The organism is Paenibacillus alba (assembly GCF_013204855.1).
Lineage (GTDB): Bacteria > Bacillota > Bacilli > Paenibacillales > NBRC-103111 > Paenibacillus_E > Paenibacillus_E alba.
In genome coordinates this window covers 1-115,343 of record NZ_JABMKZ010000020.1, presented here as the reverse complement: position 1 = coordinate 115,343, position 115,343 = coordinate 1, and the positions used below count along the sequence as shown (strand labels likewise).

At 45.9% G+C, this 115,343-nt stretch carries 90 protein-coding genes and 1 rRNA gene (1 of these 91 running past the window's edge); 70 read left to right on the top strand and 21 right to left on the bottom strand.

What is annotated here, in order from left to right; genetic code table 11:
* The 4 genes from HQN90_RS23000 to HQN90_RS22985 all read right to left on the bottom strand — a co-directional run.
* Positions 1-421, bottom strand: the start of a protein-coding gene (locus tag HQN90_RS23000; protein ID WP_173223024.1) for a cation diffusion facilitator family transporter. It extends 530 nt beyond the left edge of the window; 421 of the gene's 951 nt are visible here — the first part of the coding sequence; it begins with the start codon at positions 419-421; the stop codon falls past the left edge of the window.
* A 373-nt stretch (positions 422-794) separates the two neighbouring features.
* Positions 795-2,555, bottom strand: a complete 1,761-nt coding sequence (locus HQN90_RS22995; RefSeq protein WP_173223022.1) for an alpha-glycosidase — start codon at positions 2,553-2,555, stop codon at positions 795-797.
* A gap of 40 nt (positions 2,556-2,595) precedes the next feature.
* Positions 2,596-3,411 carry an SDR family oxidoreductase gene (locus HQN90_RS22990; protein ID WP_173223020.1) on the bottom strand — a complete coding sequence of 272 codons (816 nt, stop codon included), beginning with the start codon at positions 3,409-3,411 and terminating at the stop codon, positions 2,596-2,598.
* Between the two features lie 35 nt (positions 3,412-3,446).
* Complete coding sequence (locus tag HQN90_RS22985) at positions 3,447-4,229, bottom strand: NAD-dependent epimerase/dehydratase family protein (protein ID WP_173223018.1); 783 nt, start codon at positions 4,227-4,229, stop codon at positions 3,447-3,449.
* A 447-nt stretch (positions 4,230-4,676) separates the two neighbouring features.
* On the opposite strand from HQN90_RS22985, the gene HQN90_RS22980 reads away from it, so the two are divergent.
* The gene (locus tag HQN90_RS22980) at positions 4,677-4,913 is read left to right on the top strand and encodes a LytR/AlgR family response regulator transcription factor (protein WP_173223016.1); all 237 of its coding nucleotides are present in this window, start codon (positions 4,677-4,679) and stop codon (positions 4,911-4,913) included.
* Positions 4,914-5,010: 97 nt separating this feature from the next.
* Here HQN90_RS22980 and HQN90_RS22975 read toward each other — a convergent pair whose 3' ends face one another.
* From HQN90_RS22975 to deoB, 4 genes are read right to left on the bottom strand one after another with little or no spacing between them, the layout of a single operon-like run.
* Positions 5,011-6,312, bottom strand: coding sequence for a pyrimidine-nucleoside phosphorylase (locus HQN90_RS22975; RefSeq protein ID WP_173223014.1), 1,302 nt, complete (start codon positions 6,310-6,312; stop codon positions 5,011-5,013).
* Position 6,313: 1 nt separating this feature from the next.
* Positions 6,314-7,138: a purine-nucleoside phosphorylase gene (locus tag HQN90_RS22970; protein WP_173223012.1), complete on the bottom strand. Its 825-nt coding sequence runs from the start codon at positions 7,136-7,138 to the stop codon at positions 6,314-6,316.
* Between the two features lie 25 nt (positions 7,139-7,163).
* A complete protein-coding gene (locus HQN90_RS22965; RefSeq protein WP_173223011.1) occupies positions 7,164-7,982 on the bottom strand; it encodes a purine-nucleoside phosphorylase in 819 nt (272 codons plus the stop codon).
* 10 nt (positions 7,983-7,992) lie between these two features.
* Positions 7,993-9,171: a phosphopentomutase gene (gene deoB / locus HQN90_RS22960; protein ID WP_173223009.1), complete on the bottom strand. Its 1,179-nt coding sequence runs from the start codon at positions 9,169-9,171 to the stop codon at positions 7,993-7,995.
* 552 nt (positions 9,172-9,723) lie between these two features.
* Between deoB and HQN90_RS22955 the strand changes: the two genes are divergently transcribed.
* From HQN90_RS22955 to HQN90_RS22750, 42 genes are all read left to right on the top strand, one after another.
* Positions 9,724-16,077 carry a dockerin type I domain-containing protein gene (locus HQN90_RS22955; RefSeq protein WP_173223007.1) on the top strand — a complete coding sequence of 2,118 codons (6,354 nt, stop codon included), beginning with the start codon at positions 9,724-9,726 and terminating at the stop codon, positions 16,075-16,077.
* A 79-nt stretch (positions 16,078-16,156) separates the two neighbouring features.
* Positions 16,157-18,109: an S-layer homology domain-containing protein gene (locus tag HQN90_RS22950; protein WP_173223005.1), complete on the top strand. Its 1,953-nt coding sequence runs from the start codon at positions 16,157-16,159 to the stop codon at positions 18,107-18,109.
* Between the two features lie 480 nt (positions 18,110-18,589).
* Positions 18,590-26,107, top strand: a complete 7,518-nt coding sequence (locus HQN90_RS22945) for a DUF4073 domain-containing protein (RefSeq protein WP_173223003.1) — start codon at positions 18,590-18,592, stop codon at positions 26,105-26,107.
* A gap of 81 nt (positions 26,108-26,188) precedes the next feature.
* Complete coding sequence (locus HQN90_RS22940; protein WP_173223001.1) at positions 26,189-27,868, top strand: S-layer homology domain-containing protein; 1,680 nt, start codon at positions 26,189-26,191, stop codon at positions 27,866-27,868.
* Positions 27,869-27,958: 90 nt separating this feature from the next.
* On the top strand, positions 27,959-29,146 hold the full coding sequence (locus tag HQN90_RS22935) for a HupE/UreJ family protein (protein ID WP_173222999.1): 1,188 nt from the start codon (positions 27,959-27,961) through the stop codon (positions 29,144-29,146).
* A 45-nt stretch (positions 29,147-29,191) separates the two neighbouring features.
* Positions 29,192-30,265 (top strand): permease, encoded by a 1,074-nt coding sequence (locus HQN90_RS22930; RefSeq protein WP_246362781.1) that lies wholly within the window; start codon positions 29,192-29,194, stop codon positions 30,263-30,265.
* A 41-nt stretch (positions 30,266-30,306) separates the two neighbouring features.
* On the top strand, positions 30,307-31,215 hold the full coding sequence (locus HQN90_RS22925) for a TIGR03943 family putative permease subunit (RefSeq protein WP_173222997.1): 909 nt from the start codon (positions 30,307-30,309) through the stop codon (positions 31,213-31,215).
* A 30-nt stretch (positions 31,216-31,245) separates the two neighbouring features.
* Positions 31,246-32,124: a hypothetical protein gene (locus HQN90_RS22920; protein WP_173222995.1), complete on the top strand. Its 879-nt coding sequence runs from the start codon at positions 31,246-31,248 to the stop codon at positions 32,122-32,124.
* A gap of 396 nt (positions 32,125-32,520) precedes the next feature.
* The gene (locus HQN90_RS22915) at positions 32,521-33,585 is read left to right on the top strand and encodes a BMP family lipoprotein (protein WP_173223072.1); all 1,065 of its coding nucleotides are present in this window, start codon (positions 32,521-32,523) and stop codon (positions 33,583-33,585) included.
* Between the two features lie 92 nt (positions 33,586-33,677).
* Positions 33,678-35,216 carry an ABC transporter ATP-binding protein gene (locus HQN90_RS22910; RefSeq protein ID WP_173222993.1) on the top strand — a complete coding sequence of 513 codons (1,539 nt, stop codon included), beginning with the start codon at positions 33,678-33,680 and terminating at the stop codon, positions 35,214-35,216.
* Positions 35,213-36,310 (top strand): ABC transporter permease, encoded by a 1,098-nt coding sequence (locus HQN90_RS22905; protein ID WP_173222991.1) that lies wholly within the window; start codon positions 35,213-35,215, stop codon positions 36,308-36,310. Before HQN90_RS22910 ends, HQN90_RS22905 begins: the two co-directional genes overlap by 4 nt.
* Positions 36,285-37,250, top strand: coding sequence for an ABC transporter permease subunit (locus tag HQN90_RS22900; RefSeq protein WP_173222989.1), 966 nt, complete (start codon positions 36,285-36,287; stop codon positions 37,248-37,250). The genes HQN90_RS22905 and HQN90_RS22900 overlap by 26 nt, the downstream gene beginning before the upstream one ends.
* Before the next feature lie 8 nt (positions 37,251-37,258).
* A complete protein-coding gene (locus tag HQN90_RS22895) occupies positions 37,259-37,648 on the top strand; it encodes a cytidine deaminase (RefSeq protein ID WP_173222987.1) in 390 nt (129 codons plus the stop codon).
* 27 nt (positions 37,649-37,675) lie between these two features.
* Positions 37,676-37,843, top strand: coding sequence for a XapX domain-containing protein (locus HQN90_RS22890; RefSeq protein ID WP_173222985.1), 168 nt, complete (start codon positions 37,676-37,678; stop codon positions 37,841-37,843).
* 100 nt (positions 37,844-37,943) lie between these two features.
* Complete coding sequence (locus HQN90_RS22885) at positions 37,944-38,888, top strand: sugar-binding transcriptional regulator (protein ID WP_173222983.1); 945 nt, start codon at positions 37,944-37,946, stop codon at positions 38,886-38,888.
* A gap of 14 nt (positions 38,889-38,902) precedes the next feature.
* The gene (gene pduL / locus HQN90_RS22880) at positions 38,903-39,541 is read left to right on the top strand and encodes a phosphate propanoyltransferase (RefSeq protein ID WP_420851074.1); all 639 of its coding nucleotides are present in this window, start codon (positions 38,903-38,905) and stop codon (positions 39,539-39,541) included.
* Between the two features lie 19 nt (positions 39,542-39,560).
* Positions 39,561-40,316: a hypothetical protein gene (locus HQN90_RS22875; protein WP_173222979.1), complete on the top strand. Its 756-nt coding sequence runs from the start codon at positions 39,561-39,563 to the stop codon at positions 40,314-40,316.
* A complete protein-coding gene (locus HQN90_RS22870; RefSeq protein ID WP_173222977.1) occupies positions 40,313-40,615 on the top strand; it encodes a EutN/CcmL family microcompartment protein in 303 nt (100 codons plus the stop codon). The genes HQN90_RS22875 and HQN90_RS22870 overlap by 4 nt, the downstream gene beginning before the upstream one ends.
* Positions 40,616-40,620: 5 nt before the next feature.
* Entirely contained in the window at positions 40,621-42,042 is a 1,422-nt protein-coding gene (locus tag HQN90_RS22865; protein ID WP_173222975.1) for an aldehyde dehydrogenase family protein, read from the top strand.
* A 104-nt stretch (positions 42,043-42,146) separates the two neighbouring features.
* Complete coding sequence (locus tag HQN90_RS22860; protein WP_173222973.1) at positions 42,147-42,428, top strand: BMC domain-containing protein; 282 nt, start codon at positions 42,147-42,149, stop codon at positions 42,426-42,428.
* 9 nt (positions 42,429-42,437) lie between these two features.
* Entirely contained in the window at positions 42,438-43,277 is an 840-nt protein-coding gene (gene tpiA, locus HQN90_RS22855; RefSeq protein WP_173222971.1) for a triose-phosphate isomerase, read from the top strand.
* A 14-nt stretch (positions 43,278-43,291) separates the two neighbouring features.
* Positions 43,292-43,753 (top strand): ribose 5-phosphate isomerase B, encoded by a 462-nt coding sequence (rpiB, locus tag HQN90_RS22850; protein ID WP_173222969.1) that lies wholly within the window; start codon positions 43,292-43,294, stop codon positions 43,751-43,753.
* A gap of 9 nt (positions 43,754-43,762) precedes the next feature.
* Positions 43,763-44,053, top strand: coding sequence for a EutN/CcmL family microcompartment protein (locus HQN90_RS22845; protein WP_173222967.1), 291 nt, complete (start codon positions 43,763-43,765; stop codon positions 44,051-44,053).
* Positions 44,050-44,328, top strand: coding sequence for a BMC domain-containing protein (locus tag HQN90_RS22840; protein WP_171682692.1), 279 nt, complete (start codon positions 44,050-44,052; stop codon positions 44,326-44,328). The genes HQN90_RS22845 and HQN90_RS22840 overlap by 4 nt, the downstream gene beginning before the upstream one ends.
* A 3-nt stretch (positions 44,329-44,331) precedes the next feature.
* Positions 44,332-44,598: a EutN/CcmL family microcompartment protein gene (locus tag HQN90_RS22835; RefSeq protein WP_173222964.1), complete on the top strand. Its 267-nt coding sequence runs from the start codon at positions 44,332-44,334 to the stop codon at positions 44,596-44,598.
* Between the two features lie 171 nt (positions 44,599-44,769).
* Positions 44,770-45,441, top strand: coding sequence for a deoxyribose-phosphate aldolase (gene deoC, locus HQN90_RS22830; RefSeq protein ID WP_216855423.1), 672 nt, complete (start codon positions 44,770-44,772; stop codon positions 45,439-45,441).
* Between the two features lie 466 nt (positions 45,442-45,907).
* Positions 45,908-46,594: a response regulator transcription factor gene (locus HQN90_RS22825; RefSeq protein WP_173222960.1), complete on the top strand. Its 687-nt coding sequence runs from the start codon at positions 45,908-45,910 to the stop codon at positions 46,592-46,594.
* A 13-nt stretch (positions 46,595-46,607) separates the two neighbouring features.
* The gene (locus HQN90_RS22820) at positions 46,608-48,062 is read left to right on the top strand and encodes a sensor histidine kinase (protein ID WP_173222958.1); all 1,455 of its coding nucleotides are present in this window, start codon (positions 46,608-46,610) and stop codon (positions 48,060-48,062) included.
* On the top strand, positions 48,059-49,189 hold the full coding sequence (locus HQN90_RS22815; protein WP_173222956.1) for a WD40 repeat domain-containing protein: 1,131 nt from the start codon (positions 48,059-48,061) through the stop codon (positions 49,187-49,189). The genes HQN90_RS22820 and HQN90_RS22815 overlap by 4 nt, the downstream gene beginning before the upstream one ends.
* 187 nt (positions 49,190-49,376) lie before the next feature.
* On the top strand, positions 49,377-50,807 hold the full coding sequence (locus tag HQN90_RS22810) for an ABC transporter substrate-binding protein (protein WP_173222955.1): 1,431 nt from the start codon (positions 49,377-49,379) through the stop codon (positions 50,805-50,807).
* Entirely contained in the window at positions 50,800-51,681 is an 882-nt protein-coding gene (locus HQN90_RS22805; protein WP_173222953.1) for a carbohydrate ABC transporter permease, read from the top strand. Before HQN90_RS22810 ends, HQN90_RS22805 begins: the two co-directional genes overlap by 8 nt.
* 17 nt (positions 51,682-51,698) lie before the next feature.
* Positions 51,699-52,571, top strand: a complete 873-nt coding sequence (locus HQN90_RS22800) for a carbohydrate ABC transporter permease (RefSeq protein ID WP_246362779.1) — start codon at positions 51,699-51,701, stop codon at positions 52,569-52,571.
* Positions 52,572-52,589: 18 nt separating this feature from the next.
* Positions 52,590-53,708, top strand: a complete 1,119-nt coding sequence (locus HQN90_RS22795; protein WP_173222949.1) for an efflux RND transporter periplasmic adaptor subunit — start codon at positions 52,590-52,592, stop codon at positions 53,706-53,708.
* 505 nt (positions 53,709-54,213) lie between these two features.
* Positions 54,214-56,007: a sensor histidine kinase gene (locus HQN90_RS22790; protein WP_173222947.1), complete on the top strand. Its 1,794-nt coding sequence runs from the start codon at positions 54,214-54,216 to the stop codon at positions 56,005-56,007.
* A complete protein-coding gene (locus tag HQN90_RS22785) occupies positions 55,995-57,563 on the top strand; it encodes a response regulator transcription factor (protein WP_173222945.1) in 1,569 nt (522 codons plus the stop codon). The genes HQN90_RS22790 and HQN90_RS22785 overlap by 13 nt, the downstream gene beginning before the upstream one ends.
* A gap of 14 nt (positions 57,564-57,577) precedes the next feature.
* The gene (locus HQN90_RS22780) at positions 57,578-57,781 is read left to right on the top strand and encodes a hypothetical protein (RefSeq protein WP_173222943.1); all 204 of its coding nucleotides are present in this window, start codon (positions 57,578-57,580) and stop codon (positions 57,779-57,781) included.
* Entirely contained in the window at positions 57,693-59,015 is a 1,323-nt protein-coding gene (locus HQN90_RS22775; protein WP_173222941.1) for an ABC transporter substrate-binding protein, read from the top strand. The genes HQN90_RS22780 and HQN90_RS22775 overlap by 89 nt, the downstream gene beginning before the upstream one ends.
* Positions 59,016-59,141: 126 nt before the next feature.
* The gene (locus HQN90_RS22770; RefSeq protein ID WP_079409745.1) at positions 59,142-60,023 is read left to right on the top strand and encodes a carbohydrate ABC transporter permease; all 882 of its coding nucleotides are present in this window, start codon (positions 59,142-59,144) and stop codon (positions 60,021-60,023) included.
* On the top strand, positions 60,023-60,841 hold the full coding sequence (locus tag HQN90_RS22765) for a carbohydrate ABC transporter permease (protein WP_338042367.1): 819 nt from the start codon (positions 60,023-60,025) through the stop codon (positions 60,839-60,841). The genes HQN90_RS22770 and HQN90_RS22765 overlap by 1 nt, the downstream gene beginning before the upstream one ends.
* Before the next feature lie 50 nt (positions 60,842-60,891).
* Complete coding sequence (locus HQN90_RS22760) at positions 60,892-63,918, top strand: discoidin domain-containing protein (RefSeq protein ID WP_173222939.1); 3,027 nt, start codon at positions 60,892-60,894, stop codon at positions 63,916-63,918.
* Between the two features lie 19 nt (positions 63,919-63,937).
* Positions 63,938-66,052: an alpha-galactosidase gene (locus HQN90_RS22755; protein ID WP_338042369.1), complete on the top strand. Its 2,115-nt coding sequence runs from the start codon at positions 63,938-63,940 to the stop codon at positions 66,050-66,052.
* A 686-nt stretch (positions 66,053-66,738) separates the two neighbouring features.
* A complete protein-coding gene (locus HQN90_RS22750) occupies positions 66,739-67,236 on the top strand; it encodes a DUF1648 domain-containing protein (RefSeq protein WP_173222935.1) in 498 nt (165 codons plus the stop codon).
* A gap of 6 nt (positions 67,237-67,242) precedes the next feature.
* Here HQN90_RS22750 and corA read toward each other — a convergent pair whose 3' ends face one another.
* Entirely contained in the window at positions 67,243-68,193 is a 951-nt protein-coding gene (corA, locus tag HQN90_RS22745; protein WP_173222933.1) for a magnesium/cobalt transporter CorA, read from the bottom strand.
* Positions 68,194-68,270: 77 nt separating this feature from the next.
* On the opposite strand from corA, the gene HQN90_RS22740 reads away from it, so the two are divergent.
* Positions 68,271-68,492 (top strand): hypothetical protein, encoded by a 222-nt coding sequence (locus HQN90_RS22740; protein WP_173222931.1) that lies wholly within the window; start codon positions 68,271-68,273, stop codon positions 68,490-68,492.
* A gap of 196 nt (positions 68,493-68,688) precedes the next feature.
* Here HQN90_RS22740 and HQN90_RS22735 read toward each other — a convergent pair whose 3' ends face one another.
* Complete coding sequence (locus HQN90_RS22735) at positions 68,689-69,954, bottom strand: erythromycin esterase family protein (RefSeq protein WP_173222929.1); 1,266 nt, start codon at positions 69,952-69,954, stop codon at positions 68,689-68,691.
* A gap of 495 nt (positions 69,955-70,449) precedes the next feature.
* Between HQN90_RS22735 and HQN90_RS22730 the strand changes: the two genes are divergently transcribed.
* The 5 genes from HQN90_RS22730 to HQN90_RS22710 all read left to right on the top strand — a co-directional run bounded on the left by HQN90_RS22730 (position 70,450) and on the right by HQN90_RS22710 (position 76,303).
* The gene (locus HQN90_RS22730; protein ID WP_246362789.1) at positions 70,450-71,274 is read left to right on the top strand and encodes a response regulator transcription factor; all 825 of its coding nucleotides are present in this window, start codon (positions 70,450-70,452) and stop codon (positions 71,272-71,274) included.
* Between the two features lie 37 nt (positions 71,275-71,311).
* Positions 71,312-73,084 carry a sensor histidine kinase gene (locus HQN90_RS22725; RefSeq protein ID WP_173222925.1) on the top strand — a complete coding sequence of 591 codons (1,773 nt, stop codon included), beginning with the start codon at positions 71,312-71,314 and terminating at the stop codon, positions 73,082-73,084.
* 50 nt (positions 73,085-73,134) lie between these two features.
* Positions 73,135-74,481 (top strand): ABC transporter substrate-binding protein, encoded by a 1,347-nt coding sequence (locus HQN90_RS22720; RefSeq protein WP_173222923.1) that lies wholly within the window; start codon positions 73,135-73,137, stop codon positions 74,479-74,481.
* Positions 74,482-74,559: 78 nt separating this feature from the next.
* Positions 74,560-75,444 carry a carbohydrate ABC transporter permease gene (locus tag HQN90_RS22715; protein ID WP_173222921.1) on the top strand — a complete coding sequence of 295 codons (885 nt, stop codon included), beginning with the start codon at positions 74,560-74,562 and terminating at the stop codon, positions 75,442-75,444.
* Positions 75,445-75,460: 16 nt separating this feature from the next.
* Positions 75,461-76,303 carry a carbohydrate ABC transporter permease gene (locus HQN90_RS22710; protein ID WP_173222919.1) on the top strand — a complete coding sequence of 281 codons (843 nt, stop codon included), beginning with the start codon at positions 75,461-75,463 and terminating at the stop codon, positions 76,301-76,303.
* Positions 76,304-76,607: 304 nt separating this feature from the next.
* On the opposite strand, the gene HQN90_RS22705 is transcribed toward HQN90_RS22710, so the two are convergent.
* Positions 76,608-78,314: a glycoside hydrolase family 2 protein gene (locus HQN90_RS22705; RefSeq protein ID WP_173222917.1), complete on the bottom strand. Its 1,707-nt coding sequence runs from the start codon at positions 78,312-78,314 to the stop codon at positions 76,608-76,610.
* Positions 78,315-78,425: 111 nt separating this feature from the next.
* On the opposite strand from HQN90_RS22705, the gene HQN90_RS22700 reads away from it, so the two are divergent.
* The 9 genes from HQN90_RS22700 (at position 78,426) to HQN90_RS22660 (ending at position 91,470) form a co-directional block, all read left to right on the top strand.
* On the top strand, positions 78,426-79,250 hold the full coding sequence (locus tag HQN90_RS22700) for a helix-turn-helix transcriptional regulator (RefSeq protein ID WP_173222915.1): 825 nt from the start codon (positions 78,426-78,428) through the stop codon (positions 79,248-79,250).
* Between the two features lie 69 nt (positions 79,251-79,319).
* Positions 79,320-79,811, top strand: a complete 492-nt coding sequence (locus tag HQN90_RS22695; RefSeq protein ID WP_173222913.1) for a CYTH domain-containing protein — start codon at positions 79,320-79,322, stop codon at positions 79,809-79,811.
* A 512-nt stretch (positions 79,812-80,323) separates the two neighbouring features.
* The gene (locus HQN90_RS22690; RefSeq protein WP_173222906.1) at positions 80,324-80,728 is read left to right on the top strand and encodes a hypothetical protein; all 405 of its coding nucleotides are present in this window, start codon (positions 80,324-80,326) and stop codon (positions 80,726-80,728) included.
* A gap of 25 nt (positions 80,729-80,753) precedes the next feature.
* Positions 80,754-82,325: a methyl-accepting chemotaxis protein gene (locus HQN90_RS22685; protein ID WP_173222904.1), complete on the top strand. Its 1,572-nt coding sequence runs from the start codon at positions 80,754-80,756 to the stop codon at positions 82,323-82,325.
* Between the two features lie 16 nt (positions 82,326-82,341).
* Entirely contained in the window at positions 82,342-82,788 is a 447-nt protein-coding gene (locus HQN90_RS22680; RefSeq protein ID WP_173222902.1) for a chemotaxis protein CheW, read from the top strand.
* Entirely contained in the window at positions 82,781-85,282 is a 2,502-nt protein-coding gene (locus tag HQN90_RS22675) for a chemotaxis protein CheW (RefSeq protein WP_173222900.1), read from the top strand. Before HQN90_RS22680 ends, HQN90_RS22675 begins: the two co-directional genes overlap by 8 nt.
* A gap of 20 nt (positions 85,283-85,302) precedes the next feature.
* A complete protein-coding gene (locus HQN90_RS22670; RefSeq protein WP_173222898.1) occupies positions 85,303-87,462 on the top strand; it encodes an EAL domain-containing protein in 2,160 nt (719 codons plus the stop codon).
* 130 nt (positions 87,463-87,592) lie between these two features.
* Positions 87,593-90,853, top strand: coding sequence for a response regulator (locus tag HQN90_RS22665; protein ID WP_173222896.1), 3,261 nt, complete (start codon positions 87,593-87,595; stop codon positions 90,851-90,853).
* Between the two features lie 113 nt (positions 90,854-90,966).
* A complete protein-coding gene (locus HQN90_RS22660) occupies positions 90,967-91,470 on the top strand; it encodes a GNAT family N-acetyltransferase (protein WP_246362777.1) in 504 nt (167 codons plus the stop codon).
* A 7-nt stretch (positions 91,471-91,477) separates the two neighbouring features.
* Here the strand turns inward: HQN90_RS22660 and HQN90_RS22655 are convergent, their stop codons facing one another.
* Positions 91,478-92,518 carry a ParB/RepB/Spo0J family partition protein gene (locus HQN90_RS22655; protein WP_173222894.1) on the bottom strand — a complete coding sequence of 347 codons (1,041 nt, stop codon included), beginning with the start codon at positions 92,516-92,518 and terminating at the stop codon, positions 91,478-91,480.
* 195 nt (positions 92,519-92,713) lie between these two features.
* Between HQN90_RS22655 and HQN90_RS22650 the strand changes: the two genes are divergently transcribed.
* Entirely contained in the window at positions 92,714-95,026 is a 2,313-nt protein-coding gene (locus tag HQN90_RS22650) for a bifunctional diguanylate cyclase/phosphodiesterase (protein ID WP_173222892.1), read from the top strand.
* A 356-nt stretch (positions 95,027-95,382) separates the two neighbouring features.
* On the opposite strand, the gene HQN90_RS22645 is transcribed toward HQN90_RS22650, so the two are convergent.
* Both HQN90_RS22645 and HQN90_RS22640 read right to left on the bottom strand, forming a co-directional pair.
* The gene (locus HQN90_RS22645; protein ID WP_173222891.1) at positions 95,383-96,189 is read right to left on the bottom strand and encodes a histidinol-phosphatase; all 807 of its coding nucleotides are present in this window, start codon (positions 96,187-96,189) and stop codon (positions 95,383-95,385) included.
* Between the two features lie 45 nt (positions 96,190-96,234).
* Positions 96,235-97,137: a LysR family transcriptional regulator gene (locus tag HQN90_RS22640; protein WP_079409721.1), complete on the bottom strand. Its 903-nt coding sequence runs from the start codon at positions 97,135-97,137 to the stop codon at positions 96,235-96,237.
* 255 nt (positions 97,138-97,392) lie between these two features.
* Here HQN90_RS22640 and HQN90_RS22635 point away from each other — a divergent pair, with 255 nt between their 5' ends.
* Complete coding sequence (locus tag HQN90_RS22635) at positions 97,393-98,919, top strand: MDR family MFS transporter (protein ID WP_173222889.1); 1,527 nt, start codon at positions 97,393-97,395, stop codon at positions 98,917-98,919.
* Positions 98,920-98,931: 12 nt separating this feature from the next.
* Positions 98,932-99,510, top strand: coding sequence for a PadR family transcriptional regulator (locus tag HQN90_RS22630; protein WP_173222887.1), 579 nt, complete (start codon positions 98,932-98,934; stop codon positions 99,508-99,510).
* A 307-nt stretch (positions 99,511-99,817) separates the two neighbouring features.
* Here the strand turns inward: HQN90_RS22630 and HQN90_RS22625 are convergent, their stop codons facing one another.
* The gene (locus HQN90_RS22625) at positions 99,818-100,597 is read right to left on the bottom strand and encodes a TIGR01457 family HAD-type hydrolase (RefSeq protein WP_173222885.1); all 780 of its coding nucleotides are present in this window, start codon (positions 100,595-100,597) and stop codon (positions 99,818-99,820) included.
* Positions 100,597-102,288, bottom strand: coding sequence for a PAS domain-containing sensor histidine kinase (locus HQN90_RS22620; protein WP_173222883.1), 1,692 nt, complete (start codon positions 102,286-102,288; stop codon positions 100,597-100,599). The genes HQN90_RS22625 and HQN90_RS22620 overlap by 1 nt, the downstream gene beginning before the upstream one ends.
* A 288-nt stretch (positions 102,289-102,576) precedes the next feature.
* On the opposite strand from HQN90_RS22620, the gene HQN90_RS22615 reads away from it, so the two are divergent.
* Together HQN90_RS22615 and HQN90_RS22610 are read left to right on the top strand one after the other, a co-directional pair.
* Complete coding sequence (locus HQN90_RS22615; protein WP_079409716.1) at positions 102,577-103,035, top strand: chemotaxis protein CheX; 459 nt, start codon at positions 102,577-102,579, stop codon at positions 103,033-103,035.
* A gap of 91 nt (positions 103,036-103,126) precedes the next feature.
* Positions 103,127-103,903 carry an SDR family NAD(P)-dependent oxidoreductase gene (locus HQN90_RS22610; protein WP_173222881.1) on the top strand — a complete coding sequence of 259 codons (777 nt, stop codon included), beginning with the start codon at positions 103,127-103,129 and terminating at the stop codon, positions 103,901-103,903.
* Positions 103,904-104,055: 152 nt separating this feature from the next.
* On the opposite strand, the gene HQN90_RS22605 is transcribed toward HQN90_RS22610, so the two are convergent.
* Positions 104,056-104,313, bottom strand: a complete 258-nt coding sequence (locus tag HQN90_RS22605) for a DUF2573 family protein (protein WP_173222879.1) — start codon at positions 104,311-104,313, stop codon at positions 104,056-104,058.
* An 88-nt stretch (positions 104,314-104,401) separates the two neighbouring features.
* On the opposite strand from HQN90_RS22605, the gene HQN90_RS22600 reads away from it, so the two are divergent.
* The 4 genes from HQN90_RS22600 (at position 104,402) to HQN90_RS22585 (ending at position 108,389) form a co-directional block, all read left to right on the top strand.
* Positions 104,402-105,211 carry an alpha/beta hydrolase family protein gene (locus HQN90_RS22600; RefSeq protein ID WP_173222877.1) on the top strand — a complete coding sequence of 270 codons (810 nt, stop codon included), beginning with the start codon at positions 104,402-104,404 and terminating at the stop codon, positions 105,209-105,211.
* Between the two features lie 152 nt (positions 105,212-105,363).
* Entirely contained in the window at positions 105,364-105,897 is a 534-nt protein-coding gene (locus HQN90_RS22595) for an RNA polymerase sigma factor (protein WP_246362775.1), read from the top strand.
* A gap of 479 nt (positions 105,898-106,376) precedes the next feature.
* A complete protein-coding gene (locus HQN90_RS22590; protein ID WP_173222875.1) occupies positions 106,377-107,795 on the top strand; it encodes a DEAD/DEAH box helicase in 1,419 nt (472 codons plus the stop codon).
* A 48-nt stretch (positions 107,796-107,843) separates the two neighbouring features.
* On the top strand, positions 107,844-108,389 hold the full coding sequence (locus HQN90_RS22585) for a hypothetical protein (protein ID WP_173222873.1): 546 nt from the start codon (positions 107,844-107,846) through the stop codon (positions 108,387-108,389).
* Between the two features lie 92 nt (positions 108,390-108,481).
* Here the strand turns inward: HQN90_RS22585 and HQN90_RS22580 are convergent, their stop codons facing one another.
* The 4 genes from HQN90_RS22580 to HQN90_RS22565 all read right to left on the bottom strand — a co-directional run bounded on the left by HQN90_RS22580 (position 108,482) and on the right by HQN90_RS22565 (position 113,042).
* Positions 108,482-109,669 carry an MFS transporter gene (locus HQN90_RS22580; protein ID WP_173222871.1) on the bottom strand — a complete coding sequence of 396 codons (1,188 nt, stop codon included), beginning with the start codon at positions 109,667-109,669 and terminating at the stop codon, positions 108,482-108,484.
* On the bottom strand, positions 109,666-110,490 hold the full coding sequence (locus HQN90_RS22575; protein WP_173222869.1) for a Cof-type HAD-IIB family hydrolase: 825 nt from the start codon (positions 110,488-110,490) through the stop codon (positions 109,666-109,668). The genes HQN90_RS22580 and HQN90_RS22575 overlap by 4 nt, the downstream gene beginning before the upstream one ends.
* Positions 110,483-111,259 carry a DeoR/GlpR family DNA-binding transcription regulator gene (locus HQN90_RS22570; protein WP_173222867.1) on the bottom strand — a complete coding sequence of 259 codons (777 nt, stop codon included), beginning with the start codon at positions 111,257-111,259 and terminating at the stop codon, positions 110,483-110,485. The genes HQN90_RS22575 and HQN90_RS22570 overlap by 8 nt, the downstream gene beginning before the upstream one ends.
* Before the next feature lie 127 nt (positions 111,260-111,386).
* On the bottom strand, positions 111,387-113,042 hold the full coding sequence (locus tag HQN90_RS22565; RefSeq protein ID WP_173222865.1) for an FAD-dependent oxidoreductase: 1,656 nt from the start codon (positions 113,040-113,042) through the stop codon (positions 111,387-111,389).
* Between the two features lie 224 nt (positions 113,043-113,266).
* On the opposite strand from HQN90_RS22565, the gene HQN90_RS22560 reads away from it, so the two are divergent.
* The 3 genes from HQN90_RS22560 to HQN90_RS22550 all read left to right on the top strand — a co-directional run.
* Positions 113,267-114,475 (top strand): S-layer homology domain-containing protein, encoded by a 1,209-nt coding sequence (locus HQN90_RS22560; RefSeq protein WP_173222863.1) that lies wholly within the window; start codon positions 113,267-113,269, stop codon positions 114,473-114,475.
* Between the two features lie 161 nt (positions 114,476-114,636).
* A complete protein-coding gene (locus tag HQN90_RS22555; RefSeq protein WP_079409704.1) occupies positions 114,637-114,906 on the top strand; it encodes a hypothetical protein in 270 nt (89 codons plus the stop codon).
* A gap of 313 nt (positions 114,907-115,219) precedes the next feature.
* Positions 115,220-115,343 (top strand): 16S ribosomal RNA (locus HQN90_RS22550); the annotation flags it as partial.

Below are 115,343 nucleotides of genomic sequence, written 5' to 3'. Positions count from 1 at the left end.
TAAGTACCAGGTTAACGATGAAACCGATAGAAGCAATAACAAGCATAAGGCCAAGCTGAATAGGTTGAGGGTTAAGGATACGCTGAATACCTTCGATAAAGATCCCTAAAGCGATGACGCAAAGTGCCAAGCCATTCAAAAAAGAGGCAATAATTTCAAACCGCAAGAAACCAAAAGTAAACCGGGCATTAGGTTGACGCGTTGCCAGATGAATGGCGATCATGCTTAATCCCAAGGCAATAACGTCAGAGATCATATGAGCGGAATCAGATAGCAGTGCGAGTGAATTGGACAGCACCCCGCCTATAATTTCTACAATGGTAAAAAAAGCGGTCAGTATGAGCGTGATCCACAACGTATGCCTTGATTTGCTTTGTTCTTTCACATGATGAAGATGGTGGTAGTCGTATTCGATACTCATACAGATCCTCCTTATTTATAATAATTCTAATTAAGATATAATTATTATATGCTACACGCCTGTTAGGTGCAACTAAATTTCTTGTAAAAATATATTCTGCCAATATTTCTAGGGGGATCCTTCGTCTGGAAAATCAGCAAATGAGTGAAAGCCTGCGATTATGCAATTATGCATCTTTTAAAGCGCTTTTTTCAATGACAGGGTAGAAATGCTTGAAAAGCCTGCATAATCGCAGGCTTTCGCTGTTTTCACACGTTTTGATGGAAAAAGCCTGCATTTACGCAGGTTCTTCCAAATTTGATGAGCGGGGACATTGCCCAAAGGATGGCGCAGTCGCTTACCATGGCTTGGCATATTAATAAAGCAAAATCGTTTAAACCCCATTTAAGCTTCTGCGCAAAATTCGATAGCCAAACGGCTCCAGCTCTATACTGACAAAACCGTCAACAGACTTCACCGGATCGCCGCTGAATGCATCCTGCCAATGTTCCGTTTCCGTATCTGCGGGTTGGGCAAGAAGGGCTGTTTCCTCGGATTGATTCATCCAAATGGTGAACACTTCCTTTTTATTTCTGCGTTCATAAATGATTCTGCCATCCTCCGCATCCGCTCTCAGGAAGGAGAAGCGGCCGAAACGAAGCACTTCATGCTTTTTGCGCAGTTGGATCATCAGTTTGTAGAACTCGAATAATTCACGGTCCTGCTTGGCAGGGTCCCATTCCATGCATTTGCGGCAATCGGGGTCTTGCTCTCCCGTCAAACCAATTTCGTCGCCATAGAAAATGCACGGAGTTCCGATATAAGTGAGCAGGAAAGCAACCGCAAGCTTGAGCCTGTTCTTGTTCTCCTTAAACATCGTCAGCACGCGCGGCGTATCATGGCTTCCCAGCAAGTTAAACAGCACTTCATTCGTTTGCAGCGGGTAGCGCATCAGGATATTATTCATATTTTCAGCAAAAGAGAGGCCATTGGGCTGCTCGGACTGGAAAAATTGCAAAATCCGATCCGAGAATGGATAATTCATCACCGAATCGAACTGATCCCCCAGCAGCCAGCGCAGCGAATCGCTCCATGCTTCACCGATAATATAAGCGTCGGGATTTGCTTTTTTGACAACTTTGCGGAAATCCCTCCAAAAGGAATGGTCAATTTCATTCGCGACATCCAAACGCCAGCCATCAATCTGCACTTCCTTCAGCCAATGCTCCGCAACGTCCAGCAAATACTGTTTGACCTCGGGGTTCGTGGTATTCAGCTTAGGCATTGAAGCATAAAACCCGAAGGTTGCATAATTGACAGTGCCTTCCTTCACCTCAACCGGAAAATCATGAATGTGGAACCAATCCACATAGGCTGATTGCTCGCCTTTCTCGATAACATCCTTAAAGGGCGGGAAGTTAACGCTTGAATGGTTGAAAACCGCATCCAGCACGACCTTCATATTTCGATCATGGCAGGCTGCGACCAGTTTTTTTAACACAGCGGTATCTCCGAAGTGTGGATCTACCTTTTTATAATCAACCGTATCGTATTTATGATTGCTTGGCGCTTCAAAAATAGGAGTCAAATAAATCGCCGTTATGCCTAATTCGGTCAAATAATCGAGATGGTCGATGATTCCCTGCAAATCGCCGCCAAAATGGGAGTCATTAGTCGGTTGATCCCCCCATTCCAGGACGCCGTCTGGATCTATACGTGGATCGCCATTGGCAAATCGGTCTGGCATAATTTGATAAAAGATCGCAGATTTGGCCCAATCCGGCGCCTTGAATCCGTCGATTTCATGCATATACGGCATTTCATAATAACCGGAAGGGGGGCTGGGCTCTTCGTCATAAATACCCGATTCCGTCATCCAAATCGTTTCATCCTCCGCTTGCAGCCGGAACCCGTAAGAGAACCGTTTCTGCGCGGGCGATAGCTCTGTTTCCCAATAGTCGAAATAACGGTCGGTGGCGATTTTCTCCATTGGATAGTCATTGTTGTAATTGTCCCAGTCATATTTATCCCCTGTAATGGCGATAACTTGGTTCACATCATTCTTCTTGGTCCGAATGCGGAGATGGAATGTGCTGCTATCATAGGAATAAGCCCACTTGGTGTTGGGGGAATGGTATAAACTTTCAATTTGCATATGATATTCTCCTTTTCCAGCGAATGAGCGAAATGAAGGACTAGCCGTGAATTAAAGATTCAGCGCCATCAATATAAACGGACGTTCCGGTAATGTGGTCGGATTGATCGGAAGCCAAGAAAAGGACCAGATTCGCGACCTGACCTGCTGTTCCAGGCTTATGCTCAAGCGGCTGATCACCTTCGGGATATTCGATGGGAATCGTTATTTCCTCAAGCTCCGGTCGGCGATCCGTATTCTCGTCAATGTTCGTATGAATGGCACCTGGACAAATGGCGTTTACGCGGATTTTGTAGCGGGCTAACTCCAACGCAGCCATTTTCATAAAAGCGACCTGCCCCGCCTTGGACGTGCTGTAGGCACTCATCCCGAAATTAGAGAAAACACGATTGCCATTAATCGAGCTCGTAATGATAATACTTCCTCCCTGTTGCTTGAGGGGCTCGACCGCATATTTTACACATAGGAACGTGCCTGTCAGGTTAATATTGATTGTCGCGTTCCAATCGTCCAGCTCCAAATCGGCAATAGGCGACAGCACGCCATTAATTCCAGCGTTGGCTACCAGGACATCAAGTCGGCCCCAATGGTCCATCACCGTCTGAATGGCTTGTTTGACTTGCTCTTCGAAAGCAATATCTGCCGGCAGTGCGATCGCTTCGCCGCCGGAAGCCGTGATTTTCTCGACAGCCTCATCGAGTTCACGTCCCGGGCGGTTCAGCAGGCCGATTTTGAAGCCTTTTTCAGCCAAACGTATAGCGGAAGCTAAGCCTATTCCAGATGCGGCTCCCGTAACAATCGCAACTTTCCCCGAATCGGCGGATGGCTGAGTTTGGGAATGGTCAAAGTTAGTCATGATAATACCTCCTAGGGATTGAACGGATGATAAGGTCATTTACCCTTGTTGGGCGGGTTCGAATCGTGGGGGTTGTCGTGAAAATGAATATGATTTCTTTCAAAAGCATTTGCTTTGGGATCATAGTCCACTAGCGTTTTGGTCTCCGTTAAATCGAGGCGCTTGAAGCGATTATCCGAAATGGCATGAAGGATTGTGAAAGGTCCCAGCTTATCGGACACTATGGTTTTGAGGATCAGATCGCATAAATCCGCAGGATGGAGGTAGGCGCTCATGTCTCTAGCTGTCAAATCCTCTTCTTCGGCAGGAGAGTTATCGAATGCACCGATGCGGATCGCAACACTTTGCATATGTTCCGCGTATCCGAAATAGCAGGCCAGCGATTCAGCGAAACATTTGCTGACACCGTATAGATTGTGAGGACGAGTCGGCATATTCGCATAAAGCTGAGAATCGAGCGGATATCCCTCTATCGTCTGCACGCTGCTAGCTGTGAGAAACCGGCGCACGCCTTGATCTTTGGCCGCGCGAAACATATTAAACGTGCCTTTGATGTTGTTATCCAGCAGCGATTCATAGAAGCCTGCTTGTGGAGAAGGGTCCGCAGCCAAATGGATGACCACGTCAATGCCTTGGCAGGCCCGATGGCACGCCTCAATATCCGTAATGTTGAGCGCTATGTACTCGTGATCGCCTTGTGCGTATCGGGTGAGCATGGGTGTATCGAGGTCCGCGAGACGGAGTGTGAAGCGGTCTTTCAGAAAATTTGCGAGCACGCTGCCGATTCGCCCTGCGGCTCCAGTGATTAGAATTTTCATGGTGGGTTCCTCCTGAGTTATGATAGGTCATCCTTATTCATTAACCTTTATGAGGAAAATAAACACAGTTTGCTATAGCTGGGAAAATGATTAGAAAAATAAAGCGTTTTCTAAATTGTAATATAATTGAAACATTCCTGTTATGGTTTCATAATGTTTAGCGGGTATTATAATAACCAAGACCCCCTTTTTAATATAAACTTTTGAACCCAGCCCCGTTGGCTGGGTTCCTTTTTTTATTTAGGTGCTGAAACCCTCGAAACATGTCACTTACTAAACATCTTCAATACATCCTCCCTTTTTCACAACAACCATCTGCTTGTGTTTCAACCATCTAAGACATGAAGGCTGAAACTTCTGATGTTATTTTAGAGTCTTCCCTACTGCATCATCGTGGTTGCAAACCGGTACAATTCAAACAGGGGAGTGAACCAATAGATACGCGTCATGCTTATCGATGATGAAGAGAATACGCTGGAGGCTTTCGGTGCGCTGCAGGTGGACGTCGTATTTCTGGATATCCAAATGCCGAGCATACTGGGTATAGAGGTGGCAAGGTGGATCAGAGAGGAGATGCCGCATACCCAGTTTGTGTTTATTACCGCATATTCGGAATATGCATGGAAGCGTTCGAACTCAGTCCGTTGGTTGCAAAACACAGTTTCGCGTTTCGAGAGATTGTAAGATGATTTACTGCAACAGGAAGACATGACGAACAGGTAGAAAAAAAGAAAAGTCGTGGAGCACCGAATCGGTGACCCACGACTTTTTTGTATATAAGCTATTGAATGATGTCATAAATCAAGGCAGACTCTTCACAGGCATCGCTCTGGATGACGAAAGCTTGCTCGATTTTCTGAGCGATCGCCGCGACATCTTCTTGGTTCGCATGCAGAATGGCAATGGTCTCTCCTTGACGAACGGCATGCCCGACTTTCTTCGTGAGCACGACGCCAACGGCCAGATCGATAGATGACTCCTTGGTCGGTCTTCCAGCTCCAAGCTGCATAGCCGCCACGCCGATCTCTTCGGCTTGAATGGCATGGACATAACCGCCTGCAGGTGCGATTACATGCACTTGATACGGTGCTTGAGGCAGCTTTGTCGGATCGTCGATGACATCGGCCGTTCCGCCTTGGGCGACTACGAATTGCTTGAGTGTTTCGAGCGCTTTGCCGCTGCGGATCAGCTCTTCAAGCAACTGGTAAGCTTGCTCGAAGCTTTCGGCTTTACCGCCGAGAACGACCATATGTGCGCCTAAAGTCAGAACTAGGTGTGTTAAGTCTTCAGGACCTTCGCCGCGCAGTGTATCGATGGCTTCCTTAATTTCTAAGGAGTTGCCTACAGCGTAGCCAAGTGGCTGACTCATGTCGCTGATGATCGCGACCGTATGCCGACCAAGCTCGCGGCCGATGTCCACCATGGCAGAGGCAAGCGCCTTGGCTTCATCGAGCGACTTCATGAAGGCGCCGGCGCCTGTTTTGACGTCAAGGACAATGGCATCTGCGCCTGCGGCGATTTTTTTGCTCATGATCGAGCTGGCGATCAAAGGGATCGAGTCTACGGTGGCCGTCACATCGCGAAGACCGTATAATTTTTTGTCAGCAGGAGTTAAATTGCCGCTTTGGCCGATAACCGCTATTTTGAACTCGTTGACGTTGTGAATGAATTCCTCCGCCGACAACTCGACATGGAAGCCGGGAATTGCTTCCAGTTTATCAATGGTTCCGCCTGTGTGGCCGAGACCTCTGCCAGACATTTTGGCTACGGGAATGCCGGCTGCAGCAACCAAAGGAGCGAGGATGATGGTCGTGGTGTCGCCAACCCCGCCGGTACTGTGCTTGTCTACTTTAATTCCCTCGATTTGGGAGAGGTTGACGGTATCGCCTGATAGGGTCATCGCCATGGTCAGGTTCGCAACTTCCTCTGAGGTCATTCCTTTAAAATAGACAGCCATGGCCCAGGCGGACAACTGGTAGTCCGGTATTTGCCCTTTGGTATATCCCTCAATGATGAAATCAATCTCTGTTTTGCTTAAGACGCCGCCATCTCTTTTCTTGGCGATTAGATCGACCATCCGCATGTTAATTCACCCCGCCTGTGATTTCTTTAATAAGTGCAATGAACTTGGGTCTGGCTTCAGCCGCAACGCGCACGACTTGTTCATGTGTCAGAGGCTCAAGATGTTCTCCAACCGCCATATCGGTAATACAGGTAATACCTACGACTTGCATACCGCAATGATTGGCAGCAATAACTTCAGGGACCGTTGACATGCCGATGGCATCCCCGCCGATACCTGCGAGCATTTTCAATTCAGCCGGTGTGCAATAAGTAGGACCTGATATGCTGACATAAACGCCTTGCTGCAAAGGAATGTTCAATTCAGCGGCCTTAGCTTCAGCCATTTCTCTGAGCTTGCGGTTATAAGCTTCCGACATATCTGGGAAACGTGGGCCCAGTTCGGCGATATTAGGTCCAATCAGCGGATTGGCACCTGTAAAGTTGATATGATCCGTGATTAGCATAAGATCCCCTGCTGCGAAGTTAGGATTCATCCCTCCGGCAGCATTAGTGACAATCAGGGTCTCAATTCCCAAACGTTTCATGACATAAACCGGGAAAACAACTTCCTGCATAGGGTAGCCTTCATAGAAATGAAAGCGGCCTTTCATTACAAGTACGGTTTTGCCTTGAAGCTGAGCGACAACGAGCTCCCCGGAATGACCTTCAACGGTAGAGGTTGGGAAATGGGGGATTTTCTCGTAAGGAATGACAGTAGGGTTCAGGACCTCATCTGCAAGTACGCCTAATCCTGAGCCTAGGATCATTCCGATTTCTGGCTTTACAGGTATAGCTTCACGAATAAAGGAAGCTGCTTCATCTAATTTTTTTAACCAATTATCCATATGTAATGCCTCCCGAGCGTTGTTGTTATAGGTTAGCAATGATTGCCTTCATGTATCTTAAAAAAGAGTTTTTCACTAGGGCAGCGGTTTCCATGACCTCGTCATGAGATAAAGGTTGAGGGAGTATTCCGGCAGCCATATTTGTAATACAGGAAATACCTAGAACCTCGATCCCGGAATGTCTGGCCGCAATGACCTCGGGTACGGTTGACATGCCCACAGCATCGCCGCCAAGTTTGCGAAGCATTCTGATCTCCGCCGGAGTCTCATAGGTGGGACCGGACATCATGGCATAGACGCCTTCTGCGATAGCAAGCTCTTGCTTGAGCGCTACTTTTTTGGCTAATTCAATGAGCTTAGGCGCATAAGGCCTGGACATGTCGGGGAACCTCACACCAAGATGAGAGTCGTTTGGACCGATCAACGGATTGTCGAATGCAAAATTAAGATGATCGTTAATAAGCATCAGCTGCCCCTGGTGTAATCCGGTATGCAAAGCTCCAGCTGCATTGGTAACAATCATTTGCCTAACGCCTAGTGCTTTCATGACGCGTACCGGAAATGTGATTTTTTCCTGGGAATAGCCTTCATAGAAATGAAAACGCCCCTGCATGGCGACGACTTGCTTACCCATTAATTCGCCAATTACTAATCGCCCGGCATGACCTTCTACCGTTGAGACGGGGAAATGAGGGATGTCTTCATATGGAATCGAAACCCCGTTAACAATTTCATCGGCGAGTGCGCCAAGTCCCGAACCGAGAATCAAACCGACAGAGGGCCTGATGTTCGTAATTAAGGGGAGGATATGTACAGCTGCTTCAAGGATTTTCGTATTGTTCATGCCTAAAACCTCATTTCAAATTGGATAAGAAGCTAGTGCCGTACAAGGGCATCGGGACCTTGAAATTATCAGCAACCGTAGCTCCTACGTCTGCAAAGGAATTACGAATGCCCAATGAACGGCTTTCCCTTAAACCATGGTGAAAAACTAAGAGAGGCACGTACTCTCGAGTATGATCAGTTCCGTGGTGAATAGGATCATTCCCATGATCCGCTGTCAGGATTAAGAGATCAGTTTCGCGAAGCTTCTGATAGATTTCAGGAAGTTTGGCATCAAATTGCTCGAGTGCCTGCCCATACCCTTTGGGATCTCGGCGATGCCCATATAGAGCGTCGAAATCTACGAGGTTTGTGAAACAAAGCCCGCTGAACTCGGCATCCAACGTTTGAAGCAGTTTGTCTACGCCATCCATGTTGGATTTGGTTTTTATAGATTTGGTGATGCCTTCATCTGCGTAGATATCGGATATTTTGCCGATACCAATCACATCGAAATCGCTTTCATTTAAAGCGTTCAAGACAGTTGGACCGAGTGGTTTGACAGAATAGTCTCTACGGTTAGAAGTGCGTTCCCAAGCACCCGGCTGTCCGGTGAAGGGTCTGGCAATCACACGTCCGACGAAATATTCATCCACAAGTGTCAGTTCTCTAGCTGCCTCGCATATGCGGTAAAGTTCTTCAAGCGGCACAATGTCTTCGTGCGCAGCGATTTGAAGCACACTATCTGCAGATGTATACACAATGACACTCCCTGTTTCCAGGTGGAGCTTACCGTATTCATCCAGTATTTCGGTACCTGATGCGGGGATGTTGCCAATCACCTTGCGTCCGATGCGTTGCTCGAAAGTATGAATGAGCGGAGCGGGAAAACCTTGGGGGTACGTTTGGAACGGAACTTCAACTTTCAGGCCCATAAGCTCCCAGTGCCCTGTTGTCGTATCTTTTCCTATGGATATTTCATTCATTTTGCCATAGAGCCCTCTTGGTGAAGCGGCTGCTGGAATTCCTTTTAACTCTTCGATATTCCCTAGTCCGAGAGCTGCCATATGCGGTAGGTGCAAACCATGCAAAGTTTCAGCGATATGACCCAAGGTATGTGCGCCAATGTCGTTATATTGGCTGGCATCCGGAAGTTCTCCAATGCCTACACTATCCAATACGATTAGGAAAATTCTTTCAAAATTTGGCAATGATAAAACCTCCTTATTAACTTATTCTCATCATATCTGATTGAATGAACAAATGTAAATATTATTATGGTCTAAATTTCATTCACTTCTTATATCATACAAGCTTATTGGTATCTTGCATAGATTCGAAAGCTGAATTAGGCCGATTTCCAAAAGTTCTGCGATGAAGAATAAGACTCTTAACAGTACCTTAACATTAAGTTAATATATACAAAACAAATAAAGTTTAAAGTGGTAGTATGACCTTGAAAAATTGTTTACTTACAAACAGCAATGATTTATATTGGTAGTATCAATTGTAAAAAAATAGATTCGCAAATGTTCAGTATTTTTACAATTGTGAGAATATTTACCGAAAAAAGGGGAAAGCGCTATCATTTTATTGGGGGGTGGTGGTGTTTAAATGTTTAGGAGGTAGGTTGCAAACTAACACAGTGTAGGTTTAGACAGGTATCAATGGGCTTTTGGCGAGGCGCGATTGATAGTTGTATTGGCGGCGTTTATTGTGATGGTTTTTTTGTTGTGCGATTTGATAAGGGAGGTATTGCCTGAATGTTTGGAAAAATAGGGAAATACAAAAAGTGGTATAGCTTGACGATGGCGCTCGTGATGTTGATTACGATGATTTTGCCTAGTGGACTCGTTCAGAAGGCATATGCTGCTTCAGCTGTGGCTGGGTGGACATTTTCGTCGGCGAATATAGATACTGCAACTGCTGGCGATCCTATTACTAATAAAGGCATCGCAAAGCTGACATTAAGCAATGGTAGAACACCTACTTACTCAGCCACTGGCAACACAATATATAAGGATGGTTGGGCTTCCCCAGTAGAAGGATATTGGCAGGCGCAATTCAGCACAACAGGATACTCTGGCTTAACACTTTCCTCAAAGCAATATGGTACAGGTGGCGGTCCGAGGGATTTTCAACTTCAATACAGTCTAGATGGTACTAATTTCACTCCATTTTCGGATGTATATGCACTCTCGACAACGATTGCGACAAAAGATATCAATTTGCCTAGTGAAGTGGATAATCAAGCAAATGTTTATATTAGATGGGTTAATACGTCCAATGCATCGATTACCGCAACGAATAGCGGTACTAATGGGGTGGGGACGATATCTCAAACTAATGGGAACAGCAGAATCTCTGATATCCTTATCATGGGTACTCCGGTTGATACAGGTCCTAAAGTACCGGCTCCTACGTTAACAGGTCTTAATTGGACACAAGGAAGCGCAACCGGCACGACAACTGCTACGACTGTCCCAAGTGGAACGCTGAAATATACAGTAGGTGCGGCGGGATCTCAAACGCAGCCTAATGTTGGTGATACTGTAACAGCTAGCACGTATGGCCCCGCAGTAAATGTTGATATTCCGGTAACATCCGGTCAACACATCTTCATCACTAGAATTGACGCACAGAACAAAGTTACGGATTGGGTAGATGTACCGGTGCTTGGTGCTAATATCAAACCAGCAACGGCACCGCCAGCAGCTGCATTAACAGGCATTACATGGGCGAAAGGAACTGCGAACGGAACAACGCAAGCAACAGTTGTGCCGAGTGGAACCTTGAAATATGTCGTAGGTGCTGCAGGGGCGCAAACACGTCCTTATGTAGGTGATCCGGCAACAGCCTATACGCTTGGTTTAGTTGAAGCTACGGATATCTCGGTAACAAGCGGCCAGCATATCTTCATTGTGAAGCTGGATGCTCAAAGCAAAATTACCGATTGGGTTGACGTAGCAGTACTTGATGCTGATATTAAACCAATTCCGGCGAAAACGGCGAATCCGGTTATCAATAATATTACATTTAGTACATTAACAACAATTACAGGTTCTGCTGGTGCAGTAGTAGCGAACTCGACCGTTTCTCTTTACCTGGATGCCACTTCGCCAACTCCGGTAACGACTGCAACGGCTGCTGCAAATGGTTCATTCAGCATGACATTTACAAACACAGATTCAGTCAAAAAGGTTTATGTCACTGCTAAAGATGGCAGTAATAGCGAGAGTGGCAAAGTAGCTATCGATTTATTTACAATTACCAAAATCAAAGACCTTAGAGTGAATGATGCTGCTGGGGTGAATACATTAGCAAGTCCGGTCAATCAAAACATGCTTTATACGATTGAAGGCGTTGCTACAATTAAAAACAATGTCATCGGATCAACAAACAATAATTATTACATTCAAGATGATACAAGCGGTGTAAACATTTACTCTGGTACCGCATCAGGTTTCCAAATTGATCCAGGTGTAAATGTTCGTGTTACCGGTTATTTGCAATTTTATCAAGGTTTACTCGAATTCACGCCTACTGCAGCTGTTAATTTAGGTACTGCTCCTGTACCTGCTCCGCTGTTAACTGATATTGCAGATTTAACCAGCTATGCAACAGGAGAGCCATTAGAAGGAAAGTTGGTTACAGTTACAGGAAAAGTAGCAAGTTCTGTCGCATCTGGAGCAAACTTTAACGTGACTCTCGTAGATGCCAATAACAAATCAGTCATTGTGCGTGTTATTACCGCTGCAGCTCCAACGCTTGGCGCAGGAATCAATGTTGCTACAGATTTAGTTGTAGGCAGCACGTACACCGTTACGGGCGTTGTAGGACAAAACAAATCAGCAACTCCTTTTACTTCTGGGTATCAAATCTTTCCGAGAAGTAAATCCGACGTTGTTGGTGTGTTGAGCTTCGCTCACGAACCAATCACTCAAGTGTACAAAGATGTAGATCTCGCCTTTACTGCAACAGCGCAAAACGCTCAGTCAGTGGACTTCTATTATAGAGCGAAGGGAGATACAAACTATACGAAAGTACCAATGATTTCAACGGACAATGCAAACTTTACAGCTAATATAGTGAAAGAATCCGTTCCGGTAGTTGGCTTAGAATATTACATTGAAGCTAAAGCGGGAACACAGGTTCAATCGTCCGGAGATTTAGGGAACCCAAACAAAGTGACTGTCATCGTGGATACGGATGGTCCGGCATATTCCAAAATGATTCCAACTCAAGGGCAAAAAACGGAAAGCAAGCTGCCGGATATTTCCTTAACCTTGACTGATCCGAGCGGCGTTGATAAAAATTCGATTGTAGTAAAAGTCGATGGAACGACGATTTCTTCTCAGTATGTCACCGCTGTTGGCAATGATGTGTCGGTAGCACTTCAGACAGATCTGTCCGTTGGCATTCACGCAGTAGAAGTGAGCTCGAAAGACTTGAGAGGCAATCCGAGTTCTGTCTCATGGAGTTTTGAAGTCATTCTGCCATTCACGGGCGGCAATCATTATCGCGGAACCACGCACAATCACACGAATATTTCCCATGACGCTGCTGGCGATCCGGAAAAAGCGCTGCTAGAAGCTGAAAAGTATCACTATGATTGGTTTGCATTCTCCGACCACTCTCATGATATCGATTCAAGCCTTGCTTCTTCGGATAATGTAATCAACAAAGGCGGCATGACGGAAAGAACTGGCGGCAGCGATTGGCAGCTGACTCAAAAGCTAGCTAAGGATTATACGAAAAATGACAAGTTCGTCGTATTCCCGGCTTTTGAAATGACTTCCACAACATGGGGTCACTCCAACGTATTTGGAACGACTAATTTTATCGACCGCGTCGTTAATGGCGGAGCTTATCAAAACCTGAACAATTACTATGCATGGGTCATGACATACGACGATATCGTCGCACAGTTCAACCACCCGGCTATGTCTGCGAATGCGTTTGATAACTTTATCCCTTACGATAAAAATGTCGATAAACTTTTCACAATGCTTGAAGTAGGAAATGGCTCAGGCCATTACGGATATGCGAATGCACAGGATAAGTTCTTTAATGCCTTAGATCTTGGCTGGCATGTTGCTCCAACGTATGGTGAGGATAACCATGACGCTACATGGGGTCAAACAATGAAGCGTACCGTTATCGTAGCTAAAGATCTTTCTCAAGATTCATTACTAAGCTCGATGAAAAACATGCATGTTTATTTCACGGAAGATCCAAACATGACGTTAGATTTCTCGGCAAACGGCTATTATATGGGTTCGATTCTAGACAGACAATCTCTTGATTTCCATATTACTGGAAGCGATAATGTCGCTGAGTCGCCGACAAGTCCAGACTATAAGTTTTTACCGAAAGACTACAAGTCGAACGACAATATTGCAAAAGTAGAGCTTATCACGAACGGTGGCAGGGTAATAGATTCATTCGTACCTACCACAGATTCAACTTCCTTTACATGGGATCCTAAGGTCAATGTTATTGGAGCACAGCAATGGTTCGTCGTGAAAGTGACTCAAAAAGACGGCGAGCAAGCCTACTCCGCACCGATCTGGACCAAAGAAGTAAATCCAGACGTTCGTTTGAGCGGCATTGAAGTTGTTGGCGATGCGATCACAGGCGGAAGTCCTGCAACGATTAAAGCTCTTGTAAGTAATCTGGGTAAAACAGTTGCAAGCAATTTGAATGTTCACTTGTATTACAACCAAGCTGATGCTGCTCATAAAATTGGTGATTATACAATTGCTGATTTAGCGGCTAAAACGATGGGATATGCAACCTTTAACTGGGATAATCCAATTAGTGGGGATATTACCTTTATCGCAGCCGTGGATCCTCCTGCCGGAGATGATGCGAAAGATAATACGCTTGAGAAACCGTTTAAAATTAAGCCGCCGTTAGGCATTACCGTTATGCTGGATGGCGCGCACGGCAACGAGAATTCATCTGGAGACTCGGGAACCTATAAAGACAATTTCAAGACGATGATTAAAATTTTGCAAACAGAAGGTTACACTTTTGTGGAAAATAAAGTTCCGATTACGCCAGCGGTACTAGCTGGTGTGAAAGTACTCATGATTTCGCATCCGAAAACGGCTCTGACGGCAGCTGAACAAACGGCTGTTGCAGACTTTGTAAAAGCTGGTGGTTCATTGTTGTTAACAGAGAAGAGCAACAACAGTGCGGATCCTACAATCAATAACCCAATTCTTCAAGCGATTGGATCGGATATTCGAGTCAATAACGACGGCGTATTCGATGACAGTAAAGATGGTAACTTCTGGGGTGACCCTAAAGTTAGCCCGTTTGCTGTAAAGGCTTATCCTGAACCAGTTGCAAACTATATGACAGATATTGTGAGAACAATAGAATATTATAGTGGTTCAAGCCTATATAAAGCTGACGGAACCAAGCTGACGGACAGCAGCAAGGTTACACTCTTAGTTAAAGGGAATAAGACCACTTATCAAGTTAACCTTAAGGGTGGAGCTGTAACTTATAATACAGACACCAATAGTAATAACGGGGCACAAATACCTTTGATTGCATCTGAGCAAATAGGGCAAGGTCGCATTGTTGTTTCGGGGATGAATATCTTCAACGACAAGCAGCAAGATACGACCTTTAACTACAAAGGCAATCCAAGATTCACATTGAACGTTTATAATTGGTTGGCTGGCCGGGATACCGTCGTGTCCAAAATTGCAGATGTTCGTAATTTACCGGATGAGAAAGATGCTGTGATTGAAGGTACAGTTACATCAGCGGCGGGTGTATTCTATGACGCTGTGTACGTTCAAGATGATACAGGCGGAATTATGGCATTTAATCAGATTCCGGAAGGATCGCTTAAATTAGGTGACAAGGTCCGTGTTTACGGTCATAGCAAAACATTCGAGAACAATAAAGAATTAGAGTTTGGTGAATTCTTGGATAGCTTTATTAAGTTGAATAAAATGCCAGGAACACCAATTCCTCCGAAATTAGCGAGTACGAAAGATTCTACAAGTGAAACGAATCAAGGACTTTTGGTGAAAGTAGAAGGTAAAGTTCAATCCATCGAGGATGGCGGCCTATCCTTCATCATTGACGACGGCAGCGGACCGGTACTTGTCTTTACAGACGGTTATATTGCTACCCAGTCAGGTCCGGCTCCAAAAGTTAAAGTTGGTGATACGCTCCAGGCTTTGGGTCTTGCAGGTAAATACTCAGCTGGAACTCGGATTCGTGTTCGTGACACCAAAGAGTTGATTGTGACTGCAACAGACGACACCGTTACTTCGACGTTGAAAGGTACGGATAAGGTGGCTGTTGGCGGTTCGTTCGATACGACATTTGGATTAATGAATGTTACAAGCGATTTGTATGCGCAGGATATTACATTTACTTATGATCCTGACAAAGTCGAATTTGTCTCAGCAAATTCGGTTAGAAGTGGGTTCGAGCTTGTTGACAAGACGGAAAAATTGGGTGAAGTCCGATTCATTGCTGCAAGTTTAGGTGAGAGCAATGCGGTTAACTCAAGTGGCGATTTACTAGTGCTTCATTGGAAAGCCAAAAATATCGTCACACCACAGACGTCGATTGGCATCTCAAATATAGTTATCTCTAATGAAGCTGGCGTGGAATTGCACATCATTGGCACTTCCTATAATGTTCAGATCGAAGCTGCAGTAGATAAGTCGGCATTGAACGCTTTGATTACTGATGCTCAAAATCTGCATAATGCAGCAGTTGAAGGTACCCAAGTCGGCAAATACCCTGTTGGAACAAAAGCGGTCCTGCTCGCTGCCATAACAAGTGCTCAATCCGTTTCTGGCAATGGATCTGCTAAGCAAGAGGATGTCGATCTGGCTTTAGCTGCACTGAATACGGCTCTGCAAACATTTAAGGATTCTGTTATTAAGGGGATTCTTGGAGATTTGAATGGAGACGGAAAAATTTCAATTGCAGATTTGGGGATTGTGGCCAGGTATTATGGGAAAACATCCGCAGATTTGAACTGGAATAGTTACAAAATGGCAGACATCAACAATGATGGTAAAGTTGACATTCAAGATATTGCGATTGTATCCAGAAAAATTCTTGATTCTAATTAATAACGTATCTTTTTAACGAATAGGAGGAAGGCAGCAATGCCCTCCTCTTATTGTTTTGAAAGAGAGGGGAAATCATACAATGATACGAATCCATAAATTAATCTCATTCCTCCTCGTAGCTGCTATGCTTATTTTTTCGCTACTTCCTCAGTTTGCTTCAGCAGCAAGTCCAGTCTCTTTCTCGCTTACGATCTTAAACGACAAACCAATATCCGTTGGTGATGAGATTCAAGTCGCCGTGATGGGGATTAACCTTGTCGATACTTATGCCTATGAAGTCAATCTTGATTTCGACCCCAGTCGGTTGGAGTTTAAACCTAAGAGCGATAACACCAAAATTCCAGGATTTCGAGTTCCTGCAATCGTTGATACAACAGAAGGTCATCTTCAATTTGCCCATTCCAGAATTGGGGCAGTGCCAGGGGACAATGGGGATATAGGTTTGCTCAATTTAACGTTTATAGCGAAAGAGTCAGGGACGGCTTCAATTGAAATTAAAAGTGTAAAACTCGTGGATAGCCAAACGGACGCTATTGAACCACTAGTGGCAGGAGTAAAGAAATCTCTTGATATCTACTTGTCGGCTGCAACTGTTGCATCTTCACTAACGTCAATCGCCGTACCTGCGAAAGACGGTACAGAAGTAGCGCTGCCAAGTGTACCGGAAGGATTTACCTTAGCGATCAAGAGTTCCAGTAACACAGATGTTATTGTAACAAACGGAACCATTGTTCCACCGGTTGTAGAAACAACGGTGAATCTCGTGTTGGAAGTAACGAGAATATCGGATGGTACGAAAGCGAGTACAGTGAGCATTCCGGTGAAAGTACCAGCGAAAAGTACGCAAGTCAGTCCTGGTGGGGGCGGAGGAGGCGGAGGTGGAGCACCTATAAGCACCCCAGATCCAAAGACTGAACAGGATGGCATACATGTGGTAACACTCGGAGAAATAAGCAAGCCGGCGGAAAATGGGAAGGTAGTCATCCGGCTGTCGGGAGACGTGAAGCAAATTACGCTTCCTTCTAATTCGGCCCAACTGCTCGGTCAAAATCAGCTTGAAATTAAAACGGATAAATTAACTTTAGACGTCCCGGCTGATTTGATTAGACAACTAACGAGTGGGTTATCCACAGAAACATTGAAAGATAGTACGATTTCGTTACTATTTGAGCCGCTCTCAGTGTCTACGGCGAAGGATGTAATAGCCAAAGGGCAAACTGAATCTCAAGCAGCTATTAAGCTTATAGGTGATGTTTACGAATTCAAGCTGTCCGTCACTAAAGCGGATGGTTCAACAGCCGCGGTTCTGTCAAAATTTGACCAATCGATTACGATTCGCATAAAAGTGGACGCATCGGTGAATCCGAAATTAGCTGGAATCTACTATATTGCTGACGACGGTAAGCTTGAATACATTGGCGGACAATACAGCAACGGTGAAATGGTTGCACAAATCAGCCACTTTAGTAAGTATGCCGTACTGGAAGTCACGAAGACCTTCAGCGATGTGTCTAAGGATCATTGGGCTGGGGATGTCATCAAAGAATTGGCGGCCAAACAACTTGTGAACGGAACGAGCGCAACAACGTTTGAGCCGGAGCGTAGTGTAACTCGCGCAGAATTTACTACGCTGCTAGTTAGAGCGTTGAAGCTTACCGGAACTGGACAGCCTTCATTTGCGGATGTTAAATCAAGTGATTGGTATGCAGAAGCGATTGCCATTGCCGTAAAAGCGGGAGTTGTAAACGGGGAAAGCGAAGCTGTTTTCGATCCGAATGCGCAAATTACTCGTGAGGAAATGGTTACAATGATGATGCGGGCCTATGCGGTGACTCATGGTAGCCAACCAACGGGTCATGCAAACACGGTATTTACAGACGAATCTCAGTTTTCTTCATGGGCTGCGGCATTTGTGAATCAGGCAGCGGAACTTCATCTGGTGCAAGGGCGTCAGGATGGTATATTCGAACCGCAAGGCATTACTTCACGTGCAGAAGCAGCTCAAGTTATATACAATTTATTGAATAAATAACAAAATTTTATTACAAAATTCATGGTCAAAGTTAAGGTGTCAATCGTAAGATTGACACCTTGGCTGTTGTGTGTTCTGCATAAAAAAAGGATGAACATATGCGAATTTGTAATCATTCAAATTTTCAAAATATTAATGAATTGTAAAGGAAATAGCGGGAAAAATCGATTTACATTCAAACAAATATGTCATATAGTTTAAATATAATCAAATGTAAAATTGATAATTATCAAAAGTTTGAAATTTTTCCAATCATGAGATTTTTTAACAAGTAAACGTTCTCGAAAAGGAGGGGTGATTCCAAAAAAAAAAGCCGCTATCAATAGGCTTTTGGCGAGGCGCTTTGATAGACGGCTATGGCGGCATCTTTTGTCAGGGCTTTTTTGCCATGCCAAAGAGGGCCTTCCTTAACTTACCAAATTTCGGTCAGTATTGCAATTGTTTGAATTTTATAAAGGGAATTTGTGAGGGGGAAAATCGGTGTTACATATAATAGGAAAGAATAAGAAGTGGTTTAGCCTTGCGCTAACGATACTTTTGTTAGTTACGATGATTCTGCCGACGAGTTTCATTGTGAATGTACCGCAAGCGCAAGCGGCTGCGCCAAGTAAGGCAAACCATGTCGTGATAAGTCAAATATTCGGTGGATCCTCGACTGCACCAGGTGCAAGTGCACCTTATTTCTACAAGTTCGTTGAGCTTTACAATCCAACAGACGCTCCTGTTAATTTAAGCGGATGGTCGCTTCAATATGCATCTGCGACCGGGAAATTCACTGCGGCACAAACCGTTAATTTGGTGAATGCCATTCCTGCGCACGGATATTATTTGATTCGTGCGAATCCAGCAGCGGCTACTCCGCTACCAGATAATTTTCCAGCTTACGATGTTGACGGCGGCTCGAGAATAAATTTCTCGGGATCGGCTGGGAACGGTGGGAAAGTTGCATTAGTATCGAGCACCGCTTTTATTGATGACGGCACAGGCGCCACGATTAAAGCGCCAGGTCAAATTCCGAATGTCGTTGATTTTATTGGTTTCGGTACGGCAAATAACTCATTTGGCACGAAAGCTGCAGATCTTGGCGGCAGCAAAACAAATGCTTTAATCCGTAAAACCAATTCGGGATATCTTCCAGATGTATCTGGCGACGGTAACGGTTTGGATTCTCAAAACAATGTGAATGACTTTATTTCTGCAACAGCGAATCCTAGGGGTTCAACATATCCCACTGGCTTCTCAGGAACCACAGATTTGGGCGATACGACAATTAGTGCCCTTCATGTAAATGATACGAATGGGATTCCTACCAACTTAGGAAAAGCGGCTACCATTACTGGCGTAGTGACGAGTGCTAATAAAGTTTTAGGCTCGGAAAACACGAATTTTTACATTCAAGATGCGACAAGCGGGATTAATGTGATCGCTCTTACTGCGCCGAATCCTTCTATCGTGCCTGGACATAATGTGAAAATTTCCGGACATGTGGCATTCACGAAGGGGTTACTCCGATTTTTAGCTGATAGTATAACAGATTTGGGAGCAGCAACCTCTCCGGCTCCTCAAGTGATTAATATTACGGATTTATCGAAGGCTTCTTCCGCAGAGGTGCTGGAAGGCAAAGTTGTTAAGTTTTATGGGAAAGTCACGAATATCAATACTTCGGGTGCTGATTACAATGTAACGGTTATTGACGAATCGTCTAATCCGTCTATTGTCAAGGTTCTAGGAAGTACTGGAATTGATGTTAGTAAAGAGTTACTTGCAAACGAATCGTATACATTTACAGGGGTTGTCGGACAATCCCAAGACTATGCGCCATATACGAGCGGTTACTACTTACAGGTAAGAAGCCTTCTTGATATTAGAGGAGAACTCACTGTAACGCATACTCCTTTGACCAAAGGAATTCCGGATGTCGATCTTCCTTTTTCGGCGATTGTCAAAAATGCGGATACCGTTACCTTGTATTACCAAGCTGTTGGGGATACGACATTTAAATCGATTGCTATGAATTCAGCAGACGCTTTGAATTACAATGGATCGATTCCGGCAGCCAATGTTCCTATGCCAACATTCGTTTATTATATTGAGGCAAAAGGGGACAAAACCGTATCTGTCGGTCCCTACACAGTCGATGTAGGCGCAGATACGGAAGGACCGACATTCTCCAATGCACTTCCAGCTATGGGAGATACAATAGAAACCAAACATCCTGAAATCTCTGTTTCTATGTTTGATTTGAGCGGTGTAAATGCAGCAACGGCCAAAATTACAATTGGCAATAAAGATTTCACAAACCAAGCTATTATCAAAGAAGATCAAATCAGGCTTAATTTGACGACAGCGGATGATTTGCCTGAAGGTCCGAATACAATTACAGTTGAAGCTAAAGATAAGGTTGGCAATAGATCAACCTATTCTTGGACATTCTCGATTGCCCAAAGATTTACAGGCGGGAATCATTATCGCGGGACAACTCACAATCATACTAATATTTCACATGATGCTTCCGGTAGTCCGGAAGATGCGTTGAAAGCTTCGCAAAATTATAACTATGACTTTTTTGCTTTCTCTGACCATTCTCATGATATCGATTCTTCTTTAGTCAATAAAGATACTGTTGATCACAAAGGTATGCCAGAACGTTCAGGTGGATCGGATTGGCAATTAACCAAAGATTTGGCGAAGCAATATACGAAAGACGGAAGTTTTGTCGTGTTTCCTGCTTTTGAAATGACTTCAACAACTTGGGGACATTCCAACGTTTTCGGTACAACTGACTTTATCGATCGGATGCAAGACGGGGGCAAGTATCAGAATCTGCAAAATTACTATGCATGGGTTCTGACTTACGATAATATCGTTGCCCAGTTTAACCATCCGGCGATGTCAGCCAATGCTTTCGATAATTTTATTCCTTACGATAAAAAAGTCGATAAACTCTTTACCATGCTTGAAGTAGGAAATGGCTCGGGTCACTACGGATATGCCAACGCGGAAGATAAGCTTTTCAACGCGCTTGACTTGGGATGGCATGTGGCGCCGACTTATGGCGAAGACAATCATGACGCCACTTGGGGACAGACGAAAAAACGTACAGTGATCGTGTCCAAAGATCTAACACAAGAGTCTCTACTTGACTCTATGCGTAAAATGCGTGTTTATTTCAGTGAAGACCCAAATGCTCAATTGGATGTTTCGGCAAGCGGTTGGTATATGGGTTCGACAACCGACACGAAGACACTTCAATTTGATATCAATGTTAGTGATTCTGTCTTGGAAAACAGCAGTGATCCTAAGTATAGTTACTTGAAGACACCATCTAACGATAACATTGACAAAATTGAAATTGTTAGTAATGGCGGAAGAGTGATCGATACTATTACACCTTCTGGTTCTAAAACGGCTTATAATTGGAAACCAACGGTTAACGTCGTTGGCGGCCAACAATGGTTTGTTGTGCGTATTACGCAAAAAGACGGAGATCGCATTTATTCTGCTCCAATTTGGTCTCCAACGGATGATTTGTACGTTAAGGTTAGCAGCGTGACTGCGTCCGAAGGATCGATTACCGGAGCGGTTCCGACTACTTTAACGGCCAGCATCAGCAATCTTGGTGTTATCAATGTCAGCAATCTAAACGCAAGTTTTTACTATGATGCTGTAGATATGGGAAATAAAATCGGTGAAGCCGTTATTAGTGAACTTCAGACGAATAAGTCCGCTACGGCACGAGTGACTTGGGACAACCCGATTGCAGGGAATCACAAGATCATTGTGGTGCTTACAGCAGGGGACGGAAATAATATTGGAGAAAATAAATTTGAACAAGCCTTTACGATCAAGCCTTCTCTGGGAATCAAGGTATTGATTGATTCCACGCATCAAAACGAAAATACAACGACGGATACGGGGAAATATGCGAATAATTTGACGACATTTACCTCGATGATGCGCAAAGAAGGTTATACAATAGCTGAAAATACGGGAGCAGCCATTACTCCGGCAGCATTAGCAGGTACTAAGATTCTTATGCTAACCCATCCAGCTACTACCTATTCAACTGCGGAGATTAACGCTGTCAAAGACTTTATAACTGGCGGCGGATCGGTTTTTGTAGCAGAAAGAAGCAATGGTACGGCACTCAATAATTTATTGTCAGGTGTAGGATCTACCGTATTATTCAATGGGGATACGATTTATGATGACTCCAAAGCAGGGAACTTCTGGAGTACAATTACCGGAAATGAGTTTGCCGTAAGAACACATCCGGTTCCGTTAACCAATTACTTAACTGACTTTGTTTCTATCATGGACTTTTACAGCGGTACGAGTCTTGCTCGTAATAACGCTGGAGCAAAAGCTGCACTTGTGGATAACAGCAATGTTTCCATCCTGGTTCGTGGGAATGAAACTACGTTCCAGCAGAGTGCGCCATCTGGAGGCTTTTCCTATAAGGTGGGGTCAGGAAGCGCTGGAGGCTCGCAAATTCCTCTAGTTGCGACTGAACAGATCGGCAGCGGCAGACTTTTCATTGCGGGGATGAATATCTTTAATGATAATCAGTTGAAGGTAAGTACGGACCCTAATGATAACGGAGATTTTGCCCTTAACGCGATGAAATGGCTGGGTCATTTTGATACTAAAGTCACTGCGATCGGCGAAGCGCGCAAACTTGCTCCCGACACAGAAGTCGTTGTTCAAGGTAAAGTAACTTCTGGGGCTGGGGTATTCTACGATGCCGTTTATGTACAGGATGATACTGGTGGAATCATGGCTTTCAGTGAAATTCCGGAAGGATCTCTGAAAGTTGGGGATACGATAAGGGCTTATGGTCATATCAAAATTTTTGAGAACAATTTTGAGCTTGAGTTTGACAAATTTGCTAACAGTATCGTCAAAGTGAGCTCGGGCTCGCCGATTCAACCCAAATCTTTATCTACGAAAAATGCGACTTTAGATGAAAATATGGGACAATTGGTCAAAGTATTTGGGGAAGTTACAGCGATCCCAGATGATAGCTCCTACGTCTTAAATGATGGTTCAGGCGATGTACTCGTTTTCGTTGACGGTTATATTTCAAGTCAAAGCGGGGTTCCAATACCGAAACTTAAGATTGGTGACAAGCTTTCAGCAATTGGTCTATCCGGAGCATTTTCCGAAGGCAGTCGGATTCGGGTTCGCGATACCAGAGAATTAATAAAAACGGATGCTTTAGTGCCTGTAACCGGCGTACAGCTGGATAAAAATTCAGTTATAGTATCGCCAGGTGATCCGGATATTACTCTTACAGCTAGTGTATTGCCGGCAAATGCTACAATTACAGCGGTTATTTGGAGTTCGAGCAATGAGGCCGTTGCAAAGGTAAATAACGGCGTCGTATCTATTGTGGGTCTCGGAACTGCAATGATTAATGCGGAGTCGCTTGATGGAGGCTTCAAGGCATCTGCTTTTATCAATGTTATACCATTGAAACCGAACGTAAGAGCCGATATTGGCGCTAAAGTTATTGTTGGTATCGATTCGACTATGGAATACAACATAGATGGAGCAGGATGGAATCCTTATGTTGCAGCCACACCTCCTAATCTGAGCGGTGAGCATAATGTTCAAGTTCGTGTTAAGGCGACTGGAAGTGTGCTTGCAGGTCAAATCAAGGACTTGTATTTCAGTACAGCTGCGCCTGCATTAACTGGCTTCACTTGGGCAGTAGGAAGTGTACTGGGAACTAAGGCTACAACAATTCCAGCGGGTACGTTGAAATATGCGGTGGGTGCAGCTAGTACATTGTACCAACCTGCATTAGGGGAACTGGCTTCTGACTATACGAAACTGTTAGTCGCTAATGTGGATATTTTCGCTAGTCCGAATCAACATATCTACATTGTATCTGTCGACGGAACAAATAAAATTACTGGATGGGCCGATATTACAGTAGCGAATAGTAGCCTAATAACTCCACCGACCTTGGTGAAATGGGATTTTGAGGACAGTACCACTAATGCATCAAGTGGTCTGAAAAAAGCTACGGCTAAGCCTATATCTGTTGTAGGGCCAACAGGAGCGTTTAGTTATCCGACTACTAGTGGAAGTAAAGCAGTAAGTACTTCTGGATGGGATGCTTCTGGAGATAAGTACTGGTTGGCATCATTCGACGCTTCGGGATATTCCTATCTCCAAGTGACTTCGAAGCAAACCAGTTCAGGAACAGGACCTAAAGAATTTAAGCTACAATATAGTTTGGATGGTACGACATGGTCCAATGTTCCCAATGCTGCGATTACAATAACAACAGCGAGCACTTTTGTCAGCTTGGATAACGCGACGCTACCAGCCGCAGCTAATAACCAATCTACTGTGTATATAAGGTGGCTTCTAGCTTCGAGTAATGCGATTAACGCCGGTGCGACTATTGCAACTGGCGGAACAAGCAGACTAGATGACGTTGTCGTTACTGGTATTCTGCTGCGGCCAGCGCCTAATGTGAACGCAGATGATACGAATAAGGCCATAACTGGTATTGATTCAACCATGGAGTACAATATCAACAACGCAGGCTGGGTTGTTTATAACTCGGCAACACCACCGGTGCTAGATGGTAATTTCACTGTTCAGGTTCGTGTGAGTGCAGTCGGAGATGTCATGCCAGGTCTTAGCAAAACGTTGACCTTTACAGGGAATGCGCAATCACCAGGAGCTCCAAACGTAACGGCTGACGATGTAAACAATATTATCTTAGGCATTGATACGACAATGGAGTACAGCATTGATGGTGGAGCGTGGACAACGTATAACCCAGCAGCGGCTCCAAACTTAAGCGGCAATCACAGCGTGCAAGTACGTGTGAAAGCCAACGGAGCAGTACCTGCGGGTCAATCTACAATTCTTACGTTTACGGAGAATACGATTGCTGTAACAGGAGTAACCCTCACACCAAGTGCAATTGCTCTTATTGTTGGAGGTACTCAAACAATAACTGCAACAGTTGCTCCAGGGAATGCAACGAATCAAGCCGTAACATGGAAGTCAAATAACACGAACGTAGTACAAGTAGATGGCAATGGTAAAGTAACAGCAGTCGGCGCTGGAACAGCAACCATTACGGTGACGACAGTAGACGGCGGCAAAACAGCAACATGTGATGTAACGGTGTCCGGTGCTTTGGATGCCATCAATCCGACATTAACCGGATCTAACCATGTTCTAGTTGGCGGTACATTCGATCTCGCTTATGGCTTATCGAATGTAACAAGCAATGTTTATGCCCAGGATATAACATTCACTTTTGATCCGAACCAAGTTGAATTTGTATCTGCCGAGGCCATAAACAGTGAATTCCAGATTGTAGATCAACAAGAGAAGCCGGGGCAAATTCGTTTCATTGCTGCCATACAAGGAGCGGCCAATGTAAGAAGTGGTGATTTGATGATGCTGCACTGGAAAGTGAATTCGTCAATCACGCAAGAGACGACGGCAATCATAACCCTCTCTAATTTGCTGCTTACTGAAGGGGATGGCGGAGAAACAAAGGTAGCGGGAACTTCCCACAGCGTACAAATAACTGCCCTTGTTGATAAGGCTGCATTAAATGCATTAATCGCAGATGCTCAGGCAAAGCTTGCTGCTGCAGAGGAAGGAACCAGGGCCGGTCAATACCCGGTAGGTACGAAGGCAATCCTGCTGGCAGCTATTAACAGCGCTCAAGACGTTTCGGGCAATCAATCCTCTGTGCAATCAGAGGTAGATCAGGCTGTTACTGCACTGAATACGGCGCTGCTCACATTTACGGCTTCTGTTATTATCGTTCTACCAGGAGATTTGAACGGAGACGGTAAAATTAGCATAGGAGACTTGTCGATCGCGTCGAGGTACTATGGTAAAACTTCTGCCGATCCAAACTGGAATACTTACAAAAAAGCAGATATTAACAATGACGGAAAAGTAGATATTCAGGATCTCGCGATAATTTCCAGGAAAATCATTTCTTCTAACTAATCATTCTAAGTTTAATTCTAGACTTTGGGGGATGGCGGATAGGCCTTCCCCCAGAGCCTCAAAAGAAAGGACCGGCCTTCTATGATGTATATACGTAAACTGCTTTCATGCAGTACAGTACTATCGCTTCTAGTATTTTTACTGCTTCCGCAATTCACTTTCGCAACAAATAATTTCTCGTATAACCTTGAAGTCTCAAAAGTCAACCCTACTGTAGGGGATCAAATAACTGTTGTCGTTAATGGAAATAACCTTACTGATGTGCATGCTTATGAATTGGACCTTGCTTATGATCCCAGCCTTTTGCAATATGTTAGTGGCTCGAAAGTGAATGATTCAGGTTTCACGAATTCTGAAGCTAAAGCAAATGGTCATATTAAATTTTTGCATACCGAATTAGGGGACACTAACATCGAAGATGGAACTGTTTCTTTGGCTACTTTAACCTTTGATGTTATCAAAAAAGGTTCGGCATCGATTCAACTTATAAGTGTAGAGCCGACAAATAGTCAAGATGAGGCGACTTTACAAACGGTAAATGTTAATAAATCTATTGAGATCGCGGATAAATCAAATCCTGGTACTGGTAGTGGCGGAGGAGGTGGCGGTGGCGGTATCATAAGCCCCTCAAATCCAAACACGGATAAAGAAGGCAAACATGTCGTAACGCTTGAGGAATTGAGCAAACCAGCAGAGAACGGCAAAGTGATCGTTCCCGTATCGGCAGACATGAAGCAAGTTGCGCTGCCTTCCAATACGGCCGAATTGCTTGGTCTAAATCAGCTTGAGATTAAAATGGATCAATTAACTTTAGATGTACCTGTTGCTTTAATCAAGCAGTTAACGAGTGGAGTATCCGCGGATACCTTAAAAGACAGCATGATTTCCTTGAAATTCGAGCCGCTTTCAGCTTCTGCTGCAACGGATGCTCTCGCCAAAGGACAAGCGGAATCCCAAGCAGCTATTAAGCTTGGCAGTGATGTTTACGAATTCGAGCTATCTCTCATTAAGTCAGATGGATCAACAATCGCGGTTTTGTCGAAATTCGACCAACCCATTACTATCCGTTTGAAAGTGGACGCTTCAATTAATCCCAAATTAGCAGGAATTTACTATATTGCTGATGATGGCAAGCTTGAATTCATTGGCGGACAATACAGCAACGGAGAAATGACGGCGCAGATCAGTCACTTCAGTAAGTACGCCGTACTGGAAGTGACGAAAGCATTCGCGGATGTTCCGAACGGACATTGGGCTGCTGACGTCATCAAGGAACTCGTGGCTAAACAAATTGTGAACGGAACAAGCGCGACGACGTTTGAACCTGGACGCAGCGTAACGCGTGCAGAGTTTACTTCGCTGCTAGTCAGAGCATTAAAGCTTACCGGAACTGGGCAGCTTTCATTTACGGATGTGCACGCAACTGATTGGTATGAGGAAACAATTGCTATCGCGGTAAAGGCAGGTGTAGTGAATGGCAAGAGCGAAACTATCTTTGATCCAAACGCACAAATTACGCGTGAGGAAATGGTTACGATGATGATGCGCGCATATGCGATCGTCCATGGCAGCCAATCAACGGGTAATGTGGGTACATCATTTACAGATGAAGCTGAAGTTTCGACTTGGGCAGTACAGTTTGTGAATCAAGCGGCTGAGCTTCATTTGGTTCAAGGGCGTTCCGCGGGTGTATTCGATCCGAAAGGCATTACAACACGTGCCGAAGCAGCACAAGTTATTTACAACGTATTAATGAAATAATAGTTTATTTCAAGAATAAAACTGACAGAATGCCATTCGCAAGAGTGGCATTCTCATTCTTACAAATCAATCATTTACTGGAGGAATATCATGTTCCGGTTTAAACCTTCACTTCGTCTAACCTTGTCGCTGCTGCTTGCATTATTTCTGTTCACTTTACCCTTCAAGCAGATGGTTGAAGCCCATGCGTATAGCGCTGCTTATACGACACTTACGCTGACGAAAACGCAAACAGAGATGACTTATGCGCTAGATGAGTTATCCGTTATCGAGTTGGTCGGAGGCGATCTCAACAATAACCATATGATTGAGCAGGAAGAATTCGATGCGATGAAAGACAAGATTGAAGCGATGGTCAAGGAAAGTGTTACCTTGAAAATTAACGATCAACCGAAAGCTTGGACGAAAGTGGAGAGCTTTGTTCTTGATCGCAAAGGTGACGCAACAAAAGTGATACTCAAGGTGCTGTATCCGCCCGTGTCTGAAACGGATTCCATTTCATTGACGGACGTGCAGTATGTGAATGACATCAAAACTAATTATGTGAACTTGTTGGCCATCGTATACGGACCTCAAAAGAGTACTGCTGCATTATCCGGTAAAGACCGCAGTTGGCTTATGCTGATGACAGCTGACGAATACGCAACCTTGTATCAGGATATTGGGCACGCAGATAGTTCCGTAGAGAATCATACGCAATCGCAAGACAATGCAACTGCGAATTCGCAAGTGAACTCAGGATGGTTTTCGTTTTTCAAGTTGGGGATGCACCATATTTTATCTGGATACGATCATTTGCTTTTCTTGTTTTCGCTGCTGATTGCAAGACAGACGTTCAAACAATATGCAACGATGATTACGGCTTTTACGGTTGCTCACAGCTTAACGTTAACTTTAACCGTATTGGGAATTATTAATGTACCTGCTTACATTGTAGAGCCTGCCATTGCGCTTAGTATTTGCTATGTTGCCCTGGATAACATGATTCGCAAAAATGTCAGTCACCGCTGGGTGTTGACTTTCTTATTTGGTTTGATTCACGGAATGGGATTCGCCGACATTATGAAGGAAATGGTCATTCCTAAAAACGAATTGGCAGTTGATTTAATCAGCTTTAATTTGGGGATCGAAGCTGTGCAAATTTCGATTGTCGCTATATTATTACCGCTTCTTTATTTCTTCCATCGTTGGAAATTATCGAGACGGGCCGTTATTGCGGCGTCCGGCGTCGTGCTTGTGTTAGGCGGGATTTGGCTGGTAGAAAGGCTTGTCGCGTAATTATAAATAAGATTTATACCAAGAATAAGAGTAGGGGGAAGTTCCTTGCAAAATACGATCGTGCAGAAAAAAACGATGTGGAATAGCAATATGCTCGCTGGCCTTTGTCTGGCTTTTATTGCGCTATTATACTTCTTCTCTACCACTGCGCCGGGATCTCTCTTAAACAATCCGAAGTTGCAAATATTTAAGACGATGTTTATCAGCATCATTTTGGAAGCCATGCCGTTTATTTTGATTGGCGTGATCATTTCAGCTGTGCTTCAAGTGTTTGTATCTGATCAAACGATCCAAAGAATGATTCCCAAAAATCCGTTTTTGGGGATTATTACCGCCAGTATATTAGGGATTATTTTCCCGATTTGTGAATGCGGAATGGTTCCGGCTATTCGAAAGCTGATTGAAAAAGGCATGCCGTTGTATGTAGCAACAACGTTCATCCTGGTTGGACCGATTTTAAACCCAATCGTGTTCTGGTCTACTTTTGTTGCCTTCCGCTCCCATCCCGAAATTACGTATTCGCGTATGGGATTAGCATTTGTCGTAGCGCTGATCGTTGGATTAATCGTGTATAAATTCGTGAACCCGGATCAGCTAAAAGTGAAAGAGTCCGCAGAGCCGAAGCCGGTTAAGAAAACGCTAAAAACGGTACACAATCATGCGGCTGATCACCATCATAGCCATGACCATGACCATCATCAACCGCGAACGAATAAAATGGTGGAAATGATGGGCCACACAGTCATGGAATTTTTCGATATGGGCAAATTTTTGCTGTTTGGTGCGCTGCTTGTGGGTCTGCTTCAGACGTTTGTATCCAGAGATAATCTAGTTGCGCTCGGACATGGGCAGGGGAGCGCCAATTTATTAATGATGGGCCTTGGGTTTATTTTATCCCTTTGCTCGACTTCTGACGCTTTCGTCGCTCAATCTTTTCTGACTACCTTTTCGAAGGGTTCCCTTGTCGCTTTTATGGTTTTCGGGCCGATGCTGAATTTAAAAGGGCTTCTGATGATGTCGGCTGTTTTCAAGAAAAGATTTATCGTTTTACTTAGCGTTCTTGTCATTATTTTTGTATATGGGGGCACACTGCTCCTGGAAGGATTTATTCTAAAATAATTCATATCTACACGATCTTGGCCTGGAGGATGAGCTTTCTTATGATAAAAATAAATGCCGCCGTCATACACAACTTTTTAAGAGCGTTTATTTTGTTAGGTTTCGCGGCTTTAATTGTGTACTTAAAGATATCGGGAGAGATCCTTCTATATGTAACGCCGAAACTCACGATCTATCTAGAGATTGCCGCAGGAGGGCTTCTTATTGTTGGTGGCTTTCAGCTGTATATTTCGATCGTTTCACTGAAGAGACCAGTCATCGTATGCGATTGTAATCACGATCACGGACATAGTCACGAACTTCCGAGCTCATTAGGTAAAAATATCATTGTTTACAGTTTATTTCTCCTTCCTCTGGTGTTTGGGGCAGTCCTGCCGAATACCGCGCTTGCCGGTTCCTTGGCTCAAAAGAAAGGGATGAATCTAGGAGGCGTTTCACTTAATCAAAGTACGGCGCCGGCCGATTTGGTCGAACTAGATGGAAATGAAGATCCTGCTTTGAAAGAAAAGTTTAAAACTTCAATATATAATCGCGACTATGCTAAATTGGGTATGCTGCTTTATCAGCAGGATCAGGTTGAGATGAAAGACCAATGGTATATCGAAAAATTGCAGGCGCTGAATACGTTTGTAGACAATTTTCAAAGCAAGCCAATAAAAATTACGGGTTTTGTTTATCGTGAAGAGGGCATGCCTGATTCGCAGTTCATTATCGGAAGATTAGGCATGACGCATTGCATTGCAGATATTTCGCCGTATGGCATTATCGCGGAAACGGCTAATGCAGGTCAATATCCTAATGATTCATGGATTACTGTGACGGGAACCATCGATCAAACCACGTATCACGGGCAAAAAGTCATGAAAATTATGATCGATAAAGTTGATCTTGCGGCAGCGCCGAGTGTGCCTTACGTTTACCCGGATTGGGATTTCGCTGCTAAGTTGTAAGTTTAATTTTTTGGCTGGAGGGGTGATGGGATGCTGCTGACTGTTGGAAGCTTAATGATTATTGTGCTGTATACAGGTTATAATATTTTCTATTTATTTCGAACGAGAGATAAGCTAAAGGGGACGATGGGGTCCTTATTCGCCATCGTGATTGCGTTTATAGCAAGTGCAGCTTTTGGTGTGGTATCAGCGCAAGCTTATCAAACTAATATGGTAATTTCGATCGCAATAGCCGTTCTGTTTGCCGGCGTATCGGGTTTCCTCTCAGGTAAATCCAATGGTTTGCGATCTGTAATCAACGGTGTTTTAATCGGATGCCTTGGCGCGATGGCAGGTGAGCTGTTAGGTGTTATGCTGATGGCTTCGAATAAAGTTATTGTTGCGGCCGATACGGTATTTCTCATCTTTATGTTTCTTACGCAGAAATGGATGGAATGGCAATCGAATCGTGTTGCGCCAAAGACCAAGCCAGCCAAAGGCGGTAAAATTAAAGCCAAGCCTGCAGTTACATCTTACAAAGGTACAATCATCCTTGCAGCGGTCGTCGTTGTCCTCGGGGGCGGTATTCTGATGCAAAAAGATCATATTCCAATCGGGGTAATTGGCCAGCCTCAAACACAGATTGCTGCAATCGATGAAAAAAATGATCTTCAAATTGCCAACATTCAAGTGAATCGTTCAGGTCTAAGTCCTAAAAATACGGAATTTAAGTCGAAGCAGATGATCAAAGCAGTCGTCAATGTGGATGCAAATGCGGGAACAGGCTTGAAGCTAAAGTCACCTGTGCTAGGGATTAATGCCGATTTAAATAAAGGCGAGAATGTGTTCCTGATGAATAATCCGCAACCTGGGACCTATGAGTACACCGTGGAACCAGGCGGGTTAAAGGGTACTTTCACTGTTAAGTAAGAACAATGCGCATGAAATATACGTGTATAGCATGAAGGGCATTCCTTAGCGAATAGCCTTTTTTTTATTTTCAAATGTAAAAAATATAGTTTAACTAAATTTCAGGATTGTGACAGATTAATTTTCGATTAAATCTTATAACCTTAGAAAATTGCGTGAGAATAAAATGAAAGCGATATCTTTCTATAAAATATTGTAATGTTTAGTATTTACATATGTTCATCTATATCATATAATGATGTTGTGAAACAATGTTAATTATGAATTTTTCTTTATTTCAATATTTTGATAAGGAGGAGCTAATAACTAGGAATTGTAAGCGCTGTAATATCTGAAAATTTCTAAATGTGTGACTGATTTCATTAACGAATAGAGAGGGGCATTTACGAAATGAGTATGAAGAGAAAAAGTTGGGTTACGTCCTTGATGAGTGTTGTTTTGATTTCTATGTTTGTGACAGCATGTGGAGGCAATACGACTAGCAATACGGCTTCGAGCGCGGCACCAGCAGTAGACAAATCAACAACAACCCCGGCAGCGGGCAAAAAAAGCAGTCTAACCGTCGGGATGGTAACCGATATCGGTGGCGTTAACGACAACTCTTTTAATCAAAGTGCTTGGGAAGGTCTAAAATCGTTTGAAAGTCAAACAGGCGGCAAGGTAGATTACCTGCAAAGTCAAGGCGATGCTGATTATGTAACTAACTTGAATCAGTTCGTTAAGAACAAACGTAGTTTGATCTGGGGTATCGGCTTCATGATGGGCGATGCGATGAAGCAAGTCGCTGATGCCAATAAAGATTCAAAGTTCGCTATTATTGATGCCGTGGTGGATGCGCCAAACGTTGAATCCGTCACTTTTAAAGAAAATGAAGGCTCTTACCTGGTAGGGGTAGTTGCCGGCTTAATGACCAAAACGAACAAAATCGGATTTGTCGGCGGCGCTGAAATTCCGGTTATCAAACGCTTTGAACTTGGTTTCGTTGCTGGTGTGAAAGCGGTTAATCCGAATGCGAAGGTTGTTATTAACTACACGGGCGCTTTCAATGCACCTGACCAAGGGAAAGCTGCTGCTGCAACGATCTACAACGATGGAGCGGACATCATTTTCCATGCTGCTGGGTCTACGGGTGATGGCGTGTTTAATGAAGCTATCGAACGTAAGAAAAAGAATAAAGACATTTGGGTTATCGGCGTAGACAAAGATCAATCCGCAACTTTCGGTAATGACGTGACACTGACATCCATGATGAAACGAGTTAATGAAGCTGTCATTCGCGTATCTACGGATCTAGATAAAAATGATTTCAAAGGCGGTAAAGTTCAAGATCTGGGACTTGCTGAGAATGCGGTGGGCTTACCTGAGAAAAACCCGAATATCCCTGCAGATATTTTGAAGAAAGTGCATGAATATGAAGTGAAAATCGTAAACAAAGAAATTACAGTTCCTACGGCTAAATAATCAGTTCTTAACTCCTGACAAGGCTAGTTGGCTTCTTATAACTAGCCTTGTCACTCACATTAAAGTAAGCAAATGAAATGGGTGATATTCATATGCGGAATGATCAAACAGTTGTTGAAATGCGAGGAATAACGAAACGATTTCCTGGCATTGTAGCCAACGACTCAATAAGCTTCCAAGTGAAAAAGGGGGAAATTCACGCACTGCTTGGTGAGAATGGTGCAGGAAAGTCTACCTTGATGAACATTCTTTTCGGGCTCTATGAGCCTGATGAAGGCGAGATATGGATTAATGAGCAGAAAGTGAATATCAAAGATCCGAAGATAGCGATTGAATTGGGAATAGGCATGATCCATCAGCATTTTATGCTCGTTGAACCATATAGCGTCGTTCAGAATATCATTCTCGGCATGGAGCCTACCAAAGGCGTTACGATCGACTATGCACAGGCTGTTCGCAAAGTGGAGGAATTATCAGCCAAGTACGGTTTGCAAGTAGAACCGCATCAACTGATCAAAGATATTTCAGTTGGGATGCAGCAGCGCGTGGAGATTTTGAAAACGCTTTACCGCGGCGCTGACATTTTAATTTTTGATGAACCGACTGCGGTATTAACACCTCAAGAAATTAAAGAATTGATGCAAATCATGCGCAGCTTGGTGAATGAGGGCAAGACGATCATTCTTATCACACATAAGTTGAAAGAAATTATGGCTGTCTGCAGCGGAGTTACGATTATTCGCCGAGGTAAAGTCATCGACAGTGTGACGGTGAAGGATACGACGCCGGATGAGTTGGCTGCAAAAATGGTCGGTCGAAAAGTAAGCTTCGCTGTTGAGAAGCAGGATGCGAATCCAAGTGATGCATTCTTGAAGCTGTCGGGTGTCGAAGCATTGGATAATCGGGGAATTCTGGCCTTGAAAAACTTATCCTTTGAGCTTAAAAGGGGAGAAATTCTGGGTATTGCCGGTGTTGAAGGCAATGGCCAGAGAGAATTGATTGAAGTTATTACCGGATTAAGACGTGTGGAATCCGGAGAAATTCGAATTAAAGATAGACCGATTCATAACTTAAAGCCGCGTCAAATTTCGGAATCCAAGGTTGGCTACATCCCAGAGGATCGTCACAAAACAGGTCTTGTGCTTGATTTTACGGTAAGTGAAAACATGGTGCTTAAAAATTATTTTTACCCTGAATACAATAAAAACCTGTTTCTTAACTATGACAAAATCAATCAACATGCAGTAGATCTGATCTCCGAATATGATGTGCGCACACCTAGTGAAACAACGCCAGCGAGAGCGCTTTCAGGAGGTAATCAGCAGAAAGTGATTATTGCTCGGGAAGTCGACAGTGATCCCGATTTATTAATAGCTACGCAACCAACTCGGGGGCTTGATGTGGGAGCTATCGAGTTCATTCATAAAAAGCTGATTGAGCAAAGGGATAAAGGGAAGGCTGTGCTGTTGTACTCGCTGGAGTTGGATGAAATTATGAATTTATCGGATCGAATCGCTGTTATGTACGAAGGGCGGATTGTTGGTATTGTGGATCCGAAAAAGACAAGCGAGCAGGAGATCGGTCTAATGATGTCAGGCAGCAAATCGGAACAAGGAGAGGAGAGCGCATGAACAGGGTCATCAAATGGTTATTTAAAGAATCCTCGTTAATTTCTCTTATCTCCATTATCCTAGGGTTGTTTTTCGGAGCTATCATTATGCTCATCGGAAACTACAATCCTATCCAAGCATATGGAGCCTTATTCAATAAGTCATTCGGAGATTTGAATAGTATCGGTGAAGTCATTCGTCAAATCACACCGCTGATCTTTACCGGATTATCCGTAGCATTTGCTTTCCGTACGGGCCTCTTCAATATCGGGGCTGAAGGACAATTCATTATGGGCGCACTTGCTGCAAGTTTTGTCGGCATTCAGATGCACCTGCCATGGTACTTGCATATTCCTTTAGCGGTCATTGCAGGGGGAGTGCTCGGAGGATTATGGGGATCTATCGCTGGCTATCTGAAAGCCGTACGCGGTGTGCATGAAGTCATAACGACGATCATGCTGAACTGGATTGCCCTCTATTTATCCAATTTCTTTGTGAAAACGTTCCTGCTTGAAAAAGGACAAATGAGATCGAAGTTTGTGGATAAAAGTGCTTGGCTCTCCTCGCAAGGCTTATCCGAATTGTTCGGAAATTCAAGAATTCATTATGGTATTGTCATAGCTCTTACATTGGCCGTTTTGTTTTACGTGATTCTATGGAAAACGAAACAAGGGTTCGAGTTGCGGGCTGTAGGCTTTAATCCCGAAGCATCACAATACGCCGGTATCAGTGTCAACAGAAATATCATAAACGCGATGTTTATCAGCGGTATTTTTGCGGGAGTTGGCGGTGTATGTGAAGTATTGGGCGTATTCCATTATCAATCGGTCAACACGGCATTCCCGGGATACGGCATGATGGGGATAGCTGTTGCATTAATCGGCAGAAATACACCGCTAGGCGCTATTCTGGGTGCAGTCCTCTTAGGGGTTCTAACCTTCGGAGCATCGGGCATGAAGTTCGGCGCAGGCGTGCCGGAAGAATTGGTGAACATTGTCATCGCGCTCATTATTTTCTTCGTTGCTGCCAGTGGAATCGTAAAGTGGCTGTTGAAGTTATTTGCAAAAAGAAATAAGGAAGTGAGTAACCGTGCAAATCCTACAATTAGCAAGTGAATTGACGCACACAACCATCGTCTTTGCGACTGCACTGATCTTCGCTTCCCTCGGAGGCTTGTTTTCCGAAAGAGCAGGCGTCGTGAATATCGCTTTGGAAGGTATGATGACTGTGGGGGCGTTCACCGCAGCTATCGTAACTTATTTTGCAGAAACGCAGTGGGGCGGAGGGGGATGGTCACCATGGATTGGCTTTCTGGCTGCCATTATTGTAGGAACGCTGTTTGCTCTGCCTCATGCGGTTGCTTCTGTGACCTTCAAAGCGGAGCAAGTCGTCAGCGGCGTAGCACTCAACTTCTTGGCTATAGGGCTCACGATCTATCTGTGTAAAGTGTTGCTGAACGGTTCTGCACAAACGCCTACACTAAAGCATGTTTTCTCTAAGTGGGATATTCCTTGGCTCTCTAAGATTCCATATCTGGGCCATGCGCTCTTTAGCGCTTATCCAACCAGCTATCTGGCTTTTATTCTCATAGCAGTCGCAGCCTTCATTCTCTATAAAACGCCATTCGGTTTGCGGCTTCGTGCTGTAGGCGAGCATCCCAAAGCAGCCGACTCACTTGCGATCAATGTGCCAAAGATGCGTTACATGGCCGTTATGGCGAGCGGAGCATTAGCCGCGATGGGCGGTGCGGTTGTTACACTAACAACGACGAGCAATTTCTCACACAATACAATATCCGGTCAAGGCTATATTGCGCTAGCAGCATTGATTTTTGGAAAGTGGAGGCCAATATCGGGATTGTTCGCCGCATTGTTCTTCGGGGTTGCTTCCGCACTCAAATCCGTCTTCCAAGTATATGGCATTACAGACTACATTCCTGTCGATTTCATTTATATTTTCCCTTATGCGTTAACGATTCTGATTCTTGCAGGATTCGTCGGTCGAGCGGTTGCTCCGGCAGCCCTTGGGAAACCATATGAAAAAGGACAGAGGTGAAAAAGCTCATGCATGATGAGTTAATAGAAGCAGCAAGGGAAGCAAGATTAAAAGCGTATACACCGTACTCAGGATTTAAAGTGGGAGCGGCGATTAGGACGAAGAGCGGTAAGATCATCTCGGGTTGCAATGTGGAAAATGCGTCCTATGGATTATGCAACTGTGCAGAGAGAACGACACTCTTCAAGGCTTATTCGGATGGTGAAACGGAATTCGCAGCCATGGCTGTTATTGCAGATTCTGAGGGTCCTGTCTCACCTTGCGGAGCGTGCCGTCAAGTCATGTTGGAGTTGTGTGAAGGTTCGATGCCTGTTGTTTTAACCAATTTAAAAGATGATAGGCATGAAACAACAGTGGATGGACTGCTTCCGTTCGGATTCAAATTGCAGCAAGAATAAATCTCATAAGAATAGCAGGGGATTATAATGAAAGAAGTTATTCTTGCGTTTGCAGCGGGAGCATTTGTAGGAGTTGTATTTAAGTATATTCGTCTTCCGCTACCTGCTCCACCCGTATTTTCAGCTGTTATGGGTGTAATGGGCGTATATTTCGGCGGTAAGTTGGTAGAATGGCTGCATAAGGTTATCTCGTAAAATGATTGTCTTTTTTACAGATTCTCCTTATAATTATATTGAAATTATGTCAACTAGTGATGAGCAATATTTCAATATAACGTGTAAGGGGCGGAGAATTATGGGTGGAGAAAAGCTTGATAAAATCATTGATGCAGCCAGAATGTACTATCAACTGGACTATAGCCAACAGGACATTGCTAAGCATCTAGGGGTATCTCGCCCCACTGTCTCGAGGTTTTTGCAGCAAGCAAAAGCGGATGGCATAGTCCAAATCAAGATTATGGACCCAACGGAAAACAATGAGAATTTAGCAGCTCAATTAGAAGAACAATTTAAGTTGCAGAAGGTGATTGTTGTTTCGGTTCCTCAGTACGAGGAGTCCATCGTCAAGAAATATTTGGGAGAGGCTGCGGCGGAATTTTTGTATAAAGTCGTTAAAGACGGAGATACCATTGCGACTTCTTGGGGAACAACACTTTATGAAGTAGCCGTTAGACTGCAGAACAAGCATGTGAAAGATGTCGCTGTTGTTCAGTTGAACGGCGGTGTCAGCTATTCGGAGTACAATACGTACGCTTCGGAGATTATTCATCTCTTCGGCGGGGCGTATAACACAAATCCTCATCTCTTGCCTCTGCCAGCTATTGTCGATCATACCGTTGTTAAGCAGGCTATAGAAGCTGATCGGCATATTCGTAAAATTCTTGATATGGGCAAGCGAGCTAATATTGCTGTGTTCACGGTGGGTGTTCCCACGGAAGACTCTGTCTTGATGAAAGCCAATTATTTCTCCACTTCGGATCTGGAAGTTATTCATGAGAAGGGTGTTGGAGATATATGTTCCAGATTCATTGATCTGGAAGGCGTTATTTGCAGCGAAGAGTTGGACCGCCGCACGATTGGCATCGATTTGGTTGAGCTGAGAAAGAAGGAAAAGTCTGTCCTCGTCGCCGGTGGCGTAAAGAAAGTCGACGCGATTTACGGCGCTATTCGTGGAAAATACACCAATACGCTGATTACCGATCAATTTACGGCTAAATACTTGCTTGAATATAAGGTCTGATTGGAGAAAGTATGATGACGGAAGAACAACTGGCCGAGATTATCGGTCTGATGGTGAAAGATACCTTAGAACAAATGAGTTCGCAACCCCGTATTCCTATCGGTGTATCCAATCGGCATATTCACTTATCACCGGAAGCAGTCGAGAGACTGTTCGGTTCTAAGGATGCATTGACGCAAATGAAGGAGTTGTCTCAACCGGGACAATTCGCATGTAACGAAACGGTCACATTAATAGGACCGAAAGGTACGATTGAACGCGTTCGGATCCTTGGGCCGGCACGGGGTGAAACCCAAGTCGAGATCTCGCTATTCGATGGATTCACCTTGGGAGTAAACCCGCCGATTCGCGATTCGGGGGATATAGAGGGTACGCCTGGCATTATCATTCAGGGACCGAGAGGGCAGCTGAGGATAAGTAAAGGAGTCATTGCCGCCGCTCGTCATATCCATATGCATACTTCCGATGCTCAGCTGTTTGGAGTGAACAATGGAGATCGCGTCAAGATACAGGTTGATGGTCCTCGCGGTATGATCTTGGACAATGTCCTGATCCGGGTATCCGAGAAATATCGTTTGGAAATGCATATCGATCTTGACGAGGCGAATGCGGGCCATGTAAGAAATGGCCAAACCGGTATACTACTCAAGTAAGAAGTGAAGGAGAGGAACCATGAGCTTAGAGGAAACGGTTTCCAGAATCGTTCGCCAAGTCGTGAATGAGCTTCTTCTAAAGAAAGAAAAGCCTGCTGCTGCGGCCGTTCGCAAATCCGTTTTGATCGTTGTCGCAGACGAGCGCCATGCCGTGGAAGTGAAGCAGTTGATCTCTGACATCTCGGCAAGCACCCGGGTTATCGTTGCTTTCTGCGGGGATGCGCCGCTGCCTGTATATGAACCGGAACCCGAATTTAGCTATGAGCAAATTGTACTTGCCGGAAGCGACAGGTCTCGTTGGTCCGAAGCTGCCCAGCAAGCGGACATGGTGGTGCTTCCCATTCTTTCGATCGGTACGCTCGTCAAAATTGCTGCATTAATCGATGATGAACCGTCGTCAGGCGTTATTGTGAATGCCTTGATCAGCGGCAAAGAAGTTGTTGTATCCAGCAGTTATGTGCTCCCAACAGGAGTCAATAAACTGTCTGTTCCGCCGGCTATCCTTGACGTTGTTTCCGGCCATTTGCAGCAGCTTAGCAAGTACGGGGTTCATGTTGTGTACATGAAGCATTTGGCCGCCAAGGTGACGAAGCTCAGTCTAACACCACGCAGCGCCAAAAGGCCGCTCATTCATGCGAAGCATGTAAGAGACTGGGTGAATGAAGGTGAAACGGAAATTTCCCTATCTACTAATGTGCTTATGACGCCGCTCGCGAAAGAAGAAGCGAAATTGCTCGGACTTACATGGCGGCAAAGTCAGGAGGGGAATAAATGAACATTTGCCGGGTCATTGGCACCGTTGTTTCTACAACCAAAGATGAAAAACTTGTTGGCAAGAAGCTGTTGATTGTTGAACCGGTTGATATGGTTACGCAAGAACCGGATGGCAAACCATTTGTCGCCATCGATACGGTTCATGCGGGCAAAGGTGAAATTGTCATGACAGTAAGCGGAAGTTCAGCCAGACAAACGAAAATTACACAAGGCGTGCCTGTAGATGCAACGATCATAGGCATTATTGATACGGTTGAGCTGCACGGCAAGATCACGTTCAGTAAAAGTGAAATGAGGTGAACGAGTTGAGTATTTCTGAAGCAGATATTAGGGCGATCGTCGCGCAAGTGATCGGTAAACTTCAGAATGAAACGGCCGCTCCGGCTCCAGAAGCCGCTCATGCAGCTTATGAGCACGGAGTGTTCGCAACAGTTGATGAAGCGGTCGACGCTGCAAGTCTTGCATTTGGAAAGTTCTCGTTGTTACCCCTTGCTCAAAGGGAAACCATTATCCGCAAGATGCGGGAAACCAGTCTTGCTCATGCAGCGGAATTGGCCGAGCTGGCTGTTAAGGAAACGGGGCTTGGAAGAGTTCAAGACAAACTTGCCAAAAACAAGCTTGCAGCGGAAAAAACACCTGGCATCGAAGATTTGTTTTCACAATCATTCAGCGGTGACAACGGGTTGACCTTGCTCGAATGCTCCCCATTCGGAGTGATTGGCTCAATCACACCGACGACGAATCCTGCAGCTACGATGATTAACAACAGTATTTCGATGGTATCAGCAGGCAATGCGGTCGTGTACAACCCGCATCCAAGTGCCAAAAAGGTTTCCATCAAGGCGATGCAGCTGCTCAACCAAGCTATTGTCGCCGCAGGCGGTCCGGAGAATATGCTGACCAGCGTTCTGATGCCTACTTTGGATACAAGCGAACAGTTGATGAAGCATCCGAACATTCAGGCGTTAGTCGTAACCGGCGGCGGGGCCGTCGTGAAAGCAGCGCTTACTTCAGGCAAGAAGGTGATCGCGGCGGGTCCGGGGAATCCCCCTGTTGTCGTCGATGAAACCGCAGATTTAAAGCAAGCTGGCAGAGATATCGTGCTGGGGGCCAGCTTCGACAATAACGTTCTATGTACAGCGGAGAAGGAAGTCTTCGTCGTTGAATCCGTAGCCAACGGGCTAAAAGCGGAGATGCTCAAGAACGGTGCCTATGAGTTAAAAGGATATCAGTTAACGAAGCTGTTGGACGTTATTTTAACGAAACATCCTGAGAAGGAAAAATATTTTCCTAACAAAGACTATGTAGGTAAAGACGCTAGCCATATCTTGCAAGCAATCGGTATTCAAACAGATGATTCTACTAAGCTCATTATCGCTGAGACACCTGAGAATCATCCGCTTGTGAATACGGAAATGCTCATGCCGGTTCTCCCGATTGTACGTGTTCCCAATGTGGATATGGCCATACAATACGCAGTCAAGGCAGAAAAGGGAAACCGTCATACGGCCATCATGCATTCGCAGAACATCACCCAGTTGTCGAAAATGGAGAAGGCGCTTCAGGCTACGATTTTTGTCAAAAATGGCCCGTCTTATAGCGGTCTCGGCTTCGGTGGCGAAGGGTTTACAACGTTGACCATCGCCGGTCCTACTGGGGAAGGGTTAACCTCCGCACGCACGTTCACTAGAAAACGTAGATCTGTGCTGGTGACTAAGGAGACATAAGTATGGCAAGAGCTGTAACATCTCGAAGAACTACTCATAGTACCATAAGTAATCCAGCACAACCCATAAACCAACTAAACCAACATACAGGAGGAATAACGAATATGAAAGAAGCATTAGGCATGATCGAAACTAAAGGACTTGTAGGGGCAATTGAAGCTGCGGACGCCATGGTGAAAGCTGCAAACGTAACACTAATCGGTAAAACTCTTACAGGTGGAGGTCTTGTTGCTGTTATGGTTCGCGGTGACGTAGGAGCTGTTAAAGCCGCTACGGAAGCAGGTTCCGAAGCAGCGCGAAGAGTAGGGGAAGTTGTATCCGTACACGTCATTCCTAGACCGCACAACGACGTAGAAATCATTTTACCGCAATCCAAATCGGAGTAGTCGTAATCCATGGATAGCGCTTTAGAGAAGCATATAAGACAAGTCGTGCAGCAGGTCCTATCCTCCATTGAGCTGACAGATATCACGGAGCAGCCGTCCATTGGACGCAGCAAGCCATTAATCGTTGCTAACTGGAAAATGAACATGACTTTGCAGGAAGCGAGGGAGTTTTTCAGCCAGCTGAATGATGCCCCTTACGAGCATTGCGAAGCTGTCTGCTGCCCGCCTTCCCCACTGCTTTATCCGCTTAAGGAGCTCATGCAGCAAGCTGGGATTTCCTTAGGTGCACAAAATATCCATGAGAAGCCAAAAGGGGCTCACACGGGAGAAGTGCATGGCGAATTGTTGTTCGAACTAGGCTGCAGCCATGTCATCATCGGCCATTCTGAGCGTAGAGCAGCGGGAGAAACGGATGAACAGGTCGCTGCCAAGGTGCATCAAGCCATCGAGAATTCCTTGATTCCCATCGTATGCGTTGGCGAGACGCAGCTGCAGCGTGAGCTGGGGCTGACGAAAGAGGTCATTCGCACGCAAGTTGAATCTGCGTTTGCCAAAGTGACGGAGGGGCGCAGTCATGTCATCATCGCTTATGAGCCGATATGGGCGATTGGGACCGGTAAAACGGCTCAACCGTCGGATGCTCAAGACATTCATCGAGAGATCAGACAGATGCTTGCCGAGAAAAAAGGTATTGATTTTGCAAACGAGGTTCCGATCTTGTATGGTGGTTCGGTAAGTGCGAGCAACATCAAGGAGCTTTGTGCCAGAGAAGATATTGACGGGGCTCTCGTCGGAGGGGCCAGTCTGCAAGCAAACTCTTTTGAAGCCATTCTAAAGGCGCTTAGGTAAGGAGTCGAACATAGATGAAAACAGTCGCTATTGGTTGTGACCATGGTGGTTTAGAATTAAAGGAAGATATTAAAGCGTACTTGACAGAGCTCGGGTACCCAATCATTGACTTTGGCTGCTACGATAAACAGGCGGTTGATTATCCGGACATTGCCTTTCTTGTTGCGGAAGCTACGGCAACCAATGACAATTACGTCGGTATTATGATTGACGGAGTCGGGATCGGCAGTACGATGACGGCGAACAAAGTACCAGGTATTCGCTGCGCTTTATGCTGGGATTTATCTACTGTTATCAACAGCCGTGATCATAACAATGCGAATATGCTTGCTATCGGTGGTCAACTTATCGGTAAAGGGTTGGCTAGACAGTTGGTTAAAACATGGCTCGATACTCCATTTTCAGGCGGAAGGCACGACAAACGGGTTACCAAAATCATGGAAGTCGAGAGTCGCTTCCTAAAAAGATTCAGGTAGGGGATTATCATGTTCTTGGGAAAAGTGATCGGTACCGTTGTTTGCACGCATAAAGATGAGAGTCTGACCGGACTCAAGCTGTTGATCGTCCAACCGATGAAGGATGAGCACACCAAGGCGGGAAAATCAATGGTTGTAATCGATACCCATGGAGCAGCCGGTTACGATGATCTGGTTTATTTGGCAAAAAGCAGAGACTCCTCCTTACCGCTAGGTTTGGATTTAGTCGCGACAGATGCAGGTATTATGGGAATTGTTGAAAACTATAACGTGATCAAACATGGAGGTGCTCATTCATGAGTAGTGCTTTGGGAATGATTGAAACAAAAGGTATCGTAGGTTCCATCGAAGCTTTGGATGCGATGGTTAAGGCGGCGAATGTGTCGGTAGTGGGCAAAGTACTGGTTGGCGGCGGCATTGTCACGGTATTGGTAAGGGGAGATGTTGGAGCTGTTAAAGCGGCCACCGATGCAGGGGCAGAAGCAGCTCAACGAGTAGGGGAACTGCTTTCCGTTCATGTGATTCCAAGACCTCATAGCGATGTGGAGAAACTTTTGCCGAAATCGGGCGAGTAATCCATGAAAATGTGCAAAGTGCTCGGCAACATCGTCGCTACGATCAAAACACAAAGTCATCACGGATTGAAACTTATGGTCGTCCAATCCGTAGATACTAAGGGTGAAACTTACTCTGATCCGTTTATCGCTGTTGATTGCGCGCAGGCCGGAGTTGGCGACATCGTTTTGGTCGTAGAGGAAGGCGGTTCCGCGCGCGAGGTCATGAAACGGCCTGAAGGAGCTGTGGATGCAGTTATAGTAGGGATTATCGACGATCTAAATAAATAGAGAAAAATGAAGCGGAGGAGAACGAAAGTGGAAGTGGAGAAACTCATAGAACAAATTACACAAAAAGTACTTGCACAAGTTAGCAATCAGCAAACAAATACGGGTTCTGCCAGTGTTAAAGCAAGTGAAGGAAATGGCTCCGGATCTTCTTTCGGACAGAAAGCGCCATTCATGACAGGGCCGGAAATTGCCCGTAAAATTGACCATACTTTGTTGAAGCCTGATGCGACAAAAGATGAAATTATTAAGGTATGCAGCGAAGCCAAACAGCATAATTTTGCAACAGTATGTATTAATCCTTATTGGGTACCTTTGGCAGCTGCGGAGCTGGCTGGTTCTAAAGTCGGCATTACGACAGTTGTCGGTTTCCCTTTGGGAGCGACAACGACTTTCTCCAAAATGGCCGAAACCCGCGATGCAATTGCAAACGGGGCAACGGAAATTGACATGGTTATGAATATCGGCGCACTCAAATCCGGTGATCTGAACACGGTGAAGAAGGATATTGAAGGTGTCGTTCTAGCTGCTAACGGTCAGGCTGTCGTTAAGGTTATTCTGGAAACAGGTCTCTTAACGGACGAAGAAAAGGTGAAGGCATGCTCGATTTGCAAAATGGCTGGAGCCGACTTCGTCAAAACCTCGACTGGTTTCGGTCACGGAGGAGCTACGGTTGAAGATATCGCTTTGATGAGAAAAACCGTGGGTCCAGAGATGGGTGTGAAAGCATCCGGTGGAGTCCGGGATATTGATACAGCTCGTAAAATTATTGCTGCCGGCGCTACCCGTATTGGTGCTAGCTCGAGTGTCGCCTTAGTTACAGGCGGTAAAGGCGAGGGTTACTAACAGTAAGATGCACAGATATCATGGAGGGGTTATCCATTAAGGATAATCCCTCTTTTTGCAATCCTGGGAATTAATCTCCGCTGAATTCGTTAGATGATTCAGGAAATGAACCGACCTTGTGCCATGGAGTGTGGAGTTGAAGTGATTGGGAACTGTGGTCCGCCGCGTGACTTGCTTTCAAGGTTGCTCGGGTTATAAACCTCTACGTAGTTTTTTGAAAGCCTAATCCATATATCGCGGCAGTTGTTCTTTAAATACGGTCTGCCGATTTTAGTACATACTAGAAATCCAAGGTCTTGATAATCCACTGATTGCAGCATCAACCCAAATTCAGACACAAAAAGTTTACAAGTCAGCAACGTACAGGATACAAGTAAGCCTTAAACTTAGTAGCGAAACGTATTGCCCCGTTATGACAACAAGCTACTGTTGGTTGTACATTTTGCAGTGTTTATGTGGAGGACGAATGGAGAAAACGAAAATTTTAATTATCGAGGATGAGGCAGCCATTGCGGATTTGCTCGAGTATGGGTTGAACAAGGAAGGATATTTGACCAAGAAGGCACAAACAGGAGCCGAGGGTTGGAACATACTGGAGACGTTTAAGCCGGACTTGCTGCTGCTGGATTGGATGCTGCCGGACGAGAGCGGCCTGGACATTTGCAAAAAAGTGACGGCAGCTTATAACATGCCGATTGTTATGATTACGGCGAAATCGGATATAACCGATAAAATACTAGGTCTGGAATTCGGAGCGGACGATTATATTACGAAGCCTTTTGATCTACGGGAAGTTGTAGCCCGAATTCGAACGATTTTACGGCGAATCGCCCAAGCGAATCGGACGAGCATGGAATCCAAAGAGGAGCTTATTCGAATCAAGGATATTGCGATTTCTACAGCGGAGCGAATGGTCCAAAAAAATGATGAATGGATTGATTTGACGCCCAAGGAATATGACCTCCTGATGATGCTGTACCAGTACAGGGGGAGAATCTTTACCCGGACGGAACTGCTGGATACGGTCTGGGGATACGATTATGCCGGGGATACGAGAACGGTCGATACGCATATTCAACGGCTGCGCAAAAAGCTGGGCTGCAGCGACTTGATCACTACGGTATTCAGTATCGGCTATAAATTCGAGAAGTAGGTGGGTTCTAAGCATGTTTCGCACCATTGGAGCCAAGCTGTTCATCGGGTTCTTTTTGATTTTCTTAGTTTTCTTTTTGATCTTGAATCAGATGGTGGCAAAAAATATTGAATCCGGCAATCGTAAGATCATAACCGATAGCTTGGTTGGACTGAAGAACAACAGTAATGCCTATGTACGGCAATCTTTCATGATCCACCATTTTGCCAACGACGAGCTTTATTTCGGACAAATGGCTGAAGAAATGGCGAAAGATTTGCAGCATGATGTCTCCTCTAGCATTGGCATGTATGATTTAACCGGGGAGCTGCTGTTTGCCTCTGATCCAAAGATTTTTTGGGCAGGCGGAGACGACTTGAATCAGGCGCTGCAAGGCAAGACGGCTTACAGCATTTCCTACGAAAATGGTACCGCATCCGTCCTCTTTTCCTACCCCGTCATCGTCGATGGAAGCAAGGTAGGGATTATCCGCTTCGCCAAGGACTTCACGCTGCTCTACGAGCAAAGCACTCAGATTCAGCGCACGATTTTTACGATTGCAATGGCGGTATTCGCAGCGGCTTTCCTGTTCTCCTATTTGTTATCCCGCCATATCACTGTTCCTTTAGTGAAATTGACCAAAGCGTCCACGGAAGTCATGAATGGCAATCTGGACACCCGTCTCACGTTTCGACGCAAAGATGAAATCGGCAAGCTTGCCGCTAATTTCAGCAGGATGATTGAAAAGCTTCGGGACCAGTTCGCCAAAATTGAGAAGGATCGAGATCGGCTAGAGGCGTTGAATCTAGTGCGCAAGCAGTTTTTCGATAATGTGACCCATGAGTTGAAAACCCCGCTGACTACGATTATGGGCTATGCGACTATTATCCGAGAGAACGAAGCGCAAGATCCTGTTTTATTCGATAAAGGGATGAAGCATATTATAGATGAGAGCAACCGGCTGCATGAGCTGGTGTTGAAGCTGCTTGAAATGTCGAAGGAATCCGCTGATCCGGACTCATTCGCGCTTGTCGACTCGGGGCTTGTTTTGCGAGACGTCTGCGAGACGATGATGATCAAAGCTCAGCGGTATAAGAAGACCATTCGCTGTGAAGGCGAGGAAGGCTTATTCGTTCATGGACATGCCGACAAACTGCGGCAGCTGTTTATTAATTTGCTCGATAACGCGATCAAATACGGGTATGCTCATACGGACATTGTAGCGAGCGCTAGACTTACGTCCGGCTACGTACGATTTACATTTTCCAATCAAGGACCGACGATAAGCCCCGAGCATCTCAGCCGTATTGTCGAGCCATTTTATCAGGCTGATCCTGTTAGTCATGGAGTGGGAAGCGTTGGTTTAGGGCTTAGCATTAGCAAAGGTATCGTAGAGGAGCATCAAGGGAGCATCCGCTTTACTAGCGAATTAGAGCAAACGAATGTTTATATTGACATCCCTTATAGAACAGAGAGGGTGCTGGAATGAGCAAACGAGGCGCGGAGTTGTTCGTTCTTCTCATGATTGTATCCGTCATGCTGACGGGTTGTTTACGAGAAACACGGTCTGAGACGATCATTATTCCGGATTCAGGGGATGAGGCAGCAACAAACGAGAAGAATGAACTGTTTGACGTCAAGACCATCTACCGCGTTTTGGACAAAAGCACGGAATCCGCGATGCCATTAGGGTGGATGGATCAAGATGCGTTGCTTAGCCTTTTTGGGGAGCAAACCAGCTCAGCTAGTCTGGATCGTGTCGATTATCCTTACGAGTCTCATCTGAAATTACGAAATGCGGATATGCAGGCAAACCATATTACCTTATCCCCTAACGGTCAAGTTGTTGCTTCCACCGTACGGAAGGACGACGGCACTTATGCCGTGATTTTGGTTTCACTTACTGATCAGCAGCAGACAAGTATAGGGCGCATATCGAATGAACAGATTGTATCCGTCAAATTCGGATGGTCAAATAATGGTCGGTACCTCATCTATATCACCCGCAGTGGAGTGAACGGAGAAGCCCAGATCAGCGTGTACGATACGACGGGGAATATGATGAAAGGCTATACGTTCACGGGATGGAACCCGAAGGATACAATCAGCTCGGTCCATATTGCCGACGATGCCCAAAGTATGGCGGTTGTCAAAACGACTGACAAGCTTTCCTACGTCCAATTCGGTACATGGAACGAAACCGAATTTGCAAGCAAATATGAACATCTCGTTGCACGCGACAGTGGGGTGGAATGGATTCATAACGACCAAATCGCGTTCATTGGTCCGGAAGGCACCTTATATGCGTATGACCGACGAAATACTGCGCTTTCCATTTTAATAGAGCAGATCGGCATGTTCCGCCTATCGCCGGATCGCAAATATATCGCGTACTCGCAGGATAAGGACACGCTGTATGTGGCTTCGCTGTACGGAAACAATGTGTTGAACAAAACTCAAATTTTTAAAGGAATTGTGCCTGCACAGATGAATTGGAGTCCTGACAACGGGAAGCTGCTGCTTAGCGGCTTGAAAGCTTACGAACAAGATCAGCCTCGTGTGGTTATAGCGCCTGGAGTCATAAGCAATCAAAATATGGTGATCGAGTTCAAATAAACTTGATCGTAATTAACCCCCTGCCTTTACTTAAAGGCGGGGGTTTCTTATTATCCTACGCGTACAGACACAGGTGGTCGTTTTCTGTACACATTAAGTTGACAAGTTGGAGAAGTGATGGTGACATCTATGGATTATATTGATTTTGTAGATACATAATCATATGACATGGATGGTGGAATCGAACATGAATAAACAACGATATTGGATAGGACTTAGCCTAAGTGTGGTTATGCTTGTGATGTCGGCTTGCACTTCAAGCACGATCGGCGGCAGAACGAATGGGACGACTGTTCCCAATACGGGGGAAGCGGGGAAGGCTATATCTCCGCAAGAGACGGGAACGACTCCAGAGAGTTTATCAAAAGGCGGGAAAAAGACAATCGTGTTTTCCACCTTTTATCTGGACAAGGGAGTGAAGGAAGCCAAGATCAAATATGAAGCTGCTCATCCGAATATTACCATTGATCTTCGACACGTGGAGACAGATGATGCACACGCGGAAGCTGAGCTCAAGAAATACGTCACGGCGACGAATACAGCAATGTTGTCGGGCAAAGGTCCTGACATGCTTACCTTGGATATGCTTCCGAGCGAGAAGTATGTGGGCCAGCATCTGCTTGCTGATCTTAACGGGATGCTGAAAAAGAACCCCTCATTTATCAAGGGCGATTATTACAACAATATCCTGGAGAACAGCCAAACGAATGGCGCCCTCTATGGCTTGCCGCTCGCTTTTTTTCTAAACGTGATGATCGGTGACGAAGGAGCCATTAAGCAAAGCGGCGTACAGATCGACGATAAAAACTGGACATGGGAAAAGTATGCCGAGACTCTAAAGCAAATGAGTCAAAAAGAACCGTTCAAATCGGGACGCGGCGGAGTTGGAAATATGATTGTTTTACCGCCAAAAACAAAACAAGAACCGATGCAAACGCTGCTGAAAGAAATGGTGAAAGAGAATTATGGACGTTTCGTTAATGAGGATCGCCGAACGGCCAACTTCGAATCTAAGGCATTTACGGATATGATGGCGCAGGTCAAAAAGTTGGTCGATGACGGACTCGACTTAAGCAGCCTCAGTTCTATGTTTAGGACAGATAATGTGAATTCAGCATCGGCTTATCTCGAAATGATCAAAGAAACCGGCAAGCAAGCGAGATTATACGCCAAGCCACGCGCAGAGGGAACGAAAGCCGGAGGTTACTTCTATCCGTATCAAATTATCGGAATCAACGAGAAATCGCCGGTGAAACAAGAGGCAATGGATTTTCTTCAGTTCCTGATGTCGGAGGAATTGCAGTCAACAGCTGAACGGGCAGGGTTTCCGATTCATAAAAAGGCATACGAGAAACAAGTGCAGCAGCTCTTGACGAAGGGAACGATCAAAGCCTATGAGGAAGGTCCACTGAAAGGACAGTCGTTTCCAGTCGATCCTGCGCAGATCAAGGTTTTGGAAAATTACTTGACGGAAGCGATTTATCCTGTTGCGTTCCAGCCTTCCAAGATAGAAGAAATCGTCTTCAAGGAGAGCCAAGCCTTCTTCAGCGGTCAGAAATCGGCGCCCGATGTAGCTAAGCTGATTCAGAATAAGGTTACGACTTATTTGAATGAATAAATTTCAGTTGTCGGCTTGGCTTGGCAAGGACGGAATAGCAGCATGGATTTTCTTGGCACCGAGCGCGGTTGGCTTTATTTTATTCTACTTGATCCCTTTTGGAGGGGGGATCTTTTATTCTTTTACAGACTCAACGCTCGGTGGATCTTTTGTTGGCATCGACAATTATGCCGATCTGCTAAGTAGCAAGTCGTTTCACAAAGCGGCGACGAATACTTTGATTTTCACGGGTGTGAGTGTCCCGCTGCTTATTATTTTGTCCTTATCCCTCGCGCTCCTGTTGAATCAGCGGCTGCCTATGCGGAATTGGTTGCAGACATCTTTTATTTTACCGCTCGTCGTGCCAGTCGCTTCTATTATTATGGTTTGGCAAATCTTCTTCGATTGGAACGGTACCTTGAATGCTTGGATGCACAGCCGTCAGTGGGGACGGATAGATTGGCTGCAATCGGAAGGTGCAATGGGGGTGCTGGTGTTCTTGTATATATGGAAAAACATCGGGTATAACATGATCTTGTTTCTGGCGGGACTTCAAGCGATTCCCACCTCTTATTATGAGACGGCACGGATTGAAGGGGCGAGCAAGCTGCGCCAGTTGATTCATATCACACTCGTATATTTGACGCCTACGATGGTTTTTGTCGTGCTGATCTCGATTATCAATTCGTTTAAAGTGTTTCGAGAAACTTACTTTCTTGCGGGCGATTATCCGTATGACCGGATCTATATGCTGCAGCACTATATGAACAATATGTTTTTTTCGCTGGATATTCAAAAGCTCACAGCTGCTGCCACGCTCATGGTCGGCTGCATCCTGATGCTGGTGTTCATTTTGCTGGCTGTAGAGCGGCGGTTCCAGTCGTTTATGGAGTGAGAGGAGGGATGGAGCAAATGAAGCGCCATTTGCTTGCGATAGGCTTGACCTTCCTATTAGGGATAGGGGCGCTGTTAACGCTAGTTCCAATCGTGCTGACGGTAACGAATTCACTGATGACCGAACATGAGATAGGACTGAATTATGATCTCCTCGGTGAGATGACGGATGAGGCAGCGGGTGAAAAGGATGTATTCGTGAATCTGAAATGGATTCCAGATTGGGTATCCTTTGAACAATATGCAGAAGTGCTAGTGCGAAATCCGAAGTTTCTTCAGATGTTCTGGAACTCGGTAGGCATGGTAGTTCCGATTATCGTCGGACAGATCGTTGTTGCGTCGCTAGCGGCATATGCGTTTGCCAAGCTACGCTTTCGAGGAAGGGACAAATGGTTTGTGTTCTATCTTATGACGATGCTTATGCCATTCCAAGTTACGCTGGTACCGAATTATATTATTCTCGATGAGCTGGGGCTCCTGAATACGCGGGCTGCAATCATCTTGCCAGGCATCTTCGGTGCATTCGGCGTATTCATGCTGCGTCAATTCATGATCCATCTTCCAAGCTCATTAATGGAAGCAGCCAAAATGGACGGAGCGGGGCACTTCACAATATTCAGCCGAATTATTTTGCCGCTCGTGAAACCAGGTTTAGCCGCGTTAACGGTGCTGTTGTTCGTTGATTACTGGAACATGGTCGAACAGCCGCTCATTTTTTTGCAGGATGTGACCAAACAGCCGCTATCGCTTTATTTGTCCCAGATCAGCAAAGAAGCTCGGGGTGTCATCTTCGCTGCGTCTGTGTTATTTATGAGTCCGATCGTTGTCCTGTTTTTGCATGCAAAAACGCATTTTATAGAAGGGATTCAACTTTCCGGGATAAAGGGATAAAGAGCAGGAGGAAGCAAATTGGAATTACAGACGAACGACGTAAGCTTCGTAAACCCCAAACGCTGGCTTCGTCTAATTACCGGCTTACTGATCGCCTTCCTAGTGATCTGCACCTTACTCAGCAACACGCTATACGCTTTGACGCTGCCGAAAGTAACAACGCAAGTGGTGAATCAGGGACCGCTCAATCAAACATTCAAAGGCAGTAATAGCATCAAGCCAGCGGAAGTCAGAGATGTAACGGGACAGGCCGGTTGGAACGTTAAGAAGGTGCTGGTGCGGGTAGGAGACGTTGTCCAGCAAGGACAGCCGCTTGTACAATACAGCAATGACGAAGCTGAGCAGCAACTTGTGCTGGAGCAGGCTGCGCTGGACAAACTCCAGTTGTCGGTAGAGAAATTGGAGTACGTTTATATCGAATCGGAGCGTAACGAGGATAAGGGGGCTATCCTTACCGCCAAGGCTGCTTTGGAAAGCAGCAAGATCGACATCAGCCTGCAGCAAAAAAACATACTCGACTTGCAGGCAAAGCTTAGCTCGCATAAGATCATGAAGGCTCCTTTTGATGGAATTGTTGCAGCGGTGAATGCCAAAGAAGGGCTATCCGCAGGCGTAGGCGTACCAGATATCCGACTTTCTAATATGCAGAGTGGGTTTCAGCTTGAATTGCAAATTCCTACAGAAATAGCCGAAAGTCTTACAATTGACGAAGTAATGGACGTTCATCTTCCTAGGCAAAACAATCGCGTCATCCAGGGGAAAGCTGCAAGTTTGGTACAAGCCGATTCCGCAGCTGAGCTAGGGACTTCTCGGTTGACGGTCCTGTTGCAGGACCCATCGCTTGTCAGTGGAGAGAGGGCAGAAGTCACTCTAACTAAAAAAGGAAAAGCCGACACATTGCTCATCTCAAGTGCCGCTATTCGGAAAGATCAAACAGGCACATTTGTTTACACGATTGAGGAAAGAAAAGGCCCGCTCGGCAACGCTTTCTATGCCACTCGCAGGACCGTTACCGTGGATAGCTCCAATGAGCATGTCGCCGCTCTCAGCGAAGGCTTGTTCAATCAGATGTCGGTGATCGTCGAGAGCAGTGAACCGCTATTGGAAGGGAGCCGAGTGCGGGTCTTAACCAAATAATCCAGTTGTCGGGGACAAGAGTTGGTATGCGCGTAATCGGGCAACCGCGTTGCAATGGAACAATGGGGAACGAACGTGGGATTGCCCATGTCATGGTTCTAGATTTCCGATAGAGTAACTGAGTTGAACAGGCAGTGCATCCACGAATGGGAACTATGTTCCCTTATTCATGATCCAAACAGCCATTTGGCTAGTCAGACGGAACTACGGTACGCTAATTTGTCTATTTTGCTGGAATTTCCTCCTAGAGAGGTGAAATAGAGGAACGTACTTCCCTTTCAGCCACAAATCGTGGATTATGGGTGAATTAGCGGATCGTAGTTCCTTTTCGTATCCAATTTATCATGCCTCCCCATATGGGGAGTTTTTTTGTTGGGGAGGCAAGCTGGCATGGTAAAATGAATTAAACCAAATAATGCACATCAATTCCACAAAATATTGGATTGTCAGGCTCATTCTCAAAGGTACAATGAATAGGATTAAATGGATTATAGGGGGCGGCAGCATGATTAAACTATTTTTGAATCGAAGCATCAAAACGAAAATCGTCTGGATTAACGTTGTGATTTCGCTGATTCCTTTGCTATTATTAGCCCTGATCTTTTATAAAACGAGTACCCAGCTATTGGAGAAAACGATGGTTCGCAACGCGGATCAGAATGCCGGTTATTTGTCCGAGTATTTGAATAAGTACTTCAACAGCTTCTCCTACTCTGCGCTGCAAGTATACGGGTTCAAAAGCATCATGAACTTAATGGAGAATGGCAGCGATTACAACAATGCGGACATCATTAATGTGAGAGATTCGCTGAGTAATTATTACCGTTTGCTGCAAAGTCAGAATGAAGATGTGATCAAAATCATGATCTACGGCAAGAAAAACAAACTCGAAGAAAGCTGGTCGAAGGCCGACACGTACGATGCCATTCAGTTGGGGAATGGCGTTCCGCATTCCGATGAACTGTTGGACTTGCCCTTTCAACATACGTTTATGACGACGTACCAAGATGCTAAGTTGGACCGGTCCTTTTTTGTTTATGGGGTCACGATTTACGATCCTTTTTATCGCAATAAGATCGGAACGGTGCTTTTTTTTGTGCAAAGCAGGGATCTTAAGAAAAGGCTGGAATCGTATAACCGCTCTCCGAATGTCATTGTTTTGCAGAACTCGCAGGCAGAGACCTTCTATCAAACGAGCAGTATTTATGAGGAGCAGGTCAAAAAGTACTCTGTACCTGAATTTCCTGTAAGCAAAGTCAAACATGAATTGAATTTTAATGACAAGCACGACCTCCTGATTGATACTTCCTATTTGGATCATGGGAACGTTCAACTTAATATTGTGTATCCCAATACGGAATTGGATAAAAATCGCAAATACATTTTGGATATCACGCTGCTGGCTTTATTTGTGGTCATCTCGTTTATCTATTTATTCTCTTTGATGTCGCAGCAATTTATTACGAAGCCGATCCACCGATTAGGCCATATGATGAAGGTCGTGCGGAATGGGGATTTCTCGGTTTCGCTCAAAGTGAATGATTGGCATGATGATATCTCGGAGCTGTCTAGGAATTTTAATTTCATGACGCGTAAAATCAGGGATTTGATCGAATCGGAATATGAGATGAAGCTCCGTAATAAGGAAGCGCAAATTATTGCTTTGCAGACACAGATTAATCCTCATTTTCTATACAATACGCTGCAAACGATTGGCGGCAAGGCGGTTCTTAACGGTGATTATGAGATTCATGAAATGTGCAGCGCTTTGGGAGATATGTTTAGATATAGTTTCTATGAAGGGAATAAGGAGTCAACGCTAAGCTTGGAGCTGCTTCATGTGAATAATTATTTATTTATCCAAAAAATTCGGTTCGAGGAGCTCCTGCAAGCGGAAATTGACGTAGCGGAGGAGTTGATGGGCTGCCAAACGATACGTTTTGTCCTTCAGCCGATTGTTGAAAATGCGATCGTTCATGCACTGGGCAAAACGTTGACGACGCAGCTGCATATTCGTTTGTCAGCCAGAAAGCAGGATGGCAGCATCTTGATTGCTGTCCAGGACGATGGACCCGGCATCGAGTCTCAAGAGCTTATCGCCTTGCAGCATATGCTGAAGATCAGATCACCGCTTGAGTATTCGGGTATTTCCATGGGGATGAAAAATGTGAATGAGCGCTTGAAGATGGTGTATGGCTCTGCATTTGGCATTGAGATCGAGAGTGCACGGGGTCAAGGAACAACGGTGTTTATAACGATTCCGTATGAAAAGCGAGGAACAAAGCCATGTATAGAGTGATGGTTGTGGATGACGAGCCGTGGGGAAGACGCTCGCTCCGTAAATTAATTGATGAGTTTTCCGCTGTTGTGGAAGTCGTGGCAGAAGCGAAGCACGGAGAAGAAGCTTTGCAGCTTATTCAGATCAGCAAGCCGCATATCGTGGTGACGGATATGAATATGCCTGTGATGGACGGCAAAGCGTTTCTGGAGCAGCTTTTTACGATCCATAAGGAGATCAAGGTGATTGTCAGCAGCGGGTATTCGGAATTTGAATATTTGAAAGCAGCTTTAACCTATCAGGTATGCGACTATGTGTTGAAGCCGGTATCGATCACGGATTTGCGAAGTGCGATCGATAAGGCGATCGAGGCGCTTCACAAAGACGGGGATCTGCTTCAGCAGCGGCACCATGCGATGGCGGTTTGGAAGCTGCAAAGAGAAGTGTTCCTTCAGCATGTCGCCAATGAGCGTATTGTCAATCAGTCCGATATGTGGCGGCAAGCGCATGAATTGAAAATAGCGCAAGCTTTCGAGGCTTATCGCGTCGTCATTCTGGCTTTTCGTCAGTTTCGGGAGGTTGCGGAAAGCAAATTTCATGGCAACGCCGATTTGCTGATGTTTAGTTTGGAAAATATGCTCGTCGAAATGATTCAAAGCGAAGCACCGCTCGTTTTTACGGCAGATGAAAGGATGAAATTATGCGTGATCATGCCAATAGGCGATGATGGTGTGGCCTATATGCGCAAGATTGTCAGCGAATTTCAGCAGGCGGCTTGCGAGATGTTGAAAATAGATACGATAATTGGCGTCAGCTCGGAGTTTAGCGGCATAGAAGCGCTGCCCAAAGCCTACGATGAAGCGCTTGCCGAGGTTTGGAACAATCCTTTCCACGGTTCAGGCTTGTCCGCTTCTATCGCCAATGCCAAAATGTCAGGCGCGGAAAGCGTGATTTTGAGCAATTTTGACATGAAGACCATCAAGCAGGCCATCGTGAGCAAAAATGACAAGGAAATGCGCAGCTTGCTGGAGCTTTTTGTACAAAAGATTGCTGCCAGCAAGCATATTCGCATTCAAGAGGTTCATTATGCGTTCACGCGGTTGTCAGAAACGATCGCCAGCGGGATGAAGGAACTAGCTGTTCCTAATCAGCCGCTGCACCAAATGATGGAGCTTCAGAGCTTAACTTACTACATGGCTAAAATGACGGCTCAGCTTGCAGAAACGTTTCAACATTGCGGCGCTCAAGACGCCGGCTTTCCCGTCAGGGAAATTACGGATTTTCTGCAAAAGCATTATTTTGAAGAGCTTAGCTTAGTGGATGTGGCGACGAGGTTTCATCTGGACCCCAGCTATTTGAGCAAGCTGTTTAAAGCGGTGACGAACGAGAATTTTATTGAATATTTGACGCGGCTTCGGATGGAAAAAGCGTGTGAGCTGCTGCGCGCCTCTGACCGCAAAGTCAATGACATTTCCGAATTGGTCGGCTATGAAAATCAACGGTATTTCAGCCATGTATTCAAAAAGTTCACGGGCCAGACGCCGTCTGAGTATCGGGAATCGTGCGGAACGAGCTGAGGAAGTACAAAAAAGTGAACATCGACATGACAAGATATTGGATTACCGCGCAGGGCGGAGAGAGCTACAATGTAGACACAGAAGAACAACAAGCTCTTCTGCATCTATCGGATGAAAAGGGGAAATTGCATGAACAAAAGGTTAAGCCTGGCGTTAACTCTGCTTCTGCTGACGACCATATTAGAGGCGTGCGGCAGCGGCGGCACGACAACTTCTGATCCTGCACCAAGTGCGGGGGCTGCAAGCACCAAAGCGCCTGCGAAAGCGGCGGAGCCGGTCACGATTACTTTTATGCATTTCAAGAGTGATGTTACGGATGGCATTCAGAAAATTGTCGATCAATTCGAGAAGCAGAATCCGACGATTAAGGTAGAGGTTCAGCCCGTCAAGTATGACGATTACTACACCCTGCTCAAAACCAAAATGGCGAGTGGCGATGTGATTGATATTTTCACGCTGAATGCGGGAAGCCAAACGAAATTGTTCGCGGACGGCGGCTATTTAATGGACATTTCAGATCAGCCTTTCATGAAAAATTTTGAGCCGAATGTGATTAAGGAGCAAGCGACGGATGGGAAGAACTATCTGATGCCGGTAAACTCCAGTCCGATTGCGGTTTTCTACAATAAGAAGATTTTCAAAGATTTGAATTTGGAAATTCCGAAAACGTACGATGCTTTGATGGCGGCAGCGAAGAAAATTAAGGATTCGGGCAAAACGCCTTTTGCGCTGGGCTGGAAAGATGCCTGGACGCTGAAGATGTGGGAAGAGCGCGATTTCCCTAGCAACACGGGACTTGTTGCCAATCAACCGGATTTCTTCAGCAAAATTGAAAAAGGTACAGCCAAATTTGCCGATAACCCGGCTGTAAAAACGACGATCGAGCATGTGAAGCAATTGTACGATTACGGCAATAAAGATCAATTGGGTGTGGATTACAACGGGGCTGTTGATCTGTTCGCCAAGGGCGATGCCGCTATGATGTATATGGGCACTTGGCCGCTGGCTGATCTGGAGAAGAAAAACCCGGATCTGTACAACAATAATCTAGGCTACTTCCCTTATCCGTTCAGCAATGATGAAGCCAAAAACAAATTGGAGTTTAACCCGGATGCGTCCTTGGCTATTGGCAGCAAATCCACGCACAAAGAAGCCGCTCTGAAATTCCTAGCTTATATGGGAAGCAAAGAAGGGGGAGACGCATGGGTAACCAATACGAAGCTGCTCAGCTATGTCAAAGGCACAAACACGAACATTGCTCCTGCGATCAACGATCTTAAACCTTATATTGACGCCGGCAAAATCTACAATTCGCAAATTTATGTGGCTAATACAAGTATTGATTGGTCCACGCAATTTTCACAAAACTTGCAGAAGTTTATTTTTAATAAAATGACGCCTGACGAAATTGTCAAGGATATGGATGCATGGGTTGAGAAGAACCATAAGTAAGTTGATGGAATATGAAAAGTAATGGAATAAGGGTCTGTTCGACGTTCATTCGGTTGATTCGTCGTGCAGACTCTCCTTATGCTGCAGTTTTTCTGCTATTTTCCATGTCAAGAAAGGACGGAATGTATGAAATCTTTGAAACGCACTTGGCAGCTTGAATCCTGGTACATCTTGTTTGTGCTTCCCGGACTGCTCCTCTTCCTATTCGCGGTGGTCGTTCCGCTAGCTATGGGGTTTAAATATTCGTTCACGAACTGGGACGGCTTGTCGGATAAGTTCCGCTATATCGGCTGGGATAACTATGTGCATGCCGTCACGGATAGCGACTTCTGGAGAGCGCTGATCAACACCTTTAAATATGCCATTATTTTGACTCTTCTGGTCAATGTTATAGCTCTGCTGCTTGCTCTTGTTCTGGATCAGTTTCTGAAATTCAGAAACATTTTTCGAACTATTTTCTTTTTGCCTAGCGTGATATCCATCGTGCTTTCCGGCTTTATTTGGAGCTATAACTACAGCAAAGGCTTGCCTAATTTATTTCATTTGTTCGGCAATGACAATGTCACAAGTCCACTGGGCAACCCCAGCTATGCCTTGTGGGGAATTATTGTTATTGCGGTGTGGCAGGGCATCGGCACTCCGATGATCATCTTCATCGCCGGCTTGCAGAATATCCCCGCCGAATTGGTGGAAAGCGCCAAAATGGACGGCGCCGGTGTGCTGCATACGTTCCGTCATGTGACGCTGCCGCTGATCGCTCCTTCTGTCACCATCAATATGGTGCTGGTGCTGACAGGCGCCTTGAAGGTATTTGATCTGGTCTATGTGACGACCAATGGCGGCCCTGCATTTTCGACAGATGTCTTATCGACCTTTATTTACCGTGCCTCCTTCACCTCGCTTAAGGGCGGGTATGCGACGGCTTTATCGATGATCTTTTTCCTCATTTTAGTGGTGGTCACCTTGATTCAATTGCAGATTTTCAGGAAAAAGGAAGTGGAAATTTAGTGAAACAGACGCATGCGATCGTATTTATCTGTATTCTGCTACTGTCACTGCTCTTTCTCTTCCCGTTCTACGTCGCTATTCTCATGTCGCTGAAGACGAGCCAGGAAACGTTCCTCTCGTTTTATGGGATTCCCTCAGCACTACATGTGGATAACTACGTTCACGCGTGGAATACCTCGCATTATCCGAGAGCAATCATGAATAGCCTGATCATTACGATTGGCTCCGTGCTGTTGATTGTAGCGGTGTCAGCGTTGGCTGGATACTCGATTGCGAGACGCAAAGGGTGGGCGTACCAGCTGATTTTTCTGCTATTTTTGGCGGGCATCATGGTTCCTTTTCAGATTACGGCGCTGCCGCTGTATAAGCTGGGCAAGCTGTTCCATATGATTAATACCCATTGGGGAATTATTTTGATTTATGGCGGTGCGGGCGTACAAACGGGCGTATTTTTCTATAACGGATTTATTAAGGCAATCTCCCGAGAGTTTGAAGAGGCGGCGAAGATTGACGGCTGCTCGGTGCCGGGCACCTTCTTTCGGATTATTTTTCCGCTGTTGAAACCAGTAACCTCGACGGTGATCGTTTTGAATGTTTTATATATCTGGAACGACTTTCTGCTTCCTCTGCTTTTCTTGCAAAAGGATAAGTTCCGCACAATTCCCTTGCAGCAATATTATTTCTTCGGGCAATACAGCAGCGATTTGAATCTTGCGTTTGCGTATGCCGTGATGGGCATGATCCCAATCGTTGTCTTTTTCCTCTTTATGCAAAAGTTTATTGTCAAAGGAATTACCGCAGGAGCGATCAAAGGGTAAGTCAAGCCTGCGAAACAAGCTTTCTGAAGAAAACTTGGAGGAGGATTTGGATGAAGAAATATGTTGGCCTGATGTTGATTGTGTTCATGTTATTAGGTGGTTTGCTGCCGGTACCAGTAAGCTATGCAGCCAGTGTATCCATCACCCAGACAGGTCAAGTCGTGACCGCAACGAACGGAGCTTTGACGATTACGTATGATTTGAGTACAGGGCGGGGCAATCTCAGTTCGGCAGGGGTAACGATTTTGGCGAATTTTTATTCCGATTATGCGGTGTCGGGAAGCGCAACGAGGATCAATTCCTACGATCCGGCTGCACGCACAGCAAGCTGGACATCGATTGGCAGCGATGAATATGGCACAGGGGGCTATAAGCTGACGCTTACGAGCAATTTGAACTCGGGCTCGACGATTGTTCTAAATATCTATCTGTATGCCGATATCCCTTACTTTCTAACAGATATGCAGGTACAGAAGGGAACGAGCCAGACGCTCGATTTCTTGGAGCCGATCGCTTCTCAGAATCTTGCGATTGCAGCGGGATCGAATAAGAAAGTATTCACGACGCCGTTCACCAACAATAACGATTTTGGCGTTGCGCCTGTAAATGCTTTTGGCAGCTTTACCGGCACAAGCTATTGGGTAACGTCGGTGTTCGATGACACGACCAAAAATGGTTTCGTTGCCGGCGCGGCAACGGTGAAGAATTGGGTCAGCGCGCAGTATCTCGCCCCTGCTTCGTCAGCGAACGGGAATTTAACGGGCTTCTCGGTCTACAACAATGGCGGCAAGCAAAGCGGAACGAGCGTATCCAGCGATAAGTTTTTTCTTGGCTATTATGCGGATTACCGTACAGGGCTTGAGGAATTTGGAGCCAAGTACAATGTAGGTGAACCTCATTTAACATGGAGCAGCGGAGTTCCGGTAGGCTATAACAGCTGGTATGCTCTGCGATTTGATGATTTGACGGCAGAAAATATGTATCCTCTGGTTGATTATGTAGCGAATAATATGCAAAGCAAAGGCTATCAATATGTCAATCTAGATGCAGGCTGGGAAATGGGTGATGGCGATTGGACGCCGAATGCCGCCAAATGGCCCGTGAAAGTCGCTGGTGAGAATCCGATGAAATCGTTCACCAATTATGTGCACAGCAAAGGATTGAAGGCGGGCACTTACATCAACCCATTCAGCGTAGAGTCCAGCTTCTTGGATACAACGATTCCGAATGCCAGCTATACGTTCAGGCAGGCTGTTCTGAGGGATACGTCAGGCGCGCTTAAAACAACCTACATCGGTACTTATGCGTTGGATACCACGCATCCAGGCACGCAGCAATATTTGCGGGATTCGATTCAGCGCTATATTGATTGGGGGTTCGATTATATCAAAGCCGATTTCCTTGATTTCGGTTTGTACGAAGGCAATCATTATGACAGCACCAAAAATGGCATGCAAGCCTATCGCTTAGGGATGGGAATCATAAAGGATAAAGTGTTGGCCGCTGGCCGTCCGATTTTTATCGATGAATCGATTTCACCGCTTCTGCCAGCAGCATTCGCTCATGGCCGCCGATTAGGCTGCGATACAGAGCTTGGCGTGACTGGCGGCGGTACGACGTATACAGGGTATGAACGGCAAGCTTTCAATGCCGCTGCCTCTTGGTTCTCCAACGGGACGATTTGGCAGTATAACGATGGCGATATGGAAATGGTCGATAATTTATCCGGCAATGGCAGCAATCGCTATGATAAAAATCAAGCCCGGCTGTTAACGAATGCCGTGGCATTAGCAGGCGGCCACTGGCTAGTCAGCGAGCAGCTGTCTGCCGTGCCGGATGATAAGATGGACATTTTGCGAAATAGCAAGTTGCTGCAAATATCCCAATTAGGGAAAGCGGCGAAGCCAGTCAGCATGACCAATTTCTATGCTGGCGGCGAGCATTCTCCTTCCCAGCTGTATCTAACGGATACGAATGGAGATCGGATCGTTGGCCTCTCCAATTGGGCGAGCACAGCCGCTTCGATGACAGTGACTTTTGCCGATCTTGGCTTGAGCGCCACTACGCCTTATTATGTCAGCGACTTGTATAAAGGGATTAGCTTGGGGACGTTTACAGGCAGCTACACGCAAAACTTCGCTGATGCGGATGCAACGATGATTGCCATCTCCGCAGCGAACCCATCACTACCCTCTGCGCCTGTGAATATATCGCTAGGCAAAACAGCGACGGCTTCCTCCCTGTGGTCAGCGGGGTATGAAGCCTCCAAAGCGAATGACGGCAGCATGGCAACCCGCTGGAACAGCGCTTCCGGCCAAGTGAGCAACCAATGGCTGGAAATTAATTTCGGAACAAGCACAACGGTGAACCGTGCAACACTTAAGGAATACGGCCAGCGAGCAACGCAGTACCAATTGCAGGCGTGGAATGGAAGCAGCTATGTCAACCTTGTGAATGGGAACAGGCTTGGTTTTGAGAAGGAAATTAATTTTGCGGCTGTAACGACGACCAAACTAAGGATCAATATCCAATACGCATCGGTAGAGCCGTCGATATTCGAATTCGAGGCGTTTCAAGTCAGCGGAAACTCAGGCGCTGTTGTGGATCAAGATGATAGCGGCGCATCTTTCAGCCCGTACCACGACCTGCGGGGCCAAATTCAGCGTATGCAAGTATTCAAGCCAAGCACATCGAATGTGCCAAGAATTGATATTTACAGCTACAAGAACGGATCGCCCAAAGGTCCGCTCACGATCGACATCGTAGCTTTGGATGCAAGCTTGAATCCGACGAGCCGACTGTTTACAACGACCATTTTGCCGGTTAATTTCCCGACAACAGTCAGCTTAATTCCGATTTATACGAGGCTGACCGGGTTGACAGCGAATGGCAATTACGGCATTATATTACGCTCGCCTTCGACGGTTGAATCCGCCGCCAACAACTATTTTGGTATGGCTTATAGTGATAGCAACCCCTATGCGAATGGGATGGAGAGGCTTTCTATCGATGGCGGAGTTACATGGACAACGGAAAACAGCGGAAATCGCGATTTGCAATTTACCGTCTATAAGTGAATGAAATAAACAGATGAGGGTGTTGGCCTTGCCGATAATTTATAACGAAGATTTGCGATTATTTGAAATTGAAACGCGCACGACCTCCTATGTGTTTGGCTTGAATGACAAAGGGGTCCTGCAGCAGATTTATTGGGGAGATGCCATTGATGCGCGCGAATGCGCACATCTTCTGCAAAGCCGTCATCACAGCTCCTTTGATGCTGAAGTGGATAGAGAAAAGGAAGAATACGGCGGTCATGGCGGAAGCAGCTATATGGAGCCGTGCTTGAAGGTTAGGTTCCAAGATGTCGTCAGAGATTTGAAACTGGTCTACACGGGATTTGCGATTGAGCAGGACAAACTCCGAGTAATTCTCAAAGACGTTCATTATGATCTAATAGTCAATCTAACTTACAAAGTCATTCACGAGCATGATTTGATTGAACGGACTGCTGAGGTTGTCAATCAGAGCGACACGGAAGTCGTCATCGAGCAAATGATGTCCGCAGCCTGGTCCTTGCCCATTCTTCCAAGCTATCGTCTGACTCATGTGTCGGGAAGATGGTCCGGAGAGTTTCAGCTCAGAGACACCATGCTGTCGGAGGGCAAAAAAACCTTGGAATCCAGAAGAGGCTTCACGGGGCCTCATGCGAATCCATGGTTTGCTGTGGATAATGGGAAGGCAGACGAAGTTTCCGGCAAGGTGTGGTTTGGCGTTCTGGGCTGGAGCGGCAACTGGAAAATCGTTGCGGAGAAAACGAATTTCAACCATGTGCGCGTTGTTGGCGGCATGAACGATTTTGATTGTCCGATTTTGCTGCAAGGAGGGGAGAGTCTGACGTCCCCTTCTTTCATCGGCGGCTATACTTCGCGGGGCTTCGGTGAAATGAGCAGGCAGCTTCACAGCTATCAGCGGGCATTCGTTTTTCCGTCGCAGGCTCATCGCAGGGTGCTGTATAATTCGTGGGAAGCGACGTACTTCCAAGTGGAAGCCCAAGGGCAAATGGAGCTGGCACGATCGGCCGCGAAGCTTGGCGTAGAGCTTTTCGTTGTGGATGACGGCTGGTTCGGCAGCAGAAACAGCGATCAGGCAGGTCTGGGGGATTGGCATGTGAATGCCGAGAAATTCCCGAATGGGCTTCAGGAGCTGATTGATGAAGTCACCAGCCTTGGCATGGACTTCGGCATCTGGGTTGAGCCTGAATCTGTCAATCCCGATAGCGATCTATACAGGAGGCATCCGGAATGGGTGTATCAATTCCCAACCAGAGAGGGCACCCTGCAAAGGAATCAATTGCTGCTTAATTTGGGCAAGCCGGAAGTAAAGCAGTATATTCTCGACTTCATGACGGAGTTATTGAGCAGCTACAGCATCACTTTTATCAAATGGGATATGAATCGCACCTTGACAGAAGCAGGGACAGCCGACGATATCCAGAATCCTTATCATGCCGTATGGGTGAAGCATGTACAGAGCTTGTACGAAATCTGGGCTGAGCTGAGGACAAAATTCCCCCATGTCGAATTCGAATCCTGTGCGGGCGGGGGCTCCAGAATCGACTTGGGCATTCTTCGATATGCCGATCAAGTATGGCCAAGCGACAACACGGATGCCTTTGATCGCCTGCGTATTCAGGAGGGCTTTGCTTACGTGTACAGTCCGCAAGTGATGATGTGCTGGGTTACCGAGTCGCCGCACAGCTTGAACGGAAGGAATCTTTCACTGGCTTTTCGCTTTCACAGCGCCATGATGGGAGGACTCGGGATTGGGGCCAACTTGAAACTGTGGTCGGAGGAGGAAATACAAGAAGCTAGCTCTTACATTGCCTTGTATAAAGAGATTAGGCACATCATAATGGCGGGTCATCAGTATCGCTTGCAGTCCCTGAGAGATTCGGGTGTGGCTGCCGTTCAATATGTAAGCAAGGATGGGGCCGAAGCGGTTGTGTTTCTATTTCTGCATGCACAGCAATTTGGCAATTCGTTGCCGAGATTAGGTCTACAGGGCTTGGAGCCAAATGCCGATTATTTGGTGCATGGCTTGGAGCAGGAGCCGGTCCGGTTCAAAGGTAAAAACTTGATGCATGTGGGCTTGAATCCTAAGTTAACGGGTGATTATGATAGTGCTCTCATTCGGTTGCAAAGAGTGTAGAGCGGCGGGAATTTCGAGTGAATAATGCTTAAAATTGCGAACCTATGCCCAAGGGGCTAGGTTTTTTACTTATTTTGACCGTTGTGCAGCGGCCTGCGAGTCTCTATATCGATAAGTGAACGCTGGAACGTTAATCAATTCACCGGCGAAGATATTCCGAAGGAAGTCACGTTAGCCAACTGGATGGAGCCAAGTTCCATTCAAACGGAACTACGTTCCTCTATTTTGCTGGAATCGGCGGAATTTCTGCTGAAGCGGAACTGGGTTCCTCTATTTGGGTGGTTTTCATGGTATTATCGTGTTTTTGGAGGAAATAAGGGAACGTAGTTCCGCGAAACCTTCATTTTCCCCACTTTTGTCACAAATAGCGGATCGTAGTTCCGTTTCATCGGAAATCTTGCCCGTGTTATACTGCTGATTTGAGCGATTCCCGTTCGCGTGGGTCAGATCGAGGTCCCCTTGAAAGCACGCGGGCCTTTGCTGGCGGACTCGGTGAGTTGAGAAGTGTAATAGCCGAAGACTATAATAAGAAGAAGACAAATCAGGACGATAGAGAAACGAAACATTCGGTTCATGCAGGTAAGGTGCAAAAGTAAGATCGGCAAACTAATGTTTATTGCAGCATACTATGTTGGCACTAGCATGAATCAAGACAAGCATGCAGTCCAAAGAGGAGGTTGATTCCAATGCTTCACACGAATAGGCCGATACTTCAAATTCCCAAGTCAAAATTAGAAATTGTCCACGACGTAATATCTGTCTGTTTCATCATTGTAACGTTTGCTTATGTGGTTTGGGCATGGTCTAACCTGCCGGAGCGGTTTCCCACGCATTTTGATTTGACGGGTAAGCCAAATGGTTGGGGTGGTAAAGGAAGCTTGATCTTTCTGCCTATTCTGAGCCTTGTTATTTATGCTGGACTTACATGGCTGCGCCGAATTCCTCATCAGTTTAATTATTTGAAAGAAATTACGCCGGCCAATGCGCAGGAACAGTACGTCATCGCCATTAGGATGATCAGCTGGTTGAAAGTGCTTATCTTGCTGCTATTTGGCTATATTGAATGGATGATAGTACATTCCGCTTCGGGTCACGAGCCCAGCTTGGGCTTATTGCCCGTGTTCTTGCTGGCGCTCTTCGGTATCATTGCTTTCTATATCGTGAAATCTATAAGGAAAGCATAGTGTCTTTTATTTGAACCACCCTTTTTTTCGAAACCAGAGAAACATTCCGAAACCAATGCCAAACATGATCAGAAGGATGAGGAAATATCCCCACTTCCATTCCAACTCAGGCATATGAGCGAAATTCATGCCATAAATACCGGCAATGAAGGTGAGCGGCATGAAAATCGTCGTGATGACGGTTAGGGTTTTCATAATGGTGTTCATGCGGTTGGAATTCAAGGAGATGTAGCTGTCCCGCATATCTGCGGTCATATCGCGATTGGACTCGATCATTTCCGAAAGCTTGAGCAGATGGTCGTGGATGTCGGTGAAAAAGACGAGATGTCCCCGCATGTGTTCAATTCGCTCCGTATTAATGACCCTATACAGCAAATCGCGCATCGGCACAATCGTACGGCGCAGCTTCAACAATTTCGCTCTGATTTCGAAAATATGATTCATCAGCACTTCCGTGGCTTCCGAATTCAAATTGTTCTCGATATCGTCGAGTTGATCCTCGATCTGGTAAACGCTGGGGAAATACTGATCGACAAGATTGTCCAGTACGAGATAGGCGGCATAAATGTGGCCTTCCTTGCGCAGAGCTTCCTGTTCAGATACCCGGCTCCACGCATCCTCAATTTCTCTGGATTCATGCAGATGAAAGGTAACAATATAGTTGCTCCCCAGAAACATATCCACCTCTTCGGCGGCCAGAGTCTTCGCATTAATGGCATGCATGACGAAGAAATGGACGTTCTCATAATGGTCCATTTTGGGCCGCTGCAATAAATAAAAGCAATCCTCAATGGCCAAAGGGTGGAAGCCAAAAGGATCTTTTAGATGCTTAGCTTCTTCTTCGCTGGGGTTATGAAAATCGACCCAATACCACTGAATGTTGGGGTCGGCAAGCTGATTGAGGGGAACATCATGAAGGACTCTGTAATCCTTGGTAATGGCGAGTGAACGAATCATATCTAAAACTCCTAGATGGATATTATTTTCATTACTTGTATCTGCTTTATTTTACCATACAAGTTGGAGAGATTAGAATGTTCATGCTCCAAACACGATCAACAGCTCGCCGTAGGCTGGCTCAAATAAGACAGGCGACTCCACTTACCTCCGACTTTGGAATACCTGCGAAAGTGCAGGTTTTTTCAACGAAAATGGTGCGAAAAGAGGGAAAACCTGCAATTGTGCAGGCTTTCCCAGCTATTTCATCATGGAATGAAGATAATCCTCAAAAAGGATGCACAATCGCAGGAATTTAGTGGTTTGAGCGGTGTCATGAGCAAAAAGGATGCATAATCACAGGAATTTAGGGGGTTGCTGGAATTGGAGGGGGCTAGCCGAGCCGATGAGGCAATACCAACAATCGCTGGAATAGACGAATACGCATTGGTTTTGAGCCTACATCGCTTTGGCGGCCTTTCGGCCGGCAGAGCAAGTAGGCTGTAGGGTCTGTGATCAAACCAACACATTGTTGATCGCAAGCGGACGAAGCGCATGGCTTTCGTCCACATGCACGAAGGCGTCGTACCGCCGCGCCATGAGCGAGGGGACGTAGTTTCCTCGCTCATAAGACGGATGGTAGACGACACCGATGGCACGATGCCCCAGCATCTCGTGCCCAAGGATAGGATCCTCCTTGTTGAGCAGGAGGATCTGATCATGCGCGCCGGCGCGATGCATAAGCTCCTCCCAGCTGCCCGGCTGAGCTGGGGGCACCTGCATCGTCGCCATCGGCGCGCCCCAAGCTGAACCGGCGATCACGGTGCCGGTGTAAGTGCCGAAGCCGATGGCGAACACATCGGCTTCCCCGTGCGCTTCGCGCACGAGCTGGCCGACGTTGACCATGCCGTCGGCCAGCATATCCGTTGCACGCGCATCGCCAATGTGCGTGTTGTGTGCCCAGACGATCACTTTGGCGTCTGGGCCGTGGAAGGCAGCGAGGCGGCGCAGCGCCTCGACCATGTGGCGATCGCGGATGTTCCACGAATCCGTGTCATGACGGACCATCGTGCGGTAGTAATCCTCGGCGTTCACGGCAACGAGCGCGTTTAATTCCGCGCTGAGAGCCGCTTCGCCGTCGGTGTAATTCTGCACGCGTTTGGCGTGAAGCGAAGCAAGCAGCTTCACAACCTCATCCTTGCAGCTTTCGCCATAGAAAGCCGCGGAAACACCGTAGTTTTGCCCCTCTTCTTCATAAGCGTCGAAACACTCAAAAGCTTTGCGTGCCGAAGCTAGCTGCTCTGGCGTACCTGTTTCCAGCAAATAGCGTTCAATTTCTTCTAAGGACTCCCATAAACTATAGACATCTAGTCCATAGAATCCGACCCGCTGATCCACAGGTTTATCTGTGTTGTGCTGCTTTAGCCACGTTATCAGCTCGGCAACTTCCTCATTTGCCCACATCCAGGATGGCCAGCGATGAAAGGCTTCAAGAGCAGCGTGAGCACTTGGCTTGGCATTCTTATCTTGCTTCACATAGCGATTAATCTCATAACAGGAAGGCCAATCGCCCTCAACGGCAATAAACGAGAATCCTTTTCTTTCAATTAAGGCACGGCTCAGCTCCATGCGCAGCTTATAAAATTCGGATGTGCCGTGCGTAGCTTCGCCAAGCAGAACGTACCGCTTATCACCAATGGCTTCGATAAGCACGTCCATATCTTCCGGGGTGTTCAAGCGTACTGCTTGCTGTTTGATTTGTTGCACAATGGCATCTTCCATACGCACAGGTTTTGCTCCTTTGTCATATCCATATTTCAACAATTAGCATTAGTATGCGCAACTTGGTTTCATGTATTGCAGCTTAAGTTTCACAATTATTTGTAACACAATTGGAACATTCCAGTTACACACCTCTAACATTGGTAGGGTATTATAATAAGTATGACCCCCCTTTTTTAATATAAACTTTGGATCTGGCCCCGGTGGCTAGATCCCCTTTTTTTATTGGTGTAAGGAGAAGCGGGGAATTGGTTACACACATCCTGTAATTTGTAACACAAATACAATATTACCGTTACACTCCGATAACATAAGTGGCGTATGATACTTAGTAAGACCCCCTTTTTTAATATAAACTTTGGACCTGGCCCCGTTGGCTAGGTCCCTTTTTTTGTGCAATCGAGGCAATAATGTTAATTTAGTAATTGAACTATCTGCCGAAAACAAAGTTAATGAACTCACTTGCTTCAATTGGGAGGAACTTATGTGATTAGGATGATTATTGCCGATGACGAACATATCACTCGCATGGGCTTGCAGACCCTGGATTGGGAGGAAGAAGGCTTCGAGTTGGCTGGGTTGGGCGCCAATGGTTTGGAAGCTCTTGCGCTGATTAGAAACGTAAAGCCAGACCTCGTTCTGACGGATATCAAAATGCCAGGCTTAGATGGATTAGCGCTCATGGCGTTGATGCAGGCCGAGCTGCCAGCGATCAAGTGGGTGTTTATTACCGCCTATCATCAGCTGGATTATGCGATGGCTGCGATCAAGTTAGGCGCAGTTGGGTTTGTTTTGAAGCCAACGGATCCTGATGAAATTATGGCTGCCTGCCGCAAAGCGAAGCAAGCGATTGAAGAGGATCGCCAGCGCGAAGCGGTAGAGCTTGGACTTCGCCACCAGCTGAAGGAATATTCGTTTACGCTGCAGGGGATGCTGGTGCCGGACCATGAGGTTTCCAAGCACAATGAAGTAATTGCACTTATCATGGATGAAATCGAGTTGAATTATCAGCACGAAATGACGATTGCCAAGGTAGCTGACAAGCTCCACTATCATCCTGACTATTTGAGCCGTTTATTCAAGAAAGAAACTGGCGAGAATTTCTCGGATACGTTAACCCGGATTCGCCTGCAGAAAGCGATGGATATGCTGGCAGATCCACAAATAAAGGTTTTTGAAATTGCCAGTCAGGTAGGCATTCGAGATGCCAGATATTTTGGACAATTGTTCAAAAAATATTTCGGACAAACGCCGAACGATTTTCGCAAGATGCTATTTGTTCGTTCCGATGAACGAGGTGACGCGCAGAATGATAAGTAAGCGGCCTATAGGAAGATTGCGGCAATGGATTTTGGACATGAAGATTCAAAAAAAGCTGTTGGTGTCTTTTCTCATCTTGAACCTCATCCCTTTGACGATGATCGGGACATTGACGTATCAGAAATCCCGATCACTTATACAAGAGAAAACCAACGCTTACACAACGGATCTGCTGACAGAAGTAAGCAAAAACATTGAATTCAAGATGAAGGAAGTGAAACGGCTTTACTATTCGCTTTTTACCAACAAGGAAGTGCGAGATGCCCTTAAGAAAGCCAATTTGGGCTTCCAAAATCAATTGGAATACTTGGATGAAATCAATAAAATCAAACAGATTTTGGATGGCGCGATCATAGATAGCGAAGACGTTCAGGATATTAGTTTGTATGGGCTAAATAAGAATGTGTTCCCATCGGGGAATGCAATTATCTACAATAACGGAGATGCTTTCAACGTGCATGTGCTGGACGAGAATGAAGGGAACTTGGTATGGATGACGACGGATCCTGAGCAGCTTACGATTACTGCCGGAAGTTCGCTGTTTGACGTGGGAAATTTGCTGAAAATCGGCTATTTTGAGCTGCATCTGAAGGAAGATGCGCTTTATTCGGTTTTTGCCCAGACGAAATTAAACAACGAAGGGGAAATGTATATTGTTAATCAAGATGGAAGGATTATTTCCCACGCCAATAAATCTTTGATTAATACGATCCCTGCGTATCCGTATATGAGCCGCGTCTTGCAGGGACCTGAGCAGGATCACACGACCGAGATGATGGATGGGATCAATTACGTTATTACCTATCATGCGGTCGGCAATACGGATTGGAAAATCGTCAGCGTCATTCCAGATGCGAAATACTCCCAAACGTCGATTGTTTTGAAAAATTGGATGTTCATCATCCTCATCATCTGCATCGTATTCGCCATTTTGCTTGCTTACGTTGTTTCCAACAGTATCTCCAAGCCGATTCGGCAGCTTTCCGCGATGATGAAGGATGTCGAGAAGGATCGTTTTGATATTCAATTTAATTATAATTCGCGCAATGAGATTGGGATGATGAGCCGGAATTTCAACCGGATGATTGATCGGATTCATCATTTAATCAATACCGTTTACCAAGAGGAGCTGCTGAAGCAGCAGTCGCAATTAAAATATTTGATGTTCCAAATTAACCCGCATTTCCTCTTTAATACACTGGAGACGATCAATTGGCTTGCGAGAATGAAGAACGTTCCTGAGGTTGGCAAGCTGTCCAAGGCGCTCGGCGATCTCATGCGGGAAGGGATCAAGGGCAAGGAATATATTCCACTCGACAAGGAACTCGACAACGTCAATAAGTACGTTTATATCCAGCAGTATCGGTATGGCGATAAATTTACGATTACGGTGGATATGGATGAGACGGCTTTGCCCTTGCTAGTCCCGCGATTTATTCTGCAGCCATTAGTGGAAAATGCGATTGTTCATGGCATGGAAATGAAAATTGATCATGGCGTAATTGATATTCGCGGCTTTTATGAGGAGCGGACTTTCATCATTACGATCCGAGATAACGGTAACGGGATTGAAGCCGAGCGGCTTGCACAGATTCGAGAGAATCTACATGTGACGATAGAAGATTCCGGCATGGGTATCGGTTTAATCAATGTGCATCAGCGGGTGCAGTTGTATTACGGAAAGGAATACGGCTTGCAGCTGGAAAGTGTCGTAGGGGAAGGCACCGTGATTACAGTCGTTTTACCGAGAATAGATGAAAGAGGTCAGCAGATTCAACCAACAAGTAAGGAGCGCCGCATACCCGTTTAAACCCAGATCAACTAAGCTTAGATCGTACAACATAACAGAGGAGGGTTTACATGAAAAAGGTTAAAAAGGTTTCGGTTATCCTCGCAACGGTATTGGCATTAACGGCTGTTCTGTCTGCTTGCGGAACTGAAAAAACAGTGGATACAGCCGCCAAAGCCAGCAATGCTCCCCAAGCAAGCGAAGCACCGGCAAAGCCCAAAGATAAAGTAAAGATGAAGGAGTTCGACTGGCTGGAGCCGGAAAATAAGGGGATCAATATTCAAAAGGATCTATTAGCCGAATTTAATGCCCGAACAGATGTAAACGCTACCTTTGATGTATCTCATCTGCCCAGCACACCCTTTTATCCGAAATTGAATGCCCAGATCGCCGGAAATGAAGCACCGGACGTGTTCACCCTTCATGCAGCCGGCAAAATGAAAACGTATGCGGATTCAGGTAAAATCTTGCCGCTCAACGAATTTCTCGATAAGGATCAGGCATGGAAGGACAGCTTTATTTCTGGAGCGTTCAACTTGCTAACCTTTCATGACAAAATCTATGGCGTTCCTGTTAATTTTGCAGCAGCGACGATGTATTACAATAAGGACATTTTCAAACAGTATAATCTTGCAGTGCCTAAGACGTACGACGAGCTGAAGAATGTGATTGATGTGTTAGTCAAAAATAAAGTGACCCCGATTGCCATGGGCGCCAAGGATGCTTGGGTCAGTGCTTTATTCAGTGAATTTGTAGCGAATCGAATTGGCGGCGATGCCCCGTTTAATGCGTTGATGGATGGCAAAGGAACGTGGCTTGACCCTTCCTATATCGAAACCGGCCGTGTTCTGCAAGAGTTAACGAAGATGAAGGCGTTCCCTGAAGGGTTCCTCAGCATTGACAACAGTGCGATGACGACGATGTTCCAAAATGGTCAAGCCGCTATGATGGTGACTGGCAGTTGGGCGATCAATACGCTGGTGAATATGGATTCTAAAGTCAAGGATTCCGTGGGCATTGCCAAATTCCCAACCTTCCCGAATGGGAAAGGGGACATCGACACTTGGCTGGGCCAGCCGGCCTTTAACTTGGTCATCAGCTCAACAGCCAAAGATAAAGATGCGGCCGTGAAGTACTTGAAAGCCTGGTCGGAAGAGAAAATACAAAAACGCGTTGGGGAAGAGCAAGGGGACATCCCAGCTATCAAAGTGACGCTAGATCCGGCCAAAGTGCCTGCCTTAAGCAAGGATTTGAAGGATCAAATGTCGACCATGAAGGGAATGTTCATCTTCTATGATGTGGGACTTGGCGCGAAGATCGGCGACGAATACAACAACACGATTCAAGCTATTTTAGCAGGCAAAGCTCCGGAAGAAGCGTTCAAGAGCTTGCAGGCTTACACAGAGAAAAATCGTTAGAACCCATCGAAAGCAGAATGTGAGGGGGAAGCTCGGCTTCTCCCTTTCTTTATCAAACCAATAATGGAGTGGTTGCATATGGATAAAATGCTGAGAAGAGGCTCGACCATTGCATTTTTTATTTCCCCAGCCCTATTTTTATATTCGGCTATTGTGTTTATTCCCATTCTCGCCTCGATTTATTTAAGCTTTTACAATTGGGATGTTTTGAATCCAATGAAGTTCATAGGGCTTGATAATTATACCCGGATGTTCTCAGATGATGATGTGTTTTTCGTTACGATACGCAACATACTGTTTCTACTAGCCACTAGCTTGATCATCCAACTGCCGTTTGGATTTTTTCTGGCTTTACTCCTGACGGGCAATGTGCGGGGAAAAGATTTCTTTAAACTTGTATTCGTGATGCCCGCTTTCTTATCTAGCGTCGCAGTAGGTATGATGTGGACATTTATATATAATCCGCAGATCGGTATTATTAATCACTTGTTGGATGGTCTTGGACTTAGCTCACTTAAGCATCTTTGGTTATCTGATCCCCAAACAGTGATGTGGGCAGTGACAATCGTTGTATCCTGGCAGTTCATCGGATATACCATGATTCTGTTCATTGCTGCGATTCAAAATATTTCCGAGGAAATCTTTGAAGCTGCCCGCTTGGAAGGCGCGACTGGATGGAAATTGGTGTGGCATATTACACTTCCGCTGCTTAAACCGATTATCAAAGTCAATACGATATTGATCTCTATTGGGTCTTTACGGTTTTTTGACCTTATCTATGTGATGACGGGCGGTGGTCCTGCCAACGTCTCCCAGACATTGGTTGGGTATTTGCAAAAGCGTTCCTTTGCGCAGATGGAATATGGATACGGCAACTCCTTATCTGTCATCCTGCTGCTGATGTGTTTAATTGTTACGTTTGTTATTAACCAAATCATTCCTACCAAGGATCTGGATGACTAAGGAAGGAGGTGCCCGCATGGGGAGTAGCTCAAAGCCGGTTCGTCAGCTGCAAAATACGCTCATCTATTTATTTTTGGGAATAGGCGCTTTGGTCTATTTGTATCCGCTGTTTTGGCTTATTGTCAATTCGCTGAAGAAAACGCCGGAAATTTTTGAACGGCCGTGGGAGCTTCCGCTTCACTGGTTATGGGGCAACTACATCAACGCATGGTTCACGGGGGGAACCGGAAGGTATTTTTACAACTCCGTTCTTGTTACGACGGTCACTTTGCTTCTTGTCTTGCTGCTCGCGTCGATGGCGTCTTTTGCCATTGTTAAATTGAAATGGAAGGCATCCAAGGGGACATTGGTTTATTTCATGATCGGATTGATGGTTCCTCTGCAAGCAACGCTCATTCCATTAGTTATTTTCTTCTCCAAAATAAATCTGATGAACTCACAAATCGGTTTGATTCTGATTTATGTTGCTTTTGCTCTGCCTACAGCTGTGTTCGTGCTTAGTGGGTTTATGAGCGCGATTCCCAAAGAAATTATGGAAGCGTCAATTATTGACGGCTGCTCGCTGTACGGGGTATTTGGGCGAGTTCTGATGCCATTATTGATCCCGGCGTTAATGACCGTAGGGATTATCAGCTTCGCAGGTATTTGGAATGAACTGCTGGTGGTACTCACGTTCATCAACGATGCCAAAAAGATGACGCTTCCGATTGGACTTCTGAATTTCCAAGGACAGTATGCAACGGATTTCGCCCCTATGTTTGCCGCCATTGTGATGACTACAATGCCATCGATTATTGTGATTTCGATTTTCAATAAGCGCATTATTTCGGGAATTACAGCAGGCTCCCTGAAAGGATAGTCAGCTTCGCTGAGCGAAAAGCCCCCAAAACCACGAAATAGGTGGATTTGGAGGCTATTTGACGTTGGCAAAGATGATCAAGACAGATATCCGGTTACTTTACGGATGGAAGGGAACTACGATACGCTATTTTGGCAAATAAGCGCGAATTTGATGGGAAAGGGAACTGGAGTCCGCTATTCGTCGATTTCATCACGGTTTGGCAGAAAAACAGCCAAATAGCGTAACGTAGTTCCGCTTGAATGGACAAGTGAGCTGTTTTTTGCCATATAGCGGATCATAGTTCCTCTTCCGCCCCCACGGCTTATCGCTCCGACCGATAAATCTCCTTCACCAATCGGTAAGCCAGCTTCGGCTTGCGATACTCGTTCAGCAAGCCTTTGTTGTTGAAGCTCCGCGCCCGATCACGGAAATAAGGGCGGTCGCTGCGCACGTCGACGCGAATATCGGCGAAGTGCCAGATCAAAGTGCCGACAATCCGCGGGTCTGCGCGGAAAATCTGCAGCGCCTGCTGCACGACATCAGCTTGATAATCTTCGCTGAATAAGCGCGGCTCCCAGCCGGCATCACCGAAGATGCCGGCTGCGCCGAATTCGCTCATGATGACAGGCTTGCCTGCAGCTCCTTGCGACTCGGCATTCCTGTAATAATCCTGAAGCATGTCACGGAACCCGTCCACGCTGCCTTCATACCAGCCGTAATATTTGTTGATGCCGATCACATCAAAGTAGGACAAAACGATATCTTCCTGCGGATGCATAGTCGCATAAGTGACCAGACGACTGGCATCCATGCTGCGGATTTTGCTGACAAATGTCTTCGTAAGCTCCAGCGCTTCCTGCGTTCGGGTATCGATTTCGTTATGCGCTCCCCAGAAGATGATGGACGGATGATGATAATCACGGCTGATCATCTCGCCAAGCATATGAACACCGCGCTCTGTGAACAGCGGACTCGCCAGCGTTTCTGTGCTCATGAAGCAGCCCCACATTGGAATTTCACTCCACAGAAGCATGCCATGCTCATCCAGCAGGTCGATCCAGAACTGACTTTGCGGATAGTGGGAGCCGCGCACGATGTTGCAGCCCATATCTTGCAGAATGGCCAAGTCTTTCAGCATCAGCTTCGGTGGAAAAGCAAATCCCCACTCGGGATGCTCCTCATGGCGATTGACCCCTTGCAGGTAAAGGGGGCTGCCATTCAGCAGAATCTGGCCGCTGCTAACTTCAACGGTTCGAAAGCCTGTGCGATCGGTAAGATCATCTTCGCCTGCGCGGATGGTGAAGGTGTACAATTCAGGGTGCCCTACATCCCATCTGCGGAAGTTGGCAATGGTTCCGTGAAGCGAAAGCTGGTAAGATTGCCCCGCTGCAATGTGGATGGTGGCTTCGGAGAAGGTTTCTCCCTCCGTAGCCGCGTTAACCACAAGGGGCTGGTCGCTAAGGCTGAGTGATTGCAGCTGGACTTGAAGCTGTACTTCGGCAATGTCGCCGCTCAGTGTATAGTCAATTTGCAAAGAGTCGATATAAACGTCAGGCAGCTCTTGAAGCTCTACGGAGCGGATGATTCCACCGTAGGAGTACCAATCCGCAACATCGGTGGGAAGGGTTTGCCAGTCAAGGGTGCTGTCGACTCGGATGATTAATTCATGCTTGCCTTGCGCAAGATGAGGAAGAATCAGCGAAAATTGCGTATAGCCGCCAAAATGGTCACCAATGTGCTGACCATCGACATAGACATCGGCCTGATGGAGGATGCCTTCGAAGCACAAACGCAGGTTTGTCTCTTGCGTCGTGTCGAAATAGGTACGGTACCAAGCGGCACCGATATATTCATATAGGCCTAATTCGTTATTCCAGCAGGAAGGGACGACAAGCTTCCGGGACGCTGAAGGGAACTGCGTATGCCATTGTTCAGTTAGCCCTACATTGTTGGGGTCTGTTGCGAAGTCCCAAAGGCCATCGAGAAGCCGAGTGCGGCGAAGCTGATGCTGTTGAAAAGTACGTATCAAAGGAAAATCCCCTTTCATGTATGTTTAGTAAAGCGTATCATGGAAGAAGGCTATTTTATATGGAGAAACAATTTCAGTTTTTGTCAAAATCGCTTTGAAGGGAGCAGAGCCATGGAGGGACTGTCACACAGAATGTATCATCTTCGTTTGGTTTACGAGAAGCTGCCGGTCCCAGGCTGGAAAGATATACGGAACACGACAGATATCCATTCTTTTTATTGGATTATGGGGGGAGAAGGCGAATTCTCTCATCCGCATGATGATAGGCCTATTCAGGTTCAGGCTGGTCACCTTCTCTATTTGAAGCCAGGTTTTGCCTTGACCATGACCTCCTCTGTGGAGCATCCGCTGCATATTCGAATGGTGCTATTCGATGTTTTGGATATTCCGTGTGAAAATCAAATCTGGCTGCAGCCTGTTCCGGTGGATTCTCTGCAACTTCCCTTTATCAAGTCGTATGTGCAAGAGCAGGCGGTGTGGATACAAGCTCAGCTCAAGCAGATAGGAGCTATTCAGAACGCCGACCCGCATGAGAGGCAGACGGAGTTTCAATATTTGCTTTCGAGGCTGATCCATTACATGCGAGATACGAACGAATCCATGGATCCGTATCTGAAAGCCTTTCATGATGCGAAATTCTGGATGGAAACCTGCTATAATCGGCCGCTTCGCTTAGAAGAGCTGGCCCGCACATTCCATATCTCTGTCTCGCAATTGCGCAAATTGTTCATGCAGCATGTGGGGATTTCGCCCAAAGAATATTTAAATCGCATTCGAAATGAGAAAGCGAAGACACTGCTTCTCCTAACGGAAGAACCTATGAAAGCCGTGGCTGATGCTTGTGGATTTGCCGATGAATTTCATTTTGGTAAAATGTTTCGGGCTTGGAATGAGATCTCTCCGGCACGTTTCAGGTCCTTGCATAAAGGAACTTGACGGCAAAATATGATAAAATGACGATGAAATGATGATGAAATGATGATGAAGCAGAAAAGAGGATGTTCGATGGGTGCCGAAATTGAAAAAAAGTTTTTATTGCCTGCATTCCCTACGGAGGAACTGAGCCGTTCAGAGATTGCCCTTGTTTCCAAACAATACATTTATCAAACCTATTTGGCGTTTTCGGAGGATCAGGAAATCAGGGTTCGCAAACTGGTTGATAGTGCAGGGTCGTCCCATTTTACACATACGTTTAAATCAGGAAACGGGCTCGTCAGGGAAGAAATTGAATACCGCATTTCAGAGTCTATTTATAAGCAGCTGCTGGAGCGGACGGGACTGATCCCCTTGGAGAAGATTCGGACGACGGTAGCTTATCAAGGATATCATTTTGAAATGGATGAATATAAGCAAGTCGACTTAATGGTCGTTGAAGTTGAGTTTCCCGACTTGGAAGCTGCTCAGCGCTTTGAAGCACCCTCCTGGTTCGGTCGAGAGCTGGGCCAAGAGGAAGAATTCCGCAACAAGTCGATGTGGGTGCAGCTGCAGAAGCAATGAAAAGAGGAAAGTAAAGAAGAAAGAAATGGATGCGGCTCCCAAATGGAGAATCTATTCTTGGTCCAATTGTAAGGAAACTGTTTCAGCGTACTTACAATTGGTTAATAAAGGATATCAAGATATTTCCATGGGAGGAGTGAAATGGCGTGAATAAAGGACAAGTAAGGCGGAAGCAAACGCCCCTAGCCTTTTATCTAGCGGCGCTCGCCATCACAGTTGCTATTCATAGCAAGCCTAATCCTAAATGAATGAATAAACATGTCCCACACATAAAGCAAAAAGGCTAAGTTTGACCCGATTGATGGGTTGAACTTGGTCTTTTTTAGCGTTAAAGCGATGCTCTCCGTTGTTTTGTCTCTAATGTATCCGCTTGCAGTTACCTAACAAATGTATGGTTTAAATGTTAGATTGCGTTAGCTAATTATTAGGAAAAATAATGTTTAGCTAAGACTTAAAACAGATTTTAAATAACAACTTTTAGGTAAGATGAGTTTACTGAGAGGTGGTCATTCATGGATTTGAAGCATTATTATCGCCAGCAATTTCTCGAATTAATTGAACAATTCGAGCACCATTGGGAGGAGGATCTGTTATATCAATATGGTTTTCGATGGAATTCCTATGCGAATTCTACGTATAAAGAGATTTTCCAAATCACTCATTTTCGGGATGAATCTTTGTACATGATCTATACGATTGAACTTCCCGAGTCTTATAAAAAAACCAATATGAGTGATGTGGTCAAAAATAGCTCATCTACCTATGAGCTGTCTATGTATTATTTATCCGATAAGATTCTGCTGTCTGCTTGCGTATCGATCGAACATTTGCAGCAAACCTCGTTGGGTTTCTTAAATCAGGCCCGGGGAGAACTCATCGATCTTGTTTTCTCTGCCATACAGATGCATATTAGTTAATTACGTTATAGGGGGATTTTGAATCATGAGAGCAACCATAAAAATGAAATTGTTAATTAGTTTTATTATTGTATTGGCGCTGACGTTTACAGTTGGCCTTGTGGCTATCCTGAAAATGAATGCAATTCAGACTTCCGCGATGCATGTGCAGAGCAATTGGCTTCCCAGTATTATGAAAATTGATGAGATCAAAAGCAGCTTTTCTGAAGTTCGTGTGGGTATTCATCAAATTATTCTTGAAACGGAGCCGGATACTATCATTTCCGCACAGAATACGATAAACAAAAGCAAAGAGAATTTAAATGCGGAATTAAAAGAATATGCGGAACTTGTGAATTCTCCGGAAGAAAGAAGTATTTATGATCAGATTGTAAAAGTGATTAACGCCTACACCGATCAAACCGACGCCATTATTCAGCACTCGCTCAAAAATGAGGATAAACAAGCTTTTGATATCGTAGTTCAAATCAGACCTTACCGTATTCAAGCAACTGAACTATTCGACAAATGGGTTGATTATAATAAAACCGGTGCGAGAAAGGAAGTTGACACAGCTGTTGAGCAAAATAAAGCGGGTACGCTGACCATTATACTTTTGGGCGTTATTGCAATGATTATTGGGATCAGTGTTGCACTTGTTCTGTCCGGCAGTATTTCAAAAACGGTACAATCGCTGCTGTCCGTTGTGACGAAGGCTTCGGCAGGAGATTTGCGCGACAAAGCGATCGTGAAAACAAAGGACGAGCTGGGCTCCTTGGCGTTATCGTTCAACGAAATGCTGGATAATTTACGAGCATTAATCGGTCAAACGGTCTCTTCCTCCCAGAACGTAGCCGCAGCGGCTGAAGAGATTTCGGCCACGACTGAGCAGATTGCCACAGGCAGCATGCACCAGGCGGAGTCTACACAAACGGTGAATCATTTGTTCAAAGAGCTTTCGGTTGCGATTGATTCTGTAGCTAGAAATGCGGAAATCGTCGCTGAGATGTCTGAAAAAACAAGAAATGGCGCCAAAGAAGGCGGCGTTGCCGTGCAAGCATCCATTACCTCCATGGGGAATGTATCGAAGCAAATGTCTTTGCTTGAGCAGGATGCCATGAAAATCGGGCAAATTATCGAAGTGATCGATGATATCGCAGATCAAACGAATCTGTTGGCCCTTAACGCAGCGATTGAAGCGGCTAGAGCGGGCGAACAAGGCAGAGGGTTTGCAGTTGTTGCGGAGGAAGTAAGGAAGCTGGCGGAACGCAGCGGCGAAGCCACGAAGCAAATCGCCATCATCATTAAAGGCATGCAAACCAATACCGATTTGAGTGTGAAGGCGGTATCTGAGGCTGCTGATCTGTCCGAGCGGACAGGCATTCAATTTGACAATATCGTCCACATGGTAGCGAATACGGCGCAGCAAGTGTCTGAAATTGCAGCAGCAAGCGAAGAACAATCCGCCCAATCCGAGGAAGTGCTTACTTATATTCAGAATATCGCAGCTGTCAGCCAGCAATCAGCAGCAGCAGCAGAAGAAACAGCCAGCTCCTCGCAATCTCTGGCTCGCTTAGCAGATGATTTGAATCAGTCCGTTTCGAACTTCAAAGTGTGAGAGAGAGGGGCTATGCATGACGACATCGACACTTCCCCCCTTATATGTAGAATGTCAAATTAAGCATGAATATTACGCGTTCTCCATTATGCATATCCAGGAAATTATTAAAATGCATGACATCACCGTATTGCCGGGAGGGAATCCACGTTTGCGCGGCGTGATTAACCTGAGAGGGCATATCATTCCCATCTATTGCTTGCGGTCCATGCTGCAGCTCAGACCAGAGGCGGATACGAAACAAACCCGCATTATGATCGTGAATCTATCGGGTAAAACAGTAGGGCTTATTGTCGACGGTGTGAGCAGAGTTATTCGCTTCGCTGAAACCAAGCCTGTCTCTGAAGAGTTCGGTCATCAGGGGCGGGTGTACTTGCAGGCTATCGGGCAAAGTGAAGATCGGTTTGTGGGGATTTTGGATGTCCAAGAACTTTTTATACAGGAGGTGAGAGGCCATGAGTGATTTTCATATTGATATGTATATGGGCGTGTTTTTGGATGAGCTTAGCGAGCAATTGCTTCTTCTAGATAAGAGTTTGCTGGATCTTGAGGAAAACGGCAGTAAACCGGAGACGATGCAAACTATTTTTCGCATCGCCCATACACTCAAGGGCTCATCTGCTGCAATGGGGTTCGATAAGCTCAAAGCGTTAATGCACAATTTGGAAAACATATTTGACCACCTTCGCAACGATCGGATTCAAGTCAGCACAGACCTGATGAATGTCTTTTTTCAAAGTGTTGATTATATCAAACATCAGCGGGGGTTATTTCTGCAAGGTGTTTATGAAGAGCAGTCAGTCGCTCATTTGATTCACATCCTTGAGCAAACGTCACGAGCAGAAACGCCTGTGATCGCTCAGCTGGAGGCACTTGCTCATACGGAAATTCCGAACACCCCGGTCGAACAATATTTAACCTCTGTCCGCATTACGATAGAACCCGAAGCGGTTATGAAGGTTGTGCGGGCGACATTGGTGCTTCATGAGCTTCAAACGCTTGGGACGGTGTTGTCTACACAACCCGCATTTACGGAAACAAGTCAGGATGAGGAGTTGGCAGGCCCGATCCTGTTTATCCTCACAACGAACGAGGAATGCCGCACGATTCAGGAAAGAATGCACCGAATTTCCCAATTGTCCGACGTCATCGTGTCGCCGCTCACTACCAGCCAGCCTTCATCGCAAGAGCAAGAGCAAGAGGAAGTTCGCCCTCCAGCAGCAGCTCGGGCAGACAGCTCAGGCAAGCTGCCTGCGAAGCCGGCAGCCTCGGCCCCGAAAGAAGCGGCGTCTGTTTCGCATACAGTGCGTGTAGACGTGCATCGTCTGGAGCATCTCATTAATCTTGTCGGTGAATTGCTGATTGATAATACGCGCTTAGTCGAAGTGAAGAAGCGCTTGCAAGAAAAGTACAGGCAAGATCCGGACATTCAGCTACTGGAAGACATAACGCATCATCTTGGCAAAATTGTGAGCAATATGCGGGATGGCATGATGAAAACGCGGATGATTCCGATTGAGCAGCTGTTTAGCAGATTCCCTCGATTAATTCGCGATTTGTCCCAAACGGCCAATAAAGAGATCGCTTTGACGATTGAAGGGAAAGAGACGGAGTTAGATCGCACACTGATTGAAGAAATCAGCGATCCATTGATACACATCATCCGCAATGCAGCTGATCATGGCTTGGAAAGCCCGGAGGATCGGGAAGCGACAGGCAAACCGCGAAAAGGCCATATTCATATGATGGCTGCGCATGAAGAGAATTCAATCGTGATTACGATCAAGGATGACGGCAGGGGCATTGATCCGGAGCGAATTCGCAAGAAAGCGGTGGATAAAGGCTTCGTTAGTGAAGAAGAATCGCTTCATATGACGGAGAAAGAAGTGATTTCTCTCATTTTCCATTCGGGAATGTCGACCGCTGAACAGGTCACTGAATTATCAGGCCGAGGCGTCGGAATGGATATTGTTCGCTCGCACATAGAGAAGCTGAACGGGCTTATTGCTATTGATACGGCAATTGGCAGGGGAACGACGATAACCCTCAAGCTTCCCCTTACCCTTGCCATTATTCGTTCTCTGCTGGTTCGTCAAGAGCAGCGGACAATTGCTGTTCCGCTTTCGAACATTATTGAAATTTTCCGTTATGGCGAACAAGAAATTCAGACGCTGCATGGACAAGAAATTTGCCATGTTCGCGGTGAAATCTTACCCCTGCTGCGTTTGAATGACTTATTATCGCCAGGTCATAGCGGACAAGTAGAGAAGACCAAGGTCAAGCAGTCGATTCTGATGATCGGCATGGCTGATAAACGCGTCTGTCTCGTTGTAGATCAGCTTATTGCGAATCAAGAAATCGTTATTAAATCGCTGGATGACATCGTTGGGCATGTTCCTTTTATTGCGGGGACAACGATACTGGGCGATGGTTTGGTTGCCCTTATTCTGGATGTCAATGCCATTATGCAGAAATCAACATCATCTCATCTGCGCTTTGGCTCGAAGGAGCGGGCAATGAAAGGGAAGCACACGATGAAGAAAGAGCTTGTGACGATTCGGTTAGATGCGCAGTGGTATGGCTTCCAGCTTGATCATGTACAGGAAATATTGGCTATTCCGCCAATTACGAAGATTGCTGATGCAAAGCCGCATGTACTTGGCATCATTCAGATCCGGGAAGAGCTGCTGCTTGTTTATGACTTACGCATCCGAATGGGGTTATCCAGCCAGCCTTCGTCCCGTTATTCCCGTGTCTTGATTGTACATGATGGAGATCAATCCATCGGCATCGCTGTGGACTCGGTAACGGAAATACTTACGGTCTATGAACATGAGTTGGATGAAGATGTCGCCCAGAATAAAGCCGCTTTGTCCATGATAAGAAGCATCTACAAAAAGGATGAGCGACTGATTCAAGTTTTCGATAGAGAAAGTCTGCTCTTGAAGCTGAGGTGATAAATATGAGGACATTCCGTGTGTTAATCGTTGATGATTCCATCGTCATGAGGAATATGATCGCCATGCTCTTTGGCAAAGACGAGCAGTTTACGGTCGTTGGATTCGCAGTTAACGGTGCAAATGCGCTGGATAAAATCGTAGAGCTGCAGCCGGATCTAGTAACCCTCGATATTGAAATGCCTGAGATGGATGGCTTAACAGCCTTGCAGCAAATCATGACTTTCCATCCTGTACCGGTCATTATGCTTAGCAGCTATACAGAAGAAGGCTCCAATGCAACGCTTAAAGCGCTTGAGCTTGGGGCTATGGATTTCTTTCAGAAGGAAACACTGTTCCAGAAGACGCGCAATGTGCTGCTGGAACAGGAGTTTCTGGTCCGCTGCAAGACCGCTATGCGCAAGAAGCTGTTTCTACGCAATGAAACAAGCATACTGGGCAAAGAGCAGTCGATTAAAAATCATTTGGAAATGCTGACCTTTCTTTTGAAAATGGAAGACGACATGCTTCAATTTCACGATGAGCTGCAGCAGCAAATTAAGCAGCAAAATGGATTGCTCAAGAAATTCCGCAAAGAAGGGAATCAATTCCGCTATACAGAGTGGCAAGGCTCTTTATTTAAACGGCTTGGGGTCACTAGGGATCAGGCGCTGGGGAAGGAGCCGCATGACCTATTTCCCCCGGAGCTTGCGGCACATATGCTGCCCTTTTATCAAGACGTCTGGGAGCAGACTACGCAGGTGATTGATTTCGAAACTGAATGGCATGGTTATTATTATTTGACTGTGCTTCGTCCGATGAAACGAAATGGGATTGTGACCGAAATTATATCGTTGACCGTCGATATCACAGAGTCCAGAAGGATGGAGGAACGAATCCGTTACTTGGTGAATCATGACCCGCTGACAGGACTTCCGAATCGGCATGGCATGACGAAGTGGATGGAAGAAACAATGGCAAGGCAGGAACGTTTTGCTGTTGTTTTCATCAATTTGGATCATTTCAAGCTGGCCAATGAAACCTTTGGTCATGATACAGGAGACCGAATTCTACAAGTGATTGCACGCAGATTGCGAAACATCGTCATTTTTGATGAATTATCAGTCTTCCGTGTCGGCAGCGATGAATTTGTTGGGCTAGTGAAATGCCAAGCGGAGAGCGAGCTTGAAGGATTTGCTCTGACTATCGTCAGAAGCATTAATCAGCCCATTCGTATTCTGGAACACGAAATATATATGACCCCTTCGATCGGCATTAGTCAATTTCCACAAGATGATCAGGATTCGGAAACCTTGATTCGCTATGCGAACATAGCGATGGACTACGCGAAGGAATCGGGCGGGAATCAGGTGCAATATTTCAATTCGCAAATTTATGCCAAAATTGAACGTCGAATTAAGATCGAGAAGCATCTGCGGAAAGCGCTCGAGAGAAACGAGTTTATTCTGATGTATCAGCCTCAGATTAACTTGCTTGAGAATCAAATTATTGGATTTGAGAGCTTAATTCGGTGGGAAAGCCCTGAGCTTGGCCGTGTATCCCCCCTGGAATTCATTCCAGTTGCAGAAGAAACGGGATTCATATTTCCTATAGGGAAATGGGTGCTGCAAGAAGCATGCCGGAGAAACAAGATGTGGCAGGAGCTTGGCTTTCCTAAAGTAACGATTGCAGTTAACTTGTCTTCTAAGCAATTCTACGATCATTCACTCAAAGACCAGATACATAGTATTCTGCTGGAGACGGGTCTAGAACCGCAGTATTTGGAGCTGGAAATTACAGAAAGCATGACCATGGATGTGCAAGCTGCCATTGCGACTTTAAATAGCTTTCGGAGCATGGGGTTAAAGATTGCCATGGATGACTTTGGAACCGGCTACAGCTCACTTAGTTATTTGAAAGAATTTCCCATCCATAATTTGAAAATTGATCAATCTTTCGTGAAAGACATCTCGACGAATGCAACGAATGCCGCAATCGTTAATACGATTATTACGCTTGCCAGGAATTTGAAGTTGGTTGTGATCGCAGAAGGGGTAGAGAATGTGAACGATTTGAAGCTGCTGCAGGAATTCAACTGCGATAGGGTCCAAGGCTATCTCTACAGCCGTCCGGTGGAAGCAAGCCAAGTTCCGGATATCTTTGCCAAGTTTGCCGGGAATCAGGTGAATATGGATGAATAAACCGCTAAGCGCCGTCACAGAGATATGAAATTTATCTGCGGCGTTTTTGTGTATCTTTATACTGCAAAACAATATAGACCGACACTTTTCGACAACATATAATAAATAAATAGAGGGGAGAGGTGATCGTGTGATCAAAGACCTGCTTAACAACTTTTCGGTATTAGCTGTTTTTATTTTTGTTTCGATCCAGCTTTTCTATAATTCTAGATTCAAAGCCATGTCGAAATGGAAATACCGCTTGTTTGTGGGTCTGATGCACGGCATATACGGCGTTGCATTAGCTTTTTTCGGGGTTCATGTCAGTGAGAATCATATCTTGGATCTCAAAGCAATTGCCATTCTGATGGCAGCGTTTATTGGCGGCGGAGCGTCCGCTTTCATTGCTACGGTTGTGATGGTCATCGGTAGATCAATGCTTGATCCTTCGGTTTCTCTAAGAATAGCGCTGATTGGGTTCTTGATCTTCACAGGCTGTACGCTAGCGAACTATTATGTGCAAAATTACTTGAAGAAGTGGTCTCTGCTTGTTGTATGTCCTATCGTTGTCTTATTCGTGGATATGGTTGTCGTTTACCATTTGCCCTTCGTTGATGTCGTTATGCCTGCTTTGCTGCTGCATTTGGCGGCTGGGGCTTTCGTTGGCGGCTTGATTCATTATTTTTTGAAATCGGACGAGCTCAGAAGCCAAATTCGCTATTTCCAGCAGGAATTATCAGATATTTTACGGCTGCAGTCCGGTTTTACTTTTAAATTAAAAAAGATACACAATCAAACGGTCTACACGATGATTGACGGTCAATTACTGCGTAATTTAGGGCTGGATCCGCAAGATTTAACGGATAAGCATGTGCAGAATATTGCCAATATGTCCGCAGACTTTTCCGCGTTATTGTTAGCCAAATACGAAGAAGCCTGGCAGGGCAGTCAAATTTCATACGAAACCGAGTTACGGGGAAAGACCGTATTCACAACCCTGCAGCCCGTATTCGAAGGTGGGCAGGTCATTGAAATTATCGGCTCAACGACGGATATTACAGCGCATACAGAGGCGGAGAGGCGTATTCAAGAGAGCGAAGAACGCTATCGGATCCTCGTTGAGAACTCCCAAGAGGGAATTCTGGGATTCACGAAAGAAGGCTGTATCCGTTCGGCCAATCCGCGGGTATCGTTAATTACGCATGCTCCTGCAAGCGATATGCTTGGGCAGCGCATGACCGAATACCTTCCTGAGAAAGAGCACATCCGCTGGGATTTTCATTTTCAAGAGGTGGTGCTTCAAGGAGGGAATATTCGTTTTGAAATTAGCATCCCTTCCCTAGAGGGAGCTGGAAGAGATTATCGGGTTACACTTTCGGCATACCATAATGCGGCCGGCGAGTTGGAGGGGATCGTTGGAACGATTCATGAATTTACAGAAGTGACAATGCGGCATGCTGCCGATCAAGCGAATCAAGCCAAAAGCCAGTTCATTGCCAAAATGAGCCATGAAATCAGAACACCTCTGAATGGCATTATCGGTCTTTCGCAAATTCTTGGGAAAACCCCGCTCTCCGACCATCAAAAGGACTATCTTCACAAAATAAAGTCATCTTCCCATACATTGCTTGGCATCATTAATGATGTACTGGATCTTTCCAAGGTAGAAGCGGGCAAACTCGAAGTTGAACGGACAGGGTTTCACTTGGATGAGCTGCTCAAAGATCTGTCCAGTATTCTGGCTGTCTTATCGGATAGCCGACAAATTGAACTGATTTTCAATACGGCGGCTGAACTGCCCGATCATATTCTGGGGGATCCTCTGCGACTCAAGCAGGTGCTGCTGAATTTGTGCAGCAATGCGATCAAATTTACGGCTACAGGCTATGTGATGCTCAAAATTGAAATGGAGCCGCTGACATCCGCAGATGAGCTTAATATCAGATTCATCATTGAGGATAGCGGCATTGGCATATCAGCTGACCGATTAGCAGTTATTTTTGAACCCTTTACTCAGGCAGATGGGTCTACCAGCCGGGAATACGGCGGCACGGGTCTTGGATTAACGATTAGTCAGCACTTGATTGAATTGATGGGGGGCACATTAGAAGCTCAAAGTATCGAAGGTCAAGGAAGTCGCTTCCAGTTCACATTGCCTTTTCAAGTCATTGAATTAGCGAATCCGGATGAGTGGGATATAACGAAGGAACAAGCTCCTTATCAAGTACTCTTAGTCGAGGATCACCCTTTGATGAGCAGCGCCTTGCAGGAAACATTGGAATCCTTTGCTATAATTGTGTCAACAGAGTCTTCTTGGAAGGGATTGTTTGAACGAGTAAAGCGGCAGGAAGCCGGGGAAGACCGATACGATGCTGTTCTGCTCGATATGGAAATTGAAGATATGTACGGCATAGATACGTGGGAAGCTTTGATTCAGTCGATAGAACGCAAGCGAACGATGGTTATTTGCTTTACATCACCGCTTGGCAAAGAAGAAATGCTGAAGCTGCCCAAGGCATCGCGGCCTGATGCTGTCCTGATTAAACCGATTTGCCGTTTAGAGCTTCATCAAACACTGGATGCCATGTTTCATCCGCATCGTGAATCTAGGCGTCTGGGACAGAGGAGCATACTGCCGGCAAGTCCAGCTGTAGACAACAAATCAGGGCGAATTCTTCTGGTCGAAGACAATGAGATTAACCAACAAGTGGCGAGGGAGCTGTTGGAAGAGCGGGGGTATGAGATCACGATAGCGGAACATGGAAAGGCAGCAATTGAGAAGCTGGATGATGAGCTGTTTGACTTAATTCTGATGGATATCCATATGCCGGTTATGGATGGCGTCGAAGCAACCATGTATATTCGTCAGCTCTCCGCTTATAGACATCTACCTATTATCGGGATCACCGCCAATGTGGTGAAACAAGACCACGATCGCTACTTGGGTCTTGGCATGAACGATGTCATCAGCAAGCCATTTGATGTGAATCGCCTTCTTAGTGTCATTGGCAAATGGATGGGGCCGGCAACTGCTGCAGCAACCAAGCCAAGTCAGACGAGCGGGACAGCTTTCTATATATCCATCGATGCGATCGATTGGAAAGCGGCGCTTGCACGGTTGGAGGGCAAAGAATTCATCCTTATTGTTATGCTGCAAATGTTCAAAAGAAACTATGCCGACTTTGCTGGCCAACTGAACGAATCCATACGCAAGGAGGATTGGTCAGCGGCCAATCGTGCCATTCATACGCTGATTGGTGTAGCGGGAAGTCTTTCGGCCAATGACTTATATGCAGCAGTCTGTGCCTTGGAGGCCTCCCTCTTGCAGCAAGGCGACATCGCTGGCTACCTTCGCGAGGTGACAGAAGAAATCGAGAGAATTTCGGCGTTTATTCCGGAAGAAGCGGGTTAAGGATAACGGCTGATTATCGGATTACCGCACCGCTGGCAGAGGTTAGGTTGAAAACGAGGATTACGAAGTGATAAGATGAGGCAGCGTATGAAGCAGGAAAGGAGGCATTGCTTTTGGAACTGAAACGTTTGTGGCAGCAGGAAATTCCCCAAGTGCAAGCGCTGATGATAGACGTTGTATCGCGTCTTCCTTCCGATAGCCTCTATTCGATGGATCGCATAGAGGCTATGTATAAGTATGTGGAAGAAAAAGGCGAAATCTACGGTGCTTATCAAGATGAGAAGCTGGTTGCCTATACGGTACTGGCATTTCCCGGATTAAGCGATAGCAATCTCGGACGCGAGTTTGGCGTGCCCGAGGAACATTTGACCAGAGTGGGATCGCTGGAAGGGTCGATTGTCCATGAATCTGTCAGGGGACGAGGCCTTCAGCGGCGATTCCATGAGTGGAGAGAGCAGCGCGCCCGTGAGAAAGGGCTGTTATACCTGTATGCAACGGTGCATCCTGACAATGCCGTAAGTCGGCGTAATCTAGAAGCAGCAGGCTTGACCCTGCAATTCTCTCGCCCTATGTATGGCGGACTTCCTCGTCAATGCTATGCCAAGAAGCTTGACTAGATTGCAATTAATTGGAAGCAGCGAGCTCCTGTACTTTTTTCCAGGCATCCAGATGTTTTTCTAGCTGTTCGACCAAAGTCGCAACATCGGCAAGGAATTTCGTCTGGTCATTCCCTTCGATGTCCAAGCCTTCGTCTTGGAGCTCGAGAGGAGTGGTCGGTAAAGCGGACAGCAGCTGGTGCAGCTTCGATTGAATCGGACTAACAGCGGTCATGTTTACAACGGCGGCTGGTTCCGTCACGGCCAGCTCCGCAGTTGCGGCAACCATGGCTGAGGCGTTGACATCAGCTTTTTGAGCTTTTGAAGGCGCCTTGGCAGCTGTTGGTTTAGCTCGCTCTGCGCGGTTGTTCTGGAAGTTAGACCACGTTTCTACAAGGTCAGGGCCCGATTTGTAGAGGAGCTTCCCCTTCGTGCTCTCGGAAATCTCTTTATCTTTGAACATTTTGGCGATCTTTTTCACATCGCTGACCGGCAGCTCGTCACGGGCAACAATTAGAGCAAGCGGATCGCGGTGCTCTATCGCCAAATCTTTCAAAGGCAGCAGCTGATCCTCCGTTAGCTTGTCTTTACGAATTTCGGTTCCACTGACGATCAGCTTCTTCACGGCATTGCCAAACTTCAATAAATCGCATTTGTTTTTGATGTAGGATTCAGGCTTGCCCAGCTTGCTCGAAAGGTATTTAATCGAGGAGCTGAACTTGGAATCGTTCATGAGCTTATGGAAAGCCTCAGCTTCTTCAATCGGCGAAAAGCCTTCTCGCGTCAGATTCTCCGCAATTTGTTCCAAATAAATTTCTAATTCATCCGTTACGCTGGATACAATACACGACATGGTCGGTTTGCCGAGCATTTTACTTGCCTTGTATCGGCGATTCCCATAAATGATTTTGTAGCGATTGTCAGCTGTTGTTCGTACTTTTATCGGTGACAACAAGCCAATTTCCTCAATGCTTTTCATTAATTCTTGGAGAGCCTCTTCGTCAAACTGATAGCGGGGCTGATCGGTGTCTTCATCAATTAATGCTATAGGAATTTCAATGATATTCATCGTACGTCTCCATTCGTTCAATTTCATCTTTCATTATTATATAACAAGGTTCAAATCGTGGAAATGTTTAATCCTAGCGGCAACAAAGGCGATGAGGAATAAAAAGATTGCAACAAGTGCTTTTGAAATGAAATAATAGAAAGATCAAATGTCGAAAAATGACAAATCTTGTGCAGTGCCTAGGAGTAGAATAGCATGAAATCGATTCAATACATGATAATCGCTCTAATTTTTGCCCTATTAGTCTCATCGTCGGAGTTCGTGCTGGAGAAGTATAAGAAATCCTTGCTGCATGAGCTTACGGTAACGGAAGAATCTCAATTATCGTCGAAAACCTTGGCTTTGCAATCGGTGATTGATCGTAATTTTAATTTAATGGTCAGTTTAGAAGCTTATGTGAGTGCAAATTATTTGCAAAATAAGGATGAACAAGAAGTCGTAACCTACATTGCCTTCTTATATCTGGGCGCTCAGGCTTCAACGCTAAATTTGATTATCGCTCCCAAAGGCGTCGTGAAATATGTCTACCCAGTTAAAGGGAATGAAAGTATTCTGGGCTGGGATCTGCTGAATGATCCACGCGAGAATGTGCAGCAGCAGATTGCCCACGCTTTGCAAACGAAAAGCATGACCATCAATGGTCCGTTTCAATTATTGCAAGGCAACAATGGCTTGGTTGCGCGCAAGCCTTTATATCATGACGGAGCTTTCTGGGGCTTTGTTTCCGTCGGTGTAGATATGGATCGCTTGCTGAACGAAGCTGGCGTTAAGGACAACGCTGAAGACATTCTAGACATGGCGATTCGTAGTCCTGGACAACCCGCCTTTTATGGGGATGATGCTATCTTTCAAAAAAATCCGATGCTCTCGTACATCCAGCTTTCCGATAATAAATGGGAGCTAGCCGCACTGCCGCATGCCAGCAGTATCCAGAGCATCGGGCAGCAGATAGGCTTCATTCGCAGTTCCTATATTTCTGTTCTACTGTTGGGTCTTCTGTTCATTCTCTATATCAGCAGACAGCGGGATAAATTAAGCCGCGCCGTCAACGATCGAACGAAGGAGCTGCAGTTGGCCAATGAGGGTTTAACATCGATGAATGATAAGCTGCTAGCTGGACAACAGGAGCTGTATAACTCCAATAAACGCTTGCAGGAATCGGAGCAGTTGCTTTCCTATATGGCTTACCATGATGTTCTGACGAACCTGCATAACCGGGCGCACTTCCAGATGATGCTGAAGGAACAAATTGAATGGTGCCAAATTCATCATACGTCTCTGGCTGTATTGTTCTTTGATTTAGATAATTTCAAGATGGTGAACGATTCGCATGGTCATGATATGGGTGATTTAATGCTCATGGAGGTAGTGGACCGGATTCAACATTCGGGACTCACCTACCATACCTTTTCAAGATTCGGCGGAGACGAATTTGCTATCCTGCTTGATAATTGCTCGGATGAATCAGACATTCAGCTCTTCTGCGAGCAGCTTTTAGACGTTCTGAAGCCGCCATGCCTTCTTGCGAATCGCGCCTTTTTCATCAGTGCCAGCATTGGCATCGTCCTATACCCGAATGGCGGCATGACCTGGGAAACCCTGCTCAAAAATGCGGATATCGCGATGTATATAGCGAAAAAAGAAAGCGGAAGCTCCTATAGCTTCTTCAATCAGCAAATGGCAATGAATTCGTTATCCAAGCTGGAAATGGGAAATCACCTGCGTCAATCGCTTGAACGCGGAGAGCTGGAAATTGTCTATCAGCCTCAAGTGGACTGCCATCTTGGCCAAATTGTCGGAGTGGAAGCACTTCTGCGTTGGAATCATACGACCAAAGGGTACATATCGCCTTCGGAATTCATTCCGTTAGCCGAAGAAATTGGAACGATCGTGGAAATCGGGGAATGGGTGCTGCGAGGGGCTTGCCTGCAAATGAAATCGTGGCATTGTCAGATGGAGGCTCCATTAACCATGTCGGTCAATCTCTCGGTGAAACAGCTGAATGATGAACGCTTCGTTGATAAAGTCAGTCAAATACTCGAGGAAACCGGGCTGGAAGCCAAGTATTTGGAAATGGAAATTACCGAAAATGTAGCCATGAAGGACGAGCAGCTGGATGCGCTTCGCTGTTTGCGCCAATTGGGACTTGCGATTTCTGTGGATGATTTCGGAACCCATTATTCCTCGCTCAGCTATTTGAAAAGATTTCCTGTTACCAAAATTAAGCTCGACCAGTCCTTTGTCCGCGGTGTTCAAACGGATGATAAGGATCGAGCGATGATCAGGGCAATTATTTCAGTCGCTACATCGTTTCAGCTTCATATTATTGCTGAAGGTGTTGAAACGGAGGAACAGGCCAGCTTCCTGGTCGCCAATGGCTGCAACCACATACAAGGCTATTATTTCTTCCGTCCTATGAATGCTGAACAAACATTTGCCGCCATACAAGAGAACCTGCAGCCTAAACTGGGATTTCTAGTCGCAGATGCCAAGGATTTTTCTATATAGATGCCACTTGATGGGTTTAAAGCCTGCAAAAATGCATGCTTTTTCAGCGAAATCGTTTGGAAAATGGGAATGCCTGCGAAAATGCAGGTATTTTAGGTCCCATCCTCTAAAAAGTACGAAATGTCCGAAAAAACATGCAGAAACGCAGGAATTTATCGAAATGAAGCTATTTCCAAGTACAAAAGATGCATATTCGCAGGTTTTACGAAAATACAACCGCACATTTCACTGATGAGGCGGTACTCGTTTAGACAGTTGAGGACGCAAAGCAGACCCGCTAAATGGGTTCAAACAAAAAAAGGTGATGCAGGATGATTCCTGCCTCGCCTTTTTTTCAACAGTCCACGGTTTTCAGCCTAAAGCTGGACGATTTGTTTCTGTTTATTTTTAAAATAGACCCAATGCTTAAATCCGATCTCTTTCAAGGTTTGGCGTACTTCGTCCCAATCATCGGCTACTCGGCTAGGAATGTGCGCATCGGAGCCAAACGTGACTTCCACCCCATGGTGGAGCGCTTGTTCCAGAATTTCGTGAGAAGGATACCAACCGCCGACATCTTTGGTTTTGCCTGAAGTATTAATTTCAATCGCCACACCGGACTCTCCGATAATCTTCAAGGTCTCGTTCACTTTGGGAGTAACGATATCCGAGAAAGCGGGATAGAAGCCCTTCATCGCATCGATATGCCCAAGAATGTTAAACATGCCGGAGCGGGCAGATTCGGCGATAAGGCGATAATACTCTTCTTTTTGCGTAATTTTTTGTTCTTCATTCAGGGATTTCCATCTGTTCCGATTGAAAATACTGACACCACCTGATAAATGCACGGAACCAATAATGTAGTCAAAAGGATACTTGGCATACTCTTGTTGATAGATGCTGGTATGTTCCGGGAAATAATCGGACTCGACGCCAAGCAGCACATCAATTTTCCCTTCGTATTCTTTTTTAAATTGCAGAACTTCTGCAACATAACGGGGGAATTCACTTTTCGCCATGGCGATTAACGGCTGAGCATGATCTTCCGGACTCCCGAAGTAAGGGGAATGATCGGAGATGCCGATGACTTGCAGTCCAGCGGAAATAGCGGCCTCGATGTATTCGCGTATTGTATCCTGCGCATGCCCGCAGCGATCATGATGAGTATGTAGATCGAATTTCATATGTGACCCTCCTGTACAATGTGAAGTGAACCTAGTGAGATTTGTTTATTCTGAGCCGAGAAATTGGGTTTCCGGCATTCCTTTTAAATCGCGGAGGAACTGCTGCATCGCAGAGTTCAAGTAACGTCCTGACTTATATACTACACCGACTGGATGGGTAATATCCAATTCATTCACTTTCACCATTTTCAAGGTTCCGTGTTTGAGTTCATCGGCGACAGACAGCTTGGAAATGATCGCGACCCCAAGATTCAGTTCGACCATGCGTTTGACCTCTTCACTGCTGGAAAGCTCCATTACAATATGCGGAGTAACGTCATAGGATTTGAAGATTTGATCGACGAAACGACGCCCGGCTGTTTCCGGCGATAGCATAATGAATGGGATATTGCGCAGTTTCTCAATCGACAAATGGGCAAAACGGCTGAGCGGATGATGGGTGGAAACGATCAATTCGAAGGTGTCGTAGTATAGTACGGAAGTTTCTAAAGCTTGGTTTTTTTCAAATAAATAAGTAATCCCGATATCGATCTGGCTGTTCTCCACCGAGGTCATGATTTGGGAGGATGTCATGGAATGAATCGTCGTTTTGATCAAAGGAAACTGATCTTGGAAATAAGAAAGCACCCGCGGTAAAATCTGCATCGCAATGGAAGTTGTCGTACCAATATGGATATGGCCTTGCGGAGTTAGATGCAAATCGGATAATCGCTGTTTGAGATCACTGGCGATGCGCAGCATTTTCTCTGCATGTTCCAAGAACAGCTTGCCGCTGTCCGTAAGCGTGACAGGCTGATTACGATCAATAAGAATTGTGCCGAATTCGTCTTCAAGACTCTTTATTTGGGCGGAAACGGCAGGTTGGGTCAAGTTAAGAATTTCGCCAGCTTTACGAAAGCTCATCGTCTTGGAGATGGTGAGCAAAGTTTCTAACTGGTTCATATTCATGGGCATACCTCCTGCTTGGGATAGATTAAGATAGAAATAAAATTTATCGAAATTGTAAAGGGCATAAAAAGCTTTTGTTACCCTATTATATGATAGGAGCAGCAGGGTCGGCAATGCTTCAGGATAAACTAACATAATAACTTACGATGCAGTAGGGGGATGGGATAGGCAGATGTGATTTTTTGTTGCTATATACTCAAATTTGATTATAATAATTTATATATATAAATTAAAAGATAAAAGGAGATTCACCTCATGTCGTTAACACGTAAGTCAAACACAACATGGACGGTTGTTGGTTTGATGCTAGGACTCTTATTGGCGTCTCTGGATCAGACGATCGTTTCTACCGCGATGCCAACGATCGTTTCCAAATTAGGAGGCTTCAGTCAATTCGTTTGGGTTTTCTCAGCGTATTTGATTGCGAACGTTGCTGCCATGCCTATTTTCGGCAAGCTCTCCGATATGTATGGCCGCAAGTTGTTTTTTATTATCGGGATTATTGTATTTATGATCGGTTCTGCCCTCTGCGGGACAGCAACCTCGATGACCGAGCTCATCATTTACCGTGCCATCCAGGGGATCGGCGGCGGCGCGTTGATGCCCATCACATTTGCGATCATTTTTGACATATTTCCTCCGGAAAAAAGAGGGAAGATGCAGGGATTGTTTGGAGCTGTATTCGGCTTGTCCAGTGTACTGGGACCGATTATCGGCGCTTACTTCACGGACCATGTGACATGGGAATGGATTTTCTTTATTAATCTTCCACTTGGTGTTGTTTCTTTACTCCTAATTATTTTCTCTTACCACGGTTCTGTAGAGCACAGCAAAGCTAAGATCGATTGGAGTGGTACGGTTCTATTGACTGCTGCAATTGTATCCCTCATGTTTGCCTTGGAGCTTGGCGGCAAAGAGTATGCCTGGAATTCGTGGCAAATTATCGGTTTGTTCGTCGGCTTTGCCGTTCTGTTAGTTGTATTTATTTTGGTGGAAAAATATGCAGCGGAACCGATTATCCCTTTGGATTTGTTCAAAAATCGGTTGTTCACCTCCAGTATGGGTGTCAGCTTCGCGTATGGTGCTGTGCTGATTTCCGCAGGAACCTACATTCCTTTGTTCATCCAAGGTGTATTTGAAGGCTCAGCAACAACAGCAGGTTCCACGTTAACACCTATGATGCTTGGTGTCGTTGTCAGCAGTGCCTTGGGGGGACGTTTCATCGGGAAGTTCTCCTATCGCAATGTCATGTTGGTTTCCGTCGCTCTGATGTTGGTGGCTACGTCTCTGCTTGGCGGTCTGTCGTTTGATTCAGAGCGTTGGGTAATTACAACCTATATGATTCTTCTTGGCCTCGGCATTGGAGCTTGCTTTCCGATTACTTCGATGTCGGCGCTGCACAAAATTGATTTCCGCCGCCGGGGCACGGTCACCTCACTGGTTGGTTTTTTCCGTTCCGTTGGCTCCGCGATTGGGGTTGCGATCTTCGGCAGCATTCAAGTGAACTCCCTCCGAGATAACATCACGGCTTCACTGAATGATCCTGCCATGGCGGAGAAATTTCATGATGCTCGCATGCTGCTGCAGCCTCAAGTTCGTGCCAATATTCCGCCAGAGGTGCTGCACAAGCTTCTAGTCGCTTTAGCGGATTCGATTGCTGTCGTCTTCCAAACAACCATCGTTCTTGCCGTCATCGGCCTCATCTTCATTCTTATGATGGGAAATGCTAAACTTGAGGTAGGGAGTGCACCAGTCAAAGGAAGCGCGCCTGTAGGACACTAGGGGGTAGCATGGATGTCGATGAAGCTTGTCATTTTGGGCTTATTGATGGAAGCCAACCGGCACACGTACGATATTCGTCAAACGATGAAAGAAAGAAGCATGCATACGTACATGAAGCTGCAGGATGGCTCCCTGTATTATGCGATGGATCAGCTTCGCAAGGACGGCTTAGTCGAAGCGCTAGAGGTCGTTCGGGATACGAATCGCCCTGAGAAAACGGTCTATCAAATTACGGAAGCCGGTAAAAATAAATTTCAAGAACTGCTGGTCGAGCAGCTGCACGAGGAAATTAAACATTACCACCCGTTGTATGTGGCTCTTCCTTTCACTGTTCATGGCGATCAGGCGAAAATTGCCGAAATTCTAGAACATAAGATTATGGCGCAGAAAATCATTATGCAGCGTACCAAAAGTGTGTATGAAGAACACATTCATTCGGTTCCGCGCGTTGTACTGCAAATGATGGTAGGCGGCTATAAACGAGCTTTCTGCGAGCTTAAATGGCTGGAAGAGCTGCAGAAGGATGCCAGAGAGGGCCGTCTGCAAGAGCGAAATGCCCCGCTGGAAGTGGACTGGGATCGTATCGAGTAGATTGGGTAATTCCAATTAAGTGGGAATTGGCTGGAGATAAGAGTCCCGAAAGACTGCTATTCCCACAAATGAGCGGCTTTTGGTGCATATAAGAGCCTTTAGGGGCTCTTATATCTACGTTTGGAGGAGTTCTGAGGGAGTTTGCTGGAGATACGAGTCCCCAAAGACTCCTATTTCCCACTATGAGCCGTTTTTGGCACCAATAAGAGCTTTTAGAAGCTCTTATTGGTGTGGTTATAAGAATGAGAAGAGGCTGTCTCTAGGTTTTTTAACCTTGTGAGACAGCCTCTTTTTGGTTGAACAAGCACTAAGCTTTAAATTGGTCCATAAAATGCTGCAAATCAGAGCAGATCAAGTCCGGCGTCACGCCCGCCGACGCCACTTGCTCGTGCACGTTGTCCGCCGTAGCGACGCCCGTCAGCACGAGCGCTGTGCGGCACCCCGACACCGCGCCTCCGCGGATGTCGGTATGCACGTTGTCGCCGATGACCCAGACATCGGCGGGGGGCAGCCCTAGCCGCTCCGTGGCGTAAGCCATGATGATCGGCGAAGGTTTGCCGATCACCACCGGCTCCACGCCGGAGGCGGCGGTGATCGCTGCGGCCAGGGAGCCTGCGCCTGGCATGAGCCCCCCATCCGACGGCAGCATGCGGTCGGGATTGGTTAACACATAGGTCGCGCCCTGTTTCACATGGCGGACCGCTTCCGTCAGCTTCTCATAGGAGAAGCTGCGATCAATGCCTTGGACGACGTAGTCCGGCGTCGTCTCATCACTGGCGAAGCCGGCCGCCGCCAAGGCGATCCGCAGGCCGGCTTCGCCGACGATATGCACGCGGTTGCCGCTGCGCTGCTCGGTCAAGTACTGCGCAGCCGCCTGGGATGACGTGTAGACGGCTGCTGCGGGAACTTCGATGCCGAGCGCCAGGAGATGCTCGGCCACCTGCTCAGGCGTACGTGACGAATTATTCGTCACCAACAGAAACGGCATCTGGTGCTGCTGCAGCCACTGGATGAAAGCCGCGGCATGAGGGATGGGCTCATGTCCCCGGTACAGCGTACCATCTAAATCTATGAGAAAACCTTTCATTACTCAGACACTCCCTTATGTATGTTGGTCGTGGTGGAAGGCAGTGTGATTTCGACCGTTGTTCCTTCTTCCAATTTACTGCGAATTTGCATTAAGCCGCCATGGGCTTCAATAATTCGGTAACAGACCATGAGGCCAAGGCCTGTCCCTTTTTCCTTCGTGCTATAGAAAGGCTCTCCAAGCTTCGGAAGTCGTTCGGGGGCAATGCCGCATCCCTGATCAATGAAGCGTATCGTGATGTTGTGCCCATAAGCATCGGGCTCAGCTTCGATACGAAGCGTACCACCTTGGTCCATCGCTTCTAAGGCATTTTTGAGAATATTAATGAATACTTGCTTAATCTGATGCTCATCACACGAAACCTTCGGCAACCCCGGTGTAATCTCGGCGGCAATCTCAATGTTGCCGAGCAAGGCTTGCGGCTGCAGAAGCTCAATCGTACTCATGACGATGGAGTCGACCGTACGGGTTACAAAGTGTGTAGCTTGCGGCTTCGAAACAAATAGGAACTCATTCACAATAAACTCAATACGCTGTAGTTCTTTTTGCATGATTTCAATATAGTACTGCTCTTTTTCGTTATTAGTTTTCAAGAGCTGCAGAAATCCCTTTAACGCCGTCAGCGGATTGCGGATTTCATGGGCAACACCGGCAGCGAGCTGACCTACGGCAGACAGCTTGTCTGATTTAATTAGCAGCTCCTGCGTCTTTTTTAGCTCCGTAATATCCTTGAAGGTAATGACCGTGCCGAGCACTTGTCCTCTGCCTTCAAGCATGGGACTGGACATGTACTCGACGGGGAACGTCGTGCCGTCCTTGCGCCAGAACCTATCCTCTTTCATCACCGACACTTCATGGTCTAGAATCGTGTTCAGGATGGGACTTTCTTCATTGGAGTAATAAGTGCCGTCGCTTTTGGTAGGGCGAATCAGATTATGGATCTGCCTGCCCAGCATTTCATCCACTTTCCATCCGGTAATGGCTTCAGCAGCTTGATTCCAGAAGATCGTGCGCCCGCTCATATCAATGCCGTAAATTCCCTCCGATACCGAATTCAGAATAAGCTGATTTTGTTTATAGAGCTTGTCAATTTCTTTCTTTTGTTCCTTGACTTCCGTCAAATCCTTCAGTATGGCATAAACGCCTACGATATGGCCATCGACCATCGTTGGGACGAAAGTCACATTCGATTGGATCGGAAATCCCATTTGATGCACAAAAGCGGCCTCGAAATTCTGCGGCATCCCTGCGGAAGCGACCTGGAAATGATGAAGAGCTTTAAGCAGATCAGGTGGATTTATCATCGGGATGAAAGAAGTCAGTACGGCAGTCTCGCGACCTAGGCCCAGTAGGCTCTCCAACCCATGATTAGCAGACAGGACTTCCCCGTCTAAACTAAAGGAAATGATGGAATCCGGATGATTATCATATAAAGACTTGTATCGCTCTGCAGTTTCAATGATGGAGACTTCTGTTCTTTTCACCGTTTTAATGCCATAGATGGCTATCCCAAGCATAACTGCAAAAACAACGATATCAATGGCAATACCAACATAACAATGGGCTTGCACATAGGCCAAATGATGCAGAAAGAAGAAATCCGTACCGATCAAAGCGATAGCGATTATATGATAAACGAGCGCAAGATGATAGAGCGTAAACTTTTTAGTTGTCGTATGCTGTTTAAACATAATGGATTTTCAGCGCTCCTTTTAAGGGGGATTCCCCCCATAAGTGTATCAGGATTCGACACCATATTATATATTCTTCCTTGTATGGGTGGGGTTTTCCTTCTAAAAGGAATGAATTAACAGAAGTTTTGACAATTTTAGTATGAGGGCAGCAAGCGCTTGTGTATGTGAGTAGAAGGAACTATTTTATGAAAAATGACAGTATACTTGTCCTAATTTTTTAGGTATAATGTTGAAAAAGGTCGTTTTTCTGTGGAACTTATTCACAACTGAGATCGGAGCGGAGCTATGAAGGCTGAGTACATTAATCCCTTTTTGGAGTCGGCTAGAATCGTCATCGAGCAAGTTGCTAACATTCGCCCCACAACAGGGCAGCTCGGCGTCAAAGACGTCAAATTTGTGGAAAAGTATATTTGGATCCAAATCGGGATGACCGGGCAAATGGAAGGCGATATTGTTTTCGGCTTAGCTGAGGATGTTGCTTTGAAAATGGTTTCTGCTATGATGGGCGGATTCGTCATTACTGAAATGGACGAAATGGGCAAGAGTGCGATTTCAGAGCTTGGGAATATGATTAGCGGCAATGCAAGCACAATGCTTTTCAACCAAGGGGTACGGGTCGATATTACACCACCGAAGATCGTTCAATCGGCAACAGCTGCAGGCTTTATACCGAAGAAAGCACTAACGATCCCTTTGATCATGGAAAGTATTGGTGAATTAGATATTCAAGTATTAATAACGTAGTGAATAGGGATACATAAGGTACAGGGAATGGAGAGCTGCGTGAGCGGTATCTCCATTTTTTTTGCAATTGACGCTATGAGGAGAATGAACGTTGAACATTTCAAACAAGATCGTTTTGATCACAGGTGCTTCCAGCGGCATTGGGGCCGAAATGGCTAGACAATTCGCGGCCAAGGGAGCCATTCCAATATTAACAGCGCGGAGCACAGATAAGCTTGAGGACATTGCCGCGAGCTTGCAGGGACAGAATGCCGTCTATGCGATGGATGTTACCGAAATCGAACAAGTCAATGAAGTGATTGAGCAGGTGATGGCCAGGTTCGGCCGCATTGATATTTTGGTCAATAACGCAGGTTATGGCATCTTTGAATCTTTCGCAGGGGCGCCGTTTGCTCACTTTGAAGAGATGATGAACGTCAATTACTTGGGAATCGTCCGTGTTACGCAAGCGGTACTTCCTCATATGCTGAAGGCGGGGAGCGGTCATATTGTGAATATCGCATCCATGGCAGGCAAGATCGGTTCAGCCAAATCGACAGGTTACGCGGCTACAAAGCATGCCGTACTTGGGTTTACGAACAGCTTACGGCAAGAATTGATGCGAACTGGAATTTCCGTAACCGCGATTAATCCAGGACCCATTGCTACGCCTTTCTTCGATAAAGCAGACCCAAGCGGAAATTATGTGAAAAACATTTCTTGGTTCATGCTGAAACCGGAGAAGGTTGTTAAGGTGCTGATAAAAGCGATTGAAAGAAATCATTCGGAGAGGGATCTTCCCTTTGTTGCCGGAATAGGCATCAAATTATTTCATTTATTCCCACGTCTGTTTGACCGTGTGGCATCGGGGCTGCTCAATAAAAAATGAGAAAACCTCTATCGAGGCCATTCAAAGATGAGCGACCGCGTTTAGAGGTAGGTTTTATCGCCAAATAGAAAGACGTTTTCGGGAACCGAAAACTTATACTTTTTATTGTGGTAAAAAAGCGGACCCCGTCCTACGGTTGGGAGTCCGCTTTCTCACTTCTGATCTTGATTTTTCGCTTGCAAGCTTTGGTTTAATGCACGAATCTCTTCAAAAATGCTGCGAACCTCCGCTTTCCCTTCCGGATGAGTTTGATTCCAGTGGGAAGTCAGATTCGGGAGCGATTTATGAACATGATTGAAAAAAGCCCAAATCTTAATTTTCTCAATCATTTCAGGTGACGTGTCGCCTGTGATAAGTTCAGCGGTTTTAACAACTAAGGAATTAAATTCGTTCTCAAAATCTGTATTCATAGTTTCATCCCTTCGGATGGAAAATAGGTAGAACACTTTTAGTTTATAGGATGACAACTGACCTGTCAAAAAGGGGGGAACGGTACATATGGCACAATTCGTTCTACAAGATGGCCAATTGCTCAGCAAAGAACAAATTCGATGCTTCATGAAGCATATTTCCTTATATATTCTAACGTATGTGAGCCAAGGCTTAAAAGTGAAAGGGCTTCTAGCTGTTCCGGACGGCTCAGGTCCTCTGCCTGCGGTCATCTACTGCCGTGGCGGCATTAAACGTGTTGGCATGGTTCGGAAGCGAAGAATCGTCTCAATGGCACAGCGCGGTTTCGTTGTCTTTGCACCTTATTATCGTGGCAATGAAGGCGGTGAAGGCCGTGAGGATTTCGCCGGGGAAGATCGGTATGATTTATTTCATGCCATCGACGTGGTGCAAGGGTTAGATGAGGTAGTACCTGGTCCAGTGTCTCTCATCGGATTTTCCAGAGGGGCTGTCATGGCGATGCGGGCAGCCAGAGAATACAGCGGAGTGGGACCTGTTGTGGTTTGGGGAGGCGTAAGTGATATGCTGGATACCTATGAGCAGCGGGTAGATCTGCGGCGTATGCTGAAACGCGTTGTTGGTCACCCCAAGAAACAGGTTGAGGCCTACATGGACCGCTCCCCAGCGCTTTGGGCCAAAGAGGTTCATACCCCCATCTACATTGTCCATGGAACCAAGGATAGTCAGGTCGATATTGGACATGCCCGCAAATTAGCCAATGCGTTGGAGGAGGCAGGCAAGCCATATACTATGGCCTTGTATGCTGGATTGGACCATCGGTTCCCTCGCAAGGAAGACGAAAAGGCATTGGATGATGTCTTTGCATGGCTGAAGGAGAAGCTGGAACAGCCTCGATAGAAGTTTTCTCACTTTATTTCATGATTATTATTGTTTACTCCCCCTGAATGACCTAAAATAAGGTAGGAACATCGTTGTTGTTCTACCTGGTAGGCTAGGGGGCGTTTATTTCGAAGTCTCTGAGACTGATATTTAGTAGTGACTTTTATACGTTGGATAAGAGCACACAGGAACAGATCTATCAAGAATTTTACATTTTCGTATATCCCATGATTTATTTTATCCTGAGAGATCATGCCGGTGTAGAAGATATTATTCAAGAGTCGTTCCTTCGGGCTGTCCGTAAAGCACCGTTGCTTCAAGAGATCGATAAATATGAGAGCTGGGTTAAGAAGCTTACCCGGAATGTAACATTGAATCATCTTCGCAAGCATAAGCGCAATCGGGATGAACTAGAGACGGAGCTCCTTCTCAGCATGAAGGAATCAGCGCCTACTTCGGAATATTTGGTTTCATTGGATAAAGAAGTTGAACTGAAACTAATGCGTGAAGCGATCATTACGTACATCAATCAACTCAGCCCGGCATATAGACAAATTATTGCGATGAAATGGATACATAACTTATCCTACAAGGATATGGCTAATGAATTGGGCGTGACGGAGGGCGTTGTCCGGCAGCGGTTGTTCCGAGCGCGGGATGTGATTAAACAAAGGCTCCTCGAGGAGTGGGAAGCTGACGGATAGGGGGTGTCCCCAAAGTAGATAAACCTACTTGAGGACAGCCCTCTTCATCCTGCAATTGGACTTTGTTCGAAAAAAAAGCCGGCAGTTTGGCTCGTGTTCGTCTATTTCGCAAATTCCTGTAAATATGCATCCTTTTCCTCTGGGAAATAAGCGCAATCGTGAAAAGCCTGCGATTATGCATCTTTTTGCGGCCATTTCTCGCTTCCTGGATGAAAGAGCTTAGAAAGCCTGCATAATCGCAGGTTTTCTTCTATTTTCACACGATTTGATCGAATAAGCCTGCATTAACGCAGGTTTTCCAAAACCAGTGAGCCACGGGCATTGCCTATATGCTGGCGCATTCCCTACATATCGCATTCCTTACAAATAGCCTTGGGTCGAGCTCCGTTTCTGCTTTTATCCCGATGTTTATTTGTAACACTTTGCGGTGTGACATATAATAGAGTCATTAGGCAGGAAGAGAAAAGGGGTTTCATACATTGAGTACAAGCTTTGAACAACTGCAAATTGATCAGACTTATTTAGATAAATTGCAACAATTAGGCATAGAGGAGCCGACACCGATTCAGGCGGAAGGAATTCCCGTTTTAAAACAAGGCAAAGATGCTATTATTCAGTCTCAAACAGGTACAGGCAAAACATTAGCCTATCTGCTGCCAGCCTTGGAGCGAATTGATCCCGCACAAAAGCAATTGCAAGTCCTTGTCGTAGTCCCGACTAGGGAGCTGGGCATGCAAATTATGCAAGAGATTGAGAAGCTGACGGAAGGTGGACCTATACGTTCACAATCGTTGATCGGCGGAGCTGCCATCGTTAGACAAGTTGAGAAGCTGCGGCTTCACCCGCATATCGTAGTAGGTACACCGGGGCGGTTGCTTGAGCTTATGAAAATAAGGAAGTTGACGCTGCATCATGTGAAAATCGGCATCGTTGATGAAGTCGACCAAGTCTTCGAGCTTGGTTCTATGCAGGACGTTGAATCTGTTCTGAAGGGAATGCTGAAGTCCAGTCAGATGGTTTTTGTGTCGGCGACAATTCCCCCAAGCACAGAGCAGGCGGCAGGCCGGTGGCTCAAGGAACCTGTTATTATCAAAATCAATCCGAATCAGCGCACAGCCGAAACGCTGGAGCATATGTACGTTGTATGCCAAGAGCGCGAGAAGATCGATACGCTGCGACGACTTGTTCGTTTAATTAAACCAACATCGGCGATTGTTTTTATCAATGTTACCGATGATATTGCGCAAGTGGTGGGCAAGCTTCAATATGTTGGTTTGTCTGTCGAAGCTTTGTACGGTGAGGCTAGCAAACAAGATCGGGCTAAAGTGATGGGGAATTTCCGTGAGGGCAAATTCCAGCTGCTGCTGGCGACGGATGTGGCGGCGCGCGGCTTAGATATTGAGGGCGTAACGCACGTCTTCCACTTGGATCCTGCAACGAATGCGGAGTATTATCTTCACCGCGTAGGTCGGACAGGTCGGATGGGACGTCAAGGAACGACCATTTCTATCGTGACCTCCAAGGAGCAGTTCATTCTCGACAAATTCGAGAAACAGCTCGGGATCACGATCTCGCCGAAGGCGATGTACGAGGGCCGACTCGTTGATCCGGCCCAAGATCGCAGTGCGGCTACGATGCGCAGCCGCCGTGAAGCTGCGCGCCCTAGCGGCGCAGCGCCTACGCGCAGCGGCTCCGCCAGCGAGCGCGATGGCGCCGCTGAGGCGGGCGCGGTGCGCACTAGTGCTGCGCCGTCTGACGCGCGCGCAGGCGCAGGCACTGCTGCCCCAGGCAAGCCGGCAGCCGCGGGCAAGGCCGTCAGCAAAGCTCAGCGCGAGCGTGAGCGCAAAAGCAAGGGCGCTCCTCGCTGGCTTAAGGAGAAGCAGCAGAACAAAGAGTAGCCCTAGTGCTGCGGGCTAGTCCAACTTGTTATCTGTGGGGAGCTGAACGTGCTGAGGAAACGATTTATTTTTATGCTAATCCTGCTTGTTATTTTAATCGGTGCTCCGATGTTTATCATCTGGCAGGTCAAGCCAACGGAGGCTTTGAATCTAGATTATAAGGAGATTTCGATCCCCAGTAAGATCGCAGAGATCGTCAAGAGTCGGAAGCTGGAAGTTCAGCTCACCGAGCAAGACATCAATGATTTGGTCAAGAAGCAGTTGGCTGAGCACCAAGTCCTTCCTCATGATTTCCGCTTGGAAGGAGCTAAGCTCACACTGAATGGATCTAATCTCGAGGCGGATTTGAATCTTCGTTGGCATGACAAATTACCCATTTCCGCGAAAATGATGTTCACACTTGCTTATCATTCACCAAACATGAGCATTCAACATGTGAGTACAAGTGTGAAAGGCACGAAGATACCGAGTGAGTGGCTGCATCTGGATCCTATCGTTTTTTCAATCGAAGACCACTTGCCGCTTCTCATTGGGGTGAAGAACGTCGTTTTCGAGGAGAAAGCTGTGGTCGTTCAATTAAAGGCATTGCGTTAAGGAAAGCAACCGATTTTTACACGAATTTCAGGCCTTATCTATAAATAAAAAAGAACCTCCGATCCACTTCATGTGGGTTGGAGGTTCTTTCATTATGAATGGGATGTGGAAACCTGAGCCTGAGTATTCGACTTTCTAGAATATAAAATAATTCCCAAAACCAAGCCCATGCCGATAAGTACAAACCATATGGAGACCCCGACCTGAATGTGGTCCATCCCCCAACCGACACCTAAAGGAATAACGGAACCGCCTAAGCCCCCGGCTGCAATCAGCGTGCTTGTTACTTGTTCGGTACGGCCTGGAAGCAACTGATTCGCATAAATAAGGGCAACAGCATACATGCCGGACATAAATAATCCGAGCAACAGCACGACCGCGAAGCTGCTCCATAGCTCCGAACTAAACAGCCATAAGAGGACTGTGATCAAACCTGCGGAGAATGAGATGATCAAGTAACGGAAATAGGTGAATTTCTCAGCAAGAACGCCTGCGAATACACGCCCAATGACCATAGCCAGCCAATACGCCGTAACCGCAAGCGTGGAGACGGAGCTGGAGACATGCAGATGATCGATAAAGATTGATGGCAAGAAATTCACAATCGTATTCTCCATGCCTACATATAGGAAGAACACAATCATGAATAGGACTAGAAAGGTTAGCGAGCTTCTGGTAAGTGAAGGAGGCTTCACGGCTTGCTTGGAGCGATCTGCCCGATGGGCTAACAACTCATCATGTTCGCCTAAGGAAATCTTCGACCAGACGAAGCCTGTGACGAGCGCGCTTAAACCGAGCAGCATGAAGCCGTATTTCCATAAATCGTTGGCAATCAAAATACTGGATACGAGCGGCATAATTAAAGCGCCAAGTCCAAAAAACACTTCAAGCTTGCTGAAAGCCATCGCTTGTTGGTCCTTTGCAGCCATCAGAACGAACGTGCTGATACTGGCTTCAACAAGGCCGAAAGCAACGCCAGCCAAGAAAGTAAGAGCTACGGCGAGCGGCCACGGAGGCAATAGAACGATGCAAACCATGGCCAAAAAGAGCAGGCCAAATGCCGACGTTAGCGTGTTTCTGCGGCTAATTCGCCGACTGAGAGCGGGCATGCTGAGCACGCCGAGGAGAAAGCCGCCGAATTGCAGGAAGACCAGCAGGCCTCCGTCACTGTAGCTGCGGCCGTAATGAGCCAGTAATTCGGGCAGAACAGCTCCGAAAATAACGTGAGTGCAGCCTGTCAATAAGTAGGACAAACAGGCCATGAAGAGAAGTTTTTTCATGATTGAGTAATTCCTTTTTGTGATGCCGCAAATTTGTGGTTATGAGTAAATACATGGGCAATGGCTTCAGCGACGGACTCTACCTGATAAGCCGCTTGCTGCTTCACTTCCGGATGAGCACCCTTCATCGCGAAGCTGTGGGGGGTGATTCCGAACATGGAGACATCGTTGAAGGAATCACCGATACAGGCAATTTCATCCGTCTGCAAGCCTAATTTTTCAATCAACACGAGCAGCGATTGTCCCTTGGACACACGCCGCGGCATAATATCGAGACAATCTTTGTCGGAAATAAACATTTCTAGCTGGTCCCCAAGTGCGGTCTGCATCCTTGCTTTCAGTGCCAAGAGAACCTCGATGTCTCCAAACATGGAGAACTTGCATACAGCAAACGCTGATTGCAAGGCGTGATCAAGATCCTCTTTTACAAGGAATGGCTGGAAGGTCCGTGCTTGGATGGCATCGGATGCAGGTGTCAGGTGAGTGATATAGTTGGCTTCTCCTGAACAGATGAGCTTGACGAGATCAAATTCTTGCAGGACCTGATATACCTCATAGGCCAAAGTAGGTTCAAACAGCTTCGATTGCAGGAAACTTCCATCGTCCAGATGAATGAAGGCCCCGTTTTGTGAAACGGAATAGGCTTGATGTCCGATTTCCTCCAGCACCTGCTGCATTTCGGCATTCATTCTCCCGGAAGCTAAACATAAGGCTATACCGGCTTCTTTTACCTTTAATAAAGCTTCAATTTCCCTTGGGCTCACTTTTTTGCTGTGATCGAGCAGTGTGCCGTCCAAATCGCTTACGATTAGTTTAATCATCTTGATTTTCTCCTCCTGCTAGTACGATTTCAACTTCAGCTGCAAGTAATTTGTCTTTAATTTCAGAGCTTAGCGCCTGATCGGTAATCAGAATATCAATACTTTCGAAACCGACGACACGGTGAAATAATCGTTTCCCGAACTTGGAATGATCTGCGAGCACAATGACTTGGTCGGCATGCTGCATCATCGCCCGCACCAAATAGCAGTCCTCCTCGTTGGGAGCAGACAGCCCTTCCTCTGTAATTCCACATGTTCCGATGAGAAGCTTATCGACGTGGTAGTCACTTAGCATTTCGATGGCTTTGGCCCCGTAGACACTGTGGTGCTTGTTATCGAGTACACCGCCAAGAATGTGGATCGTCGTTTCCTCTTTGCGAGTCAAGATAGCGGCAATTTCAATCGAGCTTGTCACAACAACATTCTGCTTGGAGCTTAAGGCGGTAGCGGCATGAAGTACGGTAGTTGAGGCATCCATCATGATGTAATCGCCATCTTGCACGAGCTGTGCGGCTGCTTTGCCAATGGTTAGCTTCGATAGGGATTCTTCCTGCAGCCTTTGTTCATAATTGCGGACTTCCTTGGAGAGCGTTGGAAGGATGGCGCCGCCACGAGTCCGAACGATGCGGCCTTGTTCTTCGAGCTTCACCATATCCCGCCGCGCCGTGTCTCGCGAGACATCGTAGAGCTCGCATAGGAGATCTACTGTAATGCGTTTATTTGATTTTAAGTATTCAACAATTGAAATAAGTCGTTCTTCCTGAAACAAGGCGTTATAACTCCTTTCGCTTAAGCGTTTGTAAGTGATAATAAGTATATTGCTTATTATATGGGGTGATGGCGCATTTGACAACTAAAAAAACGTGCACCGTTCCGAAGAACGAATGCACGCTTTCTCATTTTTTGGGAACTGGCTTTTTTCTGGTTTGAATATAGCTCGGATAAGTGATTTCGCCCGTATCCAGCTTTCGGATTTCTTCTTCATTCCAGCCGCTGATTTTATTCGTACCGGTTACCCCAGTTAATTTGATTTGATAGTGGAGTGATAAATATTGTTGAAGCTTAGCCATCTCTTCAGGTGTAATTTCCCTTAGCTTTTGCTTGCCATGCAATTGACCTAAGATAACACCGATGGATTCAGCTGCTAAGCTCGTATTCGGTTGAATTCTTGTGCTTCCGTACGCGATTGCGGAGGAACCGACATTTTTACCAGCCGCGATGACATTGTCGTAATTTTTAAGCAAAAAGCTGCGCAGCGGCATGCCATATTTATCCGGACGTCCCATTTCAATGCCCCACTTATTGGCGCTGGTGCCCTGTAAATCCAGTGGATAGCCGCCAATACTGACATTATCCCAGAACATGGTTCCTGAAAGCAGGTCAGACGGTTTAAGTACATAATCCATCTCATAATGATTATATTCACGAACATAAGGGTACGTAGGAAGCTCGCCTAGTTCTGCATGCTCCCAGCCAGGTAAGGTTTTACGGAAGTGAGGCAGAATCAAAGCCGTTTCTTTGTTGCCAAGCGCAACGGCGTCCTGGATGGATTCAGGTTTCGCAGGATCGACGGTATATACAAGAAGCGCGTTAATTAACACATCGCCATCCCGCTGATTCACGGCATTTAATCCTCTGAGAAAAACACGATCATTCGACGGGTGATAAGCTTTGGTCATGCCGCTTAAACCGATAGCGAAACTGTCACTGACATAACCGCCGCCGAATTGCTTCGATTTCTCTTCTGGCTTCAATAAGTTAAAAGCAGTATTGAATTTCTTCCAATCGACGTTCTTGAACTTCATCATCATGCCGGCGCTCATATATTCGATATCTTTCTGACCGTAAAACTTCTCTAGTCCTGGAAGCCGTTTCGCGTCCAAGCGACTGATCAGTGCGGCATAATCGCTATTCTCAACCCAATAAGTGGCTGTGATTTTCTTTTTCTCGTTTTGCTCATTCGAATATATGATGGAACCGATTTTGTGCATATTGTCCGGTGTGCTGATTTGTTCAACTTCATTAATGACAATGCCGGATTCAATCGGAATGTCTTTGACTAATTTATTCATATATGTCGCGAATTCGGGAAGCTTGCGAATCTTGGCATTTCGGAAACCGTCGAATAGCTCTTTGACACGCCCTTGCACGAGCAGATGCCCTTGATCGTCACGGGTCTCATCCAGAAATAACATTTGGCTCTGAAGAATCTGACCGCCAAAATCTTTGTGAGGATCTAGAATCTTAACCTTCAAGTCTTCATCTGCTGCTGCTCGGGCCAAATAAAGTCCCTCCAGCTCGCTGCCAATTATGACAACATCTACTTGCTCAGTCGGATATGTGTTAACGTTATTATTTTTTGTTCCTACTATAGGTGCTGTTGGGACATCGCTGGCATTTGGAGTATCGTGATGTGTGGTAGGAGTAGAAACCGCCAGGGGTTCGAGATTTCCTTGCTTCGGCCAAATTTTGCTAAACGAAAAAACGGATAAAGCAATAAATAGAACGGCAAGAGCAATAACGAGCAGAGCTCGAGGATTACGTAAACGCATGTGTTAGCTCCTTTGGCGATAGTCTTTGATGGTTTAAGTTTATCAGTTTCAGCGTGGATTTAATAGTTCTATGCATTGGCTCCGAAATTAGAAATTTAGAAGATTTACCCTCCACCCCCAAAAACAAACTGGGCAAGGCGAATTGTTTTAGCATAACCAGGAACCCTTCGCGAAGGCTCCATTTTATTTATGAAATAATATGAATAAGGGAGAGGGAACTTGTAATGAAAAAGAATTTATTGAAAAAAGCTGTAGCAACAGGACTTGTACTGACAATGGTAATGGGAGGCGCTTCAGCAGCGTTTGCCAAAGGAAATGATCGTGATGATCATGGGAAAAACAACAACAATAATAACAGCAAAACTAACTATAATCAAAATGTTGACGTAAAAGGCAATATTCAAATCCGCATTAACTTTGACGATCTCAAGAGCGCTCAATGGGCTATGCGTTACATAGCTAGCTTAGCATCCAAGCGTGTTTTTGAAGGATATGAAGATGGAACTTTCAAGCCGGATAACTCGGTTTCTCGTATTGAGGCAATTACGGCAGCCGTTCGTTTAATGGGATTGCGCGAACTAGCGGAATCGCCTGCAGAAATGCAAACGAAACTGAACTTCAAGGATGCTGACAAAATTCCTTCATGGGCAGTAGGTTATGTAGCTGTTGCGTTGGAAAATGATCTCTTCACGGAAAATGATGACTCCGTTCAACCACAAAAAGAAGCGGATCGTCTATGGGCAACTACGCTGCTTGTCAAAGCACTGAAATTGGAATCCGAAGCAAAAGCGAGAATGAATTCAACGCTTACCTTTAAAGATGCGAAGCAAATTCCGGCCGGATCCGTTGGCTATGTGAAAGAAGCTATCGAAAAAGGTTTAGTTGACGGCTTCGAGGATAACACGTTCCGTCCAGGACAATCCGTTACTAGAGCTCAGTTAGCAGCTTTATTGGATCGTACAGGCAATCAATTGCCTGAAGATCAAAATTCGAGCACGGGTACTGTAGATGCTGTCGTTTACAATAATGTCCTTTCCGTTACCAAAGCAGGCGTTTCTACAAAATATGTGCTGCACCCGGATGCTTTCATTTTGCGCAATGGTGTGAAAGTCGCAGCTTCGGCTTTGCAGGTTGGCGATGAAGTGAAGGTTCGTACATTCAACAATACGGTTGTATTTCTTGAAGTAACGAAGATGGGGCAAGTAAACCAGACCTTTGACCTTTTAGGTACGTTGACAGCTACTACTGTTAATACCCAAGGTAAAATTACGACAATCTCCATTACACAAAACATCAATGGCGTGGATCAAACAGCAACTTATAATGTATCTGCTAATGTAGCCTTGACTGGCAACTTAGGTTCATTCACGCAAGGTCATTTGATCCAGCTTAAAGGTCAAAACCAAGAAGTTACTTCTATTGATGTAAAATAATAAAGATAAAGAGTTCTATTATAGAGACAGAAAAAGGTTAGATTAACGTAACGGTCCCCTGTGCAAGAATGACAGCGGGACTGTTGTGCTTTTTATGCTGCATAATTTTCCCTTTATGGTGGCAAACTGATTTCTATCTTGAAAGGAGTGGACTACCTAATATGAATGAGTCGTTGATGGATACTTTTAAAAGGTATTATGAAGATTATCGAAGTGCGTCAAATGTTGATCAAAGCTTCACGGACGCGTATCAAGCTATCTCTTATCATGTTATTGATGTAACGGAGCAACTGGCCCAAGAGGGAAACCTGACAGATATTCAGCAGCTTATCCGTGAATTTCGCGAGATCGGTCTTGCTACGGGGCCAAGCAATGATGCCATGAAGGATCGCTTTGAGCAGGAACTAGTTGAAAAAGTGCTTGATCGCTAGTTGAGTTGAATAAGTGTAGAATTGGAGTTGCATTCTGGAATTAACCATGCTATATTGTTGATCCGGCCAAAAACGAGCTAAATTTTTTATCGAAAAATGTTAAAAAAAAGCTTGCATCTGGTTGGATGAATATGCTATATTGTAATTCCGGCCGCGAGAGCAGCTTGGAAAAAGAAAGAAATTGATCTTTGAAAACTGAACAACGAGTGAGTAAGCACGAACGAGCAATCGTTCAAAAAGAGATTGTAAAATCTCGCTAGCAAGTCAATTGAGCATTTCAGCTTTCAAATATACGGACAAGTAATTGTTCGGTACAATGGAGAGTTTGATCCTGGCTCAGGACGAACGCTGGCGGCGTGCCTAATACATGCAAGTCGAGCGGAGTATTTCCTTCGGGGAATGCTTAGCGGCGGACGGGTGAGTAACACGTAGGTAAC

Bases quoted from the DNA above. Each gene is read 5' to 3' on its own strand.
- corA (WP_173222933.1), bottom strand. From the start codon at position 68,193: ATGATTCGTTCACTCGCCATTACCAAGGATTACAGAGTCCTTCATGAT.
- HQN90_RS22640 (WP_079409721.1), bottom strand. From the start codon at position 97,137: ATGAATATGAACCAGTTAGAAACTTTGCTCACCATCTCCAAGACGATG.
- HQN90_RS22805 (WP_173222953.1), top strand. From the start codon at position 50,800: ATGAATAAATTTCAGTTGTCGGCTTGGCTTGGCAAGGACGGAATAGCA.
- HQN90_RS22860 (WP_173222973.1), top strand. From the start codon at position 42,147: ATGAAAGAAGCATTAGGCATGATCGAAACTAAAGGACTTGTAGGGGCA.
- HQN90_RS22955 (WP_173223007.1), top strand. From the start codon at position 9,724: ATGTTTGGAAAAATAGGGAAATACAAAAAGTGGTATAGCTTGACGATG.
- HQN90_RS22715 (WP_173222921.1), top strand. From the start codon at position 74,560: ATGGATAAAATGCTGAGAAGAGGCTCGACCATTGCATTTTTTATTTCC.
- HQN90_RS22630 (WP_173222887.1), top strand. From the start codon at position 98,932: ATGTCGATGAAGCTTGTCATTTTGGGCTTATTGATGGAAGCCAACCGG.
- HQN90_RS22890 (WP_173222985.1), top strand. From the start codon at position 37,676: ATGAAAGAAGTTATTCTTGCGTTTGCAGCGGGAGCATTTGTAGGAGTT.
- HQN90_RS22965 (WP_173223011.1), bottom strand. From the start codon at position 7,982: ATGAACAATACGAAAATCCTTGAAGCAGCTGTACATATCCTCCCCTTA.
- HQN90_RS22555 (WP_079409704.1), top strand. From the start codon at position 114,637: ATGAATGAGTCGTTGATGGATACTTTTAAAAGGTATTATGAAGATTAT.
- HQN90_RS22990 (WP_173223020.1), bottom strand. From the start codon at position 3,411: ATGACTAACTTTGACCATTCCCAAACTCAGCCATCCGCCGATTCGGGG.
- HQN90_RS22700 (WP_173222915.1), top strand. From the start codon at position 78,426: ATGGAGGGACTGTCACACAGAATGTATCATCTTCGTTTGGTTTACGAG.
- HQN90_RS22600 (WP_173222877.1), top strand. From the start codon at position 104,402: ATGGCACAATTCGTTCTACAAGATGGCCAATTGCTCAGCAAAGAACAA.
- HQN90_RS22615 (WP_079409716.1), top strand. From the start codon at position 102,577: ATGAAGGCTGAGTACATTAATCCCTTTTTGGAGTCGGCTAGAATCGTC.
- HQN90_RS22800 (WP_246362779.1), top strand. From the start codon at position 51,699: ATGAAGCGCCATTTGCTTGCGATAGGCTTGACCTTCCTATTAGGGATA.
- HQN90_RS22875 (WP_173222979.1), top strand. From the start codon at position 39,561: ATGAGCTTAGAGGAAACGGTTTCCAGAATCGTTCGCCAAGTCGTGAAT.
- pduL (WP_420851074.1), top strand. From the start codon at position 38,903: ATGACGGAAGAACAACTGGCCGAGATTATCGGTCTGATGGTGAAAGAT.
- HQN90_RS22575 (WP_173222869.1), bottom strand. From the start codon at position 110,490: ATGATTAAACTAATCGTAAGCGATTTGGACGGCACACTGCTCGATCAC.
- HQN90_RS22690 (WP_173222906.1), top strand. From the start codon at position 80,324: ATGGATTTGAAGCATTATTATCGCCAGCAATTTCTCGAATTAATTGAA.
- HQN90_RS22625 (WP_173222885.1), bottom strand. From the start codon at position 100,597: ATGAAAGGTTTTCTCATAGATTTAGATGGTACGCTGTACCGGGGACAT.
- HQN90_RS22940 (WP_173223001.1), top strand. From the start codon at position 26,189: ATGATGTATATACGTAAACTGCTTTCATGCAGTACAGTACTATCGCTT.
- HQN90_RS22810 (WP_173222955.1), top strand. From the start codon at position 49,377: ATGAATAAACAACGATATTGGATAGGACTTAGCCTAAGTGTGGTTATG.
- HQN90_RS22985 (WP_173223018.1), bottom strand. From the start codon at position 4,229: ATGAAAATTCTAATCACTGGAGCCGCAGGGCGAATCGGCAGCGTGCTC.
- HQN90_RS22770 (WP_079409745.1), top strand. From the start codon at position 59,142: ATGAAATCTTTGAAACGCACTTGGCAGCTTGAATCCTGGTACATCTTG.
- HQN90_RS22620 (WP_173222883.1), bottom strand. From the start codon at position 102,288: ATGTTTAAACAGCATACGACAACTAAAAAGTTTACGCTCTATCATCTT.
- HQN90_RS22935 (WP_173222999.1), top strand. From the start codon at position 27,959: ATGTTCCGGTTTAAACCTTCACTTCGTCTAACCTTGTCGCTGCTGCTT.
- HQN90_RS22835 (WP_173222964.1), top strand. From the start codon at position 44,332: ATGAAAATGTGCAAAGTGCTCGGCAACATCGTCGCTACGATCAAAACA.
- HQN90_RS22565 (WP_173222865.1), bottom strand. From the start codon at position 113,042: ATGCGTTTACGTAATCCTCGAGCTCTGCTCGTTATTGCTCTTGCCGTT.
- HQN90_RS22910 (WP_173222993.1), top strand. From the start codon at position 33,678: ATGCGGAATGATCAAACAGTTGTTGAAATGCGAGGAATAACGAAACGA.
- HQN90_RS22870 (WP_173222977.1), top strand. From the start codon at position 40,313: ATGAACATTTGCCGGGTCATTGGCACCGTTGTTTCTACAACCAAAGAT.
- HQN90_RS22675 (WP_173222900.1), top strand. From the start codon at position 82,781: ATGAGTGATTTTCATATTGATATGTATATGGGCGTGTTTTTGGATGAG.
- tpiA (WP_173222971.1), top strand. From the start codon at position 42,438: ATGGATAGCGCTTTAGAGAAGCATATAAGACAAGTCGTGCAGCAGGTC.
- HQN90_RS22980 (WP_173223016.1), top strand. From the start codon at position 4,677: ATGCTTATCGATGATGAAGAGAATACGCTGGAGGCTTTCGGTGCGCTG.
- HQN90_RS22970 (WP_173223012.1), bottom strand. From the start codon at position 7,138: ATGGATAATTGGTTAAAAAAATTAGATGAAGCAGCTTCCTTTATTCGT.
- HQN90_RS22605 (WP_173222879.1), bottom strand. From the start codon at position 104,313: ATGAATACAGATTTTGAGAACGAATTTAATTCCTTAGTTGTTAAAACC.
- HQN90_RS22790 (WP_173222947.1), top strand. From the start codon at position 54,214: ATGATTAAACTATTTTTGAATCGAAGCATCAAAACGAAAATCGTCTGG.
- HQN90_RS22975 (WP_173223014.1), bottom strand. From the start codon at position 6,312: ATGCGGATGGTCGATCTAATCGCCAAGAAAAGAGATGGCGGCGTCTTA.
- HQN90_RS22950 (WP_173223005.1), top strand. From the start codon at position 16,157: ATGATACGAATCCATAAATTAATCTCATTCCTCCTCGTAGCTGCTATG.
- HQN90_RS22895 (WP_173222987.1), top strand. From the start codon at position 37,259: ATGCATGATGAGTTAATAGAAGCAGCAAGGGAAGCAAGATTAAAAGCG.
- HQN90_RS22735 (WP_173222929.1), bottom strand. From the start codon at position 69,954: ATGGAAGATGCCATTGTGCAACAAATCAAACAGCAAGCAGTACGCTTG.
- HQN90_RS22720 (WP_173222923.1), top strand. From the start codon at position 73,135: ATGAAAAAGGTTAAAAAGGTTTCGGTTATCCTCGCAACGGTATTGGCA.
- HQN90_RS22815 (WP_173222956.1), top strand. From the start codon at position 48,059: ATGAGCAAACGAGGCGCGGAGTTGTTCGTTCTTCTCATGATTGTATCC.
- HQN90_RS22710 (WP_173222919.1), top strand. From the start codon at position 75,461: ATGGGGAGTAGCTCAAAGCCGGTTCGTCAGCTGCAAAATACGCTCATC.
- HQN90_RS22750 (WP_173222935.1), top strand. From the start codon at position 66,739: ATGCTTCACACGAATAGGCCGATACTTCAAATTCCCAAGTCAAAATTA.
- HQN90_RS22685 (WP_173222904.1), top strand. From the start codon at position 80,754: ATGAGAGCAACCATAAAAATGAAATTGTTAATTAGTTTTATTATTGTA.
- HQN90_RS22885 (WP_173222983.1), top strand. From the start codon at position 37,944: ATGGGTGGAGAAAAGCTTGATAAAATCATTGATGCAGCCAGAATGTAC.
- HQN90_RS22645 (WP_173222891.1), bottom strand. From the start codon at position 96,189: ATGAAATTCGATCTACATACTCATCATGATCGCTGCGGGCATGCGCAG.
- HQN90_RS22680 (WP_173222902.1), top strand. From the start codon at position 82,342: ATGACGACATCGACACTTCCCCCCTTATATGTAGAATGTCAAATTAAG.
- HQN90_RS22730 (WP_246362789.1), top strand. From the start codon at position 70,450: ATGATTATTGCCGATGACGAACATATCACTCGCATGGGCTTGCAGACC.
- deoC (WP_216855423.1), top strand. From the start codon at position 44,770: ATGACAGGGCCGGAAATTGCCCGTAAAATTGACCATACTTTGTTGAAG.
- HQN90_RS22995 (WP_173223022.1), bottom strand. From the start codon at position 2,555: ATGCAAATTGAAAGTTTATACCATTCCCCCAACACCAAGTGGGCTTAT.
- rpiB (WP_173222969.1), top strand. From the start codon at position 43,292: ATGAAAACAGTCGCTATTGGTTGTGACCATGGTGGTTTAGAATTAAAG.
- HQN90_RS22825 (WP_173222960.1), top strand. From the start codon at position 45,908: ATGGAGAAAACGAAAATTTTAATTATCGAGGATGAGGCAGCCATTGCG.
- HQN90_RS22725 (WP_173222925.1), top strand. From the start codon at position 71,312: ATGAAGATTCAAAAAAAGCTGTTGGTGTCTTTTCTCATCTTGAACCTC.
- HQN90_RS22915 (WP_173223072.1), top strand. From the start codon at position 32,521: ATGAAGAGAAAAAGTTGGGTTACGTCCTTGATGAGTGTTGTTTTGATT.
- HQN90_RS22840 (WP_171682692.1), top strand. From the start codon at position 44,050: ATGAGTAGTGCTTTGGGAATGATTGAAACAAAAGGTATCGTAGGTTCC.
- HQN90_RS22655 (WP_173222894.1), bottom strand. From the start codon at position 92,518: ATGAATATCATTGAAATTCCTATAGCATTAATTGATGAAGACACCGAT.
- HQN90_RS22785 (WP_173222945.1), top strand. From the start codon at position 55,995: ATGTATAGAGTGATGGTTGTGGATGACGAGCCGTGGGGAAGACGCTCG.
- HQN90_RS22740 (WP_173222931.1), top strand. From the start codon at position 68,271: ATGTTCATGCTCCAAACACGATCAACAGCTCGCCGTAGGCTGGCTCAA.
- HQN90_RS22760 (WP_173222939.1), top strand. From the start codon at position 60,892: ATGAAGAAATATGTTGGCCTGATGTTGATTGTGTTCATGTTATTAGGT.
- HQN90_RS22695 (WP_173222913.1), top strand. From the start codon at position 79,320: ATGGGTGCCGAAATTGAAAAAAAGTTTTTATTGCCTGCATTCCCTACG.
- HQN90_RS22845 (WP_173222967.1), top strand. From the start codon at position 43,763: ATGTTCTTGGGAAAAGTGATCGGTACCGTTGTTTGCACGCATAAAGAT.
- HQN90_RS22820 (WP_173222958.1), top strand. From the start codon at position 46,608: ATGTTTCGCACCATTGGAGCCAAGCTGTTCATCGGGTTCTTTTTGATT.
- HQN90_RS22580 (WP_173222871.1), bottom strand. From the start codon at position 109,669: ATGAAAAAACTTCTCTTCATGGCCTGTTTGTCCTACTTATTGACAGGC.
- HQN90_RS22650 (WP_173222892.1), top strand. From the start codon at position 92,714: ATGAAATCGATTCAATACATGATAATCGCTCTAATTTTTGCCCTATTA.
- HQN90_RS22905 (WP_173222991.1), top strand. From the start codon at position 35,213: ATGAACAGGGTCATCAAATGGTTATTTAAAGAATCCTCGTTAATTTCT.
- HQN90_RS22775 (WP_173222941.1), top strand. From the start codon at position 57,693: ATGAACAAAAGGTTAAGCCTGGCGTTAACTCTGCTTCTGCTGACGACC.
- HQN90_RS22920 (WP_173222995.1), top strand. From the start codon at position 31,246: ATGCTGCTGACTGTTGGAAGCTTAATGATTATTGTGCTGTATACAGGT.
- HQN90_RS22925 (WP_173222997.1), top strand. From the start codon at position 30,307: ATGATAAAAATAAATGCCGCCGTCATACACAACTTTTTAAGAGCGTTT.
- HQN90_RS22635 (WP_173222889.1), top strand. From the start codon at position 97,393: ATGTCGTTAACACGTAAGTCAAACACAACATGGACGGTTGTTGGTTTG.
- HQN90_RS22560 (WP_173222863.1), top strand. From the start codon at position 113,267: ATGAAAAAGAATTTATTGAAAAAAGCTGTAGCAACAGGACTTGTACTG.